The organism is Adlercreutzia sp. ZJ138 (assembly GCF_011038935.1).
GTDB lineage: Bacteria > Actinomycetota > Coriobacteriia > Coriobacteriales > Eggerthellaceae > ZJ141.
Genome location: NZ_JAAKEA010000008.1, coordinates 1 through 101,069 on the forward strand (window position 1 = coordinate 1; position 101,069 = coordinate 101,069).

A 101,069-nucleotide genomic window follows, 5' to 3' on the forward strand; every position below is an offset into this window, starting at 1 on the left:
GGTTACCCACGACCTGACCGCGTTCAAGAGCCGCTGCGACCTCATCGTTGCTAACCGCTGGTCAGATGAACTGTCCGATGTGGCCGACAAGGTATACACGCGCGACTTGTTCCGGCGGGATTAGGGGGTAAACGCATCGTCATAGGTGTGAGAGGTCACGGGAAAGCAGTGGCTGATGGATCGAAGCCGTCCGTCCGCTCATCGAAATGCAAGGGGAGATGAAATGATAGACAAGGAACCGGTTATGCACGACCCTCAGGGCAGACCTTACGTTCCGTGGGATCAGATACATGACTTCATGGTCGATGCTTTCACGGCACTTGGTGTACCTGCCGAAGACGCAGAAATCTGCACAGACGTGCTCATGGAGTCTGACCGTCGGGGTATCGAAAGCCACGGGGTAAACCGGTTCAAACCCATCTATATCGATCGCATCAAGCGCGGCACACTTCTTCCTGTAACCAACCTTGAGATCGTGCGTGAGACGCCGACCACGTTGGTTGTCGACGCACACGACGGCATGGGCATGGTGGCAAGCCATCATATGATGACCCGCCTGATTGAAAAGGCTAAGCAATATGGCATGGCAGGAGGCGCTGTGCGCAACTCCACCCACTACGGTATTGCGGGGTACTGGGTTACCATGGCTAGCCAAGAGGGAATGGTTGGTATCACGGGCACCAATGCGCGCCCCTCAATCGCTCCAACGTTTGGAACAGAAGGCATGATGGGGACTAACCCCCTCACGTTTGCACTACCAACCGATGAAGAGTTCCCATTCTGCCTTGATTGTGCAACTTCCATCATGCAGCGCGGCAAAATCGAGCACTACGCACGTGAAGGTAAGCCTGTGCCCAAAGGCACGGTTGTAGGCACACAAGGGGAGATGACCGACAGCTCAGAAATCTTGGAAGCCCTCGCCGCAGGTGAAGCTGCACTTGCCCCGCTCGGGGGCACCGGTGAAGAGCTGGCAGGATACAAGGGGTACGGTTACGCCGCTACCGTTGAGATTCTGTCGGCGGCTCTTTCTGGTGGCCGCTTCATGAAGGCGCTTTCGGGTGTAACTGAAGATGGCAGCCCCCAGATGTATGGACTTGGCCACTTCTTCTTCGTGGTTGACCCCGATGCATTTGTCGGGCGCGATGCGTTCAAAAAGACAGCGGGAGACATCTGCCGCGCACTGCGCTCTTCCAAAAAGGTGCCAGGTGCAGATCGCATCTATACGGCAGGGGAGAAAGAACACCTCGCGTGGCTTGAGCGTAAGGACAAAGGCGTTCCGGTGGGTAAAGGCGTACAGCGCGACCTTCTACAGATACGCGACGAGCTGGGCTTAGACTACCGTTTCAGCTTCGAGTAAGCGGGTTTTGAGACAGAGTAGACTGATCCCCCAGTCATTATACAGAGTGCACAACCTACCGATTGCAAAGAATCCAACCCTTCAATTGAGACACTTTCAACCCACCAATTGCACTTCACCCCAACAACTCTTCCACCGAGCACCCAATAACGTGCGCGAGCCGCAGCACGACGCCTGCTGATGCTTTCGATAAGTCGTTTTGTCGCTGCTCATAGAGTTGAATCATACGAAGAGACACATCGGCCGCTTCGGCAAGTTGCGCTTGAGTTAGGCCGCGCTGCCGGCGCAGGAAAGCAAGGCGAGTGGGGGATGCGGCGGATTCTTCAAGCAAGCAATCTGCGAAGGCTACCGCTTTGCTCACGTCGGCTTCATGAAGAATAGAACTCCCCAAAAGAGCGGTGGGCACTAGCCCGCCGCGTGCCATTTCGCCGAAGGAAACGGCACGGTACCACTGGTAGTAGGCTAAAAACCAGCCTGCCCAGTACTCTGGCGTTCGATCGAGCGGCTGGGTAGGTGTTGTGTTTCCGCGCGTGCCCAGAACACGAAACTGCACTTCGCGAGCAAGCTCCACGCCTGACATGCCGGCCACGAATTTCGGGTTACCGCGTCCGAAGCTATCGGCCACGCCCGAAACAATAAACCATTCGAAAAACTCGTCGGGCTCCTGCCCACAGTCGGCAACGGAGTAATCCAGGGCTTCCCCTAACGTGTCCATGGCATCAGGTAAGTACGATTCGTCGTAGGCGCGCATCGTCGGCTCTCCAATCTTCCTGCATGATAGTGGCTATGGTGGGGCTAGTCGCCAAATCCGCTAGTTTCAGCTCGGTGCGATAAATCGATCGGGCCTCGTTGTCGCGTGCTACCTTGCGCGGGTAGTACACCGTTTTGTCGGCTACGTGCGACGAGATGAAGCGCAACTGAGAGAATGCCTTTTCGGAACGTAGAACAATTTGCTCACCCAGATTTCCTAAAGCCATGGCCTGTTCCAGCCGATCAAGGGTAAGGGCGTTGTTTAAGAAGGCGTTCGCAAAAGAGAAGTAGGAGTCGTCAGCGCGATATCCGCATATGACGTCTCGGTTGCGGTAATCGACCGCAAACCTCTCAAGTATGAACGATTTGGCTAAAGGGGCAATGTCTCCCGAAACGCGGAAGGTGCGGTTCTCCAAAAGAACAGCGAGCCAATGCAAAATGCAATAGTCGCCGCTGTTGAGATTGAGGAACGTAAGACCGGTTGCGTCGAGCTCATATTCGTTCGCAAAGCCGTCAGCTCCGTCAGAGGTGCCCCACTCCTTCGCGAGTTCCAAGCTTTCCGTGCAGTAAAACCCAAGCCCGTAGTCGTTATGAGGGTTGCCTGTGCCCCAAATCGGTTTCTCAATGATGTGACTGGAGCCGTGGAATATGGTAAGCAGTTCTGTCATGATAACCTCACAACTATCGTTACAACGATAGTTCATTATAGTATCGCCAAACCGATAGTTCAAGGACGCCCTTTCTGCAGCTCTTGGCTAATTGCTAGGAGCTCAAACTGCACGCTCGCTCGAATCGCCGCGCGCCTCATCACTCCTGATTCCGAGTTGATCCATCACTTACTAACATCGCGCCTGCGCAGTTCAAAGCCTTACCCGAACAGTTACGGGCGCAAACAGGTTACTGGAATCACGTACACGCCGTCTTTTCGCTGGTAAGCGTATCCACCGGGAGTGAGTACGGCGCAGAAGGAAGGGGAGCCCATAACGCTTGTGTCTATCTTTTTTGCAATGGCAAGTAGATTCGCTGCACCCTCGTCAATGAGTCGAGCGCTCATTTTCGTTTCAAACAGCGCATAACGGCCGTCTCGCAAAGACAGCACCGCATCGGCTTCAAGTCCGCTACCGTCGTGGTAGTGCAGCACTTCACCCTTCAGGGCTTGACCATAACCGCGCAGGTCGCGAACGCAGAGCGACTCAAACAAAAGCCCTAAGGTTGACATGTCTTGCAGTAATGACGATGGGTTTGCCCTAAGAGCAGCTGCAGCAATGGAGGGATCGGCGAAGTGTCTGGTGGGTGATTTTGTGATACGTGACTTCGAGTGGAGCGAAGGTGCCCAGGCCGAAAGGTCCTGAATAACGAACAGTCGCCGCAATGTGGCAATGTAAGAGTCAACCGTGTCCTTCGATAGCTCAGTTCCGCGAGCTTTTAGATCCTTGCGTATTGTCGTTTGCGTCGTTTGCATCGCTGTACATCGCGCGTATTCAGCCATGATCACGCGAGCGTATTGAGCATTTCGAGCCACGCCGTCTGCCCGCGATATATCCTCTTCTGCAATAGCGCTTACATAGTCATAAGCCATTTCGAGTGCCAGAGAACCGCTTTGGTAGAGGGCAGCCACAGGCCAGCCGCCTCGGCATACCAGATAAGCAATAACTTCCACATCGGTTGACGCGAAACCATCAACTTCGCCGCCATCAAACAGATCGGCTATGGAAACCTCGTTTGTTGAGTCCCCCGATTCGAACAGCGTCATCGGCAGCATGTCTAGAAAGGAAAAGCGCCCCGTGCCTGAATGCTGCGGCTTCTTTTGAGGTGTAGCCGATCCCGTAAGGATATATCCGCCGCTAACGCGTTCGCGGTCAACTGCGAAACGGACCGCATCCCACAGCTGAGGTGCTTCCTGCCACTCGTCTATCAGGCGAGGCTTGTTTCCCCGAAGAAGAAGCGAAGGCTTTGTTTCGGCGAGAAGCAGATTATTTTTTCTTGTATCAGGGTCTTGCATCATGACGGCACTGCAAGCATGCTGAAGAGCTGTTTCTGTTTTACCGCACCACTTTGGTCCGCGGATTACCACCGCACCAGCATACGATAGCTTCTCGGCCAACAAAGCGTCAACAATTCGAGCTTTGTAGGAAAATACAGCCAGATCGGGAACCATTATTCACCTTCTTAAAAACAGCAACCTGCCAATTGTAAAATTTATAACCTGCTAATTGCAGAAATTATAACCTGCTAATTGCAGAAATTATAACCTGCTAATTGCAAAGATTTCAACCTGCCAATTGCAAAACGACTTGCGGGATCGAAGGTTGTGGGTAGTGGGATTTGCCATAAACTGCGATCGAAGGCGGAGGAAGCGTGGCGGGGTATACGTCAGTAACATTTTTGTGCAACTGTATAAAACTAAGTTACAGACATATCATTATGTAACGTTTACCACCCGCAGTTTTCCTAAAAATACCCTTTTCACAAGGGTGTTTTGCATTTGCAGTTGACAACAACGCCCCTTGCAAAGTTTAATGCAATTGCACAAATGTAACCCATTCTTACCTTGAGGGAGGTAACCATGAGTGATCCCAATGTGGTGGTGGCCCGTAATACCGAGAATGCTCCGCAAAGCAAGCTGTATTCTCAGACTGTGGCCTTTAGTCACTACAACAACCTGTCGGCTCAGCTGCCCCTAGACCCGGCAACCGGTGCCCTGGTGGCCGGCGGCGTGGCCGAGCAGGCCGAGCAGTGCTTCAAGAATATTGAGGCCATTGTGAACAGCATCGATCACGACTTGAACGACGTCATTCGTCTGACCGTGTTCGTGCGCGACATCATGGACGTAAACGCTGTGGACAAGGTTCAGGCCTGCTTCTTCCCCACGTACCGTCCCGCTCGCACGGTTATGGCCGTCAACGACCTGCCCGAAAACGCGCTGGTTATGGTGGAGGCCCTGGTGGACAACGGCGAGGGCACCCAGTCGGTGCCGCAGGCCGGCGATCTGCTGAAGCTGACCAACAACACCCATGAGGCTCCCTACGACGAGATGTCCACCCAGTCTGTGGCATTTAGCCACTACAACAACATCTCGCTGCAGCTGCCGCTGGACCCGAAGAGCGGTCGTCCCATCTTAGGCGATGTTGCTGCTCAGACTGCCCAGTGCCTGGCGAACGTGAAAGCTGTTCTCACCAGCATCGACGTGCCGCTTGACGACATCGTTAAGGTCACCGTGCTCGTGCGCGATCTGGCCGATGTGGATGCGGTGGACGAGGTGTACAAGACTTTCTTCCCTGATTCCGGCATTGCTCGCGCGGTGGGCTATCTGCCGGCCCGCACCGTGGTGCCCGTGGCCGACCTGCCGCTGCACTGCGACGTGGCTATCGAGGCTGTGGTGTCCCACGGCGACGGCACTCCGCCTCAGGCTATCGAGGATCGTCACGGCCTTATCATCGAGGCCAACAACACCGACGCAGCACCTCGCTGCCCGCTGTCCACGCAGACTGTGGCCTTCAGCCATTACAACAACATTTCTGCTCAGATTGCCTCTGACCTGTCCGCCGATGCAGCTGGTCAGACCGAGCAGTGCCTGTCTGCCATCAAGGCTATCATCGAGTCGGTCGATCACAGCCTTGCCGATATCGTGAAGGTGAACGTGTACCTGGCCGATCTGGCCGATGCTGAGGCTATGAACGAAGTGTACCTGCGCTTCTTCCCCGAGGGAACTCCGGCTCGCCGTCTGGTGGGTACTGGTGTTCTGCCCCAGGGCGCGCGCGTTATGATCGACGCCATTGCCGGCAATTGGGAAGGCACGCCTCCCATCGTGTAAGGCTTGCTCTGATCGCAAACGTTACGGGCGGCTTTTCAGGTTGGGCCGCTCTGAAACGAGCCCCCGATGATAAGCATTGGGGGCTCGTCCCTTGATTCAGCGTTTCCGCTCGTTCACCGCATTCGTTTCGCACGCTGTTTGAGCAGGCATGCGATACCCAGTGCCAGTGCGACGCCGACGACGGCTCCTGTCGAATCGATGAGCACGTCGGTTGCCATGCACGCGCGCCCGGGTACGAACATCTGGTGGAATTCATCGGTTGCCGCATACAACGTGGATGCCGCCCACGACAAAAGCGCGATGCGGGCAATGATGTGACGCTGGTGCCCGTATTGGTGCCGACGTCCGCACTCGCGCCGTGCAGCGTGGTGTTGCTGGGTGCTGGAAGCGACGTGCGCATCAATGTTGGCTTGTTGCGGCACCATGATCTGCCATGCTAAGTTGGCGGCAAGTGCTCCCAAGGCGGCGTATTCCGAGAAGTGGGCGCACTTTCGCACCACGTGCTCAAGGGTGTCTTGCCAGTACAGTTGACTAGCCGCATTCATCTGCTCATAGCCGGGCACGACAAACGCAATGATACGACTCACCACGCCCATGCTCAACGCACCCGACTCGTCTGCTGGTTGCGCCGACATAAGGAAAATGAATGTACACATGGCAGCAACAGCAACCGCCGACAGTGCTATGCGATAGCTTCGTTTCATAGGCGCATTGTATGTGTTTGTAACGTTTGGCCGCACAATGCCGGTCGATCTTCAGAATTCGCGCATGGTGGTGGCGTTGCGAATGCTCCATATGGGGTGTGTCGCCCGCGCATGCGGGCTTCCGGTGTTACCGCTCAAGCCCCTGAACCTTGATGCTGTACGCCAGAAAAGCGCAGCCGGCAATGGCGAAGGTGATGATAACCGATTGGAACATGGCTCCACCCTGCAAAGCGGTTAGGATCAAGTTCAGTACGCTTAGAATCAAAGCCACAATGCTTAGATGGAAAAACGTGTGGGCCTTTCCGGGCTTTATGGCGCACATCATGCCAAATACGCCCACAAGCAGGTTCAAGACGTTGCTGATGATAGAGAATCCGCTGAGCGCTAGAAGCGCCATTGCGCCGCCTTGCTGAAGCAATCCGCTTAAGCTGAGCTCCACAAGCATCAAGCCACCCAGCAAGATGTTCAGAATCGAGTAGATAATCAGCAGTACGGATACAAGCCGAAGGATGGTAGTGGTCTTGATCATGGGCGATCCCTTCTTCGGGCAGAAGCCTTTGTCAGTGCAGGGTAAGACAGCAGTAAGGAGTGTCTCCTTTCCTTACGATAGCCGATGTTGCGTTGACGATCAGCATGCAATCTGGTCATTTTGTCTCGCGTTTGGACTTGCCGAGCATCCCGCCTATAATGGTGCGAGCATTATGGCGCTGCGGCTGCTGCCGTGCGCTGTGTAAGGCGACGGGAGGACGCACTTGATGGAGAAGCTGGGTATCATTGGGGGCTTGGGCCCTGCGGCGACGGTGCGGCTCATGGCGCGCGTCATTGATTTTACGCAGGCCGATTGCGACCAGGAGCACCTGGATATTACGGTATTGTGCCGTCCTCAAATTCCCGATCGAACGGCATATTTGCTGAGAAAGCCCGGCGCCGTGTCGTTTATCGAACCGATGCAGCAAGCTGCGCGTGAATTGCAGGATGCCGGTTGCACCGTGCTCGTTACGCCGTGTAATACGGCACATTCGCGTTTGCCGGTGATCGCCCAAGCGGTTGATCGGGCGCGTTTTGTGTCCATGCCGCTCGAAACGGCGCGATATGCGGCGAAGCTTGGCTGTACGCGTTGCGGTGTGCTTGCCACCGACGGAGCGCGCCAGGCGGGCGTGTACGACCAAGCGCTTGCGCAGGCCGGCGTGCAGATAGCGTGGCCGAACGAGGATGGGCAGCGCGAGGTAATGGCGGTTATTTACGACGAGGTGAAGGCTGGCCGATCACTGTGTCCCAAGCGTATCGAAGCGCTCTGTGCCCAGCTTATCGCCGACGGGTGCGACGGCATTATACTCGGCTGTACCGAGCTGTCGGTGTTAGGCGTGCATACATGGTTGGGCGCGGTGCCCGTTATTGATGCCCTTGATGTGGCGGCGTGGCGCTGCGTGCAGGAATGCGGTGCGAGTGTTCGCTTTGACCCGGTGCCTCAGCGCGATGGTGTGTCAACGGAAGGCGCGCCGATAGAAGGTGTGCCGATAGAAGGGCGGCGCTAACATGCAGAGCGCACTTCCTCATATGAATGTGCTGGTGGTTGCGAATAGCGAGAGCGGTACGGCGAGCGACTCGTCGTTTCTGCTGCAGTCGTACTTAAACTCGCAGGGAATCGTATGCCGCGTTGTCGATTCGCAGACGCTTCCGGGGTCGGTTGCTTTATCCGACGATGGTTGTCCACTGTTCGACCATCTTACCGAGTGGGGCTTTGACGGTCCGGTTGATTTGGCCGTTGCGCTTGGTGGCGATGGCACGATCCTGCGCACAGCCCGCGCGGTGTGTGGAATGTCGGCACCGGTGCTGGGTATTAACTTCGGTCACTTAGGGTTTCTCGCCAATCCAACCGATGCGGGCGTGGTACCCATGGTGGCCGCCGCGCTTGCGGGCGATGTGGTGGAAGAACGCCGCACGAATTTGCGCATCGACGTGGAGTGCGAAGGCGACGACTGTGAGCCCATCGAGCGCCCGCGATCGTATTTCGCGTTAAACGAGCTAACGGTGAGCAGGGGAGCGTCGGGGCGTATTGTCGATTTCTCAGTTGGTGTATCGGGTGACCACGTGGCGTCCATGCGTGGCGATGGGCTGGTCGTTTCCACAGCTACGGGGTCAACAGCCTACGCGCTTTCTGCAGGTGGGCCGTTGGTGGCACCAGGGTTTCGCGGGTTGGTGGTAGTACCCATTGCAGTGCACACGTTGCGGTCGCGCACGCTGGTCACCGAACATCACGACGTGGTGGAAGTTGAGCTCACGGGTGACGACGGACGTCGCGATGCCACGTTGTTTGCCGATGGAGAGCCACTTGTGTTCGAGCGCCCGGTGAAACGGGTTATCGTTCGCGCAGGTCAACATCCCACGACGTTTTTGCGCTATCGCCGCGAAAGCTTCTACACGCAAGTGTCGCGCGTGTTCTTCTAGCTCTCGTATTCGACCCGAGTGTTCGCCTCGAGCGCCCCTGAGCGCTTTCGCCGACCTGTCTGTGCAGGGCTGGCGAAATAAGAAGCGCGCTTCTCTCGGTCAATTTTGCGAGTGTTATCATACGCATCACACGAGTGGCCCGGGTTCGCGCACTGCGCCTGCGGGCAGGTTCTCGTTACCGTTTTTGAGTGTGAAAGGAATGCCGATGTCTGAAGAAACCAATGCGTTAGCGGCAATCGAAGAACATCGCGCAAAGATCGATGAGATCGACCGTGAGCTCGTTGCGCTTCTGAATAAGCGCGCGGGACACTCTCTCGTCATCCGTGGTCTTAAGCCCGATGCTCGCATGGGGCTCTACGACGCACGGCGCGAAGAGGAAATCTTCGCGAAGGTGAACAGCTACAACGAGGGGCCTCTGTATAACGAGTACCTAAGAGAAATCTATGTAACCATTCTAAAGGTCATGAAGGAGACTCCATCGGCATGAGCAACACGAACATACCCCCCATTCCCAATCTGGGAGCCCGCACCGACGAGGTGACTATCTTCGCTGGCCCGTGTTCGGTTGAATCGACCGAACAATTCGAAGAAGTGGCTGAATGTGTCGCCGATCTAGGTTTGAAGTGGGTTCGTGGCGGCGCGTTTAAGCCCCGCACGAATCCGCACAGCTTTCAGGGTCTTGGTGAAGAGGGCCTCAAGATCATGAAGGCTGCAGGCGACAAGTACGGCCTGCTCACTCTCACCGAAGTGATGGATTCCGCCCATTGTGAGCTGGTGCATTCCTATGTGGACGGCTTGCAGGTTGGTGCGCGCAACTTCCAAAACTTCAGCCTGCTGAAGAAGATCGGTCAGGTAACCGCCGAGTCGAAGAAGATGGTGCTGTACAAGCGCGGTTTTGCGGGCAGTATTGCCGAGTGGCTGGCCGCATGCGATTACTTAACCGCCGAAGGCAATGACAACATTATGCTGTGCGAACGCGGTTTGCGCACGTTTGAAACCGCCACGCGCTTCACGCTCGACATTGCCGCTGTTCCGGTGGTGCATAAGCAGTCGTTGTATCCTATCTGCATCGACGTGTCGCACCCGGCAGGTCAGCGCGACTTAGTGCCTTCGCTGGCGTATGCTGCCGTGGCAGCTGGAGCCGATTCACTGATGATCGAGGTGCACCCGAACCCGCCCGAGGCGAAGTCGGACGGCCCACAGCAGCTTACGCCCGATCAGTTCAGGAAGCTCGTGGGCGAGTTGCGCGAGATTGCTGCTGTGTTCGGCAAGAAGATCGTGTAGATACCGGCGCGCGGCACGTTTTTTGAGAATCGCGTCCCTTGCGTAGCAGCCGCTGCGCAAGGGACGTTTTGCGGCGCGGTACTGTTCGAAGCGGAAGAAGCCGCGCGGTTGGAAAGCAAAGCCGCGCGGTTGGAAAGCAAGCTAGGGAAACGCTGCTTAAGGAAACACTGATTAAAGCCGCCTCGCCAGCGCAATGCTGGTGAATTCAAGCAGTGTTTCCCGAACGTCAGTCAAGCATCAAACAAGAAGGAACCGTCATGCCTATTGACATCGACACATTGAACGGCCCGCAGCGCGAGGCGGTTGAATGCACGGAAGGCCCCCTGCTCGTTTTGGCGGGCGCGGGTTCCGGCAAGACGCGCGTGCTCACCTATCGCATTGCGCATCTCATCGAGAACAAGGGCGTGGCACCGTGGCAGATTCTGGCCATCACGTTCACGAACAAGGCGGCTGCCGAAATGCGCGAACGTTTGGGCGCGCTGGTGGGGCCGGCGAGCCGCGGCATGTGGGTTTCCACCTTCCACAGCATGTGCGTACGCATTCTGCGCGCCGATGCCGAACGGCTTGGGTTTACGAAGAGCTTCACCATCTACGACACCGATGATCAAAAGCGCCTGTATAAGGAAATTATGGCCGAGCTCGACATCGATCCGAAGCGCTTTCCGGTGCCCGCGCTCATGAATCGCATATCTACGGCGAAAAACGAACTTGTCGTTCCGGGTGACTTTGAGCATCAAGCCATTGATCCGGTGGGCAAGGTGGCCGCTCGCGTGTATACGCGTTTGCAGGAGCGCTTGCGCGCGGCGAACGCATTCGACTTCGACGATCTGCTGCTGTACGCGTTTCTGCTGCTGAAAAACCATGAGGACGTTCGGCGGGCGTATCAGGACCGCTTCCGCTACATTATGGTCGACGAGTATCAAGACACCAACCACGCGCAGTACGCTATCACCAAGCTTCTGGCCGAAGGGCACGGCAACATTATGGTGGTAGGCGACGACGATCAGTCCATCTATAGCTGGCGCGGTGCCGACATCCGCAACATTCTCGACTTCGAAAGCGATTATGCGCAGGCGCACGTGGTTAAGCTTGAGCAAAACTACCGAAGCGTGGGCAATGTGCTGGCGGCGGCTAACGCAGTCATCGCAAACAACCGGCACCGCAAGCAAAAAAAGCTGTTCACCAGCGCGGGCGATGGCGACAAAATTCAGGTGTACATGGCAACTGATGAGCGTGACGAAGGGCGCTGGATTGCCGGCGAAATAGAGAAGCGGCGCGCGTCGGGTGAAAGCTACAACCAGATGGCGGTGTTTTACCGCACGAACGCACAGAGCCGCATGCTTGAAGACATGTTGCTCCGTGCTGGAGTGCCGTACCGTATTGTGGGCGGCACACGCTTTTTCGACCGTGCGGAAATCCGCGACGTGATGGCGTACCTGACGCTGGTAGTGAATCCTGCTGACGATATCGCTGCCAAGCGCGTCATCAACGTACCCAAGCGCGGCATCGGTAAAACGACCATCGAGCGTATCGATCGCTTTGCGCGGGAAATGGGCGAGCCGTTTCTGGCAGCGGCGGAGTTGGCCGTGGCCGATCCGGAAATTCGCGCCGCAACGCGCCGGTCGCTGGGGGAATTCGTGGAGCTGCTGAAGGAGGCGCGCCGCTACGAAGGTGATCTGCGCAAGGTCATCGAGGCCATTGTTGACAAGAGTGGGCTCATTGACGAGCTGCGCGCGGTGGGCACCGACGAAGCTTTAGCACGCATCGAAAACATTCAGGAGTTCATGGGCGTTGTGGATGAATTCACCGAAACACACGACGATTACGGCGACGCCGACGAAGGGGAAGAAGCGCTCGCTGAGAGCGTTCTTGCTGCAGCGTCCGGTGGGGTATCTGCTGCCGTGCACGGCGTGCGGGATGTGTTGGGCGATACGGTGGACGCAGCAGGTTTTGGCTCGCACGAGGTGTTCTTCGCCGCACCTGCCGTTGGCGAACGTGTGCAAGAGGCGCCTGCGCGCGTGCTGCGCGGTGACTCGCTGGCCGACTTCATTGAGTGGGTGCGCCTGCGCACCGATCTCGATACCGCCAGTGACGACGGATGTGCCGTAACGCTTATGACCGTACATTCATCAAAGGGCTTGGAGTTTGACTGCGTGTTTGTTGCCGGCATGGAGGAAACGCTGTTTCCGCACATGAATTCGGTGGGCGACCCGGCGGGTGTGGAAGAGGAACGGCGCCTCGCGTATGTGGCCATCACGCGCGCCCGCAAGCATTTATATCTTACATGTGCACAGCTGCGCCAGATTTTTGGTCAAACGTCGGCGAATCCAGTGTCGCGTTTCATTCAGGAAATTCCGCAAGAGCTGCGACAAACCACGGGGCTTGGTTCGGCGGGCTTTGCTGGTACAGGTTGGGAGAAGCGAGGAAGTCGTCGCGGCATCGCGGGCAGTGGTGTGGAAGCGGGCGAAGGTCGTGTGTTCGGGCGGTCGAGCGCTTCGGGATCAGCTGGCAGAACGGACCGCAGCCGCGCGAGCCGCAGCACAGGGGTAAACCCCAACGCAGGGAAGAAGGCCGCCGCGAAGTTGACATTTGCCGTTGGTGACGCGGTTGATCACAAGACGTTCGGCCGAGGCAAGGTAACAAAGGTCGACGGCGACACGCTGTTCGTACGTTTTGCGAAGTCAGGCCAGACGAAGAAGTTACTGAAAGACTACGCGCCCATCGTGAAACTGGGGTAAAGTGCATGGTCGCAGGTGTGCTTGAGCGTATGCTGTTGCTCATTGTGGGTACGATTGCGAAATGCCTAACGTGACAAATGCGTTTATTTGTCACGCATGATTGATGGTCTGTCTCATTCGGCGGGGAGGAGTCGAGCGCAGTTCCGCAGCGACGGAAACAATCCAGTGGACTGCTCCCCAAAGCGAGGACTGCCGAGCACCGATCCTTCCCCGTCGAATGACACGGGAGGTGACACAGACCATACATTGAGTGTGAACGAAATGAGCAGCGCTTGTGAAGCTCGTTTGGCGCGTGGGATGCTGTGTTAAACTTGCGCCCGATATTTTGCCAGAACGCGCGGTTGCGGGAGTCTTCCGTGGTCGCGCTGCAGCAGAAGGCGCCCGGTTCGAACTTCGTTCCGGGCGCCTTCGCGCAAAGTAAAAGGAGCAGACTATGACGGCACCCGTCTTGGTAGTGGGGCACAAGAATCCCGATAACGACTCGATTAGTTCGGCGGTGGGCTATGCCTATCTGAAAAACGAGCTTGCGAAGCGGGCATGCGCCGAAGGGGAGACGCCCGAGTTCGAGTACGTTCCCGTGCGCTTGGGGCCTCTGCCGAAAGAAAGCGAGTGGGTGCTTGGTCAAGCGGGCATCACCGCGCCCGAGGCCATCGGTCATGTGCATGTGCGTGTTGGCGATGTCATGACGCAGAATCCGTATTCTATCTCGCGCGATGCGACGCTGCTCGAGGCGGGTCGCATGCTGCGCCAGTGTAATGTGCGCTCGCTGGTTGCCACGAAGGAAGACGGCAGCTACCGCGGTCTTATTACCACGCGTATGATCGCCGAGCGCTACATAGCCGCCACCGACAAGATGAACGCCGACGGGTCGAACAGCATGGCAGTTGCTGGTGACTTGATCTCGTCGCTTGGTCAGATCGTGTCCGATGTGCTTGAAGGCGAAGAAGACGTGCTGGTGTTCGATAAGGAATGCCTGTTGAAAGACGCAGTGGACGATCTGATGGAAAGCTCGCTGCGCGAGGCAGTGGTGCTCGATGACGACAGTCATTGCATCGGTGTTATCACTCGTAGCGACGTGGCTCGCGGCTACCGTCGCAAGGTTATCTTGGTGGACCATAACGAGCGTCGTCAGGCGGCACCCGGCATTGACGAAGCCGAGGTGCTCGAGATCGTCGATCATCATCGCATCGCCGATGTTTCCACCGCCAACCCTATTCTGTTTTTGAACATGCCCGTCGGCTCCACGGCCACCATTGTGTCGCTGGAATACCAGCGCTACAGCGTGAGCATTCCTGCCGGCATCGCCAAGGTGCTGCTGTCGGCACTACTTACCGATACGGTCATTTTGAAGTCGCCTACTACGACCGACATCGATCGTGAGCAGGCAAACTTCTTGGCCGATGTTGCCGGAGTCGAGGTGGTACCGTTCGGTCTTGACCTGTTCCGTGCGCGCAATGGGGAAGAAAGCCTTACGGTTGAGCGCATTGTGGGGGCTGATGCTAAGGAGTTCCAATTCGGCGACGCAACGGTGCTTATTGCTCAGCACGAAACGGTTGACCTCGCTTCGGTCATGGAGCGCGAAGACGAGATTCGCGAGCATATGCGTACGCTCAAAGACCAGCATGGCTACGAGTTCGTGCTGCTTATGGTTACCGATATCTTGGCGGAAGGCAGCCAGTTCATGTGCGAAGGCAACCGCCGTGTAGTGAACCGCGTATTCGGTATCGACTGCAAGGGTCAGGGCGGCACGTGGATGCCGGGCATCTTATCGCGCAAGAAGCAGGTTGCGGCGAAGATTCTCGGAGCGTAGGGGAGCACCGCGCCGTGCGGTGCCGCGTTTCGTTCCGCACTCGTTTTACGCCGTACGAAAAAAGAAAGGAAGCGTCTCATGAAACCCGACCGTCTGCTCGACTTGTTCTGCGAGCTTGTGCGCATCGAAAGCCCATCGCGCCATGAAGGTGCTTTTGCGGCGCGCTGCAAGCGAGAGCTGGAAGAGTTGGGGTTTGTGGTGCGATTCGACGATTCCGCCCAAAAAACTGGCTCTGATGTGGGCAATCTCATCGCCGAGTTGCCGGGTACGGCTGCGGGCTCTATCGTGTTGTCGGCTCACATGGACACAGTGGTTCCCTGTGCTGGCATCGAGCCGGTGGTGGGTGACGATGGTGTTATCCGTTCTGCGGGCGATACCATTCTATCGGCCGATGACAAGTCGGGCGTTGCGGGCATTTTCGAGGCGCTGCGCAGCGTGCTCGAATCTGGCGTTCCTCGGCCACATATCATGGTACTGCTGTCAACATGTGAAGAACTCAGCTTGCTCGGTTCAGGCGCGCTCGATGCTGACGTGCTGCCAAAGGGTGCTCCGGTGTACGTGCTCGATGCCGATGGTGCGCCGGGCACTATTATCGCTGCGGCACCGAGCCATCATACGTTGCGTGCAACGTTTACGGGCAGGGCGGCCCATGCGGGCGTCGAACCCGAAGCCGGCGTGTCTGCCATTCAGATGGCCGCAGCCGCCATTGCTGCTATGCCGCTTGGTCGCATTGACGAATGCACCACAGCCAACATGGGGCTTATTGAAGGCGGCCGCGAGGTGAACATCGTGGCCGACCAGTGCTGGCTGTCGGGTGAATGCCGCTCCTACTACGCCGATCGCGCGCTTCGCCTTCGCAATGACATCACCCAAGCGTGCAAGCACGCTGCGGCTTCGTTTGGTGGGCAGGTTGATGTGCAGTGGAAAGACGACTATGAGGCGGTGCTCTACAACGAGGATGATCCCTTGGTTCGTGGCATAACAAACGCCGCGCGCGCTGCGGGCCTCACTCCGCGCATCCATCGTTCGGGTGGCGGGGCCGATGCGAACAAGTACGCTTCATACGGTGCTCGTGCAATCACGCTCGGCACCGGTATGACGAACTTCCACACCACCGACGAGCACATTTCCGTTGCCAACCTGCAAGGCGTTGCCCTTCTCGTTGAGGCGCTCATCGCCGAGGCGGTGCAGGATAAGAAAGAATAGGGAAGCACGGCCAGTTCGCTCGCTTATCTGGCGGCGCCTGCCAGCTTGGTTGCGGACTGTCGGTTCGCCAGCTTTTGCCTGCACAGCACCTGCGCATCTGCTTTGGTGTCGATTTTGAAGAAATGGTGAACACGTGCGCGTCGCATTTATCCGGTTCATTCTCCACCTGCGAAAACGCATTCCTGTCGGCATAGATACGCCCGGATGCGTGGCGTTTGACAAGCCTGGTGGGGCAGAGTAAAGTACCGCCTTGCGCCTTGAAGGAGGCGTGTGTTTTCGTGTGCGCAATGAAAAAGCTTACATGAAATGCGTTGGGAAACCAGCGAAAAGGTCGTCAGGTAGAAGAAGGAGTGAGTTTTGCCTACCATTAACCAGTTGGTCCGCAAGGGCCGCCAAAAGCAGGTTGATAAGAAGAAGACACCTGCTCTGAAGGGCAACCCGCAGAAGCGTGGCGTGTGCACCCGCGTGTACACCACCACCCCGAAAAAGCCGAACTCGGCTCTGCGTAAGGTTTGCCGTGTTCGTCTCGTGAACGGCATGGAGGTCACCGCCTACATCCCCGGTATCGGCCACAACCTGCAGGAGCACTCCATGGTGCTCATCCGCGGCGGCCGTGTGAAGGACCTCCCCGGCGTTCGCTACAAGGTTATTCGCGCCGCGCTCGACTGCGCTGCCGTGAACAACCGCAAGCAGGCTCGCAGCCGCTATGGCGCCAAGCGCCCCAAGTAAGTAAGCCGTTAAGCCGCGCGGGCTGCGGAAACGTTTGACCGGAAGGGCCGGATCAAGCGGCAGCCTAATGGATGGAAATACATCCCGAAGCGCGCAGGAATGTAAGGAGAAAGCATGCCGCGTCGTGCAGCAGCAGTCCGTCGCGAAACCCAGCCGGACGCAAAGTACAACAACCGTCTTGTCACTCAGCTGATCAATAAGATCCTGCTGGATGGCAAGAAATCCGTCGCCGAGAACATCGTCTACGGTGCCTTCGACATCGTTGCCGAGAAGACCGGTGAGGATCCCTTGGCCATGTTCAAGAAGGCCATGGACAATGTTCGTCCCACGCTTGAGGTCAAGCCCAAGCGCGTTGGCGGCGCAACCTATCAGGTGCCGATGGAGGTCAACTCTCGTCGCGCCACCACACTGGCCATCCGTTGGATCGTTGACTTCTCGCGCAAGCGCAAGGAGCACACCATGAAGCAGCGTCTTGCAGCCGAAATCATGGACGCCGCCAACAACACCGGCGCTTCCGTGAAGCGTCGCGAAGACCTGTACAAGATGGCTGAGTCCAACCGCGCCTTCTCGCATTATCGCTTCTAGGGGGAACGGAATGGCTAAAATTAACCTCCAGGACACGCGCAACATCGGCATCATGGCCCACATCGATGCGGGCAAGACGACCACGACCGAGCGCATCCTGTACTATACAGGCAAAACTCACAAGATTGGTGAGGTACACGACGGCGCTGCCACCATGGACTGGATGGTTCAGGAGCAAGAGCGCGGCGTGACCATCACCTCTGCTGCCACCACGTGCTTCTGGAAGTATCCCGGCGGTGCGAAGGATGGCAAGGAATACCGTTTCCAGATTATCGACACCCCCGGCCACGTGGACTTCACGGCCGAGGTCGAGCGTTCGCTGCGCGTACTCGACGGTACCGTGGCTGTCTTCGACGCGGTGGCTGGCGTGCAGCCGCAGTCCGAAACCGTGTGGCGTCAGGCTGAGCGCTACGGCGTTCCGCGCATCGCCTTCATCAACAAGTACGACCGCGTCGGCGCCGACTTCTTCCATGCCATCCAAACCATGCGCGACCGCTTGGGCTCCAACGCCATTGCCGCGCAGATCCCCATGGGTGCAGAAGATCAGTTCTGGGGCATCATCGACCTGGTTACCATGACTGCATGGGACTTCAAGGCCGACGACAAGGGCATGACTTACCCCGAGCCGATGGACGCTATCCCGGCCGAGTTCGCCGAGGATGCTGAACTCTACCACCAGGAACTGCTCGAGGCTGCCGCCGACTGCGACGACGACCTCATGGAAAAAGTTCTCATGGAGGAAGAGGTCACGGTCGAGGAAATTAAGGCCGCGCTGCGCAAGGGCGTCATCGAGTGCAAGGTCAACCCTGTGTTCGTGGGTTCTGCCTACAAGAACAAGGGTGTGCAGGAGCTGCTCGACGCCGTTGTTGATTACCTGCCCAGCCCCCTCGACGTTCCTGCCATTAAGGGAACCAACCCCGACACCGGAGAGGAAGAGGATCGTCCGGCCGATCCGAAGGCGCCGTTTGCGGCTTTGGCCTTCAAGATCATGACTGACCCCTACGTGGGTAAGCTCACCTACCTGCGCGTATACTCCGGTTCGCTTGATGCGGGCAGCTACGTTATTAACGCCTGCAAGGACAAGAAGGAACGTATCGGCCGTCTGCTGCAGATGCATTCCAACCAGCGTGTCGATATTGATACCTGCTCTGCGGGTGACATTGTTGCTGTTGTGGGCCTGAAGGACACGTCGACTGGTGACACGTTGTGTGCCGATGGTGCTCCGGTTATCTTGGAGTCCATGGAGTTCGCCGATCCGGTTATCGACATCGCCGTCGAGCCGAAGACAAAGGCCGAGCAGGACAAGATGGCTGTCGCGTTGCAGAAGCTTGCCGAAGAGGACCCGACGTTCCGCGTGTCCACCAACCAAGAAACCGGCCAGACCATTATTGCCGGCATGGGTGAGCTGCATCTCGAAATCATCGTCGACCGTCTGCTGCGTGAGTTCAAGGTCGAAGCGAACGTGGGCAAACCGCAGGTTGCTTACCGCGAGCGTCCAGGTCACGAAGTACTCAGCGCCGAGGGCAAGTTTGTCCGCCAGTCCGGTGGTCGTGGTCAGTACGGCCATGCGGTTATCAACATGTATCCGCAGGAGCCGGGCAAGGGCTACGAGTTCGAGAACAAGATCGTCGGCGGCGTGGTTCCGAAGGAATATATCCCTTCCATCGACAAGGGTATCCAGGAAGCGCTGAACTCTGGCGTTTTGGCAGGATATCCGGTCGAGGACGTTCGCGTCGAATTGATCGATGGCTCCTATCACGATGTCGACTCTTCCGAGGCGGCGTTCAAGGTGGCCGGCTCTATGGCCATCAAGGACGCGCTGCGTAAGTCCGATCCGGTCATTCTCGAGCCGATGATGGCTGTCGAGATCGAGACACCAGAAGAGTACACGGGGTTTGTCATGGGAGACATTCCGTCTCGCCGTGGCCTGATTCAGGGTCAGGAGCAGCGCAGCAACACGGTTGTCATCAGCGCCAAGGTTCCGCTGGGCAACATGTTTGGCTACGCAACCGACCTTCGCAGCGGCACGCAGGGCCGAGCCATGTACACCATGCAGTTCGATTCCTACGAGCCGGTACCCAAGAGCGTGATGGAAGAGATTATCAGCAAGGCTGGCGGCAAGGCCTAAGGGCGCCGCAAAAAGCTTAATTGGAGGTAAGTTAAGTGGCTAATCAGAAGATTCGCATCCGCCTGAAGGGCTACGATCATGAAATCGTGGACCAGTCCACGAAACTCATCGTCGACACCGCTCAGAAGACGGGCGCAAAGGTTTCCGGCCCCATTCCGTTGCCGACCGAGCGCAACCTGTATTGCGTGGTCAGGGGCCCGCATGTGAACAAAGACTCGCGTGAGCAGTTCGAGATGCGCACCCATAAGCGTCTCATCGACATCCTGGAGCCGACGCCGAACACGGTTGACTCCCTGATGCGTCTCGACCTCCCCGCGGGCGTCGATATCGAGATCAAGCTGTAAGGGAGGTGTGCACGCATATGATTAACGCCATCTATGGTAAGAAAATCGGCATGACCCAGTTGTTCAGCGAGGACGACCGCGTCATTCCCGTTACGGTTATCCAGGCTGAGCCGAATACGGTTTGCCAGGTCAAGACGACCGAAACCGACGGTTATGAAGCCGTGCAGCTGGGCTTTGGAGCCATTAAGCCGAAGAAGGTCAACAAGCCCATGGCGGGTCACTTTGCCAAGCAGGGCGTCGAGCCGAAGCGCTATCTGCGTGAGGTTCGCACCGAGAATGCAGGCGAGTACAAGGTTGGCGACGAGCAGACGGTTGCTGCGTTTGCTGACTGCAAGAAGGTTGACGTTACTGGTACGTCGAAGGGCAAAGGCTTTGCCGGCGTCATGAAGCGTTGGGGCTTCGGTGGCGGCCCGGGCGGACACGGTGCCCACTTCCACCGCGCTCCCGGTTCCATCGGCCAGTGCGCGAGTCCGTCCCGTGTTTTCAAGGGCGTCAAGCTCCCGGGTCAGATGGGCTGCGACACCGTTACCGTTCGCAACCTCGAACTCGTGCGCATTGACGAGGACCAGAACCTCATTCTGGTCAAGGGTGCGGTTCCCGGTGCCAAGAACGGCATCGTGCGCGTCCGCATGGCTTAGAGAACTGACCTTATAAGGAGCTTATCAACATGACGACTATCGATATCAAAGACGTGAGCGGGAAGAAGGCCGGTCAGGCCGAGCTTGCCGACTCCGTGTTCGGCATTGAGCCGAATGTGCCCGTCATGCACCGGGTTGTCCGCGCACAGCGCGCATCCTGGCGTCAGGGCACGCATGACACGCGTACGCGCGGCGAAGTGCGTGGCGGCGGCAAGAAGCCGTGGCGTCAGAAGGGCACCGGCCGTGCCCGTCAGGGTAGCATTCGTTCGCCCCAGTGGGTTGGCGGCGGCACCGTGTTCGGTCCTCATCCGCGTTCCTACGAGATGAAGGTGAACCGCAAAGAGGTCAAGCTGGCCATGCGCAGCGCGCTTTCTGCCAAGCTGGCCGATGGTGAGTTGGTAGTGGTTGACGGCTTCAACTTCGAGAAGCCCCGCACCAAAGATGCCGTTGCCGCTTTGAACGCGCTCGGTCTCGAGCGTCGTATCACCATCGTGATTAGCGACGACGATGTGAATACGTTTTTGTCGTTCCGCAACATCCCGACGGTGAACGTTCTGCCTGTTGGTGTAGCTAACACCTACGAACTCATCGACAACAAGGCGCTCGTGTTTACGGCCGACGCCCTGAAGCGCATCGAGGAGGTGCTGAGCTAATGAAGGATCCCCGCGAGGTTATCATTCGCCCCATCATCACGGAGCATAGCTACGACATGATGGAGAAGAACGTGTACACGTTCGAGGTGGCGAAGAATTCCAACAAGGTTGAGATTCGTCAGGCCATCGAGGCTATTTTCGACGTGACCGTCGTTAACGTGAACACCCTCAACGTGAAGTCCAAGCCGAAGCGCGTTCGCCAGCAGCCGGGTCGTACCCGTACCTGGAAGAAGGCTATGGTCACGCTGAAGGAAGGCGACACCATCGAGCTGTTCGCGTAAGCGATTCCAAACGGTTCGGCGCGCAAACTGCTAACAAGCAAGCTTTAAGCGCCGCATAAAGCCCTCCGGTGTCTTTGGGTGCCGGAGGGCTGATCTTTGCAGTTCTTGTCAAGTTCGCCTCGTAATAGCGACGGCGGCGGGTCTTTTCTCGGAAAACGCCTATTCATTGGTATGATAGCCACGTGTTCCGAATTGTGTGGGGGAAGCTATGCCATCGAAATCTGACAAAGCGAATCGCGGTCGTCACGTCGCCAAGGGAGGCACATCACCTGCCATGACTGCAACTGCGAAGGTTCCAGTCGTGCCGTCGCAGCCCACAACTGCAATGAGACCTGTGGGGGGTGTGCAGCAGCAGCCGCGTATGCCGCAGCCGAAGAAGAAGCGCTCTGCGGCGAAGGTGGTTGCTATCACGTTGGCCGTTGTGATTGCGCTTGTTGCTGTTGCCTATTCTGGTGCAGCACTCTACTTCAGCAGTCATTTCATGCCCGATACTACGCTCGGACGTTTTGATATGTCTCTCATGTCGTCGAAGCAAGCCGAGAACTTCATTGCCGAGCAAGTTGCCGACTATGAGCTTACGGTTACCGGCGAAAACTTTTCTGCCACCTACACGTCAAGCGACATCGGGTTGGCGCTCAACGAGTCGGAAGTGGTTTCTACTGCGCTTCGTATGACGAACCCGTGGGCATGGCCGCTTGAATTACGACGCGCGCACGATGTGTCTGAAGCGTTGGTGATGACGCATGACAAAACGCAGCTTAACGACAAAGTGACGGTGGCGGTTGAGGAGTACAACGCCGAAGCCGAGCCGCCGGTAAATGCAGCACTTGCTTACGACGAAGCACTTGATCGTTTCGTTATCTCAAGCGAACAAGTGGGTACCGCGCTCGATCCTGAAGCGGTGCTGTCAGCTATCGACCAGGCTATTCTGACGTTTGATAGTACGCTCGAGCTGACCGATAACGAGCTGTTGCAGCCTACGGTGTTCTCCGATGACGAGGCGCTGGCTGCTGCCGAAGGCGCGGCAAATGCCATGGTTGCCACGAGCTTTGATGTGACAGCAGGTGGGGAACTGGTGTTTGAAAGCAACCCCGACACGGTGGCGACATGGATCAAGCTCGATGAAAACCTGCAGGTCAGTTTTGACGACGAAGCACTTGCCGCTTGGGCGGGCGAAATCTCATCTGGCTTCAATACTATTGGCAGCACGCGTACCTACATACGACCTGATGGCAAGCAATGCACTGTTACAGGCGGTATCTACGGGTGGGATGTCGATGCGGGCAGCTTGGTTGAGCAGGTAAAAGCCGTCATTACCAGTGGCCAAGGTGGCACGATCGATCTACCGTGCAAGCAGACTGCCGATAAGTTTGCACCGCAGGGCGAGCAAGATTGGGGCGACCGCTACGTCGACGTTGATTTGGCCGAACAGCACGTACGCTTCTTCGACGGCGGCAATCTCATTTGGGAATCCGACTGCGTGTCGGGAGCACCCGATGGCAAGAATGACACGCCCACTGGCGTGTATGTTCTCAATGCTAAGGAAAGCCCTTCGGTTTTGATTGGCTACGAGAACGGCAAGAAAACCTACGAGTCAAAGGTGCAGTACTGGATGCCGTGGGTGGGCAACCTGGTTGGCTTCCATGATGCCGACTGGCAAGCAGCCTTTGGTGGCACGCGTTACGCAGACGGCTTCGGCAGTCATGGTTGTATCAACTTGCCGGTTGACAAAGCGGCCAACTTGTACGGACTTATTCAACCGGGAGACACGGTCGTCTGTCATTGGTAGGGTGAAACCGCAACGCTTTTGCCAGTAATCTCGAACCTATGCTATGCTCATTTTTCAAGCAAACGGTAAGAGGGGTGGGTCTATGGCGTTCGTTGAATTCCGCGATGTGCGGAAGATCTACCATATGGGCGAGGTGGACGTGGCCGCTGTTGATGGCATGTCCTTCGACATCGAGCAAGGTGAGCTCGTGGTTGTGGTTGGGCCTTCCGGCTCAGGCAAAACAACGCTTCTCAACATGCTTGGGGGAATGGATTCATGTACGTCGGGTTCTATCGTGCTCGATGGAAGAGAGATCGGTTCATTCTCGGAGAAGCAGCTTACTGAATACCGCCGCTACGACATCGGCTTCGTGTTCCAGTTTTACAACCTTGTGCAGAACCTGACGGCGCGGGAAAACGTAGAACTTGCCAGTCAAATCTGTGAGCATCCACTTTCTGCTGACGATGTGCTTGCACAGGTGGGGCTGGCGCATCGTTTAGATAACTTCCCTGCGCAGCTTTCGGGTGGCGAGCAGCAGCGCGTTGCCATTGCCCGCGCGCTCGCGAAGAACCCGAAGCTTTTGCTTTGCGACGAACCAACGGGTGCGCTTGACTACAAAACCGGCAAGGCTATCTTAAAGCTGCTGCAAGACACTTCTCGCAACACGGGTCGCACCGTCGTGCTTATCACACATAACTCGGCATTTACTGCTATTGCCGACCGAGTTATCCGCATTCGTGAGGGGCGGGTTGCCGAAGTTTTGCTCAACGACCGTCCCGCATCTGCTGACGAGTTGGAATGGTAGGTGTGCATGGCGAGCTCGTTTGACAAGGAGATCGTACGCTCGATTACCGGCACGCTTGGGCGTTTCGTAGCCATCGCGGCCATTGTGGCACTGGGCTGCGGCTTCTACGCGGGCTTGCGCATGACCGCACCCGATATGGATGCATCGGCCGATCGCTACTACGATGGCACGGCGCTCATGGACGTGCGTGTGGTATCAACTTTAGGGCTCACCGACGACGATGTTGAGGCGCTGCGCCAGGTAGAGGGCGTAGATGCTGTCATGCCTGCACGGGAAACTGACGTTATGGCCACAATCGACGGCGAGCAGTATGCCGTGCGAGTGCATTCGCTGCCAGATGCTGCCGAAAGCAGCGTACAGGAAAACAACGCCACAATTGCGTCTGATGATGCGAATTATCTGAATCGTTTAACGCTCGTGGAGGGAAGCTGGCCTACGTCAGCGGATGAGTGCATTATCTCGTATGACCGCGTGATGAATGTGCCCACGAAGGTGGGCGACGTCGTTACTGTGACCGAAGGGGTAACAGACCTCGATGACACGCTGGTCACGCGCACGTATACCATTGTCGGCTATGTGCGTTCGCCATATTACGTGTGTTCTACGGCTATGGGAACCACGTCGCTCGGGTCGGGAACGGTGCAACAGTTCATGTACGTGCCGAACGACAGCTTTGTAGACAGCATGCCCTATACCGAAGCGTTCTGTACGGTTGAGGGTGCTGCCGACTTGAAGGATGGCAGCGCGGCATACGACGAACTCATTGGCGAGGTTATCGGCCGCATTGAGACAATCGCGCCCGAGCGAGAACAAGCGCGACTCGACGGCTTGCGTGCTGAAGCCCAAGCCGAACTCGACAACGCGCGGGCTGACTTTGAGGCCGAGCGCGCTGACGCTACCTCGCAGCTTGACGACGCCGCCAACGAGCTTGCTCGTGCGCGTGAGCAGTTGGATGCAGCGCAGCAGCAGCTCGCTGTATCGGCTTTGCAAATCGAACAAACCGAGCGGCAGCTTGCGCAGGGCCGCCTGCTTTACGAGCAGGGTGTGTCGCAGCTTGCTTCCCAAGAGGTGGCAGCAAAGCGCCAGCTTGCCGAAGCGGAAGATCAGCTTGGCCAGGCGCAGACAAGCTATGATGCTGCTATGGCGCAGCGCGCCAGCCTGCAGGGCGCCCTCGATCAGGTAAACGCAGCCATCGCTGCCATCGACAAGCAAATGGCCGACATGCATATGTCAAGTGTCGACGAAGCGCTCGACAAGGCGCTTGAGGCACTTGCCACGACACAGGGAATGCTTGAAGAAGCGCAGGCGGCGCTTGCTGTGGCCGATCCGAATGACCCTGGATACGCTGCTTTGAAAGCGCGAGTTGAAACGCTCCAGATTGAGGTTGACAAGCTTACCCTCGCTGTTGCCGACTTGCAGGCGCTGCAAGTACAGCGCGCCGCGCTCGTGGAGCAGGCGGCGCAACTTGAGCAGGGCATTGCCGTCATTGATGAACGCACTGCCGGTGTACCAGAGCAGCTCGCCGCTGCTCGCGCAAAGCTGTACGCCCAGCGCAATCAGGTAAACGTGCAGCTTGCTGCCGCTCAAGCGCAGCTGGCGGCTAGTAAGGCGCAGCTCGACAGTGGTACCTCTCAGCTCGAAGATGGCAAGCAACGCTACGAACAGGGTCGCTCCGACTACGAAAGCGGTCGCTCCGACTACGAAAGCGGGCGAGCCGACTACGAGAATGCCCTCGCCGAAGCCGAGTCGAAATTCGCCGATGCCGAAGCCGAGCTTGCTAGCGCACAGCTTACCATTGATGACCTCGAGGCTCCCACCTGGCTTGTCATGGACCGCTCGAAGAACTACGGCGCGGTCAGTTTTGCCTCCGATGCCGAGCGCGTCGACCATATTGCGCGGGTGTTTCCCTTCATCTTCTTCTTAGTTGCGGCATTGGTGTCGCTCACTACTATGACGCGCATGGTGGAAGAAGAGCGCGTGCTTATTGGCACGTACAAGGCGCTCGGTTACTCGCGGGCGCGCATCACTTCGAAATACGTCATCTACGCCGCCATTGCCGCCATTGTTGGTGCCGTTGTGGGTATCGTAGTACTCTCGCTCGTGCTGCCGGCGGTGATTATGGAAGCTTACGCCATCATCTACTCGGTACCGAAGGCGCCGCCTTGCGTCGATCTGCCCATTGCGCTGCTGTCGGCGGGGCTTGGTGTCGGCGTAACGCTGGGGGCTACCTGGGCTGCGGTTACCGCTACGCTGCGCGAGCAGCCGGCCCATCTCATGCTGCCGCGCGCGCCGAAGGCCGGCAAACGTATTTTGCTCGAGCGTGTAACACCGTTGTGGCGTCGGGTGTCGTTTAGTTGGAAAGTAACATTTCGTAACCTCTTCCGGTATAAGAAGCGCCTGTTCATGACGGTAATCGGCATTGCGGGCTGCACGGCGCTGCTGCTCACGGGGCTCGGGCTACAGAACTCGATTAACGATATCATTGATAAGCAGTATGGTGAACTGGTTAGCTACAATGCGGTGGTCGTTTTCGATGAGCAGCCGGATAATGCAGTGCGCAGCGAAACGGAAGATCTCGCGCAAAAGAGCGCTTGGGCGCAGGAGTTGTCCTACATTGCCCAAGGTCCGAATCGCTCTGACATAATGGTGTCGTTGGCGGTACCGCAAGACCCCGAAGCATTCCAGGAATTGTGGACCATGCGTGAGCGTGTGGGGCACGAACCGGTGAACCTTGGCCGCGATGGAGTTGTTGTCACTGAAAAGCTTGCAAACGAACTCGGGCTGAAGCCTGGCGACGAGCTGCGGCTCGCAGAGCAAGACCAGATGGGCAACGCCACATCGCAGGTGTATGAGGCTACCATTACTGGCATCATGGAAAACTATGTGGACAACTGGGTGTTTATGGGTCCCGAAGTCTACGAGCGCACGTTCGGTGTAGCTCCCGAATATACGTCGTGTTTCGCGCACATCGATGACAGCGACGAAGCGCACGAGACCTTTGGCAGTCAGGCGTCGGCGCTTCCCGGCGTGCGTACGGTGTCGTTCAACGACGAGGTCATCGACTCGTACAAAACCATGCTGCGCAGCGTAAACATGGTTGTGGTGGTGCTGGTGGTTGCCGCTGCAGCGCTTGCGTTTATCGTGCTGTACAACCTTACGAACATCAACATTACCGAACGTGTGCGCGAGATCGCCACGCTGAAAGTGCTTGGTTTTATGTCAGGCGAAGTGAACGCCTACATCTTCCGCGAAATTACCATTCTGTCTATTGTAGGTGCGGCCGTCGGATTGGTGCTCGGCGTGTTCCTTGAAGGGTTTGTCATCGTAACCGCCGAGGTCGATCAGGTCATGTTTGGCCGCGACATCCATGCGACAAGTTTTGTTCTCGCCTTTGCGCTCACCATGGTCTTTACGGCCATTGTCATGACGTTCATGCGTCGCAAGCTGGCGAAGGTAAGCATGGTGGAGAGCTTGAAATCCAACGAGTAGAAGGTTTCGGCGGGTGGTGCGTTGCCGATCCTTCGCAGTGCGTTACAATGGCATCTTCGTTGGAACATGCAAGGAGAACTGCCCATGAAGGTTACGGAACAAAAGCTTACCGACGGCCGCATCCGGCTCGATGCCGTCGCTTCGCCCGCCGAGGTCAATCATGCATTTACGGTTGCACAGTACTTGTCATTGCAAGATCTGGGCATTCGAGTGTCGCAAGGTAAGACGGCCCAACAGGTTGCCGCGGATGAACTTCACATCAAAGATCTCGACGCTTTGGCTGCGCCGAAGGCCGCCCAGTACTTGGTGCCGTTTGCTATCGACAAGCGCAACCTTACGCCAGCGTTCATGCCTGCAGAGGTTCCTACGGGAACCATCAAGCGCGGCGAGCCGTTTGAGTTTTCGGTCACCATTACGCCGAAACCCACCTACGAGCTTGATGATTATAGTCCGGTGTCTGTTACGGTGCCCCCGTCCGATATTCCCGAAAGCGAGATCGACAAGCAGCTAGTAAACCTCGCTGAAAGCTATGCGACGTTCGTGTCTGCTGACCCACACCCCATCGAAGAAACCAATTGCGCACTTATAGCCATGGATGCCGAACAAGATGGCAAGCCGCTTCCTGCTTTACACACCGAAGGGCGCACCTACGCCATGGGAATGAACCTCATGCCTGAGGAATTCGAGCGCAACTTGCTCGGCATGCAGCCGGGTGAGACAAAAACGTTTACGGTTGCTATGCCGGGTGAGGGAGGAAAGCCGGGCGACGCAATCGAGTTCACTGTTACGGTAAAAGAGGTGCAGGACCGCAAGATTCCCGTCATCGATGATGCGTGGGTGAAAGAGAACTTTCCCATGCTGCCAGGCGTTGAAGGTGTACGCGAAAGCCTGCGCGCAACCATGAAGCAGCAGGTTGAGCAGCAGATCGATCAGATGAAGATGCAGGCCGCTGCCTCCGAAATCGCGCGGCGTTTCAAGGGCGGCATACCCGATGTGATTCACGACGCCACGCAGCGCGCGCTTGTTGACGATCTGCGTCTGCGAACGAAGGCCCAGGGTATGACCTTTGAGCAGTATATGGAACAGATGGGTGGGCAGCAAAACTTTTCGCTCATGCTGGCGCTGCAGGCGCGCGAAACTCTCGCACAGGGCTACGCGCTCGATGCGGTGTTCCGTCACGAGCGCCTGAAGGTCACCGACGCCGACGTTGCTGCAACGTGCCGCGCTATGAATCCGCAGAACCCGCAAATCGTGTGTCGCGACATGGAAGATAACGGCCGCGGCTTTGCGCTGCGCGAGGCGTGTGAGCGCTACGTTGCCAACAGATGGCTCGCCGACCACGCCACCGTCACTGTCATGCAGTCAGACGCTGCGCCGGTTGCGGCAGCAGCTGCAGCTCAGGGCGAAGGTGGCAAAGGTGAGTCTGCCGTCGAATCCGAAAAGGTAACGGCTTCTGAAGAATAACCACTCAGAAGTTTCTAAGGATACGCAGGATTGGCGGAATGAATCAGCGTTTCCTTAAAGCTCATTGCCGGGTAACCGACGTTGGTCAGTGTATTTCCAAGACCCCGGAGGAGTGCTCTTCGCTCTTCCGGGGTCTGGTTGTGTGCAGGTTATGGGCACAAAATACATTCTTGAAGTGCGCCTTCAAGCTGCGTATAATGTTCGTTTGTGTCTGGTGTGTCATGGATACACCCGGATGCGTGGACCTTCGGCGTCAGGGCGTTTGGCCTCAAACAGGCGCACGTGGCTATCGAAGCGTCCGCAAAGGCAAGGTGGGTCCTCGGGGTGCGGTTGAGGCGCGCGAGCGGGGGTCCAAGTGTAAAGGGTTTTTAGGGTTCGCTCCGTCAACGAACTCACAAGAACCCAGGAAAGGTTAGAAATGGGAGTAAAGCAGTACAAGCCGACAAGTCCCGGCCGTCGCTTCCAGTCGGTTTCGGATTTCGCCGAAATCACGTGTTCGACGCCGGAAAAGTCTCTGCTTGCGCCCCTGCCTAAGAAGGCGGGCCGCAACAACAATGGCCGCATCACCACCCGTCATCAGGGTGGCGGCAACAAGCGCCGGTATCGCATCATCGACTTCAAGCGCACGAAAGACGGCGTTCCCGCAAAGGTTGCCACGGTCGAGTACGATCCGAATCGCTCCGCTCGCATCGCTCTTCTGCATTACGCTGATGGCGAGAAGCGCTACATCCTTCACCCGAAGGGCCTGAAGGTGGGCGACGTGGTGGTCAGCGGTGTGGGTGCCGACATCAAGCCCGGCAACGCCATGCCCCTCTCTGAGATTCCCGTTGGTACGCTCATCCATGCTGTTGAGCTGCAGCCTGGCAGGGGTGCGGCACTTGCTCGCTCTGCTGGCACCAGCATTCAGCTCATGGGCAAGGAAGGAAAGTACGCCATTCTGCGCATGCCTTCTTCCGAGATGCGTCGCGTGTTGGTTACCTGCCGCGCAACGATCGGTGAGGTTGGCAACGCCGAGCACTCCAACATCCGCATTGGCAAGGCTGGCCGCAACCGCTGGAAGGGCATCCGCCCGACCGTTCGCGGTACGGTTATGAACCCGGTCGACCATCCGCACGGTGGTGGCGAGGGCAAGAACAAGTCCGCAGGTCGTCACCCGGTTACTCCGTGGGGCGTTCCCACGAAGGGTCACCGCACTCGCAATCCCAAGAAGGCTTCGAGCCGCTTGATCATCCGCCGTCGCAAGAAGTAGCGCAAAGCGTTAAGGAGTAATAGTGAGTAGAAGTTTGAAAAAAGGTCCTTTCGTTGAGCCGCGTCTTCTTGGTCGCATCGAGGCGATGAACGCTGCAGGCGAAAAGAACGTCATCAAAACCTGGTCACGTTCGAGCACCATCTTCCCGGAAATGGTGGGTCACACCATCGCCGTTCACGATGGCCGCAAGCACGTGCCGGTGTACGTTACCGAATCCATGGTCGGCCACAAGCTGGGCGAGTTCGCCCCGACCCGCACGTTCAAGGGTCACTCTGCCGACAAGGGCAAGAAGCGATAAGAAGGGGGTAAACGATGGAAGCTAAAGCTATTGCACGTTTCGTGCGCGTTTCTCCCCGCAAGGCGCGCATTGTCGTCGACCTGATTCGCGGCAAGTCCGTTCCGGCAGCGCAGGATATACTCGCGTTCACGGACCGCGCCATTGCGGAAACCGTATTGAAGACGCTGAACTCTGCGGTTGCCAACGCTGAGAACCTGCATCACGTCCGTCCGGACTCGCTCATCGTGAAGACTGCCTTCGTTGACGAGGGTCCCACGATGAAGCGCATCCGCCCGCGTGCGAAGGGTTCCGCATCCCGTATCCGTAAGCGCACAAGCCACATTACTATTGTCGTTGGAACTCGAGAGGAGGCATAAGCGCATGGGTCAGAAGGTAAGCCCCACCGGGTTCCGTCTCGGCATCACTGAGGATTGGCGCAGCCGCTGGTACGCCGACAAGGATTACGCCAAGAACCTTGAGAACGATCTCGCCATCAGGAAGTTTTTGAACAAGCAACTCGAGCGCGCAGCCGTCTCGAAGGTTGAAATCGAGCGTGCCGGCGACAAGGTGAAAATTGTCATCACCACTGCTCGCCCGGGTGTGGTTATCGGCAAGAAGGGCGCCGAAATCGACGCGCTTCGCAAGAAGCTCGAAACCATTGCCGATGGCACGGTTTCGGTCGAGGTCGTTGAGATCAAGCGTCCCGAGCTCGACGCCGTACTCGTTGCGCAGTCTATCGCCGAGCAGCTTGAGGGACGCGTGGCCTTCCGCCGCGCGATGCGCAAGGCCGTGCAGTCTGCTCGCAAGAGTGGCGCGAAGGGTATCCGTATTCAGTGCTCCGGCCGTTTGGGTGGCGCTGAGATGAGCCGTCGCGAGTGGTACGGCGAGGGTCGTGTTCCGCGTCATACCCTGCGTGCCAAGATCGATTACGGCTTCGCCACGGCTCGCACCACGATGGGCGCTATTGGCGTTCAGGTGTGGGTGTACCATGGCGATGTTCTGCCGGGCCAGAAAGCTCCGCAGCCCGCGCTCGAAGGCGGTTCCCGCCCGAGTCGCCGTCGCAACGATCGTAACGAGAGGGGGCGCAAGTAATGCTCGTACCTAAGCGTGTAAAGCACCGCAAGGTGCAGCGTGGCTCCATGAAGGGCAAGGCCAAGGGCGGCACCCGTCTGAACCATGGCTCTTATGGCATCCAGGCTCTGGAGGCCGCATGGATCACCAACCGGCAAATCGAGGCAGCTCGTATCGCCATGACCCGTCACATGAAGCGTGGCGGCAAGGTGTGGATCACCATCTTCCCCGATAAGCCCATCACTAAGAAGCCGGCTGAAACCCGCATGGGTTCCGGCAAGGGCAACCCGGAGGCATGGGTGGCTGTGGTTAAGCCGGGCCGCATCATGTTCGAGATTGATGGCGTCGAAGACGAAGTCGCTCGTGAGGCTCTCCGTCTGGCTATCAACAAGCTGCCCATCAAGTGCAAGATTGTGACCCGTGAAACGGAGGGGCAGGAGTAAATGAAACCAGCAGAGATTCGTGAGCTGTCTGCCGACGATTTGCAGGCCAAGCTCAAGGAGGCGCGTGCAGAGCTGTTCAACCTGCGCTTCCAGATGGCAACGAGCCAGCTTGACAATACCGCCCGCGTAAAGCAGGTTAAGAAGGACATCGCGCGTATCCAGACCGAGATGCGTGCTCGTGAGCTGAGCGCTTAAGGCTTGGAAGGTTGGATACAATGAGCGAAGAACGCAATAACCGAAAGGTACGTCAGGGTGTCGTGGTCAGTGCTGTCAACGACAAGACCATCGTCGTGCAGGTGAAGGAACGTAAACCCCATCCCGTCTACAAGAAGATGATGACCTTCACGAAGAAGTTCCATGCCCATGATGAGAAGAACGAAGCCGGTGTAGGCGATACCGTTCGCATCATGGAGACTCGCCCGCTGTCCAAGATGAAGCGCTGGCGTCTCATGGAGATTGTCGAGAAGGCAAAGTAATCGGGCTTCATGCCGTTACGATTACCGATTCGAAAGTTAGGTTGAAGCAATGATTCAGATGCAATCCATGCTCGCAGTTGCCGACAACTCCGGCGCGCGCAAGGTGCAGTGCATCAAGGTTCTGGGCGGCTCGAAGCGCCGTTACGCAGGCCTCGGCGATGTCATCATCTGCAGCGTTAAGGAAGCGATGCCGAACGGCAACGTGAAGAAGGGCGATGTCGTGCGCTGCGTCATCGTTCGCGTGAAGAAGGAAGTTCGCCGCACCGACGGCAGCTACATCAAGTTCGATCAGAACGCCGCAGTTCTCATCGACAACAATGGCGCTCCGCGCGGCACCCGCATCTTTGGGCCCGTTGCCCGTGAGCTGCGTGAGAAGAAGTACATGAAGATCGTGTCTCTGGCACCGGAAACGCTGTAGAGGGGGTGCGCAATGAATAGCATGCATGTCAAGAAGGGCGACACGGTACGGATCATCGCTGGCAAGGACAAGGGCAAGGAAGGCGAGGTCATCCGTGCCATTCCACAGCGCGAGCGCGTTGTCGTCGAGAAGGCAAACATGGTCAAGAAGGCCATGCATCCCACTCAGCAGAACCCGCAGGGGGGCATCATTTCCATCGAGGCTCCGTTGCACGTGTCGAACGTGAAGCTTATCTGCCCCGAATGCAAGGAGGCCACTCGCGTCTCCAAGCGCATCAACGAGAACGGCAAGAAAGTTCGCGTTTGCAAGAAATGCGGGAAAGACATCGACAAATAGTCGGAATCAAGATACAATATCGAGCCTGCGCGCCTTATCGGTGCGCAGGCTGATGTTATGACCCCGGTATATTCGGGGACGCAGGGTCGGAAATCCTGCGTTTAATTCATCGAAAGGTAGGAAATAACATGGCTATGCCTCGTCTCAAGGAGAAGTACAGAAACGAGCTGGTTGCCAAGCTGAAAGACGAGCTTGGCATCGCAAATGTGAACGACGTTCCGCGTCTTGAGAAGATCGTCGTGAACATGGGCGTCGGTGCTGCTGCGTCCGACCACAAGCTGCTCGATGCCGCTATGAACGATATGCGCATCATCACTGGCCAGCAGCCCATGATCACCCGTGCTCGCAAGTCTATTGCTGGCTTCCATGTACGCGAGGGTATGGCAATTGGTTGCAAGGTTACGCTGCGTGGCGATCGCATGTGGGAGTTCCTCGATCGCCTGCTGGCAACCGCTTTGCCCCGCGTTCGCGACTTCCGTGGCATTTCTCCGACCAGCTTCGACGGTCGCGGCAACTACACGCTCGGCATTACCGAGCAGCTGATCTTCCCTGAGATCGACTACGACAAGGTTGATCGTACCCGCGGTATGGACATCACGTTTGTTACCACCGCGAAGAACAACGACGACGCATTCGCGTTGCTGTCTGCGCTCGGCTTCCCGTTCAAGGCGAAGTAACCACCACCGTCTTTTCGGGGTGTGGGGGAAAGTGATCTTTCCCTTTAGTAAAGCTGCATTCGAGCCCGCTTCATAGGGAAGCGGGCTGGATATGAGAAAGAAGGAAATGCATGGCTAAGAAATCGATGGTCGCCAAGGCCAAGCGTGAGCCGAAGTTCTCCACGCGTCAGCATAATCGCTGCACGCGTTGCGGACGTCCTCGCGCGTACTACCGCAAGTTCGGTCTGTGCCGCATCTGCTTGCGCGAGTTGGCTAACAAAGGCGAACTGCCCGGCGTGACCAAGGCTTCGTGGTAAGCGAAAACAAGGCAACGTACGGGTGGGCCGCGGTTAAGGCGGAGGCGCTATGGGTGCCGACGAACCGATTCGCGTAGCCCATCACGAACCAAAGGAGAAAACAACAATGACCATGACCGACCCCATTGCAGATATGCTTACGCGCGTGCGTAACGCAAACTCTGCCGGCAAGCAGACGGTAGCAATGCCGTCCAGCAAGAAGCTTGTCGAAATCGCCCGCATCATGCAGGAAGAGGGCTACATTCAAGGCTATGACGTCATCCCTGGCGAGCCGCGTGCTACGCTTGAGATCACGTTGAAGTACGGTGCCAAGAAAGCCAAGACCATTCGCGGTATCAAGCGCATCTCTAAGCCGGGTCTGCGTATTTACGCTGGCAAGGACGAGCTGCCACGCGTACTCGGCGGCCTGGGCACCGCAATTGTATCCACGTCCAAAGGCGTGATGGCTGACCGTGATGCTCGCAAGCTGGGCATCGGCGGTGAGGTCATCGCCTATATCTGGTAGGAAGGGGAGGATAGATATGTCTCGTATTGGCAAACAGCCTATCGCCATTCCTGCCGGCGTTGACGTGACCATCGAGGGTACGACTGTTTCGGTTAAGGGCCCGAAAGGCGAGCTTTCCCGCACGCTACCCGGAATCATGATCATCGAGCGTGAAGGTGACGAGATCATCGTTAAGCGCCCGGATGACACCCGTGAAGCTCGCAGTTTTCACGGTCTGACCCGTACGCTGATCGCCAACATGATCGAGGGCGTCACCAACGGTTATACCAAGAAGCTTCAGATGGTTGGCGTTGGCTACCGTGCCGCTCTGAAAGGTGCCGACCTTGAGATGCAGCTCGGTTTTTCCCATCCTGTTCACGTCGAGTGCCCCGAAGGCATCACCTTCACGGTGCCCAGCCCCACGGAGATCATCGTGAGCGGCCCCTCGAAAGAGCAGGTCGGCCAAGTTGCAGCAAACATCCGCAAGTGGCGCAAGCCGGAGCCTTACAAGGGCAAGGGTATTCGTTACGAGGGCGAGCATGTCCGTCGCAAGGTGGGCAAGTCCGGCAAGGGCGACAAGTAGTAGCCACGTGCGTTTGATAGTGAAGGGATAATCATGAACAAGCTTCAGAAAAAGCAAGCTGCGCTGGCCCGTCGCCATCGTCGTGTTCGCGGCAGGATTTCTGGCACCGTGGCGCGTCCGCGTCTGTGTGTGACCCGCAGCAATTCCAATATGTACGTCCAGCTGATTGATGACAAAGCTGGTAATACGATCTACGGCGTGTCTACGCTCGGCCCCGAGTTCAAGGCAACGGGCAAGAACGGTGCGACCGTTGAAGGCGCTGCCGCTCTGGGCAGCATCGTTGGCAAGAACGCTTTGGACAAAGGCATTACTGAGGTCGTGTTCGACCGTGGTGGCCACCTGTATCACGGTCGTGTCAAGGCTCTGGCCGAGGCAGCCCGCGAAGCAGGCTTGAAATTCTAGAAGGGGTTTAGGTCTATGGCTCGTAACAAGCAAGACAATAACGCCGCAGTTCCCGAGCTCGAGGAACGCGTCGTCTACATCAATCGCGTCTCCAAGACCGTCAAGGGTGGTCGTCGCATGGCGTTGACTGCGCTGGTGGTTGTCGGCGATCGCAATGGTCGCGTGGGTGTTGGCATGGGTAAATCCGCCGAAGTGCCTATCGCCATCCGTAAGGGCACTGAAGATGCCAAGAAGAACATGTTCACCGTTCCGCTCACCGAAGCCAAGACGCTTCCCCATGACATCCTGGGCGAGTTCGGTGCGGGCCGCGTGCTCATCAAGCCGGCTACTCCTGGTACCGGTGTTATCGCTGGTAGCGCCGCGCGTGCCGTCATGGAGCTGGCGGGCGTGGAGAACGTGTTCGCCAAGTCGCTGGGCACCGACAACGTGCTGAACGTCGTGAAGGCCGCTGCTGAGGGCTTGAAGAACATGCAGAGTCCGCAGCAGGTTGCCGAGCGCCGTGGCATCTCCGTCGCCCAGATCTATGGCTGGAAGGAGACGAAGTAATGGCAGAGGAAAAGAGGACCCTGCGTGTCACGCAGGTGAAGAGCGCCATCGGTCGCCCCGCTGACCAGGGCCAGACGCTGCGTGCGCTTGGTTTGGGTAAGATCGGCCGCACGGTTGATCAGGTTGACAACGAGAGCGTTCGCGGTATGATCTTCAAGGTTAAGCACCTCGTGGAGGTCGAAGAGCTGTAAGCTCTTCAGAGTATGTAGTGCACATTCGGCGCGCCTTCAGCGAAGGTGCGCCGAATGTGTAGTTTTGGAAGTTTGCTGGCGGCGAGCTGCCAGCACGGATCTTTAAGATTCGAAGCGAACAGAGGAGATGTATTCATGGAAATCAAGGATCTGAAACCTGCTGAGGGCTCTCGTAAGAACCGCAAGCGCGTTGGCCGTGGCCCCGCTTCTGGTTATGGCAAAACGTCCGGCCGTGGTATGAATGGCCAGAAGTCCCGTGCTGGCGGCGGCAAGGGTGCTGGTTTTGAGGGTGGTCAGACTCCGCTTGCGCGTCGTCTGCCGAAGCTCCCTGGTTTTAATAACATCAATCGCGTTGAGTATCTACCGGTTAACGTGAAGCGTCTCGAGGAAAAGTTCGAGGCCGGCGATGTGGTTGATGGTGCCAGCCTGAAGGCGAAGGGTATTATCAAGCATGAGGATGCATTGGTGAAGGTTCTGGGCGACGGTGAAATCACCAAGGCCCTCACCGTAAAAGTCGACAAGGTGTCCGCTTCCGCCAAGGCAAAGATCGAGGCGGCTGGAGGAAAGGTCGAAGAGCCTTGCTAAGCTCTATTATCGATGCGTTCAAGGTGCCTGAGCTGAGGAAGAAAATCCTCTTTACGCTCAGCATCCTTGCGCTGTACCGTTTGGGGTCCTATATTCCAGTACCGGGCGTGCCCTTTAAGGCGTTTGCTGCGGCATTCCAGGATTCCGGCGTGTCAATGACCATGCTCGACTTATTCTCGGGTGGTGCGCTGTCGAACTTCTCGGTGTTTTCACTGGGAATCATGCCCTACATCACCGCGTCGATCATCATGCAGCTCATGCAAGGGGTCATTCCTGCCGTGGGTCGCTGGGCACGCGAAGGCGAGACGGGCCGCAGGAAGATCACCCAGATCACGCGTTATTTGACGCTGGTTCTTGGTCTGATCAATGCGATTGGCTACTTGCTGCTGTTTAAGTCGTCTGCGTACGGCGTCGTGTTCACCGATCAGATTCCCGAAATCGTAACCGATATCATTGTGGTGTTTACGTTGGTTGCGGGTACGGCTTTCATCATGTGGATGGGCGAGCTTATCACGCAGCGCGGCATCGGTAACGGCATGTCGCTCATCATTTTCGTGAGTATTGTGAGCCGTGTGCCTTCCGCGATCTTCCAGTCGATAAACCTCACGGCTGACAAAGGTATGGGCATTGCGATCACGCTGCTCATCATTGCGGTGGTATTGGTGTGCGTACCGCTGATCATCTTTGTTGAGCGTGCTCAGCGCCGCATTCCGGTGAACTACGCGAAGCGCGTGCAGGGACGCAAGATGATGGGCGGTCAGTCAACGTACATTCCGCTGAAGGTGAATGCTGCAGGCGTTATCCCCATCATTTTCGCGAGCTGCCTGATTTACTTCCCGGCTCAGTTGGCGGCGTTGTTTAACGTGAGTTGGCTGACGTCATTCGCAAACGCTGTGTCGACTGGTTGGGTGAACTGGATCCTGACCGTGCTGCTCATCGTGTTCTTCGCGTACTTCTACACCTCAATGGTGTTCAATCCGGAAGAAACGGCCGACAACATTCGCAAGCAGGGCGGCTTTATTCCGGGCATCCGTCCGGGTTCGGCGACGGTCACCTACATCAAGAACGTGTTGCGTTATGTAACGCTGCCGGGTGGCTTGTTCATTGCGGCTATTGCCGTGCTTCCGACCATTATCTTCTACTTTACCGGCAATCAGCTGATTCAGTCGTTTGGCGGCACGTCGATTCTCATCATGATCGGCGTTGCGCTCGACACCATGAACAAGGTGGAAAGCCAGCTGAAGATGCATAACTACGACGGCTTCTTCAAGTAGGGGAGAAAGGAAACCGCTCATGAACATCGTTTTGCTGGGAGCACCGGGCGCTGGCAAGGGAACGCAAGCTGCGAAGTTGGTAGAGGACTGCGGATTGTGCCACATTTCCACGGGCGACATTCTGCGTGCTGCCGTGAAGAACCAGACTGAGCTGGGCATAAAAGCGAAAGGCTACATGGACGCTGGCGAATTGGTGCCCGACGACCTGATTATCGATCTCATGAAGGAGCGCATCCAGCAGCCTGATGCGGCTAAGGGAGCGATCCTCGACGGTTTTCCGCGCACCACGACCCAGGCGGTTGCACTCGACACGATGCTTGCTGAGCTTGAACGTCCACTGGGTGCGGCATTGCTCATTGATGTCGATGCCGAGGTAATCGTCGGCCGTCTTACGTCTCGCCGTATGTGCAAAGCGTGCGGGTTCATTGGCTCGAAAGCCGATGCGGTATGCCCGAAGTGCGGTGGTGAAATGTACCAACGCGATGACGATAACGAAACAACCGTTCGTAATCGCTTGGATGTGTACGAGAAGTCTACATCTCCGCTTGTTGACTACTATCGGGGGTGTGATCTGCTCGTGTCCATTGATGGCGATCGCGATCCCAATGAGGTGTACGCCGACGTAAAGAAGGCGTTGAATCTGTAATCTGTAGATTGCACGTGTCGTACGAATGCGTACGTTGCATGACGCGCGACAAGCTATTACTTCACGCTACAGGTTGTGCTGCCACAAAATCATACGCCAACAAAGAAACCGGGTGCTTAGGCAGCCCGGTTTCTTTGTTGTGAAAACACTGATTATTTCCGTCAATTCTACGAACGCAGGGCTGACGGAGTTAATCAGTGTTTCCCTCAATATCGGCAGCGGGGATGCTAGGTTCGCTATAATGCACCAACAATGCCAACCGTAAGACAGAACATATCGTATTATGCTGAAGAGTACGCCGACCGCTATGGGGCTGGCACGTCACGTGTGCTGAAGCATCTCGCTATCGTAGTGCTTGCGGCTCTTTTGCTTGAGGTGTTCGTCTTTAATATGAACTACTTCATTTCCGCACAGTACAACACGATATCCTTACATGATCGCATTTCACTCGATACAGCAAGTGACGGAACCTTCAAGCTGACCGAAGCAGACAACGTTATGGAGTTCTCTGGTCTGAATACCGAGGTTCACAACGTTAAAGTCGATTTCTATGCGCCGCAGTCCGCTAAAGTGGTGAACTTAAAAATCCAGTTCACTGATGAAGCACACAAGACGTACTTCGATTCAACGGAGTATACGGTAGGCATTCCTATTGCGCAGGTTTCCACGAAATCGGACGAAAGTGAATACATTAACATCCAGGCAAGCGGGTTGGTTGATTCCTTACGCATCGAAGTGGTTGGCGAGGATGTGAGCTATCCTATCAAGGTGGAGGATGTGTCCATCAACGCACATTGTCCGTTCCGTTTCAACGTGCTGCGATTCTTCGCGGCCGCAGGTATATTGCTTTTAGCGGGGTTGTTCAGGCCTCGAGGCGCAATCTACCGTATCGGTATCGTTGAACATGCGCGGCTCTCGAAGGCGGTCATATCCGCAGTGGCGGCAGTGGAGATCGTGCTCGGCGCGGCGTTTTTGCTGTTTGGCTCGAACTTGGTTGGTGTGGCAACCTCGTCGTATAACTACGGGTCGTGGGATGGCGTAAGTATTGTTAACACGTTTGAGGTGGGGGGAGATAACGCGCAGCAGTACGCTGAGCTAGCGAAATCATTCGCTCATGGGAAGCTCTATCTCGAAGAAGAACCGCCACAGTGGCTGCAAGACATGGACGAGCCGTACGATCGCGGTGCACGTGCTGAATTGGAAAAGCAAACCGGCGAGCAGTACCTATTCGACGTTGCGTATTACGAGGGCAAGTACTACGTGTATTTCGGCGTGGTGCCGGTTTTACTGTTCTACTTGCCGTTCTACCTTCTGACAGGTGCGAACTTCCCTACGGCTATCGGCGTGTTGATAGCGTTCATCGCGTTCGTGTTGGGGTGCACAGCGCTGCTCGATCGGTTTGCGCGGTACCATTTCAAGCACGTGAGCTTAGGGTTGTATTTACTGCTTCAAATCCCGCTCGTTGCCTGTTGTGGGTTTTTATACCTGCTGAAGTTCCCTACGTTTTATTCGCTGCCCATCGCGGTGGGCTTGGCGTTTTCTGTGTGGGGTCTGTATTGCTGGATGCGCGGGCGTGCTCATGAGTGCCCAGGTGGGTGGTACTTTGCGGGCAGCTTGTGTATGGCGCTTGTCGCAGGATGTCGTCCGCAATTGCTTGTATTGTCGTTTTTGGCGTTTCCGCTGTTCTGGCGACGCTACATTACCAAAGGGCGGTTGTTCACGCGTCGCGGCTTCTTCGAGTTCATGTGTCTCATAGCGCCTTATTTTATCGTTGGCGTTGGCATCATGTGGTACAACTGGGCACGCTTCGGCTCGGTAACTGACTTCGGGGCGAATTACAACCTCACAGTAAACGACATGACGAAGCGCGGATGGAACATGGGTAGGTTCCTGCCGGCGGCGTTCGCGTATTTCCTGCAACCTCCCTGCGCAACGGGGGTGTTTCCCTTCTTGCAGCCAGTGGTGTTTGAAACCACGTACATGGGACAGACCATCAAGGAAGTAACATTTGGTGGTATCTTTGCGTGCTTGCCTATTCTGTGGGTATTGCTGTTCTCGCGCAGCATCCTGCGTATGCGCTTCGCACAGCGCGCCACACGCACCGTCGCTGGCGTCATCATAGCGCTTATTGTGGGCGGTGTGGTGGTGGCGCTCGCTGATGCCCAGATGGCAGGCATTCTGCAGCGCTATTACGCCGATTTCAGCTTCATGTTCCTTGCTGCTGCAGTGCTACTCGTCTTTGTTGCGAACGAGGGCATGAAACCGGGCTCGCAGTTGCATAATCAGCTGATGAAGGGCTTGTTGTTACTGGTGGCGTTGTCGGTTACCTACGTGATACTCATGTGCTTCGTTGCAGAAACGGGATGGTATTCAAGTGTGTATGCGTGGGCGTACCAAGATATTTTGGAAGCCATCATGTTCTGGACGTAGTGGCAAGCTATGGCAAGCTCGATCGAGTGCCAAGCCCGTTTCTCGAGCGTTTTCGGTCCCAAGACACAGCCCATTTACCGAGTCGAGCGATCGTTTTTCACGGTGTGCCCGCGCACGTTTCGCCTGCGCGTTACCATAGGTCGGCAACCCCTTTTGCAAAGGAGAGACAATGACGAGGGAATTTAAGTCGATGGATGGAAACAACGCAGCAGCGTATGTTTCCTACGCCTTTACGGAAGTGGCGGGAATCTATCCCATCACGCCTTCGAGCCCTATGGCTGACTACGTTGACCAGTGGTCGGCGCAGGGAAAAAAGAACATCTTCGGCACCACCGTGAAGGTGTGCGAGATGCAATCTGAGGGCGGCGCTGCGGGTGCTGTGCACGGATCACTTGCCGCTGGCGCGCTGACCACCACGTATACGGCATCTCAGGGTCTGCTGCTCATGATTCCGAACATGTACAAGATCGCGGCCGAGCAGCTGCCGAGCGTCTTCCATGTGAGCGCCCGCACCGTTGCCACGCACGCGCTGAACATCTTCGGCGATCATTCCGATGTCATGGCGTGTCGTCAGACCGGTTTTGCGATGCTCGCCGAAAGCAACGTACAGGAGGTCATGGACCTCGCTGCCGTCGCGCACCTGTCGGCCATCAAGGGCCGGGTGCCGTTCATCAACTTCTTCGATGGTTTCCGCACTTCTCATGAGATTCAGAAGATCTCCGTGTGGGATTACGACGATCTTGCAGATATGTGCGATATGGACGCCGTCGCCGCATTCCGCAAGCATTCGCTGAACCCCGAACGTCCTGCCATGCGTGGTAGCCATGAGAACGACGACATCTTCTTCCAGCATCGTGAGGCGTGCAACAGCGCCTACGATCAGCTGCCCGCCGTGGTGGAAGCGTGCATGGCTCAGGTGAACGCAAAGATCGGTACGAACTATCAGCTGTTCAACTACTATGGTGCTGAAGATGCCGACCGCGTGATCGTTGCTATGGGCTCGTTCTGCGATGTTGCCGAAGAGGTAATCGACTACCTGAACGCTCATGGCGAAAAGGTGGGCTTGGTGAAGGTTCGCCTGTACCGCCCGTTTGTCACCGAGAAGTTCGTGGCTGCGCTGCCGTCTACGGTGAAGAAAATTGCCGTCATGGACCGCACCAAAGAGCCTGGCTCCATTGGCGAGCCGCTGTACATGGACGTTGTGAGCGCACTTGCCGAGCATGGTGTGACTGGCATTACCGTGTGCGGTGGCCGTTATGGTCTTGGTTCCAAAGATACCCCGCCGTCGAGCGTATTTGCTATCTACACAGAGCTTGCGAAGGATGCGCCGCGCCGCGAGTTCACCGTGGGTATCGTCGACGATGTGACCAATTTATCGCTGCCTGAAGATCGCAACTGCCCGAACACGGCTGCGGAAGGCACCATCGAGTGCATGTTCTGGGGCCTTGGCGGTGACGGTACGGTTGGTGCAAACAAGAACTCCATCAAGATCATCGGCGACCACACCGATAAATACGTGCAGGCTTATTTCCAGTACGACTCGAAGAAGACCGGCGGCGTGACCATCAGTCACCTGCGCTTCGGTGGATCTCCCATCCGCAGCCCGTATTACGTGAATAAAGCCGACTTTGTTGCCTGTCACAACCCGTCGTATCTGATGCGTGGCATTAAAATCGTGAAGGACGTGAAGCCTGGCGGCATCTTCCTTGTTAATTGCCAGTGGACGCCTGAAGAGCTCGACACGCATCTTGATGCCGAAACGAAGCGCTACATCGCTCAAAACAACGTGCAGCTCTACATCATCGACGCTATTGACCTGGCTATCGAGATCGGCATGGGTAAGCGCACTAACACGATTCTGCAGTCGGCATTCTTCGCGTTGACGGGTGTTATGCCGCAGAAAGATGCCATCCAGTACATGAAAGACGCTGCCACGAAGTCTTACCTGAAGAAGGGCCAGGACATCGTGGACATGAATCACAAGGCTATCGACGCTGGCGCCACTGCGTATCGCAAGGTGGAAGTTCCCGCCGAATGGGCCAACGCAACCGACGATCGCAAGCAGGCCGAACTTGAGGGACGTCCCGAGCTGACGCAGATGGTGTCGGGTATCATGCAGCCAGTTGGCTTGATGGCGGGCAATTCCCTGCCGGTTTCCGCGTTCGCTCATCACATTGATGGTCAATTCGAACAAGGTGCCGCTGCCTTCGAGAAGCGCGGCGTTGCCGTGAACGTTCCGCTGTGGGACGAGCAGAAGTGCATCCAGTGCAACAGCTGTTCGTTCGTATGTCCGCACGCCACCATCCGTCCCTATGTGCTTACCGCCGAAGAGGTGGCTGCGGCTCCGCAGGCTATGGTGGTTATTCCCGGCAAGGGAGGCAAAGCGAAGGGTTACGAGTATACGCTGGCTATTTCTCCGCTCGACTGCATGGGTTGCGGTGTGTGCATTGGCGCGTGCCCCATGGGCGCGCTATCCATGGTTCCGCAGGAAAGCGAGATGGATCAGCAAGAGGTGTTCGACTATTGCGTTGCCCACGTAAGCGAGAAGTCCGAAGTGTTCAGCCCCACCGTGAAGGGCAGTCAGTTTAAGCAGCCGTTGCTCGAGTTTTCCGGAGCGTGCGCTGGTTGCGCCGAAACGTCGTACGCGCGTCTGGTTACGCAGCTGTTCGGCGAGCGTATGTACATTGCCAACGCCACGGGCTGCTCGTCAATCTGGGGTGGTCCTGCTGCCACGTCGCCGTACACGGTGAACAAGGAAGGACACGGCCCTGCGTGGAGCAACTCGCTGTTTGAGGATAACGCCGAGCACGGTTTGGGTATGCTGCTTGGCCACGAAGCGGTGCGTAATCGCCTGATTGGCAAGCTGGAAAGCATGGCGGCCAACGAAAAAACCCCTGCTGACACCCGCTCACTCATTGAGGCGTATCTGTCAACGACAGCCGACGGCAATGCGAACGCCGCGGCGGCTCGTGCGCTTGTTCCGGCACTCGAAGATGCCGCTTCGAGCGGTTGCCCGGTGGCAGCCGAAGTGCTGGCCGACAAGGAATACCTGACCAAGAAGTCCATCTGGATCTTCGGTGGCGACGGTTGGGCATATGACATCGGCTACGGCGGCCTCGATCACGTACTAGCGTCGGGTGAGGACGTGAACGTGTTCGTGTTTGACACCGAGGTATACTCCAACACCGGTGGCCAGGCATCTAAGGCTTCCAATATCGGCCAGGTTGCGCAGTTTGCCGCAGCTGGCAAGGAAGTCAAGAAGAAGAGCCTTGCCGAAATCGCCATGGCGTACGGTTATGTGTACGTGGCACAGGTTGCCATGGGCGCAAACGAGCAGCAAACGGTGAAGGCTATCGCCGAAGCCGAGGCATATTCGGGTCCGTCGCTGATCATCGGCTACTCTCCCTGTGAGATGCACTCCATCAAGGGCGGCATGATGAACTGCCAGCAGGAGATGAAGAAGGCTGTGGAATGCGGTTACTGGAACCTGTTCCGCTTCAACCCCAATGGTGCGCCGGGCAAGAAGTTCGTTCTCGATTCGAAGGAGCCTGCGGGCGGTTACCGTGACTTCCTTATGAACGAGGCGCGCTATAGCCGCTTAACACGCGAGTTCCCCGACCGCGCACAAGAGCTGTTCGAGCGCAACGAGAAAGCTGCCATCGATCGTTACGATCACTTGGTGAAGCTGAAGGAGATGTACGCCGAAGCGTAAGCGCTCGTAGAGAGCAGCATCAGCGTGCTTGGTTTCGCTGTAACAAAAGCCTCCCTTGAGTATGAGTAAGGGAGGCTTCTTTTTTGTGTCGGCGCTCGACGCGGTACACATACACAAACCCCCTCTTCCTCAGTGCTTTCATACGGATTCATGAGTGTGTAAAGCCCATTTACCGAGCGGGGGCGTCCGTGTGTACCCGATGGCCGTACGCTCACTCACTTCACTGCTATCATCAATTCTTTCATGACGATGCGAACGCGCACCGCGATGCTTCGATGCATTGCTGTTTGGTGTGCCTGAGCAGGTGAAGACGAGAACATGCCGCAGAGGAAAGAGAGGAGAGCCATGTCCCAGTTGACTGAGATCCGCTGGCATGCGCGTGCGGGACAGGGCGCCGTTACGGCGGCGAAGCTTGTAGCCGACACTGCGCTCATGCAGGGCGCTTATATTCAGGCGATGCCCGAGTATGGACCGGAGCGCAACGGCGCCCCGCTGAAGGCATACACGCGAGTGTGCAGTGAACCTATCGAGGTTCACAATACCATTACGAATCCGGCCATCGTTATCGTGCTCGATGAGACGCTGCTCGACACCGTCGATGTGACTGAAGGTCTCCTACCGGGCGGTACCGTCATTCTTAATTCCGAAATGTCGCTTGCCTGTGCGCGCGAGCGCTTAGGTGTTGCCAACGACGTTACCGTCGCGGTGGTTGACGCATCGAAGATTGCTCTGGAAACCATCGGGCGCAACGTTCCCAACACACCCATTGTTGGCGCACTTTCCAAGGTGACGGGCTTGGTTCCCGTTGATGCGGTGAAGCAGCGTTTGACCATCATGTTTGGCAAAAAATTCTCACAGGAGATGATTGACGCTAACCTGGCAAGCGTCGATCGCGCGTACAAGGAGGTGGAGCTCGCATGAAGCTGATCACGCCCAACATCGAGGACTTCAACAGCTGGACGGTTGATCAGATGCCCACTGGCTTTGTCATGCCCGGCGGGTTGTCCGAGCACTACATCACGGGCGGGTGGCGCTCGATGCGTCCCGTGTGGAATGCCGAAGCATGCACGAACTGCATGCTCTGTTGGATATCGTGCCCCGACTCATCCATCATCGTCCAGGATGGAAAGATGGTCGGCATCGACTACGATCACTGCAAGGGATGCGGCGTATGCGTGCACGAATGCCGCTTCGGATGCTTGGAACTCATTCGTGAGGATCAAGCCGACGCTGCGAAGGAGGCGTAAAGCTACTATGAGCACCGAGATCAAAGCCTTTTCCGCAACGGGAAATCAGATGGTGGCCGAGGCGATGCGCCAGGCTGAGCCCGACGTCATGGCCGCGTACCCCATCACGCCTCAAACTACGATTGTCGAAAGCTTCGCGAAGTTCGTGGCAGACGGCCGCGTGCATACCGAATATGTAACGGTGGAGTCCGAGCATTCGGCGCTGTCCGCCTGTGTAGGAGCATCTGCCGCCGGCGCGCGTGTGGCCACAGCCACGGCATCGCAGGGTTTGGCGCTCATGTGGGAGGAACTGCACATCACTGCCGGTATGCGTCTGCCCATCGTCATGGCAAACGCCAACCGCGCGCTCGCAGCTCCTATCAACATCCACTGCGACCACTCCGACATCATGGGTGCGCGCGACACCGGTTGGATCATCATGTTTGCCGAAACCGCGCAGGAAGCCTATGACAACACGGTGGTATCGTTCAAGGTTGCCGAAGATGCACGTGTGCAGCTTCCTGTGCTTACCACACTTGACGGTTTCACCACCAGTCACGCCATGGAGCGCTGCGAAATGGAAGATGATGACACAGTTCGTGCATTCGTGGGCGACTACGTTGCAGCACATCCACTGCTCGACACCGACAATCCGGTGGGGTGCGGTTCGTATGCGCTCGGCGATTGCTACATGAAGACGCATCTGGCGTGTCGTCGTGCGAATACCGGGGCGCTTTCCGTCATTGAAGAGCACGGCAAGGCATGGGAAGCCATCTGTGGCCGACCATTTAACGTGGTTGATACATGGGGAACCGAAGACGCCGACTACGTGGTGGTCGTGCTGGGTTCGGCGGCCGGCAACGCGCGCCATATTGCGCGCGAGCTGCGCGCACAGGGAAGGCGCGTGGGTGTCGTTCGTCCGAAGGTGTTCCGCCCGTTCCCGGCTGCTGCGGTTGCTGCGGCGTGCAAGACAGCAAAGGCGGTGGCTGTTATGGATCGTTCCGACTCCATCGGTGCTGCGCATGGACCGTTAGGTGCCGAGGTTATATCCGCCCTGCATGAGGCGGGTCTTACCATGCCAGTTAAAAACTACATCTTCGGCTTAGGTGGGCAGGATCTCACCAATGAGCTGATGACCAGCATATTCGATACGCTCGAGGACGTGGCTGCGGGCACGGCATCGCCGGCACTCAGCTACCTCGGGTTCGAGGAATAGAAGAGGAGGGTAGCATCTATGGCAAACATCAAAGAGCTTTCCCGCCGTCCCGAGTGTCTGGCTGCCGGTCATCGCCTGTGCGGTGGCTGCGGTGCTTCCATCTGCGTCCGTCAAGTGCTGATGGGCGTGCCCGACGACGTTTATCCTATCGTGGGCAGTGCAACCGGCTGCTTAGAGGTGTCCACCACTATTGCGCCGTATAACTCGTGGAAGGTTCCCTTCATCCATAACGCATTCGAGAATGCGGCAGCAACCATGTCCGGCGTTGAAGCTGCGTTTAAGGGTTTGCGTCGCGCGGGCAAAATACCCGCCGACAAGAAGATGAAGTTCATCGCATTCGGCGGCGATGGTGGCACGTACGATATCGGCTTGCAGTCGCTCTCCGGCGCCATGGAGCGCGGCCACGACATCGTGTACGTGTGCTACGACAATGGCGCTTACATGAACACGGGCATTCAGCGCTCATCGGCAACGCCAAAGGGTGCGTGGGCTACTACGTCGGAAGTTGGCGTGGCTCAGCAGGGCAAACCGCAGGTTCGTAAAGACCTCGCTTCCATCATTGCGGCGCATGGTGTGCCCTATGTTGCCCAGTCGACGGTTGGTCACTGGAAAGATCTTGTGGCTAAGGCTGAAAAAGCTATTGCCGTCGATGGTCCGGCATTCATCAACGTTATGGCGCCCTGCCCGCGTGGTTGGCGTATCGGCAGCGATGAGACCCTCGACATCTGCCGTCTGGCGGTCAACACCAAGTTCTGGCCGTTGTTCGAGGTGGAAAACGGCGTATGGAAGCTCACGCCCGTGAAGGAGAAGAACCTGCGTCCGCTCGAGGACTTCCTTCGTCCTCAGGGTCGTTTCAAGCACTTGTTCCGTTCGGGAAATGAGGCGCTTCTCGACGAGATGAAGGCCGATGTTGCGGCGTACTGGGCTTATCTCGAAGGCCGCGTTGAGGGATCGAAGGGTCTCTAGACGGTATCTACTTTGCATATTCGAAAACGGCTGCCTGCGGTACAATGCAGACAGCCGTTTTTCACATTAACGTTCATGTAACGATAGGAGATCACATGGCTGACGAGCAAGGGGGCATCGAAAGCGCACCGCCTTTGACCGCGTACGAAATCGCGCGCGCAAAGAAGGAGGCGGAACTTAAACGGGCTCAAAAGCAAAAGAGGAAGCTTATCATTTACTCCACGTTGGCGTGCATCGCCGTCATCGTCGGCTTGGCGGTTGTTTTAGGGTATTCGTACTCGTAGGAACCGATAAACCTGTCGGCTCAAGGTCCGACACAGCACTACTCAAGGCTGCTTGGTGTCGGCTCATGCTAAACGCCCAGCAGCTTTTCTGCGTATGCGAGCTTCACGCAGCAGCAGAACACGTCCATAGCCTCTTTCAGCTCGTCAAGGGGCGGCAGCGACGGGGCGATGCGAATGTTCGAGTCGGCGGGATCGTTGCCATACGGCCAAGTTGCTCCGGCTCCGGTTAGGCACACGCCTGCCTGTCGCGCAAGCTCCACCGTGCGTTTTGCGCAACCGTGTGGTGCATTAAACGAAATGAAATAGCCGCCGCGGGGACGCTCCCAGAAGCACTCACCAATGCTTTCAAGCTCGCGATCAAGCGCTTGCAGCACTAACTCGAATTTTGGCCGCATGATAGCTGCGTGCTTACTCATGTGCAGCGCAATTCCAGAAGCATCGCGCAAGAAGCGCACATGTCGTAGCTGATTGAGCTTATCGTGGCCGATCATTTGCACACTTATGTGCTGCTTGATATCGGCGATATTTGCGGGGCTTGCTGCCATCGCCGCAACCCCTGCTCCAGGAAACGTCACCTTCGACGTCGATGCGAACTTGAAGGCACGGTCGGCATGTCCTGCCTCTTTACAAGCGCGGCCGATGTCGAGCAGATGATCCTGCTCGTTTGCTTCGTCGTAAAGATGATGCACGCAGTACGCATTGTCCCAGAAGATGCGGAAGTCATCGGCGGCGCATTCCATGAAGGCCAACCGGCGCACCGTATCGTCGGAATAGGTAATGCCGCTTGGGTTCGAATACTTCGGCACGCACCACATTCCCTTTACGCGTTCGTCGCTTGCTGCGATGCGTTCTACCTCGTCCATATCTGGCCCGGTTGCGGTCAGACGAACTGGTATCATCTGTGCGCCGAACGCTTCGGTGATAGCGAAATGACGGTCGTATCCAGGAACGGGACAGATCCATTTCACAACGTCATAGTCGTTCCAAGGGCGTGATCCGCAGGTGCCAAACTGAAAGCAGCGTGCCATGGTGTCATACATAATAGTAAGGCTTGCGTTGCCGAATACGATAACGTTGTCCGCATTGTCATCAAGCATTGTGGCCATGAGTCGTTTAGCTTCAGGCAGACCATCGAGCACACCATAGTTGCGACAGTCGGTGCCATCTTCGGCAATGGCACGTACATCAGCACGCAGTTCGTCAAGCATTGGCATGCTTAGGTCGAGTTGCGCTGCGGAGGGCTTTCCGCGTGCCATATTCAGCGAAAGCCCCTTTGCTTGGAACGTCGCATGTTCGGCGCGTAAGCGGGTGAGTTCTTCTTCGAGTTGCTGAGTCGACATCGTGGCATAGGCGGTCATGGTGAGAAGCCTCTTTCGAGATAGCTTTTGCTTTGTCATTGTTGTGGGAGCCATTACGTCGCAAAGCTCACGTATTCCCGGTGAAGGTTTCAGGCAAGCTGTGCTTTGTAGATGCTGGCATGCACGCATTCTAGTATAGTTGCTTCGAGGTAGACGACGTGAGAAAGTAGTTCGATTTTCGGCGTATTGCAGGCGCTGAAAGCGAGTTTCCGCAGGTACTTTCGAAAAAGGATCAGCGGAGTGCCCGCACTTGTCATTGGTCCGGCGCTCGCTCTGGTGTGGGAATGATGGAGACACTCCCGGGGGCGTGTTGATAGTTGACAGCTCGGAAAACCGAGTGTATTATTCTCCTGCTCGCGCGTTCGGAGGTGTGAAAGTGCGAGTGGCAGCTTGAAAAGTACACATGAATTGAGCGACGAACAGGGGCGTGTGCCCGAGTGGTTAAAGGGGACGGGCTGTAAACCCGTTAGCTATGCTTACCTAGGTTCGAATCCTAGCGCGCCCACCATCTTGCCTGTGTAGCTCAGTCGGTAGAGCACTTCGTTGGTAACGAAGAGGTCACCGGTTCAAGTCCGGTCGCAGGCTCCATCACGGCGGTGTAGCTCAGTTGGTCAGAGCACACGGTTCATACCCGTGGCGTCACTGGTTCAAATCCAGTCACCGCTACCATTGTATATTCCGCGTCCGCATTGTCGGACGCGTCGTTTTATTCAGGTTTCGTTTTCGCATAAAGCGAATTCAAAAAGGAGGATGACTCATGGCTAAAGAGAAGTTTGAGCGCTCCAAGCCGCATGTTAACATCGGCACCATCGGTCACGTTGACCATGGCAAGACGACCCTGACTGCCGCTATTTCCAAGACTCTGTCTGAGAACGACGGCTCTCACGGCACCGCTCATGCTGACTTCACCGCCTTCGATCAGATCGACAAGGCTCCCGAAGAGCGCGAGCGTGGCATCACCATCTCCATCGCTCACATCGAGTACGAGACGGATCAGCGTCACTACGCTCACGTTGACTGCCCCGGCCATGCTGACTACGTCAAGAACATGATCACCGGTGCTGCTCAGATGGACGGCGCTATTCTGGTTATCGCCGCTACCGACGGCCCCATGGCTCAGACCCGCGAGCACATCCTGCTCGCCCGTCAGGTCGGCGTTCCCTACATCGTCGTGTTCCTGAACAAGTGTGACATGGTTGATGACGAGGAACTCATCGAGCTCGTTGAGATGGAAGTTACCGAACTGCTTGATTCCTACGGCTTCGAGGATTGCCCGATCGTCCGCGGTTCCGCTCTGAAGGCTCTGGAGGGCGACAAGGATTGGCAGGAGAAGATCTGGGAGCTCATGGACCTCGTTGACGAGCACATCCCGACCCCGGAGCGTGACGTTGACAAGCCGTTCCTGATGGCCGTTGAGGACACCATGACCATTACCGGCCGTGGTACCGTTGCTACCGGTCGTGTCGAGCGTGGCGTTCTGCATGTGAACGACCCGCTGGAGATGGTTGGTATCAAGGAGACTTCCAGCACCGTCTGCACCGGCATCGAGATGTTCCGCAAGCTGCTCGACGAGGCTCAGGCCGGCGACAACATCGGCTGCCTGCTGCGTGGCGTTAAGCGCGAAGACATCGTTCGTGGCCAGGTTCTCTGCAAGCCCGGCAGCGTAACCCCGCACACCGAGTTTGAGGGCCAGGTTTACATCCTGACCAAGGAAGAGGGCGGCCGTCACACCCCGTTCTTCGATGGCTATCGTCCGCAGTTCTATTTCCGCACCACCGACGTTACCGGCGTTGCGCATCTGCCCGAGGGCACCGAGATGGTTATGCCTGGCGACAATGTTACGCTGCGTGGCGAGCTGATTCACCCGATCGCTATGGAAGAGGGCCTGAAGTTCGCTATCCGCGAAGGTGGCCGCACCGTTGGTTCGGGTCGCGTTACCAAGATCCTCAAGTAGTAATTCTCAAAGATACGTCGATGCAGAGCCCGTTGAAAAGACGGGCTCTGCATTCTTCGAGTTCATGTGTAGACATTCAAGCTTGTTTGGAATACAGTAAAAGGAGAGTTCATGCGTACATTGGTCACTTTGGCATGCACAGAGTGCAAGCGCCGTAACTATACGACCAAGAAGAACAAGCAGAATAATCCTGACCGTATCGAGTTCAAGAAATACTGCAAGTGGTGTGGTCATCATACCCTGCATAAGGAAACCCGATAGCAGATCAGTGATTTTAGCGAGCATAGGCCAGTAGCTCCAATTGGTAGAGCGGCGGTCTCCAAAACCGCATGTTGGGGGTTCGAGTCCCTCCTGGCCTGCCAGCTCGACTGCATGAGCAGCTTGCATTCAGGTTGCTTGGAAGGAGCAGCTTGGAGTCAGGCTGCTTGTTTGGCGTTTAGAAGGAAATCAATTTCCGCTTAAGGACACAGATGGCTAAGAAATCAAAGACACAGCGAGCAAAAGCTTCTGCGGCGCGCGCCAAGCGAAAGGCGGAGGCGAAGCGTGCCGAGGAGTTGGGCCTGGAGGTAAAGCAGGAAGAACCTGCTGCTAAACCGGAGGCCCCTAAGAAAGGCTTGTTCAAGAAGTCCGAGACCGCCGGATCGTCCTCGAACAGCGGCAAGCAGGCGGATGCCAATAAAGTTGTCAAGAAGGAGAAGAAGCCCGGTCGCATTCGGACGTTCTTCAAGGGTGTGCGTTCCGAGATGCGCAGGGTTACATGGCCCACGCGTCAGGACGTTCTTCGTTGGAGTGGCGTCGTTGTGGCTGCGTTGGTTTTCTTTGGTGTATTCGTCGCCGTGCTGGACAACGTTATCGTTACGCCGTTGCTGGTTGCGATATCCAGCTTGTCCGGGCTTGTTGCGTAAGGAGCAAGGTACATGGCGAAGAAATGGTATGTTCTGCATACGTACTCTGGTTACGAGAACAAAGTGAAAGCGAGCCTTCAGACCCGTGTTGAGACAATGGGGCTGGAAGACAACGTTTTCGCTATTGAGATACCCACGGAAACGGTTACCGAGATCAAAGACGGCGGTCGTCGTGTGGAGAGCGAAAAGAAAGTGTTTCCCGGCTACGTGCTCGTTCGTATGGAGCTCGATGATCGCAGTTGGGCAGCCGTTCGCAACACTCCAGGCGTTACGGGCTTCGTAGGGGCCGACAACAAACCCGCTCCGCTTACGCGTGCCGAGTACAACAAGATTATGAAGCGTACAAGCCCCGAAACTCCGAAGAAAACATCTTCGAGTTTGGAAGTTGGCCAGTCCGTGAAGGTTGTGTCTGGCCCGCTCGCCGAGTTCGATGGCATTGTTTCAGAGGTTGCTCCCGAGGCTGGCAAGGTGAAGGTTATGGTCTCCATCTTTGGTCGCGAGACACCGGTGGAGCTTTCCTTCGATCAGGTGGCGAAAATATAACTGGTAAGCAAACAAGCTGCTGCGCATGCCCGAGTGGACCGGGGCTTCTCATGTAAGGCGCTTAGTTGATAGCAAAACGAAACGAATGTTGTTCAGCTGAAAGGAACGTTCACAATGGCTGAAAAGAAGAAAACCGGCTTTGTTAAGCTGCAGATTCCGGCAGGCGCTGCAAATCCTGCCCCTCCGGTCGGTCCGGCGCTGGGTGCTCAGGGTGTTAACATCATGCAGTTCTGCCAGGCGTTCAACGCCCAGACGCAGGATCAGTCCGGTACCATCATCCCTGTTGAGATTACCGTTTACGAAGACAAGAGCTTCACGTTTGTCTGCAAAACCCCGCCTGCTGCGGTGCTCATTAAGGAGAAGCTGGGCATTAAGAGTGGTTCGGGCATTCCTCAAATCAAGGTTGCTGGTACGTTGACCGAAGATCAGCTTCGCGAGATTGCCGAGATCAAACTGCCCGATCTGAATGCCAACGATATCGATGCTGCCATGAATATCATTGCAGGCACCGCTCGTAGCATGGGTGTACGCATTGAGGGTCGTCCCATGAAGAAGAAGTATGTACCTTCCCGTAAGGTTGCGGCCATTCTCAGGGGTGAAGCGTAAGCTATAAGCAATGCACTGCTGCATACGCATAGAGCAGTGTATGAAGTTAGGTCGATGGTACACAGGTGCCATTACCATAGATAAGTGGAAGGGCGCTTAAGGCGCTCGCCATTACCACGAAAGGAAGCAAGTATGAAGTTATCCAAGAATTATCGCGCCGCGCAGGAGAAGATCACTGAGTCGGCGTACGCGCCGATCGATGCCATGGCGCTGCTGAAGGAGATCGCGACTGCAAAGTTCGACGAGACGGTTGAAGTCCACTTCCGTCTTGGCATCGATACTCGTCAGGCCGATCAGCAGCTCCGTGGTACGGTGAGCCTGCCCAACGGCTCTGGTAAGACGGTTCGCGTGGCGGTGTTCGCTGAGGGCGAAGCTGCTCGCGCTGCTGAAGAGGCTGGTGCCGACATTGTTGGTACCGACGAGTTGGTCGCTCAGATTCAGGCTGGCGAATTTAACTTCGACGCTGCTGTCGCCACACCCGATCAGATGGGTAAGGTTGGTCGCTTGGGTAAGATTCTCGGCCCCCGTGGCCTGATGCCGAATCCGAAGCTCGGTACCGTGACTACCGACGTAGCCAAGGCTATCAAGGAGCTCAAGGGTGGTCGTGTGGAGTACCGTGCCGACCGCTACGGCAATGCTCACGTTATCCTGGGTAAGGTTTCCTTCACTCCCGAGCAGCTCGCCCAGAACTACGGTGCTGTGTACGACGAAATCCTTCGCATGAAACCCGCTGCAGCCAAGGGCCGTTACGTGAAGTCTATCACCGTTGCGTCCACTATGAGCCCCGGTGTGCCGGTTGACTCGTCTGTGACGCGTGCTTACACGGAGAAGGCTGCCGAGTAAGCAGCAAACCAAAACACATTCGTTTTTGGGCCCCGCATGCCGGGGCCTTTTTGCTGTTCAGAATGCGCCACTGGCGCATTCTGCCCTCTCGGGGTCCGATCCATGTCAGGTTACCAAAAAAGGCCGCTGACCTGGGCCAACGACCTTTCCAAATATTGGTGGAGCATAGGGGGATCGACACGTATTCGCTTCGCGAATCCGTGAATTCCTCAAGCCTTCGGCTTTCGGACCAAAATGCGCCACTGGCGCATTCTGCCCTCTCGGGGTTCGATCCGTGTCAGGTTACCAAAAAAGGCCGCTGACCTGGGCCAACGACCTTTCTAAATATTGGTGGAGCATAGGGGGATCGACACGTATTCGCTTCGCGAATCCGTGAATTCCTCAAGCCTTCGGCTTTCGGACCAAAATGCGCCACTGGCGCATTTTGCCCTCTCGGGGTTCGATCCATGTTAGGTTACCAAAAAAGGCCGCTGACCTGGGCCAACGACCTTTCTAAATATTGGTGGAGCATAGGGGGATCGAACCCCTGACCTCGGCATTGCGAACGCCGCGCTCTCCCAGCTGAGCTAATGCCCCGAAATTTCGCCATGCGCAAACCGTGCGATTCCGTCCGTTGCTTGCGTCCTGGCTTATTCACGCAAGTTGACATTGTGGCAGTGCGAATGGGCTTTGTCAATCGTGGATGAGCGAAGTTGCAAAACTTCTTCTTTCTTTTTTTGTTCAAACAGTTCAGAATGAATATAGGGGATGATTTGCGATGTGCAATGTAGGAGGGGCCACGTATGAGAGACGTCATTAAACTTGCAGGTGCGATTACGGCAATGCTGGTCTTGCTGATGTTGTGCGGATGCGCGACGCTACATGACGGCGATACGTTTGTGGGTTCGTGGGAGCTCGTTGAAACGTCGGGCGACGAAAGTGCCTTATCGCCCGATTACGTGAGAGAGATGCGAGATCTTGGGATGATCATCCAGCTTACGCTTGAAGAAGATGGCACGTTAATTATCGATCAGTACGGTGAGATATCAACAGGAACATGGCAAGCTACATCAACCGATGAGGGGTTGGCCACACTCGACAACAACGTGGCATTGATGCGCCTTGATGGTGATCGGTTGATCATGGGAGACGAAGCGTCGTCGATGACGTTTAAACGCCAGGGAAACACTGATTAAGGTTGTCTTGTCCTGCGTTTGCAGGGTGGATGGCTGGGAGCCAAAGACCAAATGTGCGTGTGTACGTGCGTAAATGAGATTTGAGATCTCCAGGCACCGCACTACAAATGTAGGGCTGGCGGAAGTAATCAGTGTTTCTCTGGGCCAGTTAGCACATCTGTATTGCGCGCAGCTAAAGAGTGTCTTCGAAAACTGCGTCAATTGGAAAATCCCCCAAAACGGGTGAATACTGAACTGATTATTTTGCGCTATTATGCACGGGCATTAAAGTTTGCGCTACACTTCTGCGGGTAAACGCGCATGGAAGGTATGCGCCTGATGAAAACCTGAAAGGAGGTTGAAGAGGAATGAGTGAAGAGGTAACCAAAGCGGAAGCCGCCGCCGAGGCAACCGTAGTCGAGGACTCTCCAACCAAGGAGGCTGCGCCAAAGAAGGGAAAGAAGAAACTCCCCATCATCCTTGGCGTAGTTGCGGTTGTCGTGATTGCAGCCGGTGCCGGCTTCTGGGTTTGGCATGAGCAGCCGAGCTTCTGCAACGCCATTTGCCACACGCCGATGGATCCTTATCTGCCGACCTATGAGGCAGAGGTTGGTGCTGCGGCCACCGACAAGTGGGGCAATGAAGTTGCGAACTCCAGCTCGATGCTCGCGTGCGTGCATCGCGATTGGGGCGAGAAGATGAACGACGAGATCACCTGCATGGGCTGCCATGTTCCGACGCTGAGCGAACAGATCGGCGAGGGCATGAAGTGGGTATCTGGTAGCTACGAAGTGGTTGACAACTCCGCGTTCGGTGTGGTTCTTCCCGAGAAGAGCCTGGAGGATCTGGTTGCGGCTCGTGGGTTGACGCCCGACGAGTTCTGCCTGAACGAGGGCTGCCATAACCTGACGCGCGACCAACTTGCGTCTGCTACCGACGACATGAAGCGCAATCCGCATTCTGCGCAGCATGGTGAGGTTGCGTGCAGCGAGTGCCACAAGGCTCATCGTGCATCCGTTCTGCAATGCTCGCAGTGCCATAGCGATGCCGAGATTCCCGAAGGCTGGCTGAGCGCCTCTGACGCCAAGGCACTGGCGAACACCGCCGCCTAAGCGTCGCAACGTCCGACGGTAGATCGGGCAAACAAGCAAGAGAGAGGGCTTGTCGTGAGCACGTGTGCTCACGACAAGCCCTTTTCTGTCTCATGATCAAGAATCGCAGCGCACGTACGGGCAAAGCGCACAAGACGTGTCCTGAGTATGAAACGTCAGGCAAGACATGCCCTCATGGTGAATTTTTAGTTTCACGGGCGGTGCGATTCGGGCTCATGGGAAGTGCGGGAAAATTATTCGGTTATAACGCATGCATGAGCGCTGCATGAATACGGTGCGATAAAAAGGGAGACACATGAACAAGAAGATGAAGCGGCGCATGGTGGTCGTCACTGGTGTGATTGTCATTGTTTTGATTATCGTGCTCGCGGTGGTTGGCGGATCGAGTTCGGCGAAATCGGTAACGGTTGCTGACGTGGTAAACGGAGCGTATCAGGATCAGAAGGTGCAGGTTACCGGCACGGTTGTCGACAATTCCTTCGAAACAAAGGATGGCGTGCTCACATTTAGAATTTATGATCCCGAGGGCGATCCTTCCCAAGAGCTTGATGTTCGCTTCGATGGAGGTGTGTCGGCGACGTTCGGCAACGGTGTTGTTGCTATTTGTACGGGCAAGATGGATTCCGATGGTGTGTTGTCGTGTACCGAGCTGGTGACGAAGTGTCCGTCGAAATACGAGAACGCCACTGATGCTTTGACGGTTGAGCAGCTGCTCGATTACGGCGATAGCGTCATTGGCAAACCGGTGAAAGTTGCCGGTGTTGCGAAATCGGTGGCGGCGGTCGGAGAGGGCGATCGCATTGTTCTCACGTCGGAAGACGGTTCGGTCGAGCTTGGCGTTGCCTACGACGGAGCTATCCCCGATGGCGTTTCCGAAGGCGCTGCACTGGTAGTTACCGGTTCGCTTGGTGAGGACGGCACGTTTGCGGCAACTGATGTGGCACTGAAGGCGTAAAGCCCGGTTGCCACTGAAAGGGATGATGAAGGTATGTCAATAGTTGGTTTGCTCGGTTTGCTTGTTGCATTCGCGGGCATTGGTGTGACGGTGGTGTGCCTGATCGCCGGTTCTCTTCTGCAGAAAAAGCGAACGGGCGGCACCGGCGAAACGCTCACCTGGGCGGGGCATCTGGGCGTGCTTATCACGTTCATCGCGCTTACGGTGTGTTGTGGTGTGTTGGTGTACTGCTTTATGGTGGGCGATTACTCGATTGAGTACGTACTCATGCAGCACAGCGACTCTTCGAGCAGTATTGCTTGGCTCTACAAGCTCTCGGGGCTTTGGGCGGGCCGCGAAGGGTCACTCTTGTTCTGGGCGTGGCTTATTGCAGCATTTGGTGCGCTTATGGCTGCCCGAAACATGAAAGGTTTGGCGAAGCTCGACAGTATGGCGCTGCTCGTGCTGACCATCGTGCTTGCGGCGTTTGTGGGTGTGTTGTTGTTCTCGGAAAGCAATATGCCTTTCACAGTGACGCCTGAGAATCTGTACGGTGCGGACGGTACGCTGACTGCTGCAGCGTCAATGTACGGCATGAATGCGCTGCTCGAGCACTGGGCCATGGCGATTCATCCGCCCACGCTGTTTGTGGGTTACGCTGGCCTGACGGTGCCGTTTGCATACGCCATTGCGGCGTTGATTGTGAACGACCCGTCGCGCGAATGGGTGATCCGTTCGCAGCGTTACACCCTGTTCTCGTGGCTGTTCTTAGGAATAGGCATTGGTTTAGGTGCTGTGTGGGCGTACGTGGTGCTCGGTTGGGGCGGTTACTGGGGCTGGGATCCGGTCGAGAACGCCAGCTTGTTGTCGTGGTTAGTGGGTGTGGCGCTCATCCATAGCTTCACGGTGTACCGTCAGCGTGGCGCATTCAAGCGTTGGAGTGTCATGTGTGCATGTCTGACGTTTGCGTTTGTGATCGTAGGTACGTTCATTTCTCGCTCCGGACTGGTGCAATCGGTACACGCATTCGAGGGTGATCCGGTGTCGTTGGCGCTGTTCGGCGCGCTGATTGTGGTGTCGGTGCTCGCTGGTGTTGTGGGTCTTGTTGTTCGCTGGAAGAGCTTTGGGCCATCGTCTGATGGCACTGACGATGTGGAAAACATGTTGTCCAAGGATGCCGCCTACTACTTCAACAACGTGATCATGGTGGTATTTGCGTTCTTGCTCGCGTATCTGACTATTTCGTCAGCGCTACCGTCGTTTCTGCCATTCGGTGGCCAGAGCGTTTCTGCGGGAACCTACAACGCCATCGCTCGTCCGCTCGGTGTGGTGTATTTGGGCATTCTTGCGGTGTGCCCGCTGTTGTCGTGGGGTAAGACCGATGGTGCACGCTTTTGGAAGCGTGCGAAAGTGCCGGGATTGTGCGCATTGGCGTTGTTTGTCGTGCTCATGGTGTATTTCGTCACGTACCTGTTCCCTGGCTACAACGACGTGATCGCCGCTGGGGGTGCCGAGGCGGCGGGATTGCAGGAAGAAGGCCCCTGGTGGTACTACAACGGGCTTGCTGTGGTTGGTTTTGCGGTTGCGAGCGTATTGTTTTTCAACTCGCTGTTCATGCTGGGGCGCGCGGTGCGCGGTTATGCGAAGGGTCACGGCTGCGGTACGCTTGCGGCACTTGGCGGCATGCTCACGCATCGTGCCTCCTCGTTTGGCGGTTTTGTTTCCCACTTTGGCATGGCAGTTATTCTAGTGGGGCTTATCGGCTCATCGATGTACGTAACGAACGTGGTAGGATACGTGCCCTACGATTCTAAAACTGACACCGTGGCCGAGGATTTCACTATCAAGGATTACACGCTCACGTACACGGGCAATAGTATCGAACAGCAGAAAAACGGTGATGACATCCTGTACACGCTGTATTACGACGTGTACAAAAATGGCGAGTTTGTTGGTTCGGTTGATCCGACGGTGCAGCTGGTTCAATCAACTCAGCAGCAAAAACTCATCGCAAGCGTTATATCGTTTCCGACCGAAGACTTGTTCGTGGTGTACCGCGGTGTGAACGAAGACGGCGACTTTGCTATGGATGTGCGCGTAAACCCGTTGATCTCTGTGGTGTGGGTAGGGTTTGTCTTGCTGATGGTAGGCGTGGTAATAGCCACGTGCGGCGGGCGCGGCGCGAAACGGGGATCGTGCGCCGAAAGGGAAGATGTGCTGCTCGCCGCCGAGACGGAAGGCACTGGCTTGGCCGATGTGGCTCCTGAAGCCGCAAACGACGACCATGACTCCGCCAAGGCCACCAACAGCGATACTGCCAGTGTTGCCAAGGTGGCGGTAGACGCCGACACAGACAAGGACTAGCCGGTCATGGAAGCTGCGATAAGGGCACAGAAGCTGACGAAGGCGTTTGGCACGCGCAAAGCGGTTGATAGGGTAACCTTTGAAGTGCCCTGCGGCGCGTTCCTGTCGATATTCGGCCCGAACGGTGCGGGTAAGACCACGTTGCTCAGGATGCTTTCCACACTTGTTCGTCCAACCAAGGGTGAGGCGTGGCTTATGGGAATCGACATGAGAGAAGAGCCCGACTGCGCGCGCGAGCACATTGGGCTTATCTCGCACAACTCCATGTTGTATCCCGATTTGACTGCCGAAGAGAACCTAATGGTGTACGCGCGTTTGTATGGCGTGCATAACCCCGAACAACGTGTGCTCGACATGCTTGAGGCGGTCGAGCTTAAGCACCGTCGTCACGATGTGGTGCGCACGTTCTCCCGTGGCATGACACAGCGGCTCTCTATTGCTCGTGCGCTCATCCATAATCCCGACGTAGTATTTCTTGATGAGCCGTATTCTGGTCTCGACCCGCATGCGGTTGAGATATTCGACGAGCTCATTGACGCGCAGCGTGCCGGGCGAACGTTTGTCATGGTCAGCCATGATCTGCGAAAAGGTTTCGACATGTGCACGCATGCGCTCGTGATGGCGAAAGGTCACATTGTGGCGTTTGATGAGAAGGGAAACCTCGATTTCGGGGAGTTTGCGGACTTGTACCGCGCAACGGTTGGCATGGGGGTGTCGTAAATGGCAGAACGCATGCAACCCGCGCGGGCGCAGCGTACGGTCGAAGTGAGCCGACCGTCGACGTTTTCCCAGTACAAGGCATTGCTCCGAAAAGACCTCGAGCAGGAATTTCGTACAAAGGAAATGCTCACATCTATGGGCATCTATGCGCTGCTGGTACTTGTTGTGTATGGAGCGGCACTTGGTCAAACGTCGAAGGACCTCGACATCCTTCAAATGTGCGGCGGCTTGTTGTGGGCACTCATCGTGTTTACGTCGCTGCTGGGTTTGAACCGTTCCTTCTCGCACGAGAAGGAACAAGGTTGTCTCGAGGGTATTCTGCTTGTCCCACTCGACCGTTCCGTGGTTTTTCTGGCGAAGGCAACGTCAAACTTGTTGTTTCTGTTGGCGGTTGAGGTTGTGGCTGTACCCTTGTTCTTCTTTTTCTTTTTGCAGGGGACAAGCGTGGCTTCGTCATTTTGGCTGATGGTTGTGCCGTTGCTTGTGGGAACGGTGGGCGTTGCTGGCATTGGTACGTTGCTTTCGACTATCACCATTAACACGCGCGGCAAAGATGTGATGCTAGCGGTGCTGTTTATTCCGCTGGTGTTCCCGTTGCTGTACGCATGTGTGTCGTCGACAACGGCGGTGATCGTTGGTGCTGAAGGGTTCATGGATGTGTTTGTTCCTGCCATTGCGCTGGCTGCTGGCTACGACGTAGTTATGGTGCTGGTCAGCTGGGTTCTGTATGATTACGTCGTGTCCGCGTAGTGTGCGCAGGTGGTACTGCTGAAGTGTTACGGCGCTACAGCGCCATGGTGCCGCCTGTACGGTGAGTTGCCTGCATGAGTGAGCCGCCTTACGCGTGCGTTTTGTGCCACCATGAAAGCAGGCCGCGCTAGCCGCTGGGTGGCGGCGCGGTGCGGGTGGCAGCGGTTCGGCTATAATGCAGTAAGACCGCATTTGAGAGAAAGGTCGTTATGGCTGGGGAAAAAACCAGTAAACTTCCCGAGGCGGGACAATGGCCCGACCGTCTGGCGGCGGTGCTGCTGCCGTTAGGTGCTGTGGTGTCTGTCATCGGGTTTCTCATGGCGTTTCTGTACGCCGCGCCGGTGAATGGCGCAAGCGTCGAAGGCGTTGAGCTCATTGGTGGGCAGATGGTCAACACGAAGCTGCTCATCTCTCAGAAAATCTTCTATTTTCATATGCCGGTTGCGCTGGTGTCGTTTATTGCTTTGGCGTTCGGTGCGTACTATGGCGCACGCTTTCTGGCAACGAAGCAGCAGCGTTTCGACACGTGTTCCAAGATAGCGATGGAAATTGCACTTGTGTTCGTGGTGGCTACGATGGCAACCGGCGAAATGTGGACGCGCTTTGAGTGGGGCGTGTGGTGGTATTGGGAACCTCGGTTGACTACGTACTTGGTGCTTATGTTGATTGTCATCGCGTATTTTATCTTGCGCAACGCGATTGACGACTTCGAGCGGCGCGGCGTATATGCGGCCGTTATCTCCATTGTCTCGCTTGTCGATGTGCCCATCTGCTTTATGGTTACGCGCATGATTCCGTCGAGTGTGCATCCGGTGGTATTGCGTGCAGGGGGTATGTCGGGCGACATGGGCATGACCGTTGCTGTGTGCATGGTGGGGCTGCTCATGGTGGCGTTTGGCTTGTACCGTGCGCGCTTCCGTCAAGTTCGTATGGCTGAGCGCGTTGAAGCATTAAAAGAGCTACTAGACGAATAGTCCTCGGCTGCTGCGTTTGTGGTTGAGGTTTCAGCTTCCGCTCACTGAAGGGGCTGCGGCGCATTCGCATTGAGCATCTGCGCAAAGAAAGGAAAGGTTGTATCATGAACCCTGTTCTCATAGAGATATACAGCACCATTCTGCCGTCCGCTCCGTATGTGATTGCGGCGTACGCGTTGATTTGGCTCATACTGCTGGTGTATGTGGCTATTGTGGTATCCGGCATGAAGAAGACCGAGAAGCAGATCGCCGTGCTGGAAGAGGCGTTGCGTGATGCTGCTGTGTCGTCGAAGGGGGAGTGAGGTCGTCGCGTATTGCGAACGCCACAGGTACTGCGGCTTTCGTAGGTGCGAAACGTATCGCTGCCTGAAATGAGCTTGGTGCGTTGCCGAGTAAGGCACTTTGCGAAGGGCCGTGCTCGCTGTTGATGTCCGTTTGCGAAAGGAAAGACGAATGAAGGCTTTGATTCCCGCTGCTGGCTTAGGCTCCCGTTTTTTGCCCGCCACGAAGGCACAGCCGAAGGAGATGTTACTCGTTGTCGATCGGCCTGCCATTCAGTACGTTGTGGAGGAAGGCTTGGCCTCGGCGGCCGACGAGGTGGTTATCATCAACAGTCGCGAGAAGAAATCTATTGAGGAACATTTCTCGCCAGCACCCGAGCTGGTCGCCATGTTGCGCGAGCGCGGTAAGGACAAATACGCCGACGCGGTGGAACATGCCGGAAGCTTGAACGTAAGCTACGTGTACCAAGATGAGCCTCTGGGGTTGGGGCATGCCATCTACTGCGCGCATGAGAAAACGGCGGACGAGCCGTTCTATGTGCTGTTGGGAGACGTACTTGTTCCCGATAACAAGATGCTGCCGCGCATGCAGGATGTGTCGGATGCTCATGGAGGTGCGAGCGTCATCGCCGTTATGCCGGTGCCTGCCGATCAGGTGAGCCGTTTTGGTGTCATCGCTGGGGAAGCGGTAGCTGACGACGTGTGGAAGGTGTCATCGCTCGTTGAGAAGCCAGCGGTTGATGAGGCTCCGTCGAACCTGGCTGTGTTTGGCCGCTACCTGCTGTCTGCGCGCGTGATGGAGCTGCTTGCCGAGGGGAAGCCCACGGTTGGCGGCGAGATTCAGCTGACTGACGCACTCGATGCTGTGCTGCGCGAGGAAGAGATGTATGCGTTGGTGATTGATCCTGCGGATGGCTTTGATACGGGCACCGTGGAAAGCTGGCTTGAAACGAACAACGTGCTGTTCCAGCGAGCGGCGCAGCAGTAAGGATAGGAACGCTTGTGTCGTGCCGCTTGCCGGCAAAAGCGCTGCGAGGCGGCGGCACGAAAAGCGTGTATCAGGGAAACGCACGCCAAGACGACCTTAGTCAGCGTTTCCTTGGGGAAAATGATCGGCCCGGCGGAGGGGAACCGCCGGGCCACAAGGAGGGGATGATCGGCGCTTTATGCGCCGTTCTGCTTTCTTATGAAGCAGAGACAAGGAAAGGAGGGGAGCCTCTCGCTTGCTGATGCTATTATAGAAAGCAGAATTGAAGAACGTTTGCACGGCCAGTGCGCGTTTTGTGAAGGGGAGGTTTCATATGCCTGACATTCAACTTCGCTTCCATAAGGACATGCTCGTCTTGTCGGCTCCGATTGCACCCGTGTTGGAGCGTCAAGGGTTCGACCCTGATCAGAGCCTAGAATTTGCTGGATTGGTTGAACCGGAGGCTGTTCGTGATGCACTGCGGCTCAATAAGGTTGCCGGTGCTCAGTGTTTGGTTACCAACACCGAATCGGCGCTGCCGGCGAGGTTGGCTCATGTGGGGCTGGAAGACCGTGTGCAGGACGTCATCGACCAGGGTATTGCCACCGCAGTATCGCTTACTCCGCAGCATCTGCTGGTTCATGTGGGTCCGAGTGGGTTGCCGCTCGATCCGTCCAGTAAAGCGTCATTGAACGAGAGCCGCAGCCAATATGCTCGCATTGCCCGCATGATGAGCACCAAGGCGTTCGATGCGGTACTACTCGGAGGATTTGCCGATGCGGTCGATCTGAAATGCGCGCTCATGGGCATGCGGCAAGTGCTCGACTGCCCGGTGTTCGCAAGCGTTGATGTTCGTGCCGATGGAATGCTTGCAAACGGCCGTCACACGTTGGAAGACGCATGCGCCGTTATGGACGAGTTTGGGGCGTCAGTTGCCGGCATTCGTTCGGAGCTGAGTATCGAAGGGGTACTTGCACTGGTTGGGCGTCTCCGTGCTGCAACGTCGCTTCCGGCAATGGTGTCGCTTACGGTAGCACGCAATGATCCCAAACAGGGCCAGGCAACTGCTGAGAACCCGTACTTCTGTCCGGACACTATGATCGAGGCTGCCACACGCCTACGCGGCGGTGGGGTGCAATTTTTGCGCGCCGACGGCGCAGCAACGCCGGCATACACGGGCGCTTTAGTCGCCGCATCTGAAGGGTTTGACGTTATGCGCCCCGACGTGCAGGAGAACGAGTGATGACCAACCACAATTCTGGATCTGATCGTCGCCCGTTTGCTGTTATTCCCCCGTGCGTATACGAACAAGCGGCTCGTCGTATGCCAGCGGATGACGTCACTGAGCGTGCCTTGGGCGACGTGCGCGAAAAGCGTGTGGATGATATGCGTGATGCCTTTGATGATGCGACGTTCGACGAGCAGCTTGCGTACGTGCAGCGGATTTTGCTGCAGGAGCGCGCCGCACGTCCGTTCCCACGCCGGGCGCAGGAACGAAGCCCGTTTTACGGCGTGTTGCAGGATTTCGTCGACTCGCTCTTTGAAGGCGATTGTGACGCGGTGCTCCGTCGGCTCGATGTGGTAGTGGCGGCCGAGTCAGCCGAGTTGCCTGCCGACTTGCTGGAAGTGGTCGAGCTGCTTCCGCCGGGAAGCTACACACGGCAGCGGTTGTGCGGTCAGCTGAACTCCGCCATCGGTGCTCACGCGTGGTCGAGAACGTATGGGACGGTCAGTTGACGGAGTGTTTGTGTGCCCGAAAGGCGCTGTGCTGCGCTTGCTGGGAAGCAGGGCCGGCGATCGGTAGGTGTGTGCCGGGCTTGTGAATATACTATGAACGGGAGCGCTCGCGAAGCGCTCCTTTTCTGTGTGGAGCCTGCATTTTCGAATAACGGTTCAATGTCAAGCCTTGCGTGCCTGCATTCCTCAAAGTACTATATGTTTGCTTTAAATCCAGCCAATACCACAATATGTTGTGGAAAACTATGCGAATTTTCAGTGGAAAACTTGTGCATAGCAGCGCGAGTGAGCAGATGAGCGAGCGATGCAAGCGAAAGAGAAAGGGCTTCTGGCATGGTCGGAACCATCATTAAACGAGACGGGCGCACAGCTGAATTCAATAAAGACAAAATCACCGACGCGGTCGAAAAAGCCTTCCAGGCATGCGCTGCCATGCAAGATCGCTCCGTCGCCGAGGAAATAGCGGACAAGGTTGTTGAGAAGCTGGAAAACGGCGCCATCGAGGGCACTCCTACGGTTGAAGGCGTGCAGGACTTGGTGGAGGAAACCCTTATTGAGTCGGGTTTTGTTCAAACGTCGAAGTCCTACATTCTGTACCGCGCCGAACGTAGCCGCGCACGCGATGTGAACAGCCGTCTCATTCAAACACTGAAGGACATCACGTTCTCCAAGGCGTCTGAGTCCGATATGAAGCGCGAGAACGCCAATATCGACGCCGACACCGCCATGGGCACTATGCTGAAGTATGGGTCGGAGTCGGCCAAGCAGTTCTACGAGATGTGCGTCATCGACCCGAAATTCGCGCGCGCTCATCGCGAAGGCGACATTCATATTCACGACATGGACTTCTACACGCTCACCACCACGTGCTGCCAGATTGAGTTGAAAAAGCTCTTCAAGGGCGGCTTCTCCACTGGTCACGGTGTGCTGCGTGAGCCCAACGACATTTCCAGCTACGCAGCGCTGGCCTGCATTGCCATTCAGTCGAACCAAAATGACCAGCATGGTGGTCAGAGTGTATGTGACTTCGATTACGGCTTGGCTGAAGGCGTGCGTAAAACCTACCGTCGCCTATTTAAGAAGCACTTGGCTGAAGCGGTCGACCTGCTTACCGACATCGAGGATGACCGTGCCTTTGCCGAAGGCGCGCTGGCGCGCGTTGAAGAAGTGACCGGCGTTGTGGCGAGCATTGATATCGACGAAGTGTTCCGCGCCGCCGTGCTCGCCGAGCTTGATGCTGCAGGCGTTGATGCTCGTACCGCTGAGCGCGTAGTTGCCTACGCCGAAAAGAATGCTGAGCGCGATACCGACCGCTCAACGTTCCAGGCTATGGAAGCACTTGTGCACAACCTGAACACTATGCATTCTCGCGCGGGTGCGCAGACGCCGTTCTCTTCAGTGAACTACGGCATGGACACCAGCCCCGAAGGGCGCATGGTTATTAAGAACATGTTGCTGGCCACCGAAGAGGGCTTAGGGTCTGGCGAGACGCCTATCTTCCCCGTGCAGATTTTCCGCGTGAAGGAAGGTGTGAACTACAACCCCGAAGATCCGAACTACGATCTGTTCAAGCTGGCCATGCATTGCTCGGCCAAGCGGCTGTTTCCGAACTTTAGCTTCCTTGATGCGCCGTTTAATGCGCAGTACTACAAGGGCACGCCAGAAACCGAGATTGCCTACATGGGCTGCCGCACGCGAGTCATAGGCAATAGGTATGACCCCAACCGCGAGGTCACGCCTGGCCGTGGCAACCTGTCGTTTACGTCCATCAATCTACCGCGTCTGGCTATTCGCGCTCGTGGCGATATCGATTTGTTCTTCGATTTGTTGGATGCGAAACTGGCGCTGGTCATCGGACAGCTCGATGAGCGCTTCGAGATTCAGGCGCGCAAGCACGTGTACAATGCGCCATTCCTTATGGGGCAGGGCGTGTGGATCGATTCCGAGAATCTGAAAGCCACTGACACACAGCGCGAAGTGCTCAAGCATGGCACGCTGACCACAGGCTTTATCGGCTTGGCTGAATGCCTGGTGGCGCTTACGGGCCACCATCACGGCGAGAGTCCCGAGGCACAGCGTCTGGGCTTGGAGATCGTAGGCCATATGCGCAGCTACGTCGATCGTATCTCCCGCGAGCGGAACATGAATTACACGCTCATCGCTACGCCTGCCGAGGGGCTGTCGGGCCGTTTTGTGCGCATGGATCGCGCCCGCTACGGCAGCATTCCCGGCGTCACCGACCGCGACTACTACACCAATGGCTTCCATGTGCCGGTGTACTACGACATCAGCGCGTTCGACAAGATCGCTATCGAGGCACCCTATCACGCGCTTACCAACGGCGGGCATATCAGCTACATCGAGCTCGACGGTGACCCCACCGAAAACTTGGAGGCCTTTGAGAGTGTTATCCGCTACATGAAGGAATGCGGTATGGGGTATGGCAGTGTGAACCATCCGGTCGATCGCGATCCGGTATGTGGTTACAACGGCATCATTGAAGACGTGTGTCCTAAGTGCGGCAGGCGCGAGGAAGAGCACGGCGTGCAGTTCGAGCGCATTCGTCGTATCACGGGGTATCTGGTGGGTACGCTCGATCGCTTCAATGACGCAAAGCGTGCCGAAGAGCATGACCGTGTGAAGCACGTTGTTCCGGTGGAGCACGCAGAACAGGCGTAAGAGGAACAGGCGGAATAAGGGCATGAATGTCAACCTGTATGGCGCAGTTCCCGACTCCATTGTTGATGGGCCGGGGCTGCGCTATGCCGTGTTTGTGCAGGGTTGTAGCCATGGGTGCCCGGGGTGTCACAATCCCGAAAGCCAGCCCGCCCATGCCGGTACGCTTACCACCACCGATGCGGTGCTTGCCGACATCCGCGCGAATGGGCTCGTACACGACGTCACGTTTTCGGGCGGCGAGCCGTTTGAGCAGGCGGCAGCGTGCGCGCACATGGCGCGCCAGCTGAAGGAGTACGGCTACGGCGTGTGGACTTACACGGGCTATCTGTACGAAGACTTGTTGCGTCGTGCCGAAGAAGACGAACCCACGCGCGAGCTACTTAACAACACTGACGTGCTGGTAGATGGGCCGTTTGTTGAGTCGCTCAAGTCGCTCGGACTCAGCTGGCGCGGCTCATCGAACCAGCGGCTTATCGACCTTCCCGCCACGCGCGCAGCGGGGTGCATTGTTGAATGGCGTGCACCCAGCTTCGTTTTGCACAAGCCGGCATCGTGGTAGTGCTCGGTGCGGGTGATTGAAATCGAGGTAGGTGTTTCGTGAATCCTGAAGAACAAACAGATGGCTTACGATCTTTCTTCCAGAACATCCTTCATGTGGAATGGTTGAGCACAGCACTTACGGTTATTGTTGTACTTGCGCTTACGGCGCTGCTGGTGCGTGTGCTTACGAAATTGTTACGGCGCGTACTCAGCCACGACAGCTCGCCTTTGCCTTCGTCAAGTATTTTCGTCAATATCGGGCGCGTGGCGGTGTGGGCCATTGGTATAAGTATAGTGCTGTCAAGTTGCTTTAATGTTGACGTGAGTGCTGCGGTGGCGGCGCTCGGTATTGGTGGTATTGCCATCTCGCTGGGTTTTCAGGACACACTTGCCAACCTGATCGGTGGGCTACAAGTGAGCATTACCGGATTGGTTGAGCCGGGCGATAACATCGAAGTGGGCGGACAACGTGGTGTGGTGCGCGACGTCACCTGGCGCCATACGACCATCGTGAATGCCGTGGGCGAGCAGGTGGTGGTGCCGAACTCCGTTATCAACACCTCGTCGCTTACGAAGCTGCGCCCGTTGACGGTGGTGTCCATTCCGGTGGTGGTTACGGCGGCAGGCGATGCGCTGTCGAGCACAGCCTGCGCCATGGAGCAGGCTGCAAATGAGGCGGTTGGTGCGGTGTGCGGAGTCGAGGTTCCCGCCGTGGCGTTGTTCTCAGAGGTAACCGACTATGGCTACCGAGGTTCACTAACACTTACGATAACTGATGGGTCAAAAGTTGCGGCTGCGCGCGATGCTGCCCTGCGCTCCATCGCGCCGTTTGTTCACGCGGAGTAAGTGCCAGAACAGCTTTTCGGCAGCTTTTGCGACCGCTTCATGCGGGATTTGCGGTTCTCGGACTAATGCTCAGGCGATTCTCCCCATGGGAGTTTGGTGTTTGCGGCCGCATGGGCGTACGGCTGTCGTAAAATGATCAGGTTTGAGATACGTTTCCGCCAACGTTTATCGTTGACGAGGTGAACAGGAAAAAACGCAAGGAGAATCGGATCGTCATGACAGACTTCAAGAACGAATACTGCATGCATACCGCCACCTGCGGCGAGCTGCGCAGAAGCGACGTGGGCCGCGAAGTCGTGCTCACGGGTTGGGCGTGGCACAATCGCGACCATGGCGGACTTATTTTCTGTGACCTTCGCGATCGCGACGGCTATACCCAGGTGGTTGTCGACCCCGATTGTGTGAGCGCCGCCGATTTCAAGACAGCCGAACACTTAGGCCGCGAATACGTGCTGAAAGTTGCCGGCACGGTGCGCGAACGCGGTGCCGACGCCGTGAATCCGAACATGGCAACCGGTGAGATCGAAGTGCTCGCTTCCGCAGTCGAGGTGCTGAACACTTCTGTCACGCCGCCGTTTTCTATCGAAGACGGCATCGAGACTGACGAAACCATGCGTATGAAATGGCGTTACATGGACATCCGTCGTCCCGAAATGTACGCCGCGTTAAAGCTGCGCCACACGGTTGCCCAGGCTATGCGCGCGGCGCTGAATGCCCGTGGCTTCTTGGAAATCGAAACGCCTATTCTGGCGAACTCCACACCTGAGGGTGCGCGCGACTACATTGTTCCCAGCCGTCCGAATCCCGGCAAGTTTTACGCGCTGCCGCAAAGCCCCCAGCAATTCAAGCAGATGCTCATGTGTGCGGGTGTGGAGCGCTATTACCAAATTGCCCGGTGCTTCCGCGACGAAGACCTTCGCGCCGATCGTCAGCCCGAGTTCACGCAGGTGGACATCGAGATGTCGTTCGTCGAGGGTTACGACGTGGTGGACATGATGGAAGGAGTGATGGCCGAGGTGCTAACGGCTGCTGGTGTTGAACAGCAATTCCCGCTGTTGCGCATGCCGTATGCCGAGGCTATGGATCGCTTCGGGTGCGATCGCCCCGACATCCGCTTTGGCATGGAGCTGGTAAACATTACCGACATTGTGAAGAACACCGGCTTTAAAGTGTTTGCGAGTGTGGCGCAGTCCGGCGGCGTGGTGAAGGCGATCAATGCCAAGGGTGCGGGCGACTGGAGCCGCGGTGACGTTGAGAAGCTGGCCAGCATTGCCGAGGAAAATGGCGCGAAGGGCATGGCGTGGGTCGCGTTTACTACCGATGGTCAGGAGAAGAGCCCCATCAAGAAGTTCTTCACCGACGAGGAATGGGCGGCGCTCAAGGCTGCCATGGCTGTTGAGCCGGGCGATTTGCTGCTGTTCGCTGCTGACAAGCCCGCTGTGGCCAATGCTGTTCTATCGGCGCTGCGCCTGACCATGGCTGATCGTCTGAATATTCCGCGTGAGGGCCATGCGTTACTATGGGTTGTTGACTTCCCTATGTTCAAGTACGACGAGGAAGAGAAGAAGTACGCCGCCGAGCACCATCCGTTCACTCATATGTACGAACGCGACCTTGACAAGATCGAAGACGCTCCGCTTGAGTGCCTAAGCTATGCCTACGACCTGGTTATGGACGGGTTTGAGGTTGGTGGCGGCTCGATCCGTATCCATGATGCTGCCGAGCAGCGCCGTGTGTTGCGTCGCTGTGGTGTGTCCGATGAGGAAATCGACGTGAAGTTTGCTCATCTGCTGCACGCGCTTGAACTGGGTGCGCCGCCGCATGGCGGCATCGCGCTGGGACTCGACCGCTTGGTCATGCTGCTTGCGGGTAAGCAGTCCATCCGCGACGTTATAGCCTTCCCGAAGACCAGTAGCGCGAGCGACCCCATGACGGGTGCTCCCAATCAGGTGACCGCGCGTCAGCTGAAGGAAGTGTCGCTGCGCACACTGTAGGCGCTGTTGGCGCACGCGGCAGCGCGCATGGAGTTTTGGAGAACCTGCCGATTTCGGCAGGTTCACTTTACGTTCGCCTATACTGATTCGAAGTAGAGAGCGAGTGTGTCGAACGGGCTTGGGCGGCGCCATGTTTCGAACCTGGTCAGGTCCGGGAGGAAGCAGCCATAAGGGACCGCTGACGAGCGCCCATGCCTGTTCGGCACACTCTACATTTCGTGAACGCGCTATGCCAGCCTAAGGGAAGCACAGATTAAAGCCGTCTTGCAAATGCAGGGCTGGTGGAATTGATCAGTATTTCCTCAAAGGTTGGCATTATCGTATAAGGGGGTTTTGTGGGGATCGTCGACTTTTTCGTCAACTTACTGAAAGACCCGCGTGCTGCCATTGCGGGGTGGATCATTGCGCTTGGGCCGCTCTGGGTATATACGCCGCTGTTTTTGATCGTATTCGTAGAAACAGGTCTGGTGTTTTTTCCCTTCCTGCCCGGCGACTCGCTGCTGTTTGCCGCAGGTGTGTTCTCGGCACCAGGTGGTGGGCTACATCTGCTGCCGACGCTACTCGTGTTCTACGCTGCCGCTATTCTGGGCAACACGTCGAACTACTGGATTGCTCGCTTCTTCGGTTCCCGTATCATCGATTCCGGCAAGGTGAAAGCGCTCACGCCTGAGCGTATGGCAAAACTTGATGACTTCTTTGCGAAATACGGCGGGCTGACCATCATCATTACGCGTTTTATGCCGTTCTTCCGCACCTTCGCTCCCTTTATTGCGGGCACGGGGCATATGAACTTTGGCAAATTCACCTTCTTTAACGTAATCGGCGGTGTGTCGTGGGTGAGTTTGTTTGTGCTGGTGGGGTACTTCTTTGGCGGTGTTCCCTTCGTGCAAGAGCACTTCGAGGTTATCGTATTAGGTATCGTTGCCGTATCGGTGGCTCCGGCATTCGTGGGGGCTGTGAAAGGCGCGCTTGCCGCACGCAAGAAGAAGGCACGCCAAGAATAGAGTTCGCGGGAAGCTGCCAGCATTTCCCAAGTAACTTGTCGCGCTGCATAGTTTCGTGAGACTCGGCGCAAGCGAACATGCCAGCTCTCGTTTTGTACATTTGGAGAATATCCGCTCTTTAGGCAATCACGGCCAGGAAGCTACTCGTTTTGATAGACGATGTGGCACAATAACATATTATGTCACCCCCCCCTCTTTTATGATTATGAAATTGAGGACGGCCGTAGAGAAGCGAGAGATGGTGGAATATATGGGCGACAAAGGTGCTAAGAGTTCTATGGAGCGTGTTGATCGGCGGGTACTGCGCACAAGACGGGCTATCAGGGAGGCGTTGCTGCGCCTGCTGACCGAACGTGATTATCGAAAGATAACAGTCACGGATCTGACGCGCGAAGCCGGTATTGACCGCAAGACGTTCTATCTGCATTACCGTACGATTGACGATGTAATCAGTGAGGCACTTGAGGAAGAGACGAGCCATATCGTAGCGGAGTTACATGAAGAGCTGAAGCGAGGAGGAAACCCATCAGACGTCGCACGGTTGTTCATGCGCATGGAGCGCGCGTTTGTGCCCGATGTTGAGCAGCAGCGTCGTGTCTTGGCAAATGTGTCACCCGATGGGTTTTTGACGTATTTGGAAACTCCGCTTCGCAATGCGCTCGTTGATCTGGATTTTCTTGGTCTAACGGGTATTGATGAGACGCATCGTGACTACTGTGCGACATTTTTCGCAGCGGGTTTGACAGCGATGTATCGTCGATGGTTATTGGATGATTCTGATCTTCCCATAGAAGACCTCGCCGAATTGGCGTCGCGTGCGATGATGGGAGGAATTGGCTCGCTGGTACACAGCGGTGGCAGTAGGCGCTGTGGGTATGATGACGCTGGCGTTACGAGCGAGGCGTAGCCCTTGCAGCTCCTGTAACCTCTGTAACCCCCAAAGCCATAGACGGGGGTAACGTGCTTTCGGTCGCCGGCCGTTCGTTTCGCGGTTGGTGACGGCTATAATGATGTGCGGTTGTGATTCGTAAGAGCAACGGAGGCAAGCGCGATCTATGGCAGAAGCACTGTATAGAAAATACCGTCCGCAAGTGTTCGGTGACGTGGTAGGTCAAGAGCATATCGAAACCACGCTCAAGAACGCCATCGAGCAGAACAAGGTGAGCCATGCCTACCTCTTCTGCGGGCCGCGTGGCACGGGCAAAACCACTATGGCGCGCTTGCTGGCAAAGGCACTTCTGTGCTCGAAAGGGCAAGATGGCCCCACGCCTGATCCCGACGGCACGTGTGATGACTGCCAAATGATTGCCGCAGGTGAGCATCCGGACGTGTATGAGCTCGATGCCGCAAGCCGCACGGGTGTAGAAAATGTGCGTGAGGAAATTATCGGGCGCGTTCAATTTGCGCCAACGCGCGGGCGCTGCAAGGTATACATCATCGACGAGGTTCACATGCTGTCGTCGGCTGCGTTTAATGCGTTGCTGAAAACCTTGGAGGAACCGCCCGATCACGTGGTGTTTATTCTAGCTACCACCGATCCGCAGAAAGTGCCGGAAACCATTCATTCGCGTTGCCAGCGCTTCGACTTCCATCGCGTCGGAACCGATGGCATGGTGGCACGCTTGGGGGCAGTGTGTACGGCCGAGGGCGTGGAATTCGAAGGTGAAGCACTCGAACTAATTGCACATCGCGCTGAAGGTGGTATGCGCAACGCGCTGACGGCACTCGAGCAGCTGATCGCGTACGGCGGCGGAAAGGTGACGCTTGATGTTGCCGAGCGCATGCTGGGGGGAATCAGTTCGAGTGACTTGGCGAATATCATGCGCGCGATTGGCGAACATGATGCGGCAGCATGCTTTCGTTGGGTTGCCGCTTACGTGGAAACCGGGGCCGATTTGGCTCAGTTTGCTCGCGACATGGCAGCGCACGTGCGCGATCTCTACGTGATGTCGCTCGCTGGCGCCGATGTTGCCCTTGAAGTGGGGGCAACCGAGCGCGCACAGCTTGTTTCTGAGCTGCCGTTATTTGGCTCCGATCGTCTGTCCCGTTTGCTGTGCGTGTTAGGTGATGTGCTCGCCGAGTTGAAGACCTCAACGAATCCGCGGCTGTCATTCGAGATCGCGCTCACGCGCATGGTTCGGCCTGACTCCGACCTCACGCTCGCCTCGCTTGCCGAGCGAATCGAAGCACTCGAGCTTTCTGGTTCCGTCCGTTCGCTCGCGCGGCCGGAACTTCCCGATTCCGTCCGTTCTGACGAACGGCCGGAACGTTCCGACGCTGCGGCCGCGCAGCGCACGCCATCTTACGCCTGCGAGCCCTCGTCTTTCGGTTCCGTCCGTTCTGACGAACGGCCGGAACGTGTCGACGCTGCGGCCGCGCAGCGCACGCCATCTTGCGCCTGCGAGCCCTCGTCTTTCGGTTCCGTCCGTTCTGGCGAACGGCCGGAACGTTCCGACGCTGCGGCTGCGCAACGCACGCCATCTTACGCCTGCGAGCCCTCGTCGCGGCCCGAAGGCCGCTTCCTCGGGCTCTCGTCGCAATCTGGCGCACCCTGCGCACCCTCGCTGACTGATGTGGACCAGGGAGGTGCAGTTCAACCTGCGAGTGTTGCTCAACCTGTGAGTCCTGGGCAGCTTGTAAGTGCGGTGGGCGCGGTGCCGCCTGAGTTGGCGGAAAGCTATCGAAACCCTGCAGCCTTACAGCGCATGTGGCAGGCGGCGCTGACGGCACTCAAGCGTAACAAAGCAGCGTACGGCGTGCTGTTCCTGAACACGAAAGCCGTATTCAATCAGGAAAACGCAACGTTGAATATCGAGTTTCCTGCCGAGAACACCTTCGCGTTTAAGGCATCCCAAAAGCCCGAAGTGCAAGCAGCCGTTGCTGCCGCGCTGCAGCAGGCGACAGGTGTCGCGCTGCCATTTTCCTACACGCAGCGCGGATCGGGTCAAGGGTTGGGTAAAGACACCTTTGTGCCCGCAGCGCCCGTGGCGCCAACAACGCCTTCTCGTTCGACAGCACCCGCAGCTTTCACATCGCACACCAGCATCGAAGCTCCCGAGCCTGAGGTCGTCCCGCTCGATGCGTACGACTCGGCACCGTATGAAGAACCTGTTCCTACCGGCGATGCAGGTGTTGATCCGCTGCGTTCTCGAGGGCTTGAAGAGCCGCCCTCGCCAGCAGCATCTGCACCGACACGTTCCGTATCGGCAATACCTGCACCAGCGCCTGTGCCTTCCGCACCTGCACCAGCACCGGCACCTTCCGCACCGGCATCTCCCGCACTCGCAGTACCTGCACCAGCACCGGCACCTTCCGCCTTACAGTCGCCCGCCAAGGTTGACCTGCCCGCCGAGCCGCCGGTTGATGCTCGCTCGTCGGCGTCCATTGACGCGAGCGGCCCGACCATCCTCGAGCAAAAAGATGCCCTTATGTCCGTGTTTGGTGATGGAGTTGTTTTCGACACGGTGGATTAACTGCGCATCGGCGGTAAAATAGCACGACTGACAAAACCCGCCCGCATAAGGCGCGGGCGTTGCTTTCCTTGTATCGCGGTTTAAAGCAGGGAAGCGCACGATAAGCGAACGCAAGTGCAAGGAGGACCATATGGCACGACGTGGGGGATTCCCGGGTGGCGGTGGTATGGGTAACATGAACGCCATCATGAAGCAGGCGCAGAAGATGCAGGCTGAAATGGCCAAGGCGCAAGAAGAAATCAAGGACATGACGTTTGAGGCAACAGCGGGCGGCGGCATGGTGAAGGCGGTCGCGTTGGGTAATGCCACCATTGAAAGTATCACTATTGACCCCGATGCGGTTGATCCCGAGGACGTCGAAATGCTGCAAGATATGGTAACCGCTGCGGTGAACGAGGCGCTTCGTGGCGTGTCTGAGCTGGGCGCGCAGCGCATGAATGCCGCTACGGGTGGCATGAACATTCCGGGCCTCATGTAGGTTTGCGCATCGAATGAACGCGGCACCGGCGATACAGAAGCTGCTCGATGAGCTGGAACGTCTTCCGGGCATTGGCCCGAAGTCGGCCCAGCGCATCGCTTATTGGATCCTCAACACCGATGCAGCAACAGCGCTGCGGCTGGCGGAAGCTATTGTCGAAGTGAAGGAAACCGTACATTTCTGCAGCCGGTGCTTTAACTATGCGCAGGACGATGTGTGTGAAATCTGCGCATCGGATCGGCGCGACGCAAGCATTATCTGCGTGGTCAGCGAGCCGCGCGACATCCCACCTATTGAGCGCACCATGGTATTCAAGGGTGTGTATCACGTGCTTGGTGGCGCGTTGTCACCTATGGACAACATTGGTCCCGACGATCTGCACATCGCCGAGCTGTTGCGTCGGCTTACTACCGAAGACGTGCAAGAAGTGGTGCTTGCCACCAACCCGAACGTCGAGGGCGAAACCACGGCGGCGTATCTGGCCCGCATTATAAAGCCGTTGGGCGTTACGGTAACGCGCTTGGCAAGCGGCTTGCCCGTTGGTGGCGATTTGGAGTTCGCCGATGAAGTGACGCTGGGCCGCGCAATCGAAAGCCGTCTTCCCCTGTAGTGCGTGCGCGCGGGCATTCAGACTGAGCCCAAATTGGACTTACGGGCAAAGAAGAAGGGTTCCGCCCCCTCCAAAAACGGAACCCTTTTCTTACCGAAGCTCAACGCCTCCGTAAGTCGAAACTATACCACGCTCTTCACAAAATCACAACATTTTGCGCGATAAAAGTATCGCCACCTGCGATAACGCGCTTGTGGGACTGCTTGTTCGTTCCTCCCGTCATAAAACAGGGTATACTTGCGTTATACAGAAGTATAGGGAAACAGAGATGAATGAAGTTCAAGGATAGAGACATACAGCTGTTTTGGGAAGGCGTAGCGTTGCCGCGTCGAGTTCCGCCTGATTGTCGCAAGACTTTGTTTCGTAAGCTTCAGATGCTCGACGCCGCTAGAGACGTGGCTGATTTGCGCATCCCTCCGAACAATCGATTAGAAAAGCTTTCCGGCAGTAGAGCGGGGCAGTACAGCATCAGAGTGAATCGACAATGGCGACTCTGCTTCGTTTGGTCGGGACGAGAAGCAAGGGAGGTCGAGTTCTGTGATTACCACTGAATATATCTCAACACCAGGCGAAATTCTGAAAGAAGAGTTTCTGGAGCCGCTCGGTATCAGCCAGTATCGGCTTGCCAAGGCGATAGGTAAGCCCGATTCTGCGGTGTCCGAAATCGTCAATGGACGACGTTCCGTGTCTGTTGAAATGGCATGGCTGCTATCGCGCGCTCTTGGGACAACGCCTGATTTCTGGCTCAACCTGGAGGCGACGTATCAATTGAAAACGCTCGACACATCAAGGCTGCCAAACGTCGTCGCGCTCGCATAGCGTGTCGAAGGGCACGCTGGTTGCTCATGGTGACAGAGGGGCACACAGCATCGAATCCTATCGCCCTTAACACCGAACTTGCTCGCTTGCAGCATCCTAAGATTGGTGGGTCTTGCTCATCGTGCCAATCGTATGTCGTTGTATACAAATGCACATTTTGCGATCGTTTTGTTGGTGGTATGCTTACATCATGGAAAAAACGACAACGATAACAACAAAAGAAGCAACAATCCCTCCCTTGCGATTCTGTGGTCAGGCGTTCATGTTTGCCTGGCGCATGGGGCTATTCTTTTCTCCGGTGGTTGTGTCGCTTTCCCCTGAGCCTTATGGGGCTCTCACCTCGGGACGGGTGGCTTATTTGCTCGTTTGCGTCATTTGCCTTGTGGTGCTCTTTCGAGGAGGGAAGCGTACCGAGCGCATTACCGATAAGCTTCTTGTCGGCGCAGGGACACTTGCGGCAGTTATGGGAACGCTCGTGGTAATAGTGTCATCAGCGGTGGCTCCGCCGTTGACCGTGGTGGGCTTTGCTGTGGCAGGGTTTGGCGATGCGTGTTTGACGCTCGCGTTCGCATCGCTGTACCGCAGCTTAAGTGTGCGGCTGAGTATGCGAGCTGTTCCTGCAGCTATGGCTATTGCTGCAGGTCTTTATGCGCTGGTGGTGAACAACCCTGTTTCCATAGCGTTTCCTGTTCTCATTGTGCTGCCGGTGGTGTGCGGCGCGACGATTGGTTACGACCTCAAACGACGAGAAGCAAGCGCGTTATCTTCCTTATCTCCTGAGTCTTGCATATCTCCAGTAGAAGCGTCGAATCGAAACCGTTTTACGAAATGGCGAATCGCATCCTATACATCGGTTCTCTGGTTCTCTTTTGGTGTTATGTGGCCTTTGGCGGTTGCGCGTCTGTACGAATCAGACGGATTCTTCCTGGCGTTCTCTCTGTCGGTAACGGCGCTCATCATGCTGGTTTCGGCGGTCTTGATTGTTATTACTTACGTGCTGCGCATGCCGATGGTGCGGGCTTTCTGGATATTCGCGCCGTTGACGTTTGCGGGTATTACGGTGGTAGCCATCCTCGATTCCAACGTGCAGATACTGGCCTTCGCCATGGTGTTTGCAGCACACAGCATTGCCGAGGTGCAGCTGATCACGCATTTCTCAGCTATTTGTCGTCGGCGGGGCTACTCGACAAGTATGCTCTTCGGGTGCGGTTTTGCGATTCTGAACGTCGGCGAGATTGTGGGGCTACTCGTTGGTATGACTGTTGTGTCCCTTCACTCTACGGCGCTCACTATGATTCTGCTTGTGTGCGCCAACGTTATCGTTATCGCCGTCATTTTCTCCATCATGCGGGTGAACACCACGTTCCAAAAAGCCGAGCTGGAAGCTGCTTTGGCAAAGCAGGCGTCGCAGCTACATACGGAAGCCAACGTAGTGCCTGCGCCTTCCATGGAGCAGGCCGTTGACGGTTGGGGAGAGAAGTTCGGGCTCTCTGCGCGCGAGAAGGAAGTTGCTCAGCTGTTGCTGTCTGGGCGAAACGTTCCCGCCGTTGCGGATTTGCTTTGCATCAGCCAGAGCACCGTGCAAACGCATGTCAAACACATCTACGAGAGAACCGGTGTTCATTCACGACAGGAACTCATTGCCTTAGGGCACGAATCACTTGACGAACTTCTCTCTGAACAGCGAAAATAAGATAGCATCCCCTAGTTTTTAGGATGGCTTGCGCACAACTTTTTGAAAATCCCCCACTTGCTCTGATGCGCTTTGCATGAAGGCTGGCGATACTTCTCCGTGGTCTTCGGACAAGACTCCGAAGACTCCGCAACAAGACGTGAGGAGGAGAAGTGAAAAACACGAACGCAGACGTGCGGGCGCATCTTGGCTCGGAGCGAAAGGCAGCAATGAGTCGCCGAGGCTTCTTGAAAGGATCCGCTTTAGCGGGACTGTCGCTTGGCGTGGCGGGCGGCGGCCTGGTGGCTTGTTCGCCCAAGAGTAGTGGCAAAAAAAGCCAGGAGGAAGTTCAGACCTCGGGATATCAGTACGAGGCTGAAACAGTCGAGGGCGAATGGCATCATAGCGCATGCTCGCGCAACTGCTTTGATACCTGCATGATCATGAGTAAGGTAGTCGATGGGCGCCTGGTGCAGGTATGTGGCGATAAGAACAACCCCTACACGGCCGGTGGCTTGTGCGTGAAAACGCAGAACTACGTCGATTACGTGTATCGCGAGGATCGTATTCTCTATCCCATGAAGCGTACTGGCACTAAGGGCCCCGGCTGTACCTTCGAGCGCATCAGCTGGGATGAAGCTATTCAAACCATCACCGACAACTGGAAGCAGATTATCGAAGAGAATGGTCCCGAGGCCATCACGTGGTTCAGGTACCAGGGCAACCAAGGCGCTATTCATCGTCGTTGCCTTGAGCCGCTCTTCTTCAAGATGGGTGCTACGTATCATGAGGCCAGCATGTGCAACAACGGCTACGTGTTCTCGCTGCCTTACACGACCGGCACTATCACGGTCATGCGTGCGGAGGACATCGCAACCAAGGACCTCTACATTTCTTGGGCCCACAACCCTGCAGCGGGCAGCTTGCACACCATGAAATTCATCAAGGAAATGCACAAGGCTGGCGGTAAGATTGCCGTGGTGAATCCGATGCGCGTGCCCGAATGCGAATGGGCCGACCTGCACGTCCAGCTGCTGCCCGGCACCGACGGCGCTTTTGCACTTGGTGTGGCGAAGTACCTCATCGACAACGGCAAGATCGATCAGGCGTTTATTGACGAATGGACGCAGGGCTACGAGGATTACGCGGCATCGGCGGCGGAATGGACAGCTGACAAGGTTGCTGCCGAATGTGGCATTCCTGCCGAGCAGGTTGAGCAGTTCGCCGAGCTTTTGTGGGAGAATCGCGAGAATACCTGCCTGAAGACCGGCCTGCAGTTGGGTCGTCGCAACAACGGCGGCATGAGCCACATTTCCATCAAGCTGCTCACCGGGCTTATTGGTCATCCGGAATGCTACTTCAACATGACGAGCTCCGGCGGTTATAGCACGGGCAAGGCGGCGAACCTCGACATGTTCACCGAAACGGTTCCCTCTGAGTCGTCGGATGCATCCACGATCCGCAACTACTCTTCGCCGGCGCTCGGCAAGGTGCTTACGGGCGTGAACTACGGTGAGGGCCATAACTTCGAGGAGAACCCCATCCGTTCCATCATGATCTTCGGCGGCAATCCCATGGTGTCCAACCCGAACCAGAACCTGGTTCGCCAGGGTCTTGAGCGCGAAGACCTGTTCACGGTGGTTCACGACATCTTCGTGACGCCCACCGTCGAGTACGCCGATATCGTGCTGCCTGCACCGACGTTCTTCGAGTACGAGGAATTCAACGGCGGTTATGGTCACAACTACGACTGCTTCAACGAAAAGGTTATCGAGCCTTTGGGCGAGTGCAAGGATAACCTGGAGCTGTGTAATCTGCTGGGTCAGGCCATGGGCTACGATGATCCCGTATTCAACCGCACGTACGACGACCTGCGTGCTATCTTTCTGGATGGTAAGGACTACACCTACGACGAACTGGTGAAGACTGGCTGGTACGACGTACCGCCGAAAACGTGGGAAGAACAACTGGAGAAGGGCTTCGACACGCCCTCGAAGAAGTTCCAGTTTGCAAGCGACGAACTTTTGGCCGACCACGGCACGCGCACGGTCATCTACACCCCCGATCCGGAAAGCGAGAGCCAGGCTCCGGACCTGTTCGCCAAGTATCCGCTGGCGTTGGTGAACCCGTCTGCCAAGGAGTTCCTGAACGGCGTGTTCGGCAACATGGAAGACAACAACCTTCTGTTCGAAGAAAGCTACGTGTATCTGAACGAAGACGACGCAGCCGCTCGCAACATCGCTGACGGCGACGAGGTCATTGTGTCCAACGATCGTGGATCGCTGCATCGCGTAGCGCGCGTTGTGGAAGGCGTTATGGCACCAGGGACCGCATGCACCTACAAGAGCACGTGGCCTACCGTGACCGGGGTAGAGAACGTCAACTGCGTAACCACTGATTCCCAGGCTGATTTCGGACGAGGCGTTGCCTTCCAGAGCTGCCTGGTGGAAGTTGCCAAAGCGTAAAGTTTCGTCGTTGAAAGGAACAGATCAATGTCTCAGATGGGATTTCTCCTTGATCAAAAGTACTGCATCGGTTGCCAGACATGTCAGGCAGCATGCCGTGTTCGCCATGGCCTTACACCGGGTGTGTATCCCCGCCAGGCAACGAGCTCACAGATTCAGCTGGTAGGCCCCTATATTTCTGTGGCCTGCAACCATTGCGATGCTCCGGCTTGCATAGACGTGTGCCCCACGGGCGCGCTGCAGAAGCGCGAGGACGGCATTGTGACTCACGACCCCGAGGTCTGCATTGGGTGCTATTCCTGTGTGGCGGCCTGCCCGTATGGCGCTCCGCATGAAAACGACCTGAACGATCGCATGGTGAAGTGCGACATGTGTGCAGCTCGTCTGGATAAGGGCGAAGATCCGGCTTGCGTGGCGGCCTGCCCCGTGAAAGTGCTTACGGTGGGTACCATCGAAGAGCTGGAAGCTGCCGGCGGCGTGCCTGAAGGCGTGGGCTTTACCGTTGAGAGCACCGGTCCCAACATCCGCTTCATTCCTGTCGACTAATTGACTGATACGAGGAGGCCTGCCGTGATGGAGCGCAACGCCAAGGATTCTACCTACCAGGAAGAGCAATCGCGCTGGCGAGAGGCGCTGTACCGGTTGGCCTCCGCAGCCTTTTTGGAAGAACCGACCGACGAGCAGTTGGTAACCCAAATTGAAACAGCACGCGCCGCGCTAGCTGAGGAAGGTTCTTGGGAACTGCCTTGCGAGCAGCAGCTGTTGACACATCTTGCTTCCCTTGACGAGAGCGATGCAGATTTGGGCCGCCGCGTGCGCAGCGAGTATGCGGAGCTGTTTATTGGCCCACGGCCACCGAAAGCGCCACTGTACGAGTCAATGTATCGTGGGTGTCCTCGTCGGCTTTTGACCCAGGTTACCCGTCAGGTTCGAGATACTTACGAATCGTGCGGTTTTACGGTGGCGAAGCGAAACCGTATTCCCGATGACCATATCGGCTATGAGCTGGAATTTGCAGCAAACCTGTGCGCACGTGAGGCTCTGGCATGGGAAGAAGACCGTGTGGAAGAAGCTGTTTCGTGGCAAAGCATGCGCCATGAGTTCTTGGAAGAGCATGTGTCCCAATGGATCGGTGGTTTTGCGAGTGCCGTTGAGCTGGCCGAAGGCGGATACTTTGGGCCGTGGGCGCGCTTTGCGCAAGGGATCATTGAGGCTGACGTCGAGACTGGTGTAGGCCAGGATGACTGCGCTCAGGGAGGTGAAGCGCGGTGAAGCCGGCGCTTCGCTTTCTGGCGGACGCAGCCGGTGTTTTTGTCGCACTCATGGTAAGTGGGCTTGTCACCAGGCCTGTTGCTCTTGCCTTTCCTGTGCCTGCGCTCCATGGGTTGCTCATGGCCTTGCCTGCTGCATTCCTTATGACGTTTGCCTTGGGACGAGGCGTTTCGGTTTGGGCGTGTGGTGTCGGCGTTGCGGCATTCGCATTGATGCTGGGAATGATGAGTCCCGTTATGGGGTTGACACCTCTCGTTCCGTTGCTGGCCGCGCTCATATTGTATGGGTGTGCGCAGCGACTTTCTTCTGAGACACGCTGTATGGGTGCGGGAATTCTTGCTGGCACCTTGTACTTCCCATTCACGCTTGTGTGCTCGGGAAGCCGTGTTGGGTTTGCCGCCCTTGCGGGTGCCTCGTCGATCGTGCTCGTTGTTATGCTGACGTTGTTGGGCATCGCGTTGGCAGCGTTGGGTGCCATGCTCGCAAGCATTATCAACGAAAAGAAAGGATAGCGCATCGTGGATATTCTGATAGCTTTTGCGGTGGCGTGTCTTTTTGTAGCGGTGCTTCGCCATCCGCTTGCCCATCATCCGGGCGTGTTCTATGGCTTGGCGCTGGCGGTTGACGTGGTGTTTCTGTCGGGCGCGCTTGGAGCTGTTTTGCCAGATATTGAGCGCGAGTTGCTTCCGTTTTTGCGGCGGGGTATTTTCCCGTATGCTTTGTTTGCGCTGGTCATGTTTATAGGGGTGCTTCCCGAAGGAACGCTCAGGAGCGCTTTAAGGCCAGTGCGCGGTCCACTTTCCATTGTGGCCGCTCTGCTGACGGTCTGTCATTTCGGAAGCTATGTTCCCATTTTCGCAAAAAGCGCCGCTGCAGGTTTTCAAACGGCGGCAGGATCAACGGTGTTCTCGCTCGCTGTTGCCGTTGTGGTTATTTTGCTTTTGGGGATTCTCACGGTTACCTCATTTGCTGTTGTGCGGCGACGTATGGGTAAAAAACTCTGGACTTCCGTTCAGCGATTCGCTTACGTATTTTTCGTACTGGTGACGCTGCACGCTGTCGTGTTGCTGTTGCCTGCAAGCCTTGCGGCTCAGGCGTGGTCTGCTCCTGTGATCTCGGTTTCTGTTTATCTGGGAATATTGCTTCTCTACGCCATGTTACGCATCGCCCGTGTGATTCTTGGGAAAGCTGACCGGGAGAAACCCATCAGCTCAAGCCCCGATGTAGCTCTAACGAACTAGTCTTCGTCAAGTGTTATATAGAAACTGAATAAGCGCGGCAGATGAATTCGTCGCCTGCGACGGGTTACTCGTTGAGTCACCCGTCGTGTGCTGTCTGTCGCTGGTTGACTCGTGGGGTAGTGATGTCGATTGTCGCCTATGCTGTTGCTTATGCCAACCGAATTCGATTCGTAAGCGCGTGCAAGCTGTGCTATACTACGATCGCTTTAGTGCTTTAGAGCAGTAGCGTAATTGTGTAAGAGAGCAGATGGCGGACGGAGAGTTCATTGCGGCATCTGCACCGTAGAAAGGGAAGGCAACTTCATGAAGAAGAAGATTCTGGCATGTGCGGCGGCTGTTGCCGCGCTCGCGCTTTCCGCCGTCATGCTGACTGGCTGCGGCGGTAGCAATGCGACAGGCGATGAGTTCGTAGTCGGCTTCGACTCTGGTTATCCGCCGTATGGCTACGTGGGCGACGATGGCGAATACACGGGCTTTGACCTGGAACTTGCTCAGGAAGTGTGCAACCGCAACGGATGGACGTTCAAGGCCGAGCCGATCGACTGGGACGCGAAGGACGCCATGCTCGAGCAGGGAAGCATCACCTGCATCTGGAACGGCTTTACCTATGAAGGTCGCGAAGATGGCTACGCATGGTCCGACAAGTACATGAAGAACGGCCAGGTTGTTGTTGTGAAGGCTGATTCCGACATCAAGACACTCGATGACCTTGCTGACAAAGCCGTTTTGACTCAGGTTGAATCCGCTGGTCTTGAAATCCTCGAGTCCGACTACGCCGATCTGAACGCATCGTTTGCTGGCGGTGCCGTGCAAACGGTTGACACGTTCAACACGGCGTTCATGCAGCTTGAATCTGGCCAGGTTGACGCTGTAGTGTGCGACCTGTCTATTGCCGCATTCCAGATGTCTGCTAAGCCCGATGCGTATGTAACCCTTGATGAGCTGTCGTCTGAGCACTACGCGGTAGGCTTTGCGAAGGGCAATGAGGACATGGCTGCCACCGTCACCGAAACGCTGAAGGCCATGGACGAAGATGGCTTTGTGAAAGAGCTGTGCGATAAGTACGCCGACCAGGGCATTTCGTACGAGAACTGGTGCCTGTAGGGAAAACCTGTAGGCAAATAGAAGCGCGCGCAGCTTACTGTTAGGGGGCAGACGCGCTTTGCCGAACAGAGCAGATACATGAGTGAAAAGGCGGCTGTCTGCGACATGTGGGCAGCCGTTTTCGTGTGATGATGCGTTCGTGGGAGCGTGTATGTCCGCTGATGCGCCGGGCTGTGCTATACTTTTGCCCGTTTCTTTAGTGCAATAAAGCAGTAGCGTGCTCGAGTGATGCGAATGAGGGGATGCTTGTGGAACTGGCAACGATGATGAACCTGTTGCTGTCGGGTTTGGTGTTTACCGCGCAAATCTTCCTGGTAACGCTGGTGGGAGCCTTGCCGCTCGGCGTGGTAGTGGCGCTATGCCGCATGAGCCGGCTGAAACCAGTTGCGTGGATTGCGCGCATCTATATATCTATCATGCGCGGTACGCCGCTCATGTTGCAGCTGATGTTCTGGATGTTTGGCCCCTACTACATTTTCGGGTTGAGCATGGGAACCAGCTGGAAGTTCGTTGCTTGCAGTATCGGTTTCATCCTCAACTATGCTGCGTACTTCGGTGAGATCTACCGTAGCGGCATTCAGTCGATCCCACGCGGACAGTACGAAGCGGCCAGCGTGCTTGGTTATACGAAGGCCCAAACGTTTATGATTATTGTGTTGCCGCAGGTGATCAAGCGTATTCTTCCCGCTATGGGCAATGAGATTATCACGTTGGTGAAGGATACATCGCTGGCGTTTGTGCTGGGTATCATGGAAATGTTTAGCCAGGCGAAGGCGCTCGCTGCATCGCAGGTAAGTATGGTGCCCTACATTATTGCTGCCGCGATTTACTGGGTGTTCAACTTCGTGGTAGAGATGGCGCTCACGCACATTGAGAAGAGGCTCAGCTACTATCACGATTAAGGCCGCTTGGTATCCGTTGCCCGGCGTGTTGTGTTGTGTGGCATAGGGTGAGGTTATCGCGCCTCCAGGCCACACTCGACAACCGAGTTAGGCGTTGGATATGAGCAAGCTTGCACCACCTGATAACGCAACGATGACGAACCTGCAGAAAAGGAGTTCGCTGTGACTGAAAAACCGCTGTTGTCGCTCAAACATGCGCAGAAGAGCTTCGGGGACACTCCCGTGCTGAAGGATATATCGCTTGAAGTTGCCGAAGGCGAAGTAGTCGCTATTATCGGGGCGTCGGGCGGCGGCAAGTCGACGTTGCTTCGTTGTGCTACGCTGCTTGAAACGCTCGATGGTGGATCGCTCGCATACGGCGACTTGGTGGTTGCTGAAGACAACGGGGCGGCGCATGCGGTGTACGCCGGTAAGGAAACGCAGCGTCAGGCGAAATCGCGTTTCGGGCTCGTGTTTCAGAACTTCAATCTATTCCCGCATTTCACCGTGTTGCAAAACATCACCGACGCGCAGGTGCGTGTGCAGAAGCGCCCGAAGAAGGAAGCGGAGGCACGTGCGCGCGAGCTGCTCGCGAAGATGAACCTGTCGGGCAAGGAAAACATGGTGCCGTGCGAGCTGTCTGGTGGGCAACAGCAGCGTGTGGCTATTGCGCGCGCACTGGCCACAGACCCCGACATCCTATTCTTCGATGAGCCTACGAGCGCGCTTGATCCTGAGCTCACACAAGGGGTGTTAAAGGTTATCCGCAACTTAGCCGATGAGAACATGACCATGGTGGTGGTCACGCACGAGATGAGCTTCGCGCGCGATGTGGCCGACCGCATCATCTTCATGGACGGCGGCGTCATTGTTGAGGAAGGCCCGGCAACCGAGGTAATCAACAACCCTAAACACGAGCGCACCCGCGCCTTCCTAAAGAACTACGGCGAAGAATAAGCACCCAAAAGTGTCAATGGGCGACACATGTAACCTGTTGACACGTTTGGCGTTATCCATTGACACGTAGTATCTCTCAAGGTCGCTCAGCGTGCTATGTCGATAGGCTGGAAGCGCTTTCCTGATATGGTTACGTTGCGTTGAGTGGCAGAGCAGAGAGATTTTACGCGCGGCACGAGCCGCGATGCGAGTTCGTCGATACTTGTATCGTCTGCGAAATCATCCACAGCACGTTCGATATTGTCTTTGATAGCTTCTGCTAGTTGCTCAGTTCTTTGAACAAGGGTGTTTGCGTCAAGCTGGTGGAGTGTTGCGAATCGTTCCAAAGAAGATCTTCTGAGCCAGCCAATGCGGTTTTCTCCACCGATAGACATAGCTGTGCGATATGTGCGGTTCGGTTCCATATAAGGGGCCATGCTTGCTACGTCATAGAGCGGGGCTAAAGTAAACCGATTGCCGTTGGGATGCAAAAGGGAATAGTTTTTTGCATGGGCATCGGTTGAGGCAGTAAGGTAGTTAAAAAGTAAGGCATCAATGAATCTCTCAAGGCTTCCGTCGCTGACTGCTTTGAGAAGAGAGACAACATTGGCTGATGTAGGACCTCCGTCCATGGCGTATTTCTTAGAGGAAACCGTGCCTGTTGCTTGACAGAGATCTTCTTGATGGATGCGCACTACTTCGCCGCTTTTGGGCAACGTGAAGCGGTCGTAGCGTTTGACAGCTATAGCTTCTTGCTCGCCGAAGTGTACAATTCTCGTCTCGGCGACGGGCAGCCCGCAGTATTTTGCTAGGCGCATTGTCACGCACTCGTCTACAGCTTGGCTTTTCAGGCGCGTGATGCCAGGCTTAACGATGACATTGGATGCAGCGGAACCAAGGCATTCGAACCAGTTTCCGTTAAACTCACGCAAAGCAAGCTTGGTTTGCATTCCTCCTAGTGACCAATGCTCGCTTTCGGCAGTCCAAGACCAAGCGCGGTTTGCTTCTTCTGCCTCGGCGATGCGATGCAGGCGTTCTTCTATCTGGTTGGGAGTGAGCTGTGAGTAGCTTGACTCCTGAAACGTTCTCGCTTGAGCTTCAGGTGATATCACCTGAACTGCACCCGGGAGATCGAGACCAAAATGAGCGAGAAGAAAAAACACCGCTGTGTCTACGCCTGCTTTCGAAGCCATGCCGCGTCTGATCCGCTCGTCATCGGGCAGAAGGTTTTCGAACCACGCAAAAACTCCCTTGCCTTCGTGCTTTCGCTGGGATGAAGGGAAGCAAATGGACAAGTCGGGACCTGCGTAATCGGGGCGGTACGTGAATGAAAACAGTCCTTCATTGTTCATGAACAGCTCGCCGGCGGGGTTTCCTGTAATACGCACTTCGAGAGCGCGGAACTTTTCCCCGTTCATCGGTTTTCCCCGAAAAGAGTGTCGAGATAGGCATCGACATCGAAAGTACTTGAAGAAGCGGGAACCGCCACACCTCGGTCAAGGCGAAAATCCCAATTCGTGGCATTGAGTACGCGCTGCAAGGTACCGAACGAGACGCTATTGGCCTCGCCGCGCTCAATGCGTACAATGGTGGGCCGACTTACTCCCGTTTTCCGGGCGAGCTCATTTTGAGTTAAGCCTAACTCATTGCGTCCCATACGTACGCGCTCGGCTATGTCGGGTGCTGTAACCATGAATTCCTCCTGAGTAATATTTAATACATAGTACCATCAGCTCGTACATATTCGCAGCAGATCGCTGGTAGGTATATATCAAATATTTTACAAATGTTATAGGTTGCGGTGTGTTCATGAGATATGTCGTTAGCGAGTGTCGTTATGAATGGGGTACTCTACGAACCATTGTGGACGCATGGGCACAAGTAAGGGGTGAGGGTGGCGCAGCGTGGATCAGACTACACCAGTTTTGGATTGGCGGTGCACTTGCGGGCGAAGCTGTAGGTGCAGCTGCGCTGTGCGCTTTTCTACATCTGATGTGCTTTGCCGCGAAAAGACTTTAAACGTGCTACGATAAAACGGTTTTGCTACGAGTGCAGGCTTTGATGCCTATGCTTGAGGCACGAAAAGCACCTCATTGGAGCATGGCGTAATTGCGCGTTGATGCGCTGCGGTGCTTGCGATTATGTAGGACTTGAGAAAGGATGCCGGTGATTAGGGCGATCGACGCAAAGACAAAAGCGTGTGGAACCAGGCTGCTTGCTGCGGTTATGGCGTTCTCGCTTGCAGTGGCGTTGCTGGCCGTTGGCTGTTGTCTCCCGTATGAATGCGCGCATGCCGACGAAGTTGACGATGCGCAAGCGGTGCTCGATGAGGCTGAAGCGAGCATGGCCGAGATATCTGCCGAATACGATGAACTGGCCGCCAAAATAGCCGAACTCCAAAGCCAGATAGACGAATCAATTACGCAGGTTATGGCTGCTCAGGAAGAGATGCTGGAAGGGCGCGCGAAACTAGGAGAAACCGCGCGCTATGAATATCGGAGCAACACGGCATCTGCGATGCTTTCAGTACTGCTCGACTCGGCCAACTTTGGGGAGCTTTTGCGTAACGTCAGCTGCTTGGATCAGATCATGGACCATCATGCCGACGAAGTTGCCGAGCAGCAGGCGCGCAAGGCGGAGTTTGAAGAAGTGTCTGCAACGCTTACGTTCCAGAAAAACGAGCAGGAGCGCGCGCTGGCTGAACTGGAAGAAAAGCGCGCCGAAGCGCAGCAGGTGGTTGATGACGCCAGTGCGAAACTGGCCGACGCGAAAGAGAGTCAGGCGTCTCGCTTGGAGGCGCTGCGCGCGCAGGCTGCGGCATTTGCGCAGAGCTCGGCGGAAGGCGGTGCCGAAATCGTTGAGAACGCCAACACGGTTGACCGCACCGACGCAGTGCCCGAAGGCACACCAGTTGCACCCAATCCGGCAGCGGGTGGTACGAACTCGGGGAACACGGGCGGTTCCGGTAATGTGGCTGCGCCGCCGTCGAGTGGTGGCGGTGGTGCCTCGGCGGGTGGCGCTTCCTCGGGTGGTTCTGCGTCGGCGGGCTGGATGACCGGCGTTGCTTCGGCGTACGGTGGCTCGAGCGATCCGTATACGCCCAACCCGGGCATTACCGCTACAGGTGCGGTATGCGACGACAACTCTATGGGCGTGGCGGTGCCTATGTCTCTGCCTGGCTACCGGTCGTATTTCGGTCGAACGGTGGAGATCAGCTACAACGGCATGACGGTGTATGCGGTGGTCAACGATTGCGGCTACATGGGCGGTGGCAGCCGTGTACTCGACTTGCAGCCGGGCGTGTTTAAGGCATTCGGCTACGGCGATTGCTACGCTTGGGGTTTACGCACGGTGAGTTACCGGTTCCTGTAAAGGTTCCTATAGGGTAGTTCCTTGCAGGGTGAAGCCGCCATACAGCGGAGGGCGAGGTCAAGAAAAGGTCACCCCGCAGCTTGCCTTTACTTTCCAAAACCTTGTATACTTGTGAAACAAGTATACAAGGGGGTGCATGATGCCACAGCTTTCTCTTTACTTAGACGATTCCGCTATGGAATTGCTGCGTGAGCGTGCGGTAGGTTCTGGTCAATCGTTGTCGAAATATGTAGTTAACCTTATTCGTCATGACGAAGTTAATCCCGCATGGCCACGTGGCTACTGGGAAGACGTGTACGGTTCCTTGAATGACCTTACATTTGGGGCGCCTGACGAAGTTGACGTGCCACTTGATGACATTGTCCTTTTCGAATAAAGGGGGAGGACATGTATCTTCTCGACTCCGATACCTGCATTGAAATCATGCGAGGGCATCTTCCTTATGCTTACAAGGTTATGAAAAGCAAGATGCCGAGCGACTTTGGCGTACCGAGTATTGTGGAAGCAGAGCTTCGCTTTGGTGCAGAGAAAAGCGGCAACCCGCGTGAAGGCAGGTTTCTTGTTGATCGTTTTCTTGCTCCGTTGCAGGTTGTTCCCTTCGATTCGCGATGTGCGGTTCAGTATGCGGCTGTGCGCCATGATCTTCAAAAGCGAGGCTGCATGATTGGCCCGAATGACCTACTCATCGCTGCAACCGCTTTGGCCCACGGTGCAACGCTTGTCAGCAACAACATTCGAGAATTCAGTCGCGTGAAGGGTCTTCTCCTAGAATGCTGGGACGAAGTGGAGCTGTAGTGAAGTGAAGGAAGACGGGGTGTCGACAAGTTGCAAATCGCACGAGAAAGCCTGTGATGGGAAGGTCGCAGCAAAAAACCTTAACAGTGAGGTTGCGGTTTGACTATCGTAACCTCACTGTTATCGGTTGTTGGCTATGCTTGCAACTTCAAACGCCGTTTTATGCTGAGCATAAGGGCTGATAGGCTTGCGATAATGCCGGTTCCTGCCAAACCAACAAGGCCCATGTTGTGGTCGCCTGTTTGTGGAAGTGGTTTGGCGGATTCTGCTGAATCGGTAGACAGCTCGACAGCGCTATTGTCTGCGGTCATCGGCGCAGTAGCGGAGTTCTGTTCCGTGAGGGCCTGAGAGCTTTCGCTGATCACGCTGTAGGTTGCCTGCGCTTCGAGCATGCGTTGCTTGGCCTTCTCCAGCGATTGTTCCGTCTCTTCTTCTCGTTGTTCGGCGGCATGAAGCAAATCGTTTGCAATTTGTGTGTCTTCCTCGCTTGACGTTGCAAAGTGCTGTGCTTCTTCAAGCGTTTGCATTTTGTCGGTAAGCTCGGAAAGAGCGCTTTGGGCATCGTCGTGCAGCGCCTGCTTTTCAGCATAGATACGCTGCTTTTCATCCCGTGTGCTTTGGGCAGTGGCAAGCTTGTCGGATACATCCTGCTCGGCGTCGTACGCATTTTTAGCCTGCTCGGCAGCAGCGTCGGTCTTGCTTTGCGCAGCTTGTCTGTTGACTGTAGCGTTGTCAAGCGTAGCTTTTGCATCGCTCATTGCGGCCTGCGCTTGAGCGAGTGTGGCATCAACCTGCTCAAGATTCGCTATCGCTTCAGTTTCTGCCTGTCGCTTTTCTTCTACCAGGGAATTTGCTGAGTCAAGGGTGCTTTCGGCGGCGTTAAGGGCGTTTTGCTTGGCCGACACTCCTGCTTCCTTTTCGGCAAGATCGGTCGCTGCTTCTGCGAGCTGTTCCTTCGTGTGGTTAAGTGCAGCATGTGCGGCTTCGGTTACTCGTGCGGCTTCTTCGAGTGCGGCGGTCTTTTCCTCAATGTTTGCGTCGGAGGTTGCTAGAGCTTGTTCTGCGCGGGAAAGCGCGTCGGCTGCTTGAGCGAGGGCTTCATTTGCTGCCACGTTGCTGGCCGTCGTAGCGGTGATATTTAATTCTGCTTCGGATTGCGCAGTACGAGCGGAATCCAGAGTTGCTTGCGCTTGTTCGACGGCTCCTTGCGCATCTTGGAGGGATTGTTGATATTCCTTAAAGAGGTTTTCGAACTCGTCGACAGAATAGACATACTCATAGTTTGATGCTTTTGAGGCGCTGTATCCCGACGTGATGCCATACTGCGTGAATCCAGCTCCCATAACTTGGTTTGCGTTCCAGAAGAGGTTTGTGTAATGCCCGATGGTGACATCGCGTTGCTCCGCTTCGCTTTCGATGCGCTTTACATCGTCAGCTGTCAGCGGTGCGTTGATTCCCAGGCCGTCGCGTATTTTGTTGAACCGCGCCTTTTCCTGGTCGTACCAGCCGCGTGTGGGATCGGGATATCCGAAGGCTAGGTTTTCGCATGACACTAAAAGCAAAGAATGACGCCGTAATCCTGCTCCGCGGTCAGTTGCTGCTTGTGTAACCGCCATCAGGTAGAAGTTCGTTGAGGCAGTGCCCCCGTCGATGATGTTGCAGAAGTTTTCGTCGGTTGCACGGAGCTCGATGATCTTCTTCATGATGTCGATTCCTTTTTGCGTGTTTTTCAGCGAGATAGCATCCTTTACGTCGCCCGTTACCACAATCTTGCCATTGCGGTTTTCGCCGAAGTTGACGTTTTCGCCACCATACCAACGGGAGAAATCCTCTTTCTGGGCATCTTCGAGAACCTTGAGTGCCTGGTTCAGATCGTTGATTTGATCCTCTGTGAGATCGTCTTTCTGCAGCATCCACTCGATAAGACCAATAGAGCCTTTGGAGATGGCTTCATCGACTCCTTCCGCGCGGGCTTTGGCATCTGCGAGGTCGATTTCGGCGCGGGAAACCGCAGCGTCGGCCACTTCCTTTGCCTGCAAGGCTGCTTGTTCGGCGGCTTCAGCGTCGGCACATGCTTGCTCCTTGGCACTCACGTCGGCCAACACCGCGTTCTTGGCCGCAGCGTTAGTATCGCGTTGTTGCCGCGCGGCATCGAGTGCTGTTTGCGCTTGGGTTTGCTGCTCTTCTGCGGCTGTGGCCGATGCTTGCGCTTCGTCTGTGACAGCTTGGGCTGCTTGTACGGTTTGCCCTGCCTGATCCACGGCTATTTGGGCTTGGGAAAGCTCTGTCTGCGCGCGAGATGCTTCTTCTTGAGCGGCGGCTCGTGCGTCGTTCGCCACAGCTAGTTCCGTCTGCGCGGCAGCAATCTCTCCCTGCAGCTGTGCGCGGCCTTCGTCTGTGGCATTCGCTTCCGCTTGCTCGAAGGCTGCAGCGGCGTTGTCGTAGGCTGCCTGCGCGCTCGCTTCTGCTTGTTCGGCCTCTGATAACGCAGCTTGGGCTACCGAAAGCTGTGCCTGCGCTTCTTCGAGGGCTGTCTGCGCGATACGGTGGGACTTCTGCGCGCCTTCAAGTGTTGTTTCTGCTTCTGCGAGCTCACATTGGGCTGCGGAAAGTTCGGCTGTTGCGGCATTTGCTGCTGCTTGTGCGTGCTCCACTGCTTCGGGGGTGATGCCTGCGGCGGCGTTCTGTGCTTCTGCCAACGCCTGCTTGGCTGCTTCTTGATTGCTGACTGCTTGTTCGTATGCCGTGCGTGCCGCTTCTGCTTCAGCAACTGCTTCACTGTGGTTTTTTTCGGCGTCTGTTAGGTTTGTCTGCGCTTCGTTTAAGGCGTCGGTTGCTTCTTGAAGCGTCATAGCAGCAAGGGCTTCTTCTTTCGAGATGGTGGCACGGGCGACTGAGCTATCGGTATCGTTGTTGTTCGTCTGCGGTGATGCGTTTTCTGTCGCAAATGCCGATAAGGGTTGCGGGTTTGAGAAGGCAACGGCAGCTGCGAGAGCGACACATGTTCCCTTGCTGGCAATCGAACAAATAGATGTCTTTTCGTGCTTGGTGTTCGAAGGTACGGAAGCCATATTCTCTCCTTTTTCGTTGGGTTTTCTAACAGTGATAGAGTAGAATTCTAAATATCCTGAAAAAAGAGATTTTGAACGAGTAAAAAAATGGCCTAAGGCCGCGAACGTGCGTGTTGCAACGTTTGGGTAGTTTGTTGGAGCGTCAACAGTGCGTACCGTTAGGTGCGCTTCCTCCATGGAGATGCTTGGCGGGGAAGAAGGTGCGTTGTGCGAATTCACGATCAAATCAAAACGTCCCAAGGGCGACTTCCCTCGCGTGGGGCGCGGTACGTTACATATGACAACACTCCTGCAAGCATTGTGTTTGAGCTGCTGACGCCTCAGCAAGTTGTTACGCGTGAAGGTGAGGCTGCGCAATCGGATGTCGCTTTAGGCCTCGAAGACCTGTCTGTCATCAAGTTGATTTCGGAAGCGATTGCGTTTGCTGGAACAAGCGGCCCGCTTTTCGGGCGTTCCGACTGCGAAAGCATCGTCGATTGGCAGAGCGCCATTGCACTTGCACATGAGGTGGTGTCGCTGCAGGAAATGCTCAACGGAGCCAAGCCGTTTGTTCCCGCAGCTCTAAATATCGAGAAGATGACAGCATGCGTTTCGGGTACGGGGGCTGAGTTTTCCGTCTACACGGCATCGTTTGATATCGGTTGCTCGGATGAGTCAGCCTACGCTGCTATCATGCCGACGTTGCCATGGCTTAAAAAGTTTCGTCAGCAGCAGGGATTCGACTATTCGTTCATGTCGGCCGAAGTGGATGAGGGACACATCATCTTGTCGGCGTTTCTTCTATCGTTTGAGCGTGAGATATCGGCGCTTGACTTCGCGGCGGCATTCTCGTATTTCGCGAACGACGCGGCAGTCGTTGAGCAAGCGCTGCACGGCCTTGTGGGCGACGCGACTTTGATCTCGCAAGATTGGACGGTGGAAGGCGTGTTAGGTTTGCTTTCCACTGAACCGAACTTGCTGGTGAACGAGCTGCCGCTCGATGAAACCGATTCTCCGCATTTGCAGAAGCTGGTGTACGCAATCATATCGTTGCACTTGCAAGGCGTACGCATCGACGTGTTTAGTTCCACCGAAGGCGATGACTTCATGGCGTTCGACTGCTTCTTGAGTTATCTGTGGTATGGGTTCGCGCGCAAGCTCGGTCAGGTGAAGATTGGCTATTGCGAGCAATGTGGGCGAGGGTTCTCGCTCACGGGGCATCGGGGTATCAAGCGGCGTTTCTGTAGTGCTGAGTGCAAGACGAAAGCGAAAAATGCGCGTTCTAAAGAACAGCGAGACGAGGTGCGTCGGCGTTTTGCGGAGGGGGAATCGGTGGCTCATATTGCGAAAGCGTGCTTCCCGGGAGAATCGGCGCGTGAGGCTCGTTGTCGTGTAGTATCCAGCTTAAAAGGATGGAAGGCTCTGCAGCACGAACTGGACGCCGCCATTGTTGTGCGTGGCGATCAGCGTGCCTTCATGTATCGTCTCATCGACGAAGGGGTGATTACTGCCGCCGACGTAGCGAGCCGTGCACAATACCTCAAGGATAACCCAAGAACAGCAAAAGCCGCCCTCAAGTACGCACAAGGGGACCGGTAAGAGCAGGGGCGCGCTTCGTAGTGTGCTCGCCTGGTTGGTTAGCTTATCCCTATGTTTTTGTGAGTACGTATCTTCGCTCTTTCTCGGGTACTTATCGGCGTGTTGCTGCAACACCTGCGAAAACGGCAGCAGTGATTGCCGCATCTTTCGCCGCTTTGGATTCTTCGAGTATTTGCCCTTGCATGTTCAACATGGCGGACTGATAGTTGGACATTTCAAGAACGTTGATCGCTTCTTTCACGCTGTCTGCCTTGCCAAGTCGCAGGATTTCGTACAACGCACGCAAGGTGTAAGGATCGCTGTATTCGAACGCAAAGGGGTTATTCGGAACGGTAAGGTAGTGTTTGTATATTCCTTGGTAGATTTCTGATATACGCGATCTGACTAAGGGAATTCTTTTCTTTCGCTTCAAACGTTGTATAACGACGATGACCGAAGTGAGTACGCCCGGAAGAGCTACAAGAATTGTTATTGCTAGGTAATCTGGTTTGATGATCATGATGTCAGCGGGAATACTGGTGACGATGGCGAACAGGGGAATAAAAAGCAAGATGATTGCAATGGTCGGCCAAGCTTGTCGCTGGAGCCTTTGTAAGCTGGTAAGCTCGTTTTGAAGCATCCTGAGTTCGCTGTAGGCATCGCATTGCGTATCGAACTGAGAGCAGAGCCAGGCAACGCCATTAAGGATTTCGGTGCGTCGTCGTACGGCTACCTGCTCGTTTTCCCATACCGACAGACCGGCGAATGGCGCACCGCATTTTAAACAGAATCGGGCGTCGCCTGTATTCCTCGACCCGCATTTTACGCAGTACATTTTGAACCCCTTTATTCCAAGCTTGTCCAGTTAAACGATTCAGTGTCGGTTCTTATGGGATGCTGCTCTTCGAGAGCACTCATGAAGCTGAAATCTTTGTAATCCGATGATGACTCCGTTACTTTCGTACCATCGGGAAGTGTATGGATGATGGTGGAAGAGCCGGCATGAGCGTCCCCATCCCAGAAATACGATTCAACGAGAACAAGCTGGCCTTTCTCTATCACGTAATAGGAGACTTCGCCAGTCCAGGCACCGCCGCTGGCTTTGTTGATAATGCCCCCGTCTTTACAGAGGATGTAATGGTACCTATCCCATCCTTGCGCGAGAGGTTTCACCTCGTTATTGTAATAGGTGAAAATACACATGCCATCGGCAGAATCTAAATCACTATCTGTCGAATCGCACATGACAATAAGTTCGGGTATACCGTCAGAGTTGATGTCTTCGATGCAGTACCAAAATGCCGGATTGGATGCAAAAAGAGGGAAGAAGATGGTCGGAACATACTGAAAGCCTTCAAGATCGCTTCCTATAGGAGCAACGCCATTCATTTCTGCGTTGTCGTAGTCTGAATTGAAATCGGTATCGTCAAAGCTTTCACCTCTCGTGTGCCACAGATCGATCGCCTGTCGGAATTCGTCAACAACATCGGCGTAAGCCGTTTCGGCCTGTTGCGCAAGATCGGACTCCTCCGGTTCTGTTGACTCTTCGCTCTCTTGCGGCTGCGCGGGTGCTGCCTGTTCTGCGGGCTCGGCCTGCTGTTCTTGTTGCTGTGGGGCTATGACGTCGGTGTATACGCGGTATGCGGCGTAGGCGATGCCGGAAAGGGCCAGCGTGACCAGTACGACCAGTACTAGCGTGGGGATACGCCTGCGACTTTTGCCCTTTTGGCGGTCCATGGCTTGGGCAAAGGTGGTGCGTGCGGGCGCTGCCGAGGTGGTATCGGCAGCGCCTTCGGCGGTGCTAGCTTCCGTACCGGCCATGGCTGCAGCTTCGGGGGCTTCCATTTCCGCTCCTGCTGCGTTGGCCGGCGAGGCCACTATGCTAGTAGGTGCGCCACAGCTCGTGCAGAACTTTGCTTGGTCGGATAGTACGCTTCCGCATTTCGTGCAGTACATGTTGTTCTCCCGGTTAACCTACATTGCTCTTGAACGTGTCGTCATATAAGATACGCCACGTGCCCCGCTCTAAAACGAGGTTAAATGTGAAGGGTTCTTCCTGAATGATTGTCTCGTTGTCAGAAATAAGCTCAAAACGCCAAGTCCCCGATACGAATGCGGAGTTTCCATCGATGCTTTGACTGCTGTCCGCTATGCTCACGTGGTAGTCGATGTTCTCTCCTGCAAATGAAGACAAGTTGGGAAAGAGGTCTTTCACAAGACTTTCGAACACCGCGCGGCTTGCGCCGTCGGGAACAGCGAGTCCGATACTGTTCGCTGCGCTGTCTATCAGCGAAAACGTTGAATCGTATTTATTGCGCGTGTTCTCGTCCATGCAGGCGATGGCACGGTTCGCATCTTTTTCATCAAACGCGGCTGTGAACTCCTCTACGGTGGTGATAGGTGGGTTTACCTCTTCCACGTAGTAGCGATAAATGGTGTGTGCGGCATAAGCGACAGCGGAAAGCGCCAATGCCACAAGCGCAGCGAGTACGAGCACGTGAATGCGGATGTGGCTTCGGTGCTTCTGTCTATCCATGGCTTCGGGAAAGGTGAGTTGTTCCGATGTTGTGGTAGAGTTGTCGGCCGGCTTAACGGAATCGGGGTTGCCAACGTATTCGGTAAAGCGGGCTGGTTCGTCGGAATCGGCCTGTTCGTCAGCGGAGGCGTTCGGGATGCATGGTGCAGGCGAGCCGCAGCTCGTGCAAAACTTTGCATGATTGCTTATCTCGCTTCCGCATACCATGCAGAACATCCTAAACGCCTCCTTTTGAAATCACATCGCGCCAGCTGCGTGACTAGGCTTTTTCGATAAAATTGCCACCAAATGATAGATAGGAATCATTTCCGCTATCCATACTAACGAGGTACGAGGTCATATAGGAGCTCTCGGTTTCTACAGAGGTATTGAGTGCGTATGAAACCGCTGATCCATTTGAATCAGAAACGGTATTGCTGCGGCAATCGAAAGCCACGGAGTTGTTTGTATCCTTAAACGACACAGCGAAATTGGGCTGGCCAAACTCATGCGTGGGTTCGTTGGTTACCGCGCCAGTGAGATCTACGTTGTGATACTTATAGTAAGTCTTATCCTCTCGCTTGTTGTCGTAATCGATAACATAGTCCGCGTCGAGAGTCTCGCTGGTAGCATTCGAGAAGGAAAGAGAGGCTGTGACTTTGCCGTAATTCGATTCATCGGTGAGTTCGAACGTCTTGCCGGCCAGCTTCCACTCAGTTGCCTGGCCGGACAGCTGAGCCTCGCCCTGCATCTGCCAACCGTCTGTCTCGCTGAACGCGAAAGTGGCGGTGCTGGTGGCGGTGTCGGTGGCAAACCACATGTCGTAGCTCACCTTCTGCGTGGCGGTGCTGGTGTAGGAACCCTCGCCACCATCAAGAGTTGATGCGAAATCGGAAGTCGAGTATACGACGGCGCTATCTGAGGATTCCGTATTCTCGTCAATGAAGTCAACACCTTTCAAAGGTGTGGTGGTTGATGAGGTGATGCTGGGGTCTGAGAACAATACCCATTCGCCATTTTCCTTCATGTAGCTCACTTCACCCGTGAAGTCGGTTTCGAAGTTGGCGTTTGACATCGTGCCCGTAAATGTCGCCGTCACACATTCGAGTTCCGCGCCAAAGAGGTTTTGCTTGCTCTTCTGCTGATCGTCTACCTTGAAGTCGGTTATCTCGTAGGGTGATTCGTTAACGTAGTTCGAAGGCACCACGCCTGTGGTGGCGAAATTGCTTGCGTTGACGTCATCTCGCAGGCGGTCGTTTGAAATGGGGTTTGCGCCCATCACAGCGAATGCGACGATCGCGATGACGACTATGGCTGCCGCACATGCTCCCGCGATGATGGCGGTTTTCTTATTCTTGGGCGAAAGGGCCTTGGGTGCCGTGGCGCTCGCAGCGTTTGATGCGCTCTTTGTATTTGCGGTTGCTTTTGCGCTGGTGCCAGCGGCGTTACCTGCCGAGTGCATACCGGCGACAGGTTGTTTTCCAGAAGCACCTTCCGAAGGTTTTCCGGGTGATAAGGCTCCTACCTTGTGGCCGCATTCTGCGCAGAAAGCAGCGTTGTTCTCGAGTTGCTTGCCGCAGTTTTCGCAGTAGATCATGTTCCTTCCTTTCGTTAGTTCCTATGGTGATGCTAGGGAAACACTGATTAATGGTACTTACACTGAGCTTTTCATCTTCGCCATTGAGTTTTTGCTTCAAATTGCCTTGAGAGACCCTGTGAGGCACCTTCTATCCTTCTATGAGGTACCCTACCAGGGGTTT

At 56.1% G+C, this 101,069-nt stretch carries 101 protein-coding genes, 5 tRNA genes and 1 other RNA gene; 93 read left to right on the forward strand and 14 right to left on the reverse strand.

From position 1 onward, the window contains the following. The first annotated feature begins 223 nt into the window (after positions 1 to 223). Complete coding sequence (locus tag G7Y43_RS04740) at positions 224 to 1,357, forward strand: Ldh family oxidoreductase (protein WP_241158161.1); 1,134 nt, start codon at positions 224 to 226, stop codon at positions 1,355 to 1,357. 115 nt (positions 1,358 to 1,472) lie between these two features. Here G7Y43_RS04740 and G7Y43_RS04745 read toward each other — a convergent pair whose 3' ends face one another. The 3 genes from G7Y43_RS04745 to G7Y43_RS04755 form a co-directional block, all read right to left on the reverse strand. Beyond that, positions 1,473 to 2,108 (reverse strand): helix-turn-helix domain-containing protein, encoded by a 636-nt coding sequence (locus G7Y43_RS04745; RefSeq protein WP_165044628.1) that lies wholly within the window; start codon positions 2,106 to 2,108, stop codon positions 1,473 to 1,475. Continuing rightward, on the reverse strand, positions 2,077 to 2,775 hold the full coding sequence (locus G7Y43_RS04750; RefSeq protein WP_165044630.1) for a DUF3990 domain-containing protein: 699 nt from the start codon (positions 2,773 to 2,775) through the stop codon (positions 2,077 to 2,079). Before G7Y43_RS04750 ends, G7Y43_RS04745 begins: the two co-directional genes overlap by 32 nt. A 212-nt stretch (positions 2,776 to 2,987) precedes the next feature. Continuing rightward, on the reverse strand, positions 2,988 to 4,265 hold the full coding sequence (locus G7Y43_RS04755) for an ATP-binding protein (protein ID WP_165044632.1): 1,278 nt from the start codon (positions 4,263 to 4,265) through the stop codon (positions 2,988 to 2,990). Between the two features lie 408 nt (positions 4,266 to 4,673). Between G7Y43_RS04755 and G7Y43_RS04760 the strand changes: the two genes are divergently transcribed. Further along, positions 4,674 to 5,921 (forward strand): RidA family protein, encoded by a 1,248-nt coding sequence (locus tag G7Y43_RS04760; protein ID WP_165044634.1) that lies wholly within the window; start codon positions 4,674 to 4,676, stop codon positions 5,919 to 5,921. Positions 5,922 to 6,034: 113 nt separating this feature from the next. On the opposite strand, the gene G7Y43_RS04765 is transcribed toward G7Y43_RS04760, so the two are convergent. Then, a complete protein-coding gene (locus tag G7Y43_RS04765; protein ID WP_165044636.1) occupies positions 6,035 to 6,625 on the reverse strand; it encodes a VanZ family protein in 591 nt (196 codons plus the stop codon). A 127-nt stretch (positions 6,626 to 6,752) separates the two neighbouring features. Continuing rightward, positions 6,753 to 7,154, reverse strand: a complete 402-nt coding sequence (locus G7Y43_RS04770; protein ID WP_165044638.1) for a hypothetical protein — start codon at positions 7,152 to 7,154, stop codon at positions 6,753 to 6,755. A gap of 226 nt (positions 7,155 to 7,380) precedes the next feature. On the opposite strand from G7Y43_RS04770, the gene G7Y43_RS04775 reads away from it, so the two are divergent. The 44 genes from G7Y43_RS04775 (at position 7,381) to G7Y43_RS04990 (ending at position 48,783) form a co-directional block, all read left to right on the forward strand. Beyond that, entirely contained in the window at positions 7,381 to 8,160 is a 780-nt protein-coding gene (locus tag G7Y43_RS04775; RefSeq protein WP_165044640.1) for an aspartate/glutamate racemase family protein, read from the forward strand. Position 8,161: 1 nt separating this feature from the next. Next, positions 8,162 to 9,073 (forward strand): NAD(+)/NADH kinase, encoded by a 912-nt coding sequence (locus tag G7Y43_RS04780; protein WP_370514640.1) that lies wholly within the window; start codon positions 8,162 to 8,164, stop codon positions 9,071 to 9,073. A 205-nt stretch (positions 9,074 to 9,278) separates the two neighbouring features. Further along, positions 9,279 to 9,560, forward strand: a complete 282-nt coding sequence (locus tag G7Y43_RS04785; protein WP_165044642.1) for a chorismate mutase — start codon at positions 9,279 to 9,281, stop codon at positions 9,558 to 9,560. Beyond that, on the forward strand, positions 9,557 to 10,357 hold the full coding sequence (gene aroF, locus G7Y43_RS04790) for a 3-deoxy-7-phosphoheptulonate synthase (protein WP_165044644.1): 801 nt from the start codon (positions 9,557 to 9,559) through the stop codon (positions 10,355 to 10,357). Before G7Y43_RS04785 ends, aroF begins: the two co-directional genes overlap by 4 nt. A gap of 257 nt (positions 10,358 to 10,614) precedes the next feature. Then, the gene (locus tag G7Y43_RS04795) at positions 10,615 to 13,095 is read left to right on the forward strand and encodes an ATP-dependent helicase (protein WP_165044646.1); all 2,481 of its coding nucleotides are present in this window, start codon (positions 10,615 to 10,617) and stop codon (positions 13,093 to 13,095) included. A 433-nt stretch (positions 13,096 to 13,528) separates the two neighbouring features. After that, positions 13,529 to 14,905 carry a putative manganese-dependent inorganic diphosphatase gene (locus G7Y43_RS04800; protein WP_165044647.1) on the forward strand — a complete coding sequence of 459 codons (1,377 nt, stop codon included), beginning with the start codon at positions 13,529 to 13,531 and terminating at the stop codon, positions 14,903 to 14,905. A 78-nt stretch (positions 14,906 to 14,983) separates the two neighbouring features. Beyond that, entirely contained in the window at positions 14,984 to 16,111 is a 1,128-nt protein-coding gene (locus G7Y43_RS04805; RefSeq protein ID WP_165044649.1) for a M20/M25/M40 family metallo-hydrolase, read from the forward strand. Between the two features lie 357 nt (positions 16,112 to 16,468). Further along, positions 16,469 to 16,840: a 30S ribosomal protein S12 gene (rpsL, locus tag G7Y43_RS04810; RefSeq protein ID WP_165044651.1), complete on the forward strand. Its 372-nt coding sequence runs from the start codon at positions 16,469 to 16,471 to the stop codon at positions 16,838 to 16,840. Between the two features lie 114 nt (positions 16,841 to 16,954). Then, positions 16,955 to 17,425 (forward strand): 30S ribosomal protein S7, encoded by a 471-nt coding sequence (rpsG, locus tag G7Y43_RS04815; RefSeq protein WP_165044653.1) that lies wholly within the window; start codon positions 16,955 to 16,957, stop codon positions 17,423 to 17,425. Between the two features lie 10 nt (positions 17,426 to 17,435). Next, complete coding sequence (gene fusA, locus G7Y43_RS04820; protein WP_165044655.1) at positions 17,436 to 19,553, forward strand: elongation factor G; 2,118 nt, start codon at positions 17,436 to 17,438, stop codon at positions 19,551 to 19,553. Between the two features lie 35 nt (positions 19,554 to 19,588). Continuing rightward, complete coding sequence (gene rpsJ, locus G7Y43_RS04825) at positions 19,589 to 19,897, forward strand: 30S ribosomal protein S10 (RefSeq protein WP_009138625.1); 309 nt, start codon at positions 19,589 to 19,591, stop codon at positions 19,895 to 19,897. Positions 19,898 to 19,914: 17 nt separating this feature from the next. Then, positions 19,915 to 20,535, forward strand: a complete 621-nt coding sequence (rplC, locus tag G7Y43_RS04830) for a 50S ribosomal protein L3 (protein WP_165044657.1) — start codon at positions 19,915 to 19,917, stop codon at positions 20,533 to 20,535. 29 nt (positions 20,536 to 20,564) lie between these two features. After that, positions 20,565 to 21,188 carry a 50S ribosomal protein L4 gene (gene rplD / locus G7Y43_RS04835; RefSeq protein ID WP_165044659.1) on the forward strand — a complete coding sequence of 208 codons (624 nt, stop codon included), beginning with the start codon at positions 20,565 to 20,567 and terminating at the stop codon, positions 21,186 to 21,188. Beyond that, positions 21,188 to 21,469, forward strand: a complete 282-nt coding sequence (gene rplW / locus G7Y43_RS04840; RefSeq protein WP_165044661.1) for a 50S ribosomal protein L23 — start codon at positions 21,188 to 21,190, stop codon at positions 21,467 to 21,469. The genes rplD and rplW overlap by 1 nt, the downstream gene beginning before the upstream one ends. 274 nt (positions 21,470 to 21,743) lie before the next feature. Further along, the gene (locus G7Y43_RS04845) at positions 21,744 to 23,258 is read left to right on the forward strand and encodes a L,D-transpeptidase family protein (protein ID WP_165044663.1); all 1,515 of its coding nucleotides are present in this window, start codon (positions 21,744 to 21,746) and stop codon (positions 23,256 to 23,258) included. 82 nt (positions 23,259 to 23,340) lie between these two features. After that, complete coding sequence (locus G7Y43_RS04850; RefSeq protein ID WP_165044665.1) at positions 23,341 to 24,042, forward strand: ABC transporter ATP-binding protein; 702 nt, start codon at positions 23,341 to 23,343, stop codon at positions 24,040 to 24,042. Between the two features lie 6 nt (positions 24,043 to 24,048). Continuing rightward, on the forward strand, positions 24,049 to 27,531 hold the full coding sequence (locus G7Y43_RS04855; RefSeq protein ID WP_165044667.1) for an FtsX-like permease family protein: 3,483 nt from the start codon (positions 24,049 to 24,051) through the stop codon (positions 27,529 to 27,531). A gap of 84 nt (positions 27,532 to 27,615) precedes the next feature. Then, positions 27,616 to 28,995: a trigger factor gene (locus tag G7Y43_RS04860; protein WP_165044669.1), complete on the forward strand. Its 1,380-nt coding sequence runs from the start codon at positions 27,616 to 27,618 to the stop codon at positions 28,993 to 28,995. Positions 28,996 to 29,413: 418 nt separating this feature from the next. After that, positions 29,414 to 30,244 carry a 50S ribosomal protein L2 gene (gene rplB / locus G7Y43_RS04865; protein WP_165044671.1) on the forward strand — a complete coding sequence of 277 codons (831 nt, stop codon included), beginning with the start codon at positions 29,414 to 29,416 and terminating at the stop codon, positions 30,242 to 30,244. 22 nt (positions 30,245 to 30,266) lie between these two features. After that, the gene (gene rpsS, locus G7Y43_RS04870; RefSeq protein WP_165044673.1) at positions 30,267 to 30,542 is read left to right on the forward strand and encodes a 30S ribosomal protein S19; all 276 of its coding nucleotides are present in this window, start codon (positions 30,267 to 30,269) and stop codon (positions 30,540 to 30,542) included. Positions 30,543 to 30,556: 14 nt separating this feature from the next. After that, positions 30,557 to 30,898, forward strand: a complete 342-nt coding sequence (gene rplV, locus G7Y43_RS04875; protein WP_165044674.1) for a 50S ribosomal protein L22 — start codon at positions 30,557 to 30,559, stop codon at positions 30,896 to 30,898. Between the two features lie 4 nt (positions 30,899 to 30,902). Further along, on the forward strand, positions 30,903 to 31,613 hold the full coding sequence (gene rpsC, locus G7Y43_RS04880; RefSeq protein ID WP_165044675.1) for a 30S ribosomal protein S3: 711 nt from the start codon (positions 30,903 to 30,905) through the stop codon (positions 31,611 to 31,613). Then, positions 31,613 to 32,035, forward strand: coding sequence for a 50S ribosomal protein L16 (gene rplP, locus G7Y43_RS04885; RefSeq protein WP_165044676.1), 423 nt, complete (start codon positions 31,613 to 31,615; stop codon positions 32,033 to 32,035). The genes rpsC and rplP overlap by 1 nt, the downstream gene beginning before the upstream one ends. Then, a complete protein-coding gene (gene rpmC, locus G7Y43_RS04890) occupies positions 32,036 to 32,230 on the forward strand; it encodes a 50S ribosomal protein L29 (RefSeq protein WP_165044677.1) in 195 nt (64 codons plus the stop codon). 20 nt (positions 32,231 to 32,250) lie between these two features. Beyond that, entirely contained in the window at positions 32,251 to 32,511 is a 261-nt protein-coding gene (rpsQ, locus tag G7Y43_RS04895; RefSeq protein ID WP_165044678.1) for a 30S ribosomal protein S17, read from the forward strand. A 49-nt stretch (positions 32,512 to 32,560) separates the two neighbouring features. Further along, on the forward strand, positions 32,561 to 32,929 hold the full coding sequence (rplN, locus tag G7Y43_RS04900; protein WP_165044679.1) for a 50S ribosomal protein L14: 369 nt from the start codon (positions 32,561 to 32,563) through the stop codon (positions 32,927 to 32,929). Between the two features lie 21 nt (positions 32,930 to 32,950). Next, positions 32,951 to 33,265, forward strand: a complete 315-nt coding sequence (gene rplX / locus G7Y43_RS04905) for a 50S ribosomal protein L24 (RefSeq protein ID WP_241158164.1) — start codon at positions 32,951 to 32,953, stop codon at positions 33,263 to 33,265. Between the two features lie 128 nt (positions 33,266 to 33,393). Beyond that, positions 33,394 to 33,942 carry a 50S ribosomal protein L5 gene (rplE, locus tag G7Y43_RS04910; RefSeq protein WP_165044682.1) on the forward strand — a complete coding sequence of 183 codons (549 nt, stop codon included), beginning with the start codon at positions 33,394 to 33,396 and terminating at the stop codon, positions 33,940 to 33,942. A 110-nt stretch (positions 33,943 to 34,052) separates the two neighbouring features. After that, positions 34,053 to 34,238, forward strand: a complete 186-nt coding sequence (locus G7Y43_RS04915; RefSeq protein ID WP_101723122.1) for a type Z 30S ribosomal protein S14 — start codon at positions 34,053 to 34,055, stop codon at positions 34,236 to 34,238. A gap of 106 nt (positions 34,239 to 34,344) precedes the next feature. Further along, the gene (rpsH, locus tag G7Y43_RS04920) at positions 34,345 to 34,743 is read left to right on the forward strand and encodes a 30S ribosomal protein S8 (RefSeq protein ID WP_165044803.1); all 399 of its coding nucleotides are present in this window, start codon (positions 34,345 to 34,347) and stop codon (positions 34,741 to 34,743) included. A 16-nt stretch (positions 34,744 to 34,759) separates the two neighbouring features. Next, positions 34,760 to 35,305: a 50S ribosomal protein L6 gene (gene rplF, locus G7Y43_RS04925; RefSeq protein WP_165044684.1), complete on the forward strand. Its 546-nt coding sequence runs from the start codon at positions 34,760 to 34,762 to the stop codon at positions 35,303 to 35,305. A 33-nt stretch (positions 35,306 to 35,338) separates the two neighbouring features. After that, complete coding sequence (gene rplR, locus G7Y43_RS04930) at positions 35,339 to 35,707, forward strand: 50S ribosomal protein L18 (RefSeq protein WP_165044686.1); 369 nt, start codon at positions 35,339 to 35,341, stop codon at positions 35,705 to 35,707. A 15-nt stretch (positions 35,708 to 35,722) separates the two neighbouring features. Beyond that, the gene (rpsE, locus tag G7Y43_RS04935; RefSeq protein WP_165044688.1) at positions 35,723 to 36,253 is read left to right on the forward strand and encodes a 30S ribosomal protein S5; all 531 of its coding nucleotides are present in this window, start codon (positions 35,723 to 35,725) and stop codon (positions 36,251 to 36,253) included. Next, on the forward strand, positions 36,253 to 36,444 hold the full coding sequence (rpmD, locus tag G7Y43_RS04940; protein WP_165044690.1) for a 50S ribosomal protein L30: 192 nt from the start codon (positions 36,253 to 36,255) through the stop codon (positions 36,442 to 36,444). The genes rpsE and rpmD overlap by 1 nt, the downstream gene beginning before the upstream one ends. A 135-nt stretch (positions 36,445 to 36,579) precedes the next feature. Beyond that, the gene (rplO, locus tag G7Y43_RS04945; protein WP_165044692.1) at positions 36,580 to 37,029 is read left to right on the forward strand and encodes a 50S ribosomal protein L15; all 450 of its coding nucleotides are present in this window, start codon (positions 36,580 to 36,582) and stop codon (positions 37,027 to 37,029) included. Continuing rightward, the gene (secY, locus tag G7Y43_RS04950; protein WP_165044694.1) at positions 37,023 to 38,303 is read left to right on the forward strand and encodes a preprotein translocase subunit SecY; all 1,281 of its coding nucleotides are present in this window, start codon (positions 37,023 to 37,025) and stop codon (positions 38,301 to 38,303) included. Before rplO ends, secY begins: the two co-directional genes overlap by 7 nt. A gap of 19 nt (positions 38,304 to 38,322) precedes the next feature. Further along, positions 38,323 to 38,949: an adenylate kinase gene (locus tag G7Y43_RS04955; RefSeq protein ID WP_165044696.1), complete on the forward strand. Its 627-nt coding sequence runs from the start codon at positions 38,323 to 38,325 to the stop codon at positions 38,947 to 38,949. 252 nt (positions 38,950 to 39,201) lie between these two features. Beyond that, a complete protein-coding gene (locus G7Y43_RS04960) occupies positions 39,202 to 41,379 on the forward strand; it encodes a cytochrome C oxidase Cbb3 (protein WP_165044698.1) in 2,178 nt (725 codons plus the stop codon). A 169-nt stretch (positions 41,380 to 41,548) separates the two neighbouring features. Then, positions 41,549 to 45,091 carry a pyruvate:ferredoxin (flavodoxin) oxidoreductase gene (gene nifJ / locus G7Y43_RS04965; RefSeq protein WP_165044700.1) on the forward strand — a complete coding sequence of 1,181 codons (3,543 nt, stop codon included), beginning with the start codon at positions 41,549 to 41,551 and terminating at the stop codon, positions 45,089 to 45,091. A 345-nt stretch (positions 45,092 to 45,436) separates the two neighbouring features. Next, a complete protein-coding gene (locus G7Y43_RS04970) occupies positions 45,437 to 46,012 on the forward strand; it encodes a 2-oxoacid:acceptor oxidoreductase family protein (RefSeq protein ID WP_165044702.1) in 576 nt (191 codons plus the stop codon). Further along, positions 46,009 to 46,338, forward strand: a complete 330-nt coding sequence (locus G7Y43_RS04975) for a 4Fe-4S binding protein (RefSeq protein WP_165044704.1) — start codon at positions 46,009 to 46,011, stop codon at positions 46,336 to 46,338. The genes G7Y43_RS04970 and G7Y43_RS04975 overlap by 4 nt, the downstream gene beginning before the upstream one ends. A 7-nt stretch (positions 46,339 to 46,345) precedes the next feature. Next, positions 46,346 to 47,533, forward strand: a complete 1,188-nt coding sequence (locus tag G7Y43_RS04980) for a transketolase C-terminal domain-containing protein (protein WP_165044706.1) — start codon at positions 46,346 to 46,348, stop codon at positions 47,531 to 47,533. 18 nt (positions 47,534 to 47,551) lie between these two features. Next, the gene (locus G7Y43_RS04985) at positions 47,552 to 48,499 is read left to right on the forward strand and encodes a thiamine pyrophosphate-dependent enzyme (protein ID WP_165044708.1); all 948 of its coding nucleotides are present in this window, start codon (positions 47,552 to 47,554) and stop codon (positions 48,497 to 48,499) included. 95 nt (positions 48,500 to 48,594) lie between these two features. Beyond that, on the forward strand, positions 48,595 to 48,783 hold the full coding sequence (locus G7Y43_RS04990) for an Mth family G-protein coupled receptor (protein ID WP_165044710.1): 189 nt from the start codon (positions 48,595 to 48,597) through the stop codon (positions 48,781 to 48,783). 68 nt (positions 48,784 to 48,851) lie between these two features. On the opposite strand, the gene G7Y43_RS04995 is transcribed toward G7Y43_RS04990, so the two are convergent. After that, entirely contained in the window at positions 48,852 to 50,141 is a 1,290-nt protein-coding gene (locus G7Y43_RS04995; RefSeq protein ID WP_165044712.1) for an aminotransferase class I/II-fold pyridoxal phosphate-dependent enzyme, read from the reverse strand. A gap of 423 nt (positions 50,142 to 50,564) precedes the next feature. On the opposite strand from G7Y43_RS04995, the gene G7Y43_RS05000 reads away from it, so the two are divergent. The 10 genes from G7Y43_RS05000 (at position 50,565) to rplA (ending at position 54,992) form a co-directional block, all read left to right on the forward strand. After that, positions 50,565 to 50,649 (forward strand) — tRNA-Tyr (locus tag G7Y43_RS05000). A 4-nt stretch (positions 50,650 to 50,653) separates the two neighbouring features. Continuing rightward, positions 50,654 to 50,729: transfer RNA gene (locus tag G7Y43_RS05005), tRNA-Thr, on the forward strand. Positions 50,730 to 50,733: 4 nt separating this feature from the next. Next, positions 50,734 to 50,810 (forward strand) — tRNA-Met (locus tag G7Y43_RS05010). 88 nt (positions 50,811 to 50,898) lie between these two features. After that, entirely contained in the window at positions 50,899 to 52,095 is a 1,197-nt protein-coding gene (tuf, locus tag G7Y43_RS05015; RefSeq protein ID WP_165044714.1) for an elongation factor Tu, read from the forward strand. A gap of 111 nt (positions 52,096 to 52,206) precedes the next feature. Further along, positions 52,207 to 52,356: a 50S ribosomal protein L33 gene (rpmG, locus tag G7Y43_RS05020; RefSeq protein ID WP_021900606.1), complete on the forward strand. Its 150-nt coding sequence runs from the start codon at positions 52,207 to 52,209 to the stop codon at positions 52,354 to 52,356. Between the two features lie 24 nt (positions 52,357 to 52,380). Then, positions 52,381 to 52,457, forward strand: a tRNA-Trp gene (locus G7Y43_RS05025). Between the two features lie 108 nt (positions 52,458 to 52,565). Then, positions 52,566 to 53,000, forward strand: a complete 435-nt coding sequence (secE, locus tag G7Y43_RS05030; protein ID WP_165044716.1) for a preprotein translocase subunit SecE — start codon at positions 52,566 to 52,568, stop codon at positions 52,998 to 53,000. Positions 53,001 to 53,012: 12 nt separating this feature from the next. Further along, positions 53,013 to 53,543: a transcription termination/antitermination protein NusG gene (gene nusG, locus G7Y43_RS05035; RefSeq protein WP_165044718.1), complete on the forward strand. Its 531-nt coding sequence runs from the start codon at positions 53,013 to 53,015 to the stop codon at positions 53,541 to 53,543. A 114-nt stretch (positions 53,544 to 53,657) separates the two neighbouring features. Next, complete coding sequence (gene rplK, locus G7Y43_RS05040) at positions 53,658 to 54,149, forward strand: 50S ribosomal protein L11 (protein ID WP_165044720.1); 492 nt, start codon at positions 53,658 to 53,660, stop codon at positions 54,147 to 54,149. 132 nt (positions 54,150 to 54,281) lie between these two features. Beyond that, positions 54,282 to 54,992, forward strand: coding sequence for a 50S ribosomal protein L1 (rplA, locus tag G7Y43_RS05045; protein WP_165044722.1), 711 nt, complete (start codon positions 54,282 to 54,284; stop codon positions 54,990 to 54,992). Between the two features lie 500 nt (positions 54,993 to 55,492). On the opposite strand, the gene G7Y43_RS05050 is transcribed toward rplA, so the two are convergent. Further along, positions 55,493 to 55,568: transfer RNA gene (locus tag G7Y43_RS05050), tRNA-Ala, on the reverse strand. 206 nt (positions 55,569 to 55,774) lie between these two features. On the opposite strand from G7Y43_RS05050, the gene G7Y43_RS05055 reads away from it, so the two are divergent. The 32 genes from G7Y43_RS05055 to G7Y43_RS05210 all read left to right on the forward strand — a co-directional run bounded on the left by G7Y43_RS05055 (position 55,775) and on the right by G7Y43_RS05210 (position 88,020). Continuing rightward, on the forward strand, positions 55,775 to 56,167 hold the full coding sequence (locus tag G7Y43_RS05055; RefSeq protein ID WP_165044723.1) for a hypothetical protein: 393 nt from the start codon (positions 55,775 to 55,777) through the stop codon (positions 56,165 to 56,167). A gap of 347 nt (positions 56,168 to 56,514) precedes the next feature. Beyond that, a complete protein-coding gene (locus G7Y43_RS05060) occupies positions 56,515 to 57,258 on the forward strand; it encodes a cytochrome c3 family protein (RefSeq protein WP_165044725.1) in 744 nt (247 codons plus the stop codon). A 295-nt stretch (positions 57,259 to 57,553) separates the two neighbouring features. Next, positions 57,554 to 58,213: a cytochrome c maturation protein CcmE gene (locus tag G7Y43_RS05065; protein WP_165044727.1), complete on the forward strand. Its 660-nt coding sequence runs from the start codon at positions 57,554 to 57,556 to the stop codon at positions 58,211 to 58,213. Positions 58,214 to 58,246: 33 nt separating this feature from the next. After that, on the forward strand, positions 58,247 to 60,556 hold the full coding sequence (locus tag G7Y43_RS05070) for a heme lyase CcmF/NrfE family subunit (RefSeq protein WP_165044729.1): 2,310 nt from the start codon (positions 58,247 to 58,249) through the stop codon (positions 60,554 to 60,556). 6 nt (positions 60,557 to 60,562) lie between these two features. Beyond that, entirely contained in the window at positions 60,563 to 61,276 is a 714-nt protein-coding gene (locus tag G7Y43_RS05075; protein WP_165044731.1) for an ABC transporter ATP-binding protein, read from the forward strand. After that, complete coding sequence (locus G7Y43_RS05080; protein ID WP_206215091.1) at positions 61,277 to 62,026, forward strand: heme exporter protein CcmB; 750 nt, start codon at positions 61,277 to 61,279, stop codon at positions 62,024 to 62,026. 209 nt (positions 62,027 to 62,235) lie between these two features. Continuing rightward, entirely contained in the window at positions 62,236 to 63,000 is a 765-nt protein-coding gene (gene ccsA, locus G7Y43_RS05085) for a cytochrome c biogenesis protein CcsA (RefSeq protein ID WP_165044733.1), read from the forward strand. A gap of 104 nt (positions 63,001 to 63,104) precedes the next feature. Then, a complete protein-coding gene (locus G7Y43_RS05090; RefSeq protein WP_165044735.1) occupies positions 63,105 to 63,302 on the forward strand; it encodes a CcmD family protein in 198 nt (65 codons plus the stop codon). Positions 63,303 to 63,453: 151 nt separating this feature from the next. Beyond that, positions 63,454 to 64,269, forward strand: a complete 816-nt coding sequence (locus G7Y43_RS05095) for a UTP--glucose-1-phosphate uridylyltransferase (protein ID WP_165044737.1) — start codon at positions 63,454 to 63,456, stop codon at positions 64,267 to 64,269. A gap of 313 nt (positions 64,270 to 64,582) precedes the next feature. After that, complete coding sequence (locus G7Y43_RS05100; RefSeq protein ID WP_165044739.1) at positions 64,583 to 65,491, forward strand: homocysteine S-methyltransferase family protein; 909 nt, start codon at positions 64,583 to 64,585, stop codon at positions 65,489 to 65,491. Continuing rightward, a complete protein-coding gene (locus tag G7Y43_RS10780) occupies positions 65,491 to 65,985 on the forward strand; it encodes a hypothetical protein (RefSeq protein WP_370514642.1) in 495 nt (164 codons plus the stop codon). The genes G7Y43_RS05100 and G7Y43_RS10780 overlap by 1 nt, the downstream gene beginning before the upstream one ends. Before the next feature lie 333 nt (positions 65,986 to 66,318). Then, positions 66,319 to 68,664, forward strand: coding sequence for an anaerobic ribonucleoside triphosphate reductase (locus G7Y43_RS05110; RefSeq protein WP_165044740.1), 2,346 nt, complete (start codon positions 66,319 to 66,321; stop codon positions 68,662 to 68,664). A gap of 22 nt (positions 68,665 to 68,686) precedes the next feature. Then, positions 68,687 to 69,223 carry an anaerobic ribonucleoside-triphosphate reductase activating protein gene (nrdG, locus tag G7Y43_RS05115; RefSeq protein WP_165044742.1) on the forward strand — a complete coding sequence of 179 codons (537 nt, stop codon included), beginning with the start codon at positions 68,687 to 68,689 and terminating at the stop codon, positions 69,221 to 69,223. Positions 69,224 to 69,261: 38 nt separating this feature from the next. Continuing rightward, positions 69,262 to 70,050, forward strand: a complete 789-nt coding sequence (locus tag G7Y43_RS05120) for a mechanosensitive ion channel family protein (RefSeq protein ID WP_241158162.1) — start codon at positions 69,262 to 69,264, stop codon at positions 70,048 to 70,050. Positions 70,051 to 70,265: 215 nt separating this feature from the next. After that, on the forward strand, positions 70,266 to 72,044 hold the full coding sequence (gene aspS, locus G7Y43_RS05125; protein ID WP_165044744.1) for an aspartate--tRNA ligase: 1,779 nt from the start codon (positions 70,266 to 70,268) through the stop codon (positions 72,042 to 72,044). Positions 72,045 to 72,153: 109 nt separating this feature from the next. After that, positions 72,154 to 72,249, forward strand: an RNA gene (ffs, locus tag G7Y43_RS05130) — signal recognition particle sRNA small type. A 130-nt stretch (positions 72,250 to 72,379) separates the two neighbouring features. Further along, positions 72,380 to 73,048, forward strand: a complete 669-nt coding sequence (locus G7Y43_RS05135; protein WP_165044746.1) for a VTT domain-containing protein — start codon at positions 72,380 to 72,382, stop codon at positions 73,046 to 73,048. A 250-nt stretch (positions 73,049 to 73,298) separates the two neighbouring features. After that, the gene (locus tag G7Y43_RS05140; protein ID WP_165044747.1) at positions 73,299 to 73,955 is read left to right on the forward strand and encodes a TetR/AcrR family transcriptional regulator; all 657 of its coding nucleotides are present in this window, start codon (positions 73,299 to 73,301) and stop codon (positions 73,953 to 73,955) included. A 148-nt stretch (positions 73,956 to 74,103) separates the two neighbouring features. Beyond that, positions 74,104 to 76,521: a DNA polymerase III subunit gamma/tau gene (gene dnaX, locus G7Y43_RS05145; protein ID WP_165044749.1), complete on the forward strand. Its 2,418-nt coding sequence runs from the start codon at positions 74,104 to 74,106 to the stop codon at positions 76,519 to 76,521. 130 nt (positions 76,522 to 76,651) lie between these two features. Beyond that, positions 76,652 to 76,999 carry a YbaB/EbfC family nucleoid-associated protein gene (locus tag G7Y43_RS05150; RefSeq protein WP_165044751.1) on the forward strand — a complete coding sequence of 116 codons (348 nt, stop codon included), beginning with the start codon at positions 76,652 to 76,654 and terminating at the stop codon, positions 76,997 to 76,999. Positions 77,000 to 77,012: 13 nt separating this feature from the next. Next, positions 77,013 to 77,609 carry a recombination mediator RecR gene (gene recR, locus G7Y43_RS05155; protein WP_165044753.1) on the forward strand — a complete coding sequence of 199 codons (597 nt, stop codon included), beginning with the start codon at positions 77,013 to 77,015 and terminating at the stop codon, positions 77,607 to 77,609. A 272-nt stretch (positions 77,610 to 77,881) separates the two neighbouring features. Next, positions 77,882 to 78,160, forward strand: coding sequence for a type II toxin-antitoxin system RelE/ParE family toxin (locus G7Y43_RS05160; RefSeq protein WP_165044755.1), 279 nt, complete (start codon positions 77,882 to 77,884; stop codon positions 78,158 to 78,160). Next, entirely contained in the window at positions 78,147 to 78,428 is a 282-nt protein-coding gene (locus G7Y43_RS05165; protein ID WP_165044757.1) for a HigA family addiction module antitoxin, read from the forward strand. Before G7Y43_RS05160 ends, G7Y43_RS05165 begins: the two co-directional genes overlap by 14 nt. Before the next feature lie 1,447 nt (positions 78,429 to 79,875). Beyond that, complete coding sequence (locus tag G7Y43_RS10785) at positions 79,876 to 80,121, forward strand: response regulator transcription factor (protein ID WP_370514644.1); 246 nt, start codon at positions 79,876 to 79,878, stop codon at positions 80,119 to 80,121. 152 nt (positions 80,122 to 80,273) lie between these two features. Continuing rightward, on the forward strand, positions 80,274 to 82,565 hold the full coding sequence (locus G7Y43_RS05175) for a molybdopterin-dependent oxidoreductase (RefSeq protein ID WP_165044761.1): 2,292 nt from the start codon (positions 80,274 to 80,276) through the stop codon (positions 82,563 to 82,565). Positions 82,566 to 82,592: 27 nt separating this feature from the next. Further along, the gene (locus G7Y43_RS05180; RefSeq protein ID WP_165044763.1) at positions 82,593 to 83,111 is read left to right on the forward strand and encodes a 4Fe-4S dicluster domain-containing protein; all 519 of its coding nucleotides are present in this window, start codon (positions 82,593 to 82,595) and stop codon (positions 83,109 to 83,111) included. 27 nt (positions 83,112 to 83,138) lie between these two features. Next, complete coding sequence (locus tag G7Y43_RS05185) at positions 83,139 to 83,837, forward strand: molecular chaperone (protein WP_165044765.1); 699 nt, start codon at positions 83,139 to 83,141, stop codon at positions 83,835 to 83,837. Further along, the gene (locus G7Y43_RS05190) at positions 83,834 to 84,349 is read left to right on the forward strand and encodes a hypothetical protein (RefSeq protein ID WP_165044767.1); all 516 of its coding nucleotides are present in this window, start codon (positions 83,834 to 83,836) and stop codon (positions 84,347 to 84,349) included. Before G7Y43_RS05185 ends, G7Y43_RS05190 begins: the two co-directional genes overlap by 4 nt. Before the next feature lie 6 nt (positions 84,350 to 84,355). Next, the gene (locus G7Y43_RS05195; protein WP_165044769.1) at positions 84,356 to 85,078 is read left to right on the forward strand and encodes a ferric reductase-like transmembrane domain-containing protein; all 723 of its coding nucleotides are present in this window, start codon (positions 84,356 to 84,358) and stop codon (positions 85,076 to 85,078) included. Positions 85,079 to 85,381: 303 nt separating this feature from the next. Beyond that, entirely contained in the window at positions 85,382 to 86,182 is an 801-nt protein-coding gene (locus tag G7Y43_RS05200; RefSeq protein WP_165044771.1) for a transporter substrate-binding domain-containing protein, read from the forward strand. Positions 86,183 to 86,430: 248 nt separating this feature from the next. Beyond that, entirely contained in the window at positions 86,431 to 87,084 is a 654-nt protein-coding gene (locus G7Y43_RS05205) for an amino acid ABC transporter permease (RefSeq protein WP_165044773.1), read from the forward strand. A 162-nt stretch (positions 87,085 to 87,246) separates the two neighbouring features. Then, positions 87,247 to 88,020 carry an amino acid ABC transporter ATP-binding protein gene (locus G7Y43_RS05210; protein ID WP_304518540.1) on the forward strand — a complete coding sequence of 258 codons (774 nt, stop codon included), beginning with the start codon at positions 87,247 to 87,249 and terminating at the stop codon, positions 88,018 to 88,020. A gap of 86 nt (positions 88,021 to 88,106) precedes the next feature. Here the strand turns inward: G7Y43_RS05210 and G7Y43_RS05215 are convergent, their stop codons facing one another. Continuing rightward, positions 88,107 to 89,417 carry a HipA domain-containing protein gene (locus G7Y43_RS05215; RefSeq protein ID WP_165044775.1) on the reverse strand — a complete coding sequence of 437 codons (1,311 nt, stop codon included), beginning with the start codon at positions 89,415 to 89,417 and terminating at the stop codon, positions 88,107 to 88,109. After that, positions 89,414 to 89,692, reverse strand: coding sequence for a helix-turn-helix domain-containing protein (locus G7Y43_RS05220; RefSeq protein WP_165044777.1), 279 nt, complete (start codon positions 89,690 to 89,692; stop codon positions 89,414 to 89,416). The genes G7Y43_RS05215 and G7Y43_RS05220 overlap by 4 nt, the downstream gene beginning before the upstream one ends. Before the next feature lie 473 nt (positions 89,693 to 90,165). Between G7Y43_RS05220 and G7Y43_RS05225 the strand changes: the two genes are divergently transcribed. The 3 genes from G7Y43_RS05225 to G7Y43_RS05235 all read left to right on the forward strand — a co-directional run bounded on the left by G7Y43_RS05225 (position 90,166) and on the right by G7Y43_RS05235 (position 92,166). Next, positions 90,166 to 91,371 (forward strand): hypothetical protein, encoded by a 1,206-nt coding sequence (locus G7Y43_RS05225; protein WP_241158163.1) that lies wholly within the window; start codon positions 90,166 to 90,168, stop codon positions 91,369 to 91,371. 136 nt (positions 91,372 to 91,507) lie between these two features. After that, positions 91,508 to 91,747, forward strand: a complete 240-nt coding sequence (locus tag G7Y43_RS05230) for an antitoxin (protein WP_165044781.1) — start codon at positions 91,508 to 91,510, stop codon at positions 91,745 to 91,747. A gap of 11 nt (positions 91,748 to 91,758) precedes the next feature. Then, positions 91,759 to 92,166, forward strand: coding sequence for a type II toxin-antitoxin system VapC family toxin (locus G7Y43_RS05235; RefSeq protein WP_165044783.1), 408 nt, complete (start codon positions 91,759 to 91,761; stop codon positions 92,164 to 92,166). Positions 92,167 to 92,300: 134 nt separating this feature from the next. Here G7Y43_RS05235 and G7Y43_RS05240 read toward each other — a convergent pair whose 3' ends face one another. Continuing rightward, the gene (locus G7Y43_RS05240) at positions 92,301 to 95,237 is read right to left on the reverse strand and encodes an LPXTG cell wall anchor domain-containing protein (RefSeq protein WP_165044785.1); all 2,937 of its coding nucleotides are present in this window, start codon (positions 95,235 to 95,237) and stop codon (positions 92,301 to 92,303) included. A gap of 207 nt (positions 95,238 to 95,444) precedes the next feature. On the opposite strand from G7Y43_RS05240, the gene G7Y43_RS05245 reads away from it, so the two are divergent. Then, positions 95,445 to 96,815, forward strand: coding sequence for a hypothetical protein (locus G7Y43_RS05245; RefSeq protein ID WP_165044787.1), 1,371 nt, complete (start codon positions 95,445 to 95,447; stop codon positions 96,813 to 96,815). Positions 96,816 to 96,906: 91 nt separating this feature from the next. On the opposite strand, the gene G7Y43_RS05250 is transcribed toward G7Y43_RS05245, so the two are convergent. After that, positions 96,907 to 97,434: a hypothetical protein gene (locus tag G7Y43_RS05250; RefSeq protein WP_165044789.1), complete on the reverse strand. Its 528-nt coding sequence runs from the start codon at positions 97,432 to 97,434 to the stop codon at positions 96,907 to 96,909. Here G7Y43_RS05250 and G7Y43_RS05255 point away from each other — a divergent pair. Continuing rightward, positions 97,426 to 97,578: a hypothetical protein gene (locus tag G7Y43_RS05255; RefSeq protein WP_165044791.1), complete on the forward strand. Its 153-nt coding sequence runs from the start codon at positions 97,426 to 97,428 to the stop codon at positions 97,576 to 97,578. The genes G7Y43_RS05250 and G7Y43_RS05255 overlap by 9 nt on opposite strands. Positions 97,579 to 97,640: 62 nt before the next feature. Here the strand turns inward: G7Y43_RS05255 and G7Y43_RS05260 are convergent, their stop codons facing one another. The 3 genes from G7Y43_RS05260 to G7Y43_RS05270 are packed head-to-tail and all read right to left on the reverse strand — an operon-like array spanning position 97,641 to position 100,906. Continuing rightward, the gene (locus G7Y43_RS05260) at positions 97,641 to 98,750 is read right to left on the reverse strand and encodes a zinc ribbon domain-containing protein (protein ID WP_165044793.1); all 1,110 of its coding nucleotides are present in this window, start codon (positions 98,748 to 98,750) and stop codon (positions 97,641 to 97,643) included. Between the two features lie 13 nt (positions 98,751 to 98,763). Next, on the reverse strand, positions 98,764 to 99,546 hold the full coding sequence (locus G7Y43_RS05265; protein WP_165044795.1) for a zinc-ribbon domain-containing protein: 783 nt from the start codon (positions 99,544 to 99,546) through the stop codon (positions 98,764 to 98,766). A gap of 43 nt (positions 99,547 to 99,589) precedes the next feature. Then, positions 99,590 to 100,906: a zinc ribbon domain-containing protein gene (locus tag G7Y43_RS05270; protein ID WP_165044797.1), complete on the reverse strand. Its 1,317-nt coding sequence runs from the start codon at positions 100,904 to 100,906 to the stop codon at positions 99,590 to 99,592. Positions 100,907 to 101,069 lie beyond the last annotated feature (163 nt).

Excerpts from the sequence above, each read along its gene's own strand:
- G7Y43_RS04740 (WP_241158161.1), top strand. The coding sequence starts at position 224 with ATGATAGACAAGGAACCGGTTATGCACGACCCTCAGGGCAGACCTTAC.
- G7Y43_RS04745 (WP_165044628.1), bottom strand. The coding sequence starts at position 2,108 with ATGCGCGCCTACGACGAATCGTACTTACCTGATGCCATGGACACGTTA.
- G7Y43_RS04750 (WP_165044630.1), bottom strand. The coding sequence starts at position 2,775 with ATGACAGAACTGCTTACCATATTCCACGGCTCCAGTCACATCATTGAG.
- G7Y43_RS04755 (WP_165044632.1), bottom strand. The coding sequence starts at position 4,265 with ATGGTTCCCGATCTGGCTGTATTTTCCTACAAAGCTCGAATTGTTGAC.
- G7Y43_RS04760 (WP_165044634.1), top strand. The coding sequence starts at position 4,674 with ATGAGTGATCCCAATGTGGTGGTGGCCCGTAATACCGAGAATGCTCCG.
- G7Y43_RS04765 (WP_165044636.1), bottom strand. The coding sequence starts at position 6,625 with ATGAAACGAAGCTATCGCATAGCACTGTCGGCGGTTGCTGTTGCTGCC.
- G7Y43_RS04770 (WP_165044638.1), bottom strand. The coding sequence starts at position 7,154 with ATGATCAAGACCACTACCATCCTTCGGCTTGTATCCGTACTGCTGATT.
- G7Y43_RS04775 (WP_165044640.1), top strand. The coding sequence starts at position 7,381 with ATGGAGAAGCTGGGTATCATTGGGGGCTTGGGCCCTGCGGCGACGGTG.
- G7Y43_RS04780 (WP_370514640.1), top strand. The coding sequence starts at position 8,162 with ATGCAGAGCGCACTTCCTCATATGAATGTGCTGGTGGTTGCGAATAGC.
- G7Y43_RS04785 (WP_165044642.1), top strand. The coding sequence starts at position 9,279 with ATGTCTGAAGAAACCAATGCGTTAGCGGCAATCGAAGAACATCGCGCA.
- aroF (WP_165044644.1), top strand. The coding sequence starts at position 9,557 with ATGAGCAACACGAACATACCCCCCATTCCCAATCTGGGAGCCCGCACC.
- G7Y43_RS04795 (WP_165044646.1), top strand. The coding sequence starts at position 10,615 with ATGCCTATTGACATCGACACATTGAACGGCCCGCAGCGCGAGGCGGTT.
- G7Y43_RS04800 (WP_165044647.1), top strand. The coding sequence starts at position 13,529 with ATGACGGCACCCGTCTTGGTAGTGGGGCACAAGAATCCCGATAACGAC.
- G7Y43_RS04805 (WP_165044649.1), top strand. The coding sequence starts at position 14,984 with ATGAAACCCGACCGTCTGCTCGACTTGTTCTGCGAGCTTGTGCGCATC.
- rpsG (WP_165044653.1), top strand. The coding sequence starts at position 16,955 with ATGCCGCGTCGTGCAGCAGCAGTCCGTCGCGAAACCCAGCCGGACGCA.
- fusA (WP_165044655.1), top strand. The coding sequence starts at position 17,436 with ATGGCTAAAATTAACCTCCAGGACACGCGCAACATCGGCATCATGGCC.
- rplC (WP_165044657.1), top strand. The coding sequence starts at position 19,915 with ATGATTAACGCCATCTATGGTAAGAAAATCGGCATGACCCAGTTGTTC.
- rplD (WP_165044659.1), top strand. The coding sequence starts at position 20,565 with ATGACGACTATCGATATCAAAGACGTGAGCGGGAAGAAGGCCGGTCAG.
- rplW (WP_165044661.1), top strand. The coding sequence starts at position 21,188 with ATGAAGGATCCCCGCGAGGTTATCATTCGCCCCATCATCACGGAGCAT.
- G7Y43_RS04845 (WP_165044663.1), top strand. The coding sequence starts at position 21,744 with ATGACTGCAACTGCGAAGGTTCCAGTCGTGCCGTCGCAGCCCACAACT.
- G7Y43_RS04850 (WP_165044665.1), top strand. The coding sequence starts at position 23,341 with ATGGCGTTCGTTGAATTCCGCGATGTGCGGAAGATCTACCATATGGGC.
- G7Y43_RS04855 (WP_165044667.1), top strand. The coding sequence starts at position 24,049 with ATGGCGAGCTCGTTTGACAAGGAGATCGTACGCTCGATTACCGGCACG.
- G7Y43_RS04860 (WP_165044669.1), top strand. The coding sequence starts at position 27,616 with ATGAAGGTTACGGAACAAAAGCTTACCGACGGCCGCATCCGGCTCGAT.
- rplB (WP_165044671.1), top strand. The coding sequence starts at position 29,414 with ATGGGAGTAAAGCAGTACAAGCCGACAAGTCCCGGCCGTCGCTTCCAG.
- rplV (WP_165044674.1), top strand. The coding sequence starts at position 30,557 with ATGGAAGCTAAAGCTATTGCACGTTTCGTGCGCGTTTCTCCCCGCAAG.
- rpsC (WP_165044675.1), top strand. The coding sequence starts at position 30,903 with ATGGGTCAGAAGGTAAGCCCCACCGGGTTCCGTCTCGGCATCACTGAG.
- rplP (WP_165044676.1), top strand. The coding sequence starts at position 31,613 with ATGCTCGTACCTAAGCGTGTAAAGCACCGCAAGGTGCAGCGTGGCTCC.
- rpmC (WP_165044677.1), top strand. The coding sequence starts at position 32,036 with ATGAAACCAGCAGAGATTCGTGAGCTGTCTGCCGACGATTTGCAGGCC.
- rpsQ (WP_165044678.1), top strand. The coding sequence starts at position 32,251 with ATGAGCGAAGAACGCAATAACCGAAAGGTACGTCAGGGTGTCGTGGTC.
- rplN (WP_165044679.1), top strand. The coding sequence starts at position 32,561 with ATGATTCAGATGCAATCCATGCTCGCAGTTGCCGACAACTCCGGCGCG.
- rplX (WP_241158164.1), top strand. The coding sequence starts at position 32,951 with ATGCATGTCAAGAAGGGCGACACGGTACGGATCATCGCTGGCAAGGAC.
- rplE (WP_165044682.1), top strand. The coding sequence starts at position 33,394 with ATGGCTATGCCTCGTCTCAAGGAGAAGTACAGAAACGAGCTGGTTGCC.
- G7Y43_RS04915 (WP_101723122.1), top strand. The coding sequence starts at position 34,053 with ATGGCTAAGAAATCGATGGTCGCCAAGGCCAAGCGTGAGCCGAAGTTC.
- rpsH (WP_165044803.1), top strand. The coding sequence starts at position 34,345 with ATGACCATGACCGACCCCATTGCAGATATGCTTACGCGCGTGCGTAAC.
- rplF (WP_165044684.1), top strand. The coding sequence starts at position 34,760 with ATGTCTCGTATTGGCAAACAGCCTATCGCCATTCCTGCCGGCGTTGAC.
- rplR (WP_165044686.1), top strand. The coding sequence starts at position 35,339 with ATGAACAAGCTTCAGAAAAAGCAAGCTGCGCTGGCCCGTCGCCATCGT.
- rpsE (WP_165044688.1), top strand. The coding sequence starts at position 35,723 with ATGGCTCGTAACAAGCAAGACAATAACGCCGCAGTTCCCGAGCTCGAG.
- rpmD (WP_165044690.1), top strand. The coding sequence starts at position 36,253 with ATGGCAGAGGAAAAGAGGACCCTGCGTGTCACGCAGGTGAAGAGCGCC.
- rplO (WP_165044692.1), top strand. The coding sequence starts at position 36,580 with ATGGAAATCAAGGATCTGAAACCTGCTGAGGGCTCTCGTAAGAACCGC.
- G7Y43_RS04955 (WP_165044696.1), top strand. The coding sequence starts at position 38,323 with ATGAACATCGTTTTGCTGGGAGCACCGGGCGCTGGCAAGGGAACGCAA.
- G7Y43_RS04960 (WP_165044698.1), top strand. The coding sequence starts at position 39,202 with ATGCCAACCGTAAGACAGAACATATCGTATTATGCTGAAGAGTACGCC.
- nifJ (WP_165044700.1), top strand. The coding sequence starts at position 41,549 with ATGACGAGGGAATTTAAGTCGATGGATGGAAACAACGCAGCAGCGTAT.
- G7Y43_RS04970 (WP_165044702.1), top strand. The coding sequence starts at position 45,437 with ATGTCCCAGTTGACTGAGATCCGCTGGCATGCGCGTGCGGGACAGGGC.
- G7Y43_RS04975 (WP_165044704.1), top strand. The coding sequence starts at position 46,009 with ATGAAGCTGATCACGCCCAACATCGAGGACTTCAACAGCTGGACGGTT.
- G7Y43_RS04980 (WP_165044706.1), top strand. The coding sequence starts at position 46,346 with ATGAGCACCGAGATCAAAGCCTTTTCCGCAACGGGAAATCAGATGGTG.
- G7Y43_RS04985 (WP_165044708.1), top strand. The coding sequence starts at position 47,552 with ATGGCAAACATCAAAGAGCTTTCCCGCCGTCCCGAGTGTCTGGCTGCC.
- G7Y43_RS04990 (WP_165044710.1), top strand. The coding sequence starts at position 48,595 with ATGGCTGACGAGCAAGGGGGCATCGAAAGCGCACCGCCTTTGACCGCG.
- G7Y43_RS04995 (WP_165044712.1), bottom strand. The coding sequence starts at position 50,141 with ATGACCGCCTATGCCACGATGTCGACTCAGCAACTCGAAGAAGAACTC.
- tuf (WP_165044714.1), top strand. The coding sequence starts at position 50,899 with ATGGCTAAAGAGAAGTTTGAGCGCTCCAAGCCGCATGTTAACATCGGC.
- rpmG (WP_021900606.1), top strand. The coding sequence starts at position 52,207 with ATGCGTACATTGGTCACTTTGGCATGCACAGAGTGCAAGCGCCGTAAC.
- secE (WP_165044716.1), top strand. The coding sequence starts at position 52,566 with ATGGCTAAGAAATCAAAGACACAGCGAGCAAAAGCTTCTGCGGCGCGC.
- nusG (WP_165044718.1), top strand. The coding sequence starts at position 53,013 with ATGGCGAAGAAATGGTATGTTCTGCATACGTACTCTGGTTACGAGAAC.
- rplK (WP_165044720.1), top strand. The coding sequence starts at position 53,658 with ATGGCTGAAAAGAAGAAAACCGGCTTTGTTAAGCTGCAGATTCCGGCA.
- rplA (WP_165044722.1), top strand. The coding sequence starts at position 54,282 with ATGAAGTTATCCAAGAATTATCGCGCCGCGCAGGAGAAGATCACTGAG.
- G7Y43_RS05055 (WP_165044723.1), top strand. The coding sequence starts at position 55,775 with ATGAGAGACGTCATTAAACTTGCAGGTGCGATTACGGCAATGCTGGTC.
- G7Y43_RS05060 (WP_165044725.1), top strand. The coding sequence starts at position 56,515 with ATGAGTGAAGAGGTAACCAAAGCGGAAGCCGCCGCCGAGGCAACCGTA.
- G7Y43_RS05065 (WP_165044727.1), top strand. The coding sequence starts at position 57,554 with ATGAACAAGAAGATGAAGCGGCGCATGGTGGTCGTCACTGGTGTGATT.
- G7Y43_RS05070 (WP_165044729.1), top strand. The coding sequence starts at position 58,247 with ATGTCAATAGTTGGTTTGCTCGGTTTGCTTGTTGCATTCGCGGGCATT.
- G7Y43_RS05075 (WP_165044731.1), top strand. The coding sequence starts at position 60,563 with ATGGAAGCTGCGATAAGGGCACAGAAGCTGACGAAGGCGTTTGGCACG.
- G7Y43_RS05080 (WP_206215091.1), top strand. The coding sequence starts at position 61,277 with ATGGCAGAACGCATGCAACCCGCGCGGGCGCAGCGTACGGTCGAAGTG.
- ccsA (WP_165044733.1), top strand. The coding sequence starts at position 62,236 with ATGGCTGGGGAAAAAACCAGTAAACTTCCCGAGGCGGGACAATGGCCC.
- G7Y43_RS05090 (WP_165044735.1), top strand. The coding sequence starts at position 63,105 with ATGAACCCTGTTCTCATAGAGATATACAGCACCATTCTGCCGTCCGCT.
- G7Y43_RS05095 (WP_165044737.1), top strand. The coding sequence starts at position 63,454 with ATGAAGGCTTTGATTCCCGCTGCTGGCTTAGGCTCCCGTTTTTTGCCC.
- G7Y43_RS05100 (WP_165044739.1), top strand. The coding sequence starts at position 64,583 with ATGCCTGACATTCAACTTCGCTTCCATAAGGACATGCTCGTCTTGTCG.
- G7Y43_RS10780 (WP_370514642.1), top strand. The coding sequence starts at position 65,491 with ATGACCAACCACAATTCTGGATCTGATCGTCGCCCGTTTGCTGTTATT.
- G7Y43_RS05110 (WP_165044740.1), top strand. The coding sequence starts at position 66,319 with ATGGTCGGAACCATCATTAAACGAGACGGGCGCACAGCTGAATTCAAT.
- nrdG (WP_165044742.1), top strand. The coding sequence starts at position 68,687 with ATGAATGTCAACCTGTATGGCGCAGTTCCCGACTCCATTGTTGATGGG.
- aspS (WP_165044744.1), top strand. The coding sequence starts at position 70,266 with ATGACAGACTTCAAGAACGAATACTGCATGCATACCGCCACCTGCGGC.
- G7Y43_RS05140 (WP_165044747.1), top strand. The coding sequence starts at position 73,299 with ATGGGCGACAAAGGTGCTAAGAGTTCTATGGAGCGTGTTGATCGGCGG.
- dnaX (WP_165044749.1), top strand. The coding sequence starts at position 74,104 with ATGGCAGAAGCACTGTATAGAAAATACCGTCCGCAAGTGTTCGGTGAC.
- G7Y43_RS05150 (WP_165044751.1), top strand. The coding sequence starts at position 76,652 with ATGGCACGACGTGGGGGATTCCCGGGTGGCGGTGGTATGGGTAACATG.
- recR (WP_165044753.1), top strand. The coding sequence starts at position 77,013 with ATGAACGCGGCACCGGCGATACAGAAGCTGCTCGATGAGCTGGAACGT.
- G7Y43_RS05160 (WP_165044755.1), top strand. The coding sequence starts at position 77,882 with ATGAAGTTCAAGGATAGAGACATACAGCTGTTTTGGGAAGGCGTAGCG.
- G7Y43_RS10785 (WP_370514644.1), top strand. The coding sequence starts at position 79,876 with ATGGAGCAGGCCGTTGACGGTTGGGGAGAGAAGTTCGGGCTCTCTGCG.
- G7Y43_RS05180 (WP_165044763.1), top strand. The coding sequence starts at position 82,593 with ATGTCTCAGATGGGATTTCTCCTTGATCAAAAGTACTGCATCGGTTGC.
- G7Y43_RS05185 (WP_165044765.1), top strand. The coding sequence starts at position 83,139 with ATGGAGCGCAACGCCAAGGATTCTACCTACCAGGAAGAGCAATCGCGC.
- G7Y43_RS05200 (WP_165044771.1), top strand. The coding sequence starts at position 85,382 with ATGAAGAAGAAGATTCTGGCATGTGCGGCGGCTGTTGCCGCGCTCGCG.
- G7Y43_RS05215 (WP_165044775.1), bottom strand. The coding sequence starts at position 89,417 with ATGAACGGGGAAAAGTTCCGCGCTCTCGAAGTGCGTATTACAGGAAAC.
- G7Y43_RS05220 (WP_165044777.1), bottom strand. The coding sequence starts at position 89,692 with ATGGTTACAGCACCCGACATAGCCGAGCGCGTACGTATGGGACGCAAT.
- G7Y43_RS05230 (WP_165044781.1), top strand. The coding sequence starts at position 91,508 with ATGATGCCACAGCTTTCTCTTTACTTAGACGATTCCGCTATGGAATTG.
- G7Y43_RS05235 (WP_165044783.1), top strand. The coding sequence starts at position 91,759 with ATGTATCTTCTCGACTCCGATACCTGCATTGAAATCATGCGAGGGCAT.
- G7Y43_RS05240 (WP_165044785.1), bottom strand. The coding sequence starts at position 95,237 with ATGGCTTCCGTACCTTCGAACACCAAGCACGAAAAGACATCTATTTGT.
- G7Y43_RS05250 (WP_165044789.1), bottom strand. The coding sequence starts at position 97,434 with ATGCTTCAAAACGAGCTTACCAGCTTACAAAGGCTCCAGCGACAAGCT.
- G7Y43_RS05260 (WP_165044793.1), bottom strand. The coding sequence starts at position 98,750 with ATGTACTGCACGAAATGCGGAAGCGTACTATCCGACCAAGCAAAGTTC.
- G7Y43_RS05265 (WP_165044795.1), bottom strand. The coding sequence starts at position 99,546 with ATGTTCTGCATGGTATGCGGAAGCGAGATAAGCAATCATGCAAAGTTT.
- G7Y43_RS05270 (WP_165044797.1), bottom strand. The coding sequence starts at position 100,906 with ATGATCTACTGCGAAAACTGCGGCAAGCAACTCGAGAACAACGCTGCT.